General features: G+C 42.2%; 97 protein-coding genes and 5 pseudogenes. 99 read left to right on the plus strand and 3 right to left on the minus strand.

The window, feature by feature from the left end; all coding sequences use genetic code 11:
- Positions 1-236: 236 nt before the first annotated feature.
- The 44 genes from rpmE to nuoN all read left to right on the plus strand — a co-directional run bounded on the left by rpmE (position 237) and on the right by nuoN (position 41,879).
- Positions 237-437: a 50S ribosomal protein L31 gene (gene rpmE / locus L1765_RS04195; protein WP_236405401.1), complete on the plus strand. Its 201-nt coding sequence runs from the start codon at positions 237-239 to the stop codon at positions 435-437.
- Positions 438-730: 293 nt separating this feature from the next.
- Complete coding sequence (locus tag L1765_RS04200) at positions 731-1,306, plus strand: thymidine kinase (protein ID WP_236405402.1); 576 nt, start codon at positions 731-733, stop codon at positions 1,304-1,306.
- Positions 1,307-1,370: 64 nt separating this feature from the next.
- Positions 1,371-1,913, plus strand: a complete 543-nt coding sequence (locus L1765_RS04205) for a YhcN/YlaJ family sporulation lipoprotein (protein WP_236405403.1) — start codon at positions 1,371-1,373, stop codon at positions 1,911-1,913.
- A gap of 164 nt (positions 1,914-2,077) precedes the next feature.
- Positions 2,078-3,145, plus strand: coding sequence for a peptide chain release factor 1 (prfA, locus tag L1765_RS04210; protein WP_236405404.1), 1,068 nt, complete (start codon positions 2,078-2,080; stop codon positions 3,143-3,145).
- Between the two features lie 4 nt (positions 3,146-3,149).
- Positions 3,150-4,037, plus strand: a complete 888-nt coding sequence (gene prmC / locus L1765_RS04215; protein ID WP_236405405.1) for a peptide chain release factor N(5)-glutamine methyltransferase — start codon at positions 3,150-3,152, stop codon at positions 4,035-4,037.
- A 67-nt stretch (positions 4,038-4,104) separates the two neighbouring features.
- Positions 4,105-4,740 (plus strand): stage II sporulation protein R, encoded by a 636-nt coding sequence (gene spoIIR, locus L1765_RS04220; protein WP_236405406.1) that lies wholly within the window; start codon positions 4,105-4,107, stop codon positions 4,738-4,740.
- 175 nt (positions 4,741-4,915) lie between these two features.
- Positions 4,916-5,974, plus strand: a complete 1,059-nt coding sequence (locus tag L1765_RS04225) for an L-threonylcarbamoyladenylate synthase (RefSeq protein WP_236405407.1) — start codon at positions 4,916-4,918, stop codon at positions 5,972-5,974.
- Between the two features lie 81 nt (positions 5,975-6,055).
- Positions 6,056-6,610 (plus strand): manganese efflux pump MntP, encoded by a 555-nt coding sequence (locus L1765_RS04230; RefSeq protein WP_236405408.1) that lies wholly within the window; start codon positions 6,056-6,058, stop codon positions 6,608-6,610.
- A gap of 35 nt (positions 6,611-6,645) precedes the next feature.
- Positions 6,646-7,377, plus strand: coding sequence for a ZIP family metal transporter (locus L1765_RS04235; RefSeq protein WP_236405409.1), 732 nt, complete (start codon positions 6,646-6,648; stop codon positions 7,375-7,377).
- A 49-nt stretch (positions 7,378-7,426) separates the two neighbouring features.
- Complete coding sequence (locus L1765_RS04240) at positions 7,427-7,912, plus strand: low molecular weight protein arginine phosphatase (protein ID WP_268928711.1); 486 nt, start codon at positions 7,427-7,429, stop codon at positions 7,910-7,912.
- A gap of 137 nt (positions 7,913-8,049) precedes the next feature.
- Positions 8,050-9,339 carry a methyl-accepting chemotaxis protein gene (locus L1765_RS04245; protein WP_236405411.1) on the plus strand — a complete coding sequence of 430 codons (1,290 nt, stop codon included), beginning with the start codon at positions 8,050-8,052 and terminating at the stop codon, positions 9,337-9,339.
- Between the two features lie 239 nt (positions 9,340-9,578).
- Entirely contained in the window at positions 9,579-10,025 is a 447-nt protein-coding gene (rpiB, locus tag L1765_RS04250; protein ID WP_236405490.1) for a ribose 5-phosphate isomerase B, read from the plus strand.
- 42 nt (positions 10,026-10,067) lie between these two features.
- Entirely contained in the window at positions 10,068-10,625 is a 558-nt protein-coding gene (locus L1765_RS04255) for a TIGR01440 family protein (protein ID WP_236405412.1), read from the plus strand.
- Positions 10,626-10,667: 42 nt separating this feature from the next.
- Entirely contained in the window at positions 10,668-11,912 is a 1,245-nt protein-coding gene (locus L1765_RS04260; RefSeq protein ID WP_236405413.1) for a serine hydroxymethyltransferase, read from the plus strand.
- A 126-nt stretch (positions 11,913-12,038) separates the two neighbouring features.
- Positions 12,039-12,668 carry a uracil phosphoribosyltransferase gene (gene upp, locus L1765_RS04265; RefSeq protein WP_236405414.1) on the plus strand — a complete coding sequence of 210 codons (630 nt, stop codon included), beginning with the start codon at positions 12,039-12,041 and terminating at the stop codon, positions 12,666-12,668.
- Positions 12,669-12,700: 32 nt separating this feature from the next.
- Positions 12,701-13,864 (plus strand): non-hydrolyzing UDP-N-acetylglucosamine 2-epimerase, encoded by a 1,164-nt coding sequence (gene wecB / locus L1765_RS04270; protein WP_236405491.1) that lies wholly within the window; start codon positions 12,701-12,703, stop codon positions 13,862-13,864.
- A gap of 228 nt (positions 13,865-14,092) precedes the next feature.
- On the plus strand, positions 14,093-16,960 hold the full coding sequence (locus L1765_RS04275) for a phosphodiester glycosidase family protein (RefSeq protein ID WP_236405415.1): 2,868 nt from the start codon (positions 14,093-14,095) through the stop codon (positions 16,958-16,960).
- A 173-nt stretch (positions 16,961-17,133) separates the two neighbouring features.
- Positions 17,134-18,393 carry a sensor histidine kinase gene (locus L1765_RS04280; protein WP_236405416.1) on the plus strand — a complete coding sequence of 420 codons (1,260 nt, stop codon included), beginning with the start codon at positions 17,134-17,136 and terminating at the stop codon, positions 18,391-18,393.
- On the plus strand, positions 18,393-19,322 hold the full coding sequence (locus L1765_RS04285) for a response regulator (RefSeq protein WP_236405492.1): 930 nt from the start codon (positions 18,393-18,395) through the stop codon (positions 19,320-19,322). The genes L1765_RS04280 and L1765_RS04285 overlap by 1 nt, the downstream gene beginning before the upstream one ends.
- A gap of 132 nt (positions 19,323-19,454) precedes the next feature.
- Positions 19,455-20,471 carry a TAXI family TRAP transporter solute-binding subunit gene (locus L1765_RS04290; RefSeq protein WP_268928713.1) on the plus strand — a complete coding sequence of 339 codons (1,017 nt, stop codon included), beginning with the start codon at positions 19,455-19,457 and terminating at the stop codon, positions 20,469-20,471.
- A 127-nt stretch (positions 20,472-20,598) separates the two neighbouring features.
- Positions 20,599-21,141, plus strand: a complete 543-nt coding sequence (locus L1765_RS04295; RefSeq protein WP_236405418.1) for a DUF1850 domain-containing protein — start codon at positions 20,599-20,601, stop codon at positions 21,139-21,141.
- A complete protein-coding gene (locus L1765_RS04300; protein WP_236405419.1) occupies positions 21,138-23,078 on the plus strand; it encodes a TRAP transporter permease in 1,941 nt (646 codons plus the stop codon). The genes L1765_RS04295 and L1765_RS04300 overlap by 4 nt, the downstream gene beginning before the upstream one ends.
- 354 nt (positions 23,079-23,432) lie before the next feature.
- Positions 23,433-24,623, plus strand: coding sequence for an acetyl-CoA C-acetyltransferase (locus L1765_RS04305; RefSeq protein ID WP_329609985.1), 1,191 nt, complete (start codon positions 23,433-23,435; stop codon positions 24,621-24,623).
- 129 nt (positions 24,624-24,752) lie between these two features.
- Positions 24,753-24,968 (plus strand): AtpZ/AtpI family protein, encoded by a 216-nt coding sequence (locus L1765_RS04310; protein WP_236405421.1) that lies wholly within the window; start codon positions 24,753-24,755, stop codon positions 24,966-24,968.
- Between the two features lie 2 nt (positions 24,969-24,970).
- Positions 24,971-25,351, plus strand: coding sequence for an ATP synthase subunit I (locus tag L1765_RS04315; protein ID WP_236405422.1), 381 nt, complete (start codon positions 24,971-24,973; stop codon positions 25,349-25,351).
- Between the two features lie 59 nt (positions 25,352-25,410).
- Entirely contained in the window at positions 25,411-26,199 is a 789-nt protein-coding gene (gene atpB / locus L1765_RS04320; protein WP_236405423.1) for a F0F1 ATP synthase subunit A, read from the plus strand.
- 62 nt (positions 26,200-26,261) lie between these two features.
- Positions 26,262-26,480: a F0F1 ATP synthase subunit C gene (gene atpE / locus L1765_RS04325; protein ID WP_236405424.1), complete on the plus strand. Its 219-nt coding sequence runs from the start codon at positions 26,262-26,264 to the stop codon at positions 26,478-26,480.
- A gap of 176 nt (positions 26,481-26,656) precedes the next feature.
- A complete protein-coding gene (atpF, locus tag L1765_RS04330; protein ID WP_236405493.1) occupies positions 26,657-27,160 on the plus strand; it encodes a F0F1 ATP synthase subunit B in 504 nt (167 codons plus the stop codon).
- Complete coding sequence (locus L1765_RS04335; protein ID WP_236405425.1) at positions 27,157-27,696, plus strand: F0F1 ATP synthase subunit delta; 540 nt, start codon at positions 27,157-27,159, stop codon at positions 27,694-27,696. Before atpF ends, L1765_RS04335 begins: the two co-directional genes overlap by 4 nt.
- 25 nt (positions 27,697-27,721) lie before the next feature.
- A complete protein-coding gene (atpA, locus tag L1765_RS04340) occupies positions 27,722-29,230 on the plus strand; it encodes a F0F1 ATP synthase subunit alpha (protein ID WP_236405426.1) in 1,509 nt (502 codons plus the stop codon).
- 86 nt (positions 29,231-29,316) lie between these two features.
- Entirely contained in the window at positions 29,317-30,174 is an 858-nt protein-coding gene (gene atpG / locus L1765_RS04345; protein ID WP_236405427.1) for an ATP synthase F1 subunit gamma, read from the plus strand.
- A gap of 20 nt (positions 30,175-30,194) precedes the next feature.
- Positions 30,195-31,601, plus strand: coding sequence for a F0F1 ATP synthase subunit beta (gene atpD, locus L1765_RS04350; protein ID WP_236405428.1), 1,407 nt, complete (start codon positions 30,195-30,197; stop codon positions 31,599-31,601).
- 29 nt (positions 31,602-31,630) lie between these two features.
- A complete protein-coding gene (locus L1765_RS04355; RefSeq protein ID WP_236405429.1) occupies positions 31,631-32,041 on the plus strand; it encodes a F0F1 ATP synthase subunit epsilon in 411 nt (136 codons plus the stop codon).
- Positions 32,042-32,214: 173 nt separating this feature from the next.
- Entirely contained in the window at positions 32,215-32,580 is a 366-nt protein-coding gene (locus L1765_RS04360; RefSeq protein WP_236405430.1) for an NADH-quinone oxidoreductase subunit A, read from the plus strand.
- On the plus strand, positions 32,571-33,089 hold the full coding sequence (locus L1765_RS04365) for a NuoB/complex I 20 kDa subunit family protein (protein WP_236405431.1): 519 nt from the start codon (positions 32,571-32,573) through the stop codon (positions 33,087-33,089). The genes L1765_RS04360 and L1765_RS04365 overlap by 10 nt, the downstream gene beginning before the upstream one ends.
- On the plus strand, positions 33,086-33,592 hold the full coding sequence (locus L1765_RS04370) for an NADH-quinone oxidoreductase subunit C (protein WP_329609986.1): 507 nt from the start codon (positions 33,086-33,088) through the stop codon (positions 33,590-33,592). Before L1765_RS04365 ends, L1765_RS04370 begins: the two co-directional genes overlap by 4 nt.
- 3 nt (positions 33,593-33,595) lie before the next feature.
- Positions 33,596-34,708 carry an NADH-quinone oxidoreductase subunit D gene (locus L1765_RS04375; RefSeq protein ID WP_236405432.1) on the plus strand — a complete coding sequence of 371 codons (1,113 nt, stop codon included), beginning with the start codon at positions 33,596-33,598 and terminating at the stop codon, positions 34,706-34,708.
- Positions 34,708-35,712 (plus strand): NADH-quinone oxidoreductase subunit NuoH, encoded by a 1,005-nt coding sequence (gene nuoH, locus L1765_RS04380; protein ID WP_236405433.1) that lies wholly within the window; start codon positions 34,708-34,710, stop codon positions 35,710-35,712. Before L1765_RS04375 ends, nuoH begins: the two co-directional genes overlap by 1 nt.
- A gap of 13 nt (positions 35,713-35,725) precedes the next feature.
- A complete protein-coding gene (gene nuoI, locus L1765_RS04385; protein WP_236405434.1) occupies positions 35,726-36,145 on the plus strand; it encodes an NADH-quinone oxidoreductase subunit NuoI in 420 nt (139 codons plus the stop codon).
- Positions 36,142-36,639, plus strand: coding sequence for an NADH-quinone oxidoreductase subunit J (locus L1765_RS04390; RefSeq protein ID WP_236405435.1), 498 nt, complete (start codon positions 36,142-36,144; stop codon positions 36,637-36,639). Before nuoI ends, L1765_RS04390 begins: the two co-directional genes overlap by 4 nt.
- Complete coding sequence (gene nuoK / locus L1765_RS04395) at positions 36,639-36,950, plus strand: NADH-quinone oxidoreductase subunit NuoK (protein WP_236405436.1); 312 nt, start codon at positions 36,639-36,641, stop codon at positions 36,948-36,950. The genes L1765_RS04390 and nuoK overlap by 1 nt, the downstream gene beginning before the upstream one ends.
- Before the next feature lie 24 nt (positions 36,951-36,974).
- Positions 36,975-38,840, plus strand: a complete 1,866-nt coding sequence (gene nuoL / locus L1765_RS04400; protein ID WP_236405437.1) for an NADH-quinone oxidoreductase subunit L — start codon at positions 36,975-36,977, stop codon at positions 38,838-38,840.
- On the plus strand, positions 38,837-40,372 hold the full coding sequence (locus L1765_RS04405; RefSeq protein WP_236405438.1) for a complex I subunit 4 family protein: 1,536 nt from the start codon (positions 38,837-38,839) through the stop codon (positions 40,370-40,372). Before nuoL ends, L1765_RS04405 begins: the two co-directional genes overlap by 4 nt.
- A 4-nt stretch (positions 40,373-40,376) precedes the next feature.
- Positions 40,377-41,879, plus strand: a complete 1,503-nt coding sequence (gene nuoN / locus L1765_RS04410) for an NADH-quinone oxidoreductase subunit NuoN (RefSeq protein ID WP_236405439.1) — start codon at positions 40,377-40,379, stop codon at positions 41,877-41,879.
- A gap of 292 nt (positions 41,880-42,171) precedes the next feature.
- On the opposite strand, the gene L1765_RS04415 is transcribed toward nuoN, so the two are convergent.
- Positions 42,172-43,062: a GGDEF domain-containing protein gene (locus tag L1765_RS04415; RefSeq protein WP_236405440.1), complete on the minus strand. Its 891-nt coding sequence runs from the start codon at positions 43,060-43,062 to the stop codon at positions 42,172-42,174.
- Positions 43,063-43,272: 210 nt separating this feature from the next.
- On the opposite strand from L1765_RS04415, the gene L1765_RS04420 reads away from it, so the two are divergent.
- The 42 genes and pseudogenes from L1765_RS04420 to L1765_RS04615 all read left to right on the plus strand — a co-directional run bounded on the left by L1765_RS04420 (position 43,273) and on the right by L1765_RS04615 (position 83,943).
- Positions 43,273-43,671, plus strand: coding sequence for a helix-turn-helix domain-containing protein (locus L1765_RS04420; RefSeq protein WP_236405441.1), 399 nt, complete (start codon positions 43,273-43,275; stop codon positions 43,669-43,671).
- 337 nt (positions 43,672-44,008) lie between these two features.
- Positions 44,009-44,248, plus strand: a complete 240-nt coding sequence (locus tag L1765_RS04425) for a DUF1146 family protein (protein ID WP_236405442.1) — start codon at positions 44,009-44,011, stop codon at positions 44,246-44,248.
- 99 nt (positions 44,249-44,347) lie between these two features.
- Positions 44,348-45,106, plus strand: coding sequence for a YwmB family TATA-box binding protein (locus L1765_RS04430; RefSeq protein ID WP_236405443.1), 759 nt, complete (start codon positions 44,348-44,350; stop codon positions 45,104-45,106).
- Between the two features lie 19 nt (positions 45,107-45,125).
- Complete coding sequence (gene murA, locus L1765_RS04435; RefSeq protein WP_236405444.1) at positions 45,126-46,475, plus strand: UDP-N-acetylglucosamine 1-carboxyvinyltransferase; 1,350 nt, start codon at positions 45,126-45,128, stop codon at positions 46,473-46,475.
- Positions 46,476-46,664: 189 nt separating this feature from the next.
- Entirely contained in the window at positions 46,665-46,937 is a 273-nt protein-coding gene (locus L1765_RS04440; protein WP_236405445.1) for a hypothetical protein, read from the plus strand.
- Positions 46,931-47,281, plus strand: coding sequence for a type II toxin-antitoxin system PemK/MazF family toxin (locus tag L1765_RS04445; RefSeq protein WP_236405446.1), 351 nt, complete (start codon positions 46,931-46,933; stop codon positions 47,279-47,281). Before L1765_RS04440 ends, L1765_RS04445 begins: the two co-directional genes overlap by 7 nt.
- A gap of 122 nt (positions 47,282-47,403) precedes the next feature.
- On the plus strand, positions 47,404-48,396 hold the full coding sequence (spoIID, locus tag L1765_RS04450) for a stage II sporulation protein D (protein WP_236405447.1): 993 nt from the start codon (positions 47,404-47,406) through the stop codon (positions 48,394-48,396).
- A gap of 65 nt (positions 48,397-48,461) precedes the next feature.
- The gene (gene cls, locus L1765_RS04455) at positions 48,462-50,015 is read left to right on the plus strand and encodes a cardiolipin synthase (protein ID WP_236405448.1); all 1,554 of its coding nucleotides are present in this window, start codon (positions 48,462-48,464) and stop codon (positions 50,013-50,015) included.
- A 223-nt stretch (positions 50,016-50,238) separates the two neighbouring features.
- Positions 50,239-50,997, plus strand: coding sequence for a M23 family metallopeptidase (locus L1765_RS04460; RefSeq protein WP_236405449.1), 759 nt, complete (start codon positions 50,239-50,241; stop codon positions 50,995-50,997).
- 197 nt (positions 50,998-51,194) lie between these two features.
- A complete protein-coding gene (gene spoIIID, locus L1765_RS04465; protein ID WP_236405450.1) occupies positions 51,195-51,491 on the plus strand; it encodes a sporulation transcriptional regulator SpoIIID in 297 nt (98 codons plus the stop codon).
- A 118-nt stretch (positions 51,492-51,609) separates the two neighbouring features.
- Entirely contained in the window at positions 51,610-52,617 is a 1,008-nt protein-coding gene (gene mreB, locus L1765_RS04470; protein ID WP_236405451.1) for a rod shape-determining protein, read from the plus strand.
- 308 nt (positions 52,618-52,925) lie between these two features.
- The gene (locus L1765_RS04475) at positions 52,926-53,780 is read left to right on the plus strand and encodes a flagellar hook-basal body protein (RefSeq protein ID WP_236405452.1); all 855 of its coding nucleotides are present in this window, start codon (positions 52,926-52,928) and stop codon (positions 53,778-53,780) included.
- 91 nt (positions 53,781-53,871) lie between these two features.
- Entirely contained in the window at positions 53,872-54,747 is an 876-nt protein-coding gene (locus tag L1765_RS04480) for a flagellar hook-basal body protein (RefSeq protein ID WP_236405453.1), read from the plus strand.
- Positions 54,748-54,753: 6 nt separating this feature from the next.
- Entirely contained in the window at positions 54,754-55,035 is a 282-nt protein-coding gene (locus tag L1765_RS04485; protein WP_236405454.1) for a DNA-directed RNA polymerase subunit beta, read from the plus strand.
- Positions 55,036-55,437: 402 nt separating this feature from the next.
- On the plus strand, positions 55,438-55,614 hold the full coding sequence (locus L1765_RS04490; protein WP_236405455.1) for a V-type ATPase subunit a family protein: 177 nt from the start codon (positions 55,438-55,440) through the stop codon (positions 55,612-55,614).
- A gap of 35 nt (positions 55,615-55,649) precedes the next feature.
- Positions 55,650-55,943, plus strand: a complete 294-nt coding sequence (locus L1765_RS04495; protein ID WP_236405456.1) for an AbrB/MazE/SpoVT family DNA-binding domain-containing protein — start codon at positions 55,650-55,652, stop codon at positions 55,941-55,943.
- Positions 55,943-56,395: a PIN domain-containing protein gene (locus L1765_RS04500; protein ID WP_236405457.1), complete on the plus strand. Its 453-nt coding sequence runs from the start codon at positions 55,943-55,945 to the stop codon at positions 56,393-56,395. Before L1765_RS04495 ends, L1765_RS04500 begins: the two co-directional genes overlap by 1 nt.
- A 228-nt stretch (positions 56,396-56,623) precedes the next feature.
- On the plus strand, positions 56,624-57,052 hold the full coding sequence (gene fabZ, locus L1765_RS04505; protein ID WP_236405458.1) for a 3-hydroxyacyl-ACP dehydratase FabZ: 429 nt from the start codon (positions 56,624-56,626) through the stop codon (positions 57,050-57,052).
- Between the two features lie 135 nt (positions 57,053-57,187).
- Entirely contained in the window at positions 57,188-58,372 is a 1,185-nt protein-coding gene (gene sat, locus L1765_RS04510) for a sulfate adenylyltransferase (RefSeq protein WP_236405459.1), read from the plus strand.
- Positions 58,373-58,400: 28 nt separating this feature from the next.
- A complete protein-coding gene (locus L1765_RS04515; protein WP_236405460.1) occupies positions 58,401-60,170 on the plus strand; it encodes an SLC13 family permease in 1,770 nt (589 codons plus the stop codon).
- A gap of 36 nt (positions 60,171-60,206) precedes the next feature.
- Positions 60,207-60,824: an adenylyl-sulfate kinase gene (gene cysC, locus L1765_RS04520; RefSeq protein ID WP_236405461.1), complete on the plus strand. Its 618-nt coding sequence runs from the start codon at positions 60,207-60,209 to the stop codon at positions 60,822-60,824.
- Positions 60,825-60,870: 46 nt separating this feature from the next.
- Positions 60,871-61,686, plus strand: a complete 816-nt coding sequence (gene cysQ / locus L1765_RS04525) for a 3'(2'),5'-bisphosphate nucleotidase CysQ (protein ID WP_236405462.1) — start codon at positions 60,871-60,873, stop codon at positions 61,684-61,686.
- A gap of 55 nt (positions 61,687-61,741) precedes the next feature.
- Positions 61,742-62,539, plus strand: a complete 798-nt coding sequence (locus L1765_RS04530; RefSeq protein WP_236405463.1) for an ABC transporter permease — start codon at positions 61,742-61,744, stop codon at positions 62,537-62,539.
- Between the two features lie 10 nt (positions 62,540-62,549).
- Positions 62,550-63,296, plus strand: coding sequence for an ABC transporter ATP-binding protein (locus tag L1765_RS04535; RefSeq protein ID WP_236405464.1), 747 nt, complete (start codon positions 62,550-62,552; stop codon positions 63,294-63,296).
- Positions 63,297-65,722: 2,426 nt separating this feature from the next.
- Positions 65,723-66,820: pseudogene (locus L1765_RS16080) on the plus strand (glycoside hydrolase family 99-like domain-containing protein); the annotation flags it as partial.
- A gap of 24 nt (positions 66,821-66,844) precedes the next feature.
- Positions 66,845-68,773 (plus strand): annotated as a pseudogene (locus L1765_RS16085) (glycosyltransferase); the annotation flags it as partial.
- Between the two features lie 255 nt (positions 68,774-69,028).
- A pseudogene (locus L1765_RS16090) lies at positions 69,029-70,024 on the plus strand (polysaccharide pyruvyl transferase family protein); the annotation flags it as partial.
- A gap of 129 nt (positions 70,025-70,153) precedes the next feature.
- Positions 70,154-71,209 carry a glycosyltransferase family 2 protein gene (locus L1765_RS04545; protein WP_236405466.1) on the plus strand — a complete coding sequence of 352 codons (1,056 nt, stop codon included), beginning with the start codon at positions 70,154-70,156 and terminating at the stop codon, positions 71,207-71,209.
- A gap of 63 nt (positions 71,210-71,272) precedes the next feature.
- On the plus strand, positions 71,273-72,163 hold the full coding sequence (rfbA, locus tag L1765_RS04550; RefSeq protein ID WP_236405467.1) for a glucose-1-phosphate thymidylyltransferase RfbA: 891 nt from the start codon (positions 71,273-71,275) through the stop codon (positions 72,161-72,163).
- Between the two features lie 14 nt (positions 72,164-72,177).
- The gene (rfbC, locus tag L1765_RS04555) at positions 72,178-72,723 is read left to right on the plus strand and encodes a dTDP-4-dehydrorhamnose 3,5-epimerase (protein WP_236405468.1); all 546 of its coding nucleotides are present in this window, start codon (positions 72,178-72,180) and stop codon (positions 72,721-72,723) included.
- Positions 72,724-72,744: 21 nt separating this feature from the next.
- Positions 72,745-73,761, plus strand: a complete 1,017-nt coding sequence (rfbB, locus tag L1765_RS04560) for a dTDP-glucose 4,6-dehydratase (protein WP_236405469.1) — start codon at positions 72,745-72,747, stop codon at positions 73,759-73,761.
- 3 nt (positions 73,762-73,764) lie between these two features.
- Positions 73,765-74,619, plus strand: coding sequence for a dTDP-4-dehydrorhamnose reductase (rfbD, locus tag L1765_RS04565; protein ID WP_236405470.1), 855 nt, complete (start codon positions 73,765-73,767; stop codon positions 74,617-74,619).
- A gap of 134 nt (positions 74,620-74,753) precedes the next feature.
- Complete coding sequence (locus L1765_RS04570) at positions 74,754-75,620, plus strand: glycosyltransferase family 2 protein (protein WP_236405471.1); 867 nt, start codon at positions 74,754-74,756, stop codon at positions 75,618-75,620.
- Between the two features lie 4 nt (positions 75,621-75,624).
- A complete protein-coding gene (locus L1765_RS04575) occupies positions 75,625-77,031 on the plus strand; it encodes an undecaprenyl-phosphate glucose phosphotransferase (RefSeq protein WP_236405472.1) in 1,407 nt (468 codons plus the stop codon).
- Between the two features lie 52 nt (positions 77,032-77,083).
- Complete coding sequence (gene galU / locus L1765_RS04580) at positions 77,084-77,995, plus strand: UTP--glucose-1-phosphate uridylyltransferase GalU (protein WP_236405473.1); 912 nt, start codon at positions 77,084-77,086, stop codon at positions 77,993-77,995.
- A 57-nt stretch (positions 77,996-78,052) separates the two neighbouring features.
- Positions 78,053-79,024 carry a UDP-glucose 4-epimerase GalE gene (gene galE / locus L1765_RS04585; protein ID WP_236405474.1) on the plus strand — a complete coding sequence of 324 codons (972 nt, stop codon included), beginning with the start codon at positions 78,053-78,055 and terminating at the stop codon, positions 79,022-79,024.
- 203 nt (positions 79,025-79,227) lie between these two features.
- Complete coding sequence (locus L1765_RS04590) at positions 79,228-79,458, plus strand: hypothetical protein (RefSeq protein ID WP_236405475.1); 231 nt, start codon at positions 79,228-79,230, stop codon at positions 79,456-79,458.
- Positions 79,449-79,853 carry a PIN domain-containing protein gene (locus L1765_RS04595; RefSeq protein WP_236405476.1) on the plus strand — a complete coding sequence of 135 codons (405 nt, stop codon included), beginning with the start codon at positions 79,449-79,451 and terminating at the stop codon, positions 79,851-79,853. The genes L1765_RS04590 and L1765_RS04595 overlap by 10 nt, the downstream gene beginning before the upstream one ends.
- Positions 79,854-80,269: 416 nt before the next feature.
- Positions 80,270-82,627, plus strand: coding sequence for an O-antigen ligase family protein (locus L1765_RS04600; protein WP_236405477.1), 2,358 nt, complete (start codon positions 80,270-80,272; stop codon positions 82,625-82,627).
- 130 nt (positions 82,628-82,757) lie between these two features.
- Positions 82,758-83,012, plus strand: a pseudogene (locus L1765_RS04605) (HI0074 family nucleotidyltransferase substrate-binding subunit).
- Between the two features lie 239 nt (positions 83,013-83,251).
- Positions 83,252-83,650: a nucleotidyltransferase substrate binding protein gene (locus tag L1765_RS04610; protein ID WP_236405478.1), complete on the plus strand. Its 399-nt coding sequence runs from the start codon at positions 83,252-83,254 to the stop codon at positions 83,648-83,650.
- Entirely contained in the window at positions 83,647-83,943 is a 297-nt protein-coding gene (locus L1765_RS04615) for a nucleotidyltransferase family protein (RefSeq protein ID WP_236405479.1), read from the plus strand. Before L1765_RS04610 ends, L1765_RS04615 begins: the two co-directional genes overlap by 4 nt.
- A gap of 36 nt (positions 83,944-83,979) precedes the next feature.
- On the opposite strand, the gene L1765_RS04620 is transcribed toward L1765_RS04615, so the two are convergent.
- On the minus strand, positions 83,980-84,390 hold the full coding sequence (locus L1765_RS04620; protein WP_236405480.1) for a type II toxin-antitoxin system VapC family toxin: 411 nt from the start codon (positions 84,388-84,390) through the stop codon (positions 83,980-83,982).
- The gene (locus tag L1765_RS04625; protein WP_236405481.1) at positions 84,374-84,601 is read right to left on the minus strand and encodes a type II toxin-antitoxin system Phd/YefM family antitoxin; all 228 of its coding nucleotides are present in this window, start codon (positions 84,599-84,601) and stop codon (positions 84,374-84,376) included. Before L1765_RS04625 ends, L1765_RS04620 begins: the two co-directional genes overlap by 17 nt.
- Before the next feature lie 288 nt (positions 84,602-84,889).
- Here L1765_RS04625 and L1765_RS04630 point away from each other — a divergent pair, with 288 nt between their 5' ends.
- From L1765_RS04630 to L1765_RS04690, 13 genes and pseudogenes are all read left to right on the plus strand, one after another.
- Positions 84,890-86,578, plus strand: coding sequence for a phospho-sugar mutase (locus L1765_RS04630; protein WP_236405494.1), 1,689 nt, complete (start codon positions 84,890-84,892; stop codon positions 86,576-86,578).
- 164 nt (positions 86,579-86,742) lie between these two features.
- The gene (locus L1765_RS04635; protein WP_236405495.1) at positions 86,743-86,955 is read left to right on the plus strand and encodes a nucleotidyltransferase family protein; all 213 of its coding nucleotides are present in this window, start codon (positions 86,743-86,745) and stop codon (positions 86,953-86,955) included.
- Between the two features lie 160 nt (positions 86,956-87,115).
- Complete coding sequence (locus L1765_RS04640; RefSeq protein ID WP_236405482.1) at positions 87,116-88,594, plus strand: hypothetical protein; 1,479 nt, start codon at positions 87,116-87,118, stop codon at positions 88,592-88,594.
- Between the two features lie 240 nt (positions 88,595-88,834).
- Positions 88,835-89,404: a transposase gene (locus L1765_RS04645; protein WP_236405483.1), complete on the plus strand. Its 570-nt coding sequence runs from the start codon at positions 88,835-88,837 to the stop codon at positions 89,402-89,404.
- A gap of 114 nt (positions 89,405-89,518) precedes the next feature.
- On the plus strand, positions 89,519-91,396 hold the full coding sequence (locus tag L1765_RS04650; protein ID WP_236405484.1) for an SWIM zinc finger family protein: 1,878 nt from the start codon (positions 89,519-89,521) through the stop codon (positions 91,394-91,396).
- 121 nt (positions 91,397-91,517) lie between these two features.
- On the plus strand, positions 91,518-92,276 hold the full coding sequence (locus L1765_RS04655; protein WP_236405485.1) for a WecB/TagA/CpsF family glycosyltransferase: 759 nt from the start codon (positions 91,518-91,520) through the stop codon (positions 92,274-92,276).
- Positions 92,277-92,581: 305 nt separating this feature from the next.
- Positions 92,582-93,688 (plus strand): glycosyltransferase family 4 protein, encoded by a 1,107-nt coding sequence (locus tag L1765_RS04660; RefSeq protein WP_236405486.1) that lies wholly within the window; start codon positions 92,582-92,584, stop codon positions 93,686-93,688.
- Between the two features lie 298 nt (positions 93,689-93,986).
- Positions 93,987-100,220, plus strand: a complete 6,234-nt coding sequence (locus L1765_RS04670; protein WP_329609987.1) for a S8 family serine peptidase — start codon at positions 93,987-93,989, stop codon at positions 100,218-100,220.
- Positions 100,221-100,541: 321 nt separating this feature from the next.
- A complete protein-coding gene (locus L1765_RS04675) occupies positions 100,542-103,187 on the plus strand; it encodes an S-layer homology domain-containing protein (RefSeq protein ID WP_236405487.1) in 2,646 nt (881 codons plus the stop codon).
- Between the two features lie 204 nt (positions 103,188-103,391).
- Positions 103,392-107,081: an S-layer homology domain-containing protein gene (locus L1765_RS04680; protein ID WP_236405488.1), complete on the plus strand. Its 3,690-nt coding sequence runs from the start codon at positions 103,392-103,394 to the stop codon at positions 107,079-107,081.
- Between the two features lie 527 nt (positions 107,082-107,608).
- Entirely contained in the window at positions 107,609-110,200 is a 2,592-nt protein-coding gene (locus L1765_RS04685) for an S-layer homology domain-containing protein (protein WP_236405489.1), read from the plus strand.
- Between the two features lie 906 nt (positions 110,201-111,106).
- Positions 111,107-111,283: pseudogene (locus tag L1765_RS16170) on the plus strand (transposase); the annotation flags it as partial.
- A 127-nt stretch (positions 111,284-111,410) separates the two neighbouring features.
- The gene (locus tag L1765_RS04690; protein ID WP_236405497.1) at positions 111,411-111,617 is read left to right on the plus strand and encodes a hypothetical protein; all 207 of its coding nucleotides are present in this window, start codon (positions 111,411-111,413) and stop codon (positions 111,615-111,617) included.
- Positions 111,618-111,747 lie beyond the last annotated feature (130 nt).

Below are 111,747 nucleotides of genomic sequence, written 5' to 3' on the forward strand. Positions count from 1 at the left end.
CCTTGAATCAGTTGTTCAATGACTTTGTAACGCTTCAACTCTTTTTTGCTCAAAGTTATTCTCTCCTGTCCCATAGTGACATTTTCACTGATGCGTTACAATATGACAATATCACAGACGTTCAACAAGCATTGTACAACCCATTGCATGATCATGGATAATGTGATATATTCTCATTATGTGTGTAGAAAGTTACTCTGTTTCGAAAGATTCAGGGCAGAAAGAGGTGAAATTGCATGAAAACGGGTATTCATCCAGACTATAAGAAAACTACAGTAACCTGTGCATGTGGAAATACGTTTGAAACCGGTTCTGTAAAGGAAAATCTGCGCGTTGAGATTTGTTCCGAATGTCATCCTTTCTTTACAGGAAAGCAGAAGTTTGTTGATGCTGGTGGACGCGTAGATCGCTTCAAGAGAAAATATAACTTAAAGTAAATGAATGTTAACAGGCAGAGAAATCTGCCTGTTTTGCTGTACATACAAGATGCTATATATAGATGGAATTAAAGAATTCACTAAGGACAGCCTTCGAATTCGTACTTAGTGAAGAGGCTAAAGATCGGAAATTAGCCCTCAAACTGACTCCATCATCGAATTACCCAGATGTTTTTGAGGGCTCCGATATTTAGTCTTGGAACGGACATTAATCGCTTCTTCGCGAATTCGACTAGCGGACGTGTGAATATTTAATTCCAGATCTATAAAGAATTAGAATGAGGAGAAAGAACATGATTTTTATGAATCAGGAAGGCTGGATTGAAGTGATCTGCGGAAGCATGTTCTCCGGAAAAAGTGAGGAATTGATCCGACGTATAAAAAGAGCCCAATTGGCAAAACAAAAGGTGATGGTCTTTAAACCGCAAATCGATGACCGCTATCACCGGGAAGCCATTGTCTCCCACAACGGGACCCAAAATCATGCGATTCCCATACAGCATTCAACAGAAATTTTGGAACGGATTACACCGGATACTTCAGTCATTGCCATCGATGAAGTCCAATTTTTTGATGATTCGATAATTGAGGTTTGCAAGCAGCTGGCAGATCAAGGAAAACGAGTAATATGTGCAGGATTGGATCAAGATTTCCGTGGGGAACCCTTTGGTCCAACGCCTTATCTGCTGGCCCTTGCCGATTACATAACGAAACTCCATGCCATATGCGTGAAATGTGGAAATCCGGCAACAAGGACCCAGCGGATGATAAATGATGAACCAGCCAGATACCATGATCCGATTATCCTTGTGGGCGCATCAGAAAGCTACGAGGCCCGCTGTCGCCATTGTCATGAAGTTCCTCGATAGGTAAATAAAAAACAGAAAAAAGCAGGGTCACCTCGGACATCATAAGAATGAGGAGGTGGCCTATTTGCATCATAAACCATGGTTGTTAGTCGTTTTAGCTGGATGGATGGTTTTTGCACTTGCTGCCTGTGCCCCCGCCAATCAAGGAGCCCTGCCGGAAAACCGGGATCAAGTGGATATTGAATCCCCTGGAAACCGGTATGATGTAAAAAACTATAATCCCAATTTGTTTACCGCTCCTGGTTATAAGCAGAATAACGAAGATTTGGCGGACTCCATCGCTGACCGGGTAGCTAAGGTCAGAGGAGTAGATGATGCAACTGTCATTATTTCTGGAGGCAATGTGTATGTTGGATTGCAAGTGAATGATACCGTAACCATCGACCATATCAATCGCATCGAAAATCAAGCGAGGGCCCTCGTCAACCAAACCCTCCCAGGATACGACATCTATGTCTCCACCGATGACAGTTTATTTGGCCGTCTTCGGTCCATCGGAAATGGCATGAGGTTTAACGATAGAGATACGGAGCGTGAATTAACCACTATCCGCGGCCATATGGGAACTGCCAGCCGCGGAGGGACATTCACGAATAACATTCCGTAACCTTGCCTGATAATTTTGCCCGGAAAATTCCGGGCTTTCTTTACATAAACCAACATTTATACTATAATTATTCTGTTACAGACAATTTCTAAATGGATGAAACGAAAGAATTTACTAAGGTTAGCCATTGAATACATTTTAGGTATATACTGAGGTGAGGTTTCTTGCTGCAACGCTTGGAAGGTGTAGTGGAACGGTATGAGCAATTAAGCCAACTGTTATGTGATCCCGAAGTGGTTAGCGATCCTAAGAAATTAAGGGAATATTCGAAGGAACAATCCAGTTTGGAAGAAACGGTTACCGTTTATCGTGAATATAAAAATGTGGTTAAGCAGTTAACCGAGGCAAAAGCCATGCTGGAAGAAAAATTGGATGAAGAAATGCGGGAACTGGTCAAAGAGGAAATAGGCGAACTCTCTGAACAAAAAGAGCAGCTGGAGGAAAAACTAAAAATTCTCCTCTTGCCCAAAGATCCCAATGATGACAAGAACGTCATTGTGGAAATCCGCGGTGCTGCTGGCGGAGAAGAAGCCGCCTTGTTTGCTGCAGATCTTTACCGGATGTATTCCCGTTTTGCGGAGAGAAACGGTTACAAAACCGAATTATTGGAGGCCAATTATACAGATATTGGTGGCTTTAAAGAGGTGATATTCTCCGTACAGGGAAAAGGCGCATACAGCAAGCTGAAATATGAAAGCGGCGCCCATCGAGTGCAGCGGATTCCGACTACAGAGTCAGGGGGTCGAATTCATACCTCCACCTCTACGGTGGCCGTTTTGCCAGAAGCGGAAGAGGTGGAAGTAGAAATCAATGAAAATGATATCCGTATTGATACATTCTGTTCCAGCGGGCCTGGGGGGCAAAGTGTCAATACCACGAAATCTGCAGTGAGGATTACGCATATCCCCACAGGGATGGTTGTGTCCTGTCAGGATGAAAAATCCCAGATTAAGAACAGAGAGAAGGCCATGAGGGTTCTTCGTGCCCGACTTTATGAAAAGTATCAGCAGGAAGCCATGGCTCAATATGCTGACAATCGGAAAACTCAAGTAGGAACGGGTGACCGCAGTGAAAGAATAAGAACCTATAATTTCCCTCAAAGCCGGGTAACCGACCACCGCATTGGTTTAACACTGCATAAATTAGACGCCGTGATGGACGGGGAATTGGATGAAATCATCGATGCCCTGACCATTGCTGAGCAAACCGAATTACTGAAAAAGGCGCAATAATGGTATGGACAGAACTAAGAAAGCAACAATACGGGAAGCCCTGAAATGGGCTTCTTCCCGTTTACAAAACAATAACATTCCTGAAGCGGAAATATCAGCAGAGGTCCTATTGCGATACATTCTAGAAATAGATAGGACCCGCCTTTTCATGTCCTTAAATCAACCATTAACTTCTGAGGATTGGTACAAATTTGAAGATGTAGTGAACAGGCGGTCATCGGGAGAGCCCCTTCAATACATTGTTGGTTGGCAGGAATTTTACGGATTGCCCTTTAAGGTAAATCGGGATGTACTAATCCCTAGACCGGAAACTGAAGTGTTGGTGGAAGAGATTTGCAAAGCAAGTAAGCGTACTTGGCAGGGCACTTCCGATCATGCCTTGGTGGCGGCAGATATTGGCACAGGAAGTGGAGCCATTGCCGTATCCCTTGCCCGGATGAACAGAAGATGGAATATCATCGCCGTGGATATGTCATTATCAGCCCTTCAGGTAGCCAGAGAAAACGCAGTTTTAAATGGAGTTGAGCGACAGATCTCCTTTTTCCATGGGGACTTGCTTCAGCCGATTAAACAACAGGGAATCAAACTGGATATCTTAGTATCCAATCCCCCCTATATTCCGACGAAAGAGGTAGAACTTCTTCATCCTCAAGTAAAGAAATTTGAGCCCATAAGGGCTTTAGATGGAGGAGAAACGGGACTTTATTTTTATCAGAGATTAATTGAAGACTTACCCCATGTGATGAAGGAACCCGGACTTGTTGGCTTTGAAGTGGGTATGGGACAAGCAGATCAGGTGGTCAACGCATTAGGCCAATGGAAAAAAATAAAAAAAATAGAGAAAATCAAAGATTTACAGGGGATTGAAAGAGTCGTCCTAGCCAGTATATAATGCAGGTTTAAATCATCTCCTCCCTGACCATACTTGTACTACGGAGAGGGAAAGGGAGGAAACCAATATGAGAAAGCCATTATTTTATGTCCTATTCATTTTATCTGTCTTGGTTTTTAGCTGGGAATCCCAATTAAGCGCCCAGTCGGTGGCTGGGGGGACCATTCCCGATGAGGCCATACGGCTGAGGATCATCGCCAATAGCGATTCCCCAGAAGATCAATGGCTGAAGCGTAAAATAAGGGATGAAATTGTTCAATACCTCGGCCGTTGGGCGAATGAGGTTAAAGACATTGAAGAATCGAGGAATTTAATTACATCAAACATGCCGGAGATTAAAAAAATCGTAAGGGATACAATGAATCGTTACGGATACACATATGCGGCAGATGTTACTTTGGGAGTGGTGCCGTTTCCGACGAAAATGTACGGGAATCAGGTGTATCCAGCGGGAGATTATGAGGCATTACGGATTGTTTTGGGTGACGGTAAAGGCCAAAATTGGTGGTGTGTTCTATTTCCTCCCCTATGCTTCATCGATATTGCCAATGGGACATCTGTCGAAGCACCGGAGATGACAAACAACGGCGAGGAGCTGACACAAACCAGGGAATTGACAAATGATACGGAAGTAGAAATCCGTTTCTTTGTGGCAGATGTCATCAAAAAAGGAATGGAATGGATAGAAAAGAACACCAATTAATTTTATCGGCGGAGGGAATCCCTCCGTATTTTATTTATCTTCGGTGTATTGCTAAGACTTTCGCTAGTGAACTTATCCCCAGTTTATGCACAGGCTGTTGAAAAAGGATGGACACATCAGTATAATGGGTCAAAAAAAGATGGGGAAATTTGAGTCAGACTAGGAGATAAAAAAGATGGTGAAGTTAGATACAAAGGTATGGATTGTGGATAAAGATGTGGATAAATCGATTGGTTATCCACAGATCAAAGAAGCTGCTGAATATTTAAGGAAAAATGAAGTGGTGGCTTTCCCTACGGAAACGGTCTATGGATTGGGGGGAAATGCCATGTCACCCTTGGCAGTCCAAAAGATATTTACAGCTAAGGGGAGACCTGGGGATAACCCGCTCATTGTCCACATTGCAGAAAGGGATCAAGTGAGAGAAATCGTTTCAAGCATCCCTGATCAGGCGATTTCTCTCATGGAGGAATTTTGGCCGGGTCCCCTTACTCTTCTGTTTCCAAAGGGAAAACAAGTCCCTGATCAAGTGACAGCCGGTTTAGATACCGTAGCCGTAAGGATGCCTGACCATCCGGTAGCCCTGGCATTGCTGAAAGAATCAAGGCTTCCCATTGCCGCTCCCAGTGCCAATCGTTCCGGAAGGCCTAGTCCTACCACCGCACAACATGTTTGGGAAGATTTGCACGGACGGATTGCCGGAATTGTGGATGGCGGGCCAACACAAGTGGGAGTGGAGTCAACCGTGTTGGATGTGTCAGCCCCGATTCCCACCATTTTACGGCCAGGTGGAATCACCATAGAAGAGCTTCGCATGAGATTGGGAGAGGTACAGCTGCACATGTCCCTGGTGGATGAGAAAGTTCCCCCAAAGTCACCAGGAATGAAATACACCCACTATGCACCCCGAGGAGAACTTTGGTTGGTCGCAGGAGATGAAGAACAGATGGTGCGTACCATTCAAAGGCTGGCGAAGGAAGCCATGGAAAAAGGAGAAAAGGTGGGGATCCTTTCCAGTGATGAACATAAGGAGATGTACCGGGGAGATGTCGTCATCTCTATAGGAAGTCGCCATGATCCGACAAAAATGGCCGCCAATGTGTATCAAGCACTAAGAGAATTTGATCATCAGCAGGTCACATATATTTTGTCTGAAACCTTTTCCCCCGAAGGGATCGGATTGGCCCTGATGAACCGGCTTCATAAAGCAGCAGGTGGAAAAATAATTAAATAGTTGGACTTTTACGGACAAGGAATGAATTTCCCTCCTCATTTTTGCATATCTTGGCAGAGACAAGGATGTGGAGGGGATAAAATGGGAGAAATAGCCCAGTGGGGACAATTTGTCACTCTCTTCATGGTAGCAACAGCCTTGGGAATGGATGCCTTTTCATTGGGACTTGGAGTGGGAATGGTGGGAATAAGGTTAAAACATGTGGCCAAGGTAAGTGCAACCATTGGCATTTTCCACGTCATCATGCCTCTTTTTGGCATGTATCTGGGAAAATATTTAACCACCTTTATTGGCAATTTAGCGGGGTGGTTGGGTGGAGGAATCTTGCTAACCTTGGGTCTTCAAATGATATGGTCTTCCTTCAAAGGAGGCCAATCCCAGTCGTATAGTCCCCACGGATGGGGTCTTCTCTTATTTGCCTTTAGTGTCAGCTTGGACTCATTTTCAGTGGGCCTTACTTTTGGTCTTTTTGCCGTCAATGTGATTCTTGCTGTTTCTCTTTTTGGCTTTATGGGTATGATTATGGCGGGAACCGGATTATTGCTTGGCCGAAGGTTTGGCCTTTGGCTTGGTGAATACGGAGAGGCATTGGGTGGTTTCATTTTGCTGGCCTATGGGGTAAAATTCCTTCTATGATCTCCGTGCGAATCTTTAAACATGGGGGAAGAAAGATGGACATAATTTGGGGGATCACGATTGTTTCGGGGTTAACCACCTTATTGGGCGGATTAGCGGTATTATGGTTTGGCCATCCTACTCCAAAATCCTTAGCCTTTGCACTAGGTTTAGCCGGGGGAATCATGGGATTAGTCGTGCTGGTACAGCTTGTTCCAGCCGCTTTGGAATATGGAAGTCCGAAGGTGTTGGCCGCAGGAATGACAGTAGGAATGATCCTGATGTATCTCTTTCAAAAAGGACTGCATGGGTTGGGAAGACAAAAAGGTGTTAACTCCCCTATTTATTGGAAGATAGGATGGCTTATGGCTCTGGCCATTGCCTTTCATAATATTCCTGAAGGGATGGCTATAGGTACCGGAATGGAAGTGGATGATCAATTGGGTATTTTCGTAGCCTTAGCCATTGCCCTACATAATATTCCTGAAGGGATAGGAGTGACCGTTCCTTTCCTGATGGTAAGAGCCAGACCCATGTGGATTTTCATCATTTTACTGCTCGTTGGATTATTTATTCCCTTAGGGGCATTTTTAGGTCAGTTGTTTTTTACGGGAACAGAAGCAGGGATATTTTCCGGTCTTGCCCTTGCATCAGGAGTGATGGCCTATCTGGTTGTGGGTGAAATGATTCCAACGGCATATAGATTAAATCCGATCATGACAGAATTAGGAGTAGCAATGGGAATCATCATCATGTATATCATTCAGCAAATACCTGGCCATGCTTAAGCTTACTAGATGAAAATTGCCGAGTGGATAAAGAAAGGATGATCAAACTTTGAATATTTTATTCGTCTGTACAGGAAATACATGCAGAAGCCCAATGGCAGAAAAGATATTTCAGCATCTGGCAGAAAAGGAAGGGTTGTCTGTCCAGGTGAAATCTGCAGGGATTTTAGCTGATGAAGAGACTCCCATTTCCAAGCATGCGGCCGATATATTGCAGGAAAAGGGAATAAATCCTGATCACTTTTCTCAATCTGTAAGCCAATCCCTGATTGATTGGGCCGATTTGATCCTAACCATGACACAAAACCACAAGTTTGCTCTGATTCAATCCTTTCCATCCAGTGTGGGAAAGGTTCATGTCTTAAAGGAGTATGTGGACCAATCACCGGAAACAGGGGAACGGCCTAATTATGATGTGACCGATCCCTTTGGCGGTTCAAAGGAGAGATATGAACAATGTGCATGGGAGCTGGAAGATGCTTTGCATACATTGATTTCGTTACTCCAACAGAATGAGGGAAGCCACAAAAATTAATTTTTTTTTTTGGAATTGTTAGAAGGAAAAATCATGAATTTCTAGAATAAGGTTGATACCGATAAAGTAAGGGAGATCCTATTAGAATAGTTGCGATTGATATTAGAGCGGTTGCGCCGTTTGCGGAGGGATTCAATATGAAGGGCCGAAAATATCGATTTGGGTTAGAAAAGAAATTTGTTCTGGGAATTATGACGTTGGCGTCGATTACCTACGGAGCCAGTCTGGTCTTTATTCTATTTTTGCGGAGCTACTTTGTCCGGTTTATGTCGGAAAGTGTGTTCATCTTTCTGACGTTGGCCTTGGGGGTGATTTGGTCAGGCATTCTCGGTTTCGTTGCAGCGAGAATCATCATTAAGCCTATTTCAAAATTGGAAGAGGTAGCGAGGCAGGCAGCAACTGGAGATTTGCGAGTAAACCTGGACATTCCCAAGTCTGATGATGAATTAAGGGGTCTAGCGGTTTCCTTTAAGCAAATGCTGGATAACCTCAAACAAATGGTCATGGACATTGAGAGGAATTTCAACAAAACCAACGAAGGGGTTAAATCTTTGACCACTGCCTCAGAACATGCTGCCAATCAGGCAGAATCCATAGCCGTTACCATTGAACAGATTGCCAAAGGAGCAGAAAGATCAGCCACAGCTGTACAGTCAACCGTCCAATCCATTGAACAAACCACTAATCTAGCCGAAGAAGTGAACGAGCGGGCTTTCAAATCGAAAGAATTATCCCATGAAATGGTAAAAACTTTGAATCATAGCTCCCAAGTAGTAAAAAGCTTGGTGGATGGCATGCACCGCCTGGCTGATTCAAACCAAGAGTCTATCTTATTGGTGGGACGGTTGGAGAAAAACGCCAGCCAAATTGGGGATATTTCTAAAGTGGTTGGGGAAATTGCTGAGCAAACCAATCTTTTGGCCTTGAATGCTAGTATTGAGGCAGCCCGGGCTGGAGAACATGGCAGAGGGTTTGCGGTGGTGGCCGAAGAAGTAAGAAAGCTTGCCGATGAAAGTGGAAAGGCCGTTCAAGAAATTAATGGGCTGATCAAAAAAATGCAGGAAGAAGTGAAAAATGTTGTTATTCAGATTAATGACCAGGTTGAGCTGGCCAATCGGGAATCAAAGCGTGGTGAAGAAACCAATCAGGCTTTGAGGGATATCAGCCAATCTGTTGATTTAGTTGTCCAGTCTGTCGAAGAAATAGGAAGATTGGTGGATAAACAAGTGAAACAGATGGAGATTACAATGGGTGAAGCCCAAGATGTGGCGGCAGTTGCGGAAGAAACATCAGCTGGTGCCGAAGAAGTATCCGCCGCCACCCAAGAGCAAACCGCCATGATGCAGGAAATTTCAGGATCCGCCAACCTCTTGCGGCAGCAAGCCACGGAACTTCATAACTATATTAGCCGCTTTATCCTAAAATAGAAAATAAATGCACGTCACATCAGTGGCGTGTTTTTGGTAAAAACCGAACAATTTCATCTGTAATCATAAAAATACCGGCAAAAACACGAATATTACAACGCTAAATATGGACTAATACTGGGTAATTCAGTTAAAATACTATTGGTAAGGGTACAAAGGATACTAAAAAGAAAGTGCGATATCGGGTATAATAATTGCAGAACAGAAAAAGGAGTGGATAAGGACCGGTGAGTGAGAAAATCAAAGTAGCCATTGCAGCAGATCACGGCGGATACAGTTTAAAAGAAGAGATAAAAAAACTCCTCGATGAATTACATATTTCCTATGAGGATTTTGGCTGTCATTGTGAGGATTCCGTCGATTACCCCGATTATGCCCTTCCTGTGGCGGAAAGAGTGGCCAGTGGGGAATTCACTAGGGGAATTTTAGTTTGCGGGACTGGACTGGGGATGTCCATTGCTGCCAATAAGGTAAAAGGCATTCGCTGTGCTGTCGTCCATGATTGTTTTTCAGCCAAAGCAACCAGGGAACATAATGACACGAATATCATTGCCTTGGGAGGAAGGGTTGTCGGGCCAGGACTCGCCCGGGAAATCATAAGAATCTGGTTGGAAACCCCATTCTCAGGAGGCAGACATCAACGTCGAATTGACAAGATTTCCGAGATAGAGAAGAAATACTCCTGACTCTTAAAAACTCCATCTGAAATTCCTCCAAGGAGGGATATGATGTTTGAAGTCAATGTAAAACCCATAAAAAATCAAGTCATACAATTGCTAACAGAATTACTTGCCAAAAAAAAATTGGGCAATAAACACATCCTTGTCGTAGGGACAAGCACCAGTGAAGTCCTGGGTGAGAAAATAGGAACCGCAGGCAGTGAGCAAGTGGCAAAAGCCATCTTTGAAGGAATCCAGCAGGTTCGGGATCAGCATGGTTTTCATGTGGCCTTTCAAGGTTGTGAACATATCAATCGGGTATTGGTCGTGGAGGAGGAAACGGCCGATCAATTCCATTTGGATGAAGTTACGGTAGTACCAGTGCCAAAGGCAGGGGGAGCAATGGCTGCTTACGCTTTCAGATATATGAATCATCCCGTAGTAGTGGAACATATTCGGGCCGACGCTGGCATTGATATTGGAGATACCTTAATTGGGATGCATTTAAAACCGGTGGTCGTTCCCTTCCGCAGCCAAATTCGTTCAATTGGCCATGCCCATGTTACTGCCGCCTTTACCCGGCCAAAGCTGGTGGGCGGGGAGAGAGCGATCTACAGCAGGGATTAAAGAATACAACCCTATGAAAAGGGCAGAATAGAGGAGGATAAAATGAAACAGTTGCAACAGCAGGATCCTGAGATTTTTAAGGCGATCCAACTGGAATTGGGACGTCAGCAGGAGAAAATTGAATTGATAGCATCCGAAAACTTTGTTAGTGAAGCGGTTCTTGAAGCCATGGGGACCGTTTTAACCAATAAGTATGCGGAAGGATACCCGGGGAAAAGGTATTATGGCGGTTGTGAATATGTGGATATTGCCGAGAATTTGGCAAGGGATCGGGTGAAACAGCTTTTTGGTGCGGAACACGCCAACGTTCAGCCCCATTCCGGAGCCCAAGCCAATATGGCCGTTTATTTTTCTGTCCTGAAGCCCGGGGACACCGTGCTGGGAATGAACCTTTCCCATGGCGGACACTTAACCCACGGGAGTCCGGTTAATTTCTCCGGTACCTTATATCACTTTGTAGATTACGGGGTAGATCGGGAGACCCAAACTATCAACTATGACGAAGTAAGGGAAATGGCCCTTCATCATCAACCGAAGTTAATTGTAGCCGGGGCCAGTGCTTACCCGAGGATCATCGATTTTGCCAAAATGAGGGAAATTGCCGATGAAGTGGGTGCTTACCTGATGGTAGACATGGCCCATATTGCCGGGTTGGTAGCTGCCGGCATCCATCCTAGTCCGGTTCCCCATGCCCATTTTGTCACCAGTACCACCCACAAGACGCTAAGGGGTCCAAGGGGAGGATTGATCCTGTGCAAAGAAGAGTTTGCCAAAGCGATAGACAAGGCCGTTTTTCCGGGAATTCAGGGAGGACCCCTGATGCATATCATTGCTGCCAAGGCGGTAGCTTTTGGTGAAGCATTAAAGCCAGAGTTTAAGGATTATGCGAAAAAGATCGTCGAAAATTCAAAGGCCCTTGCCGATGCATTATTGGAAAGAGGATTTCAGTTGGTTTCCGGAGGAACCGACAACCATTTGATCCTCATTGATGTCCGCAATTTAGGGCTTACTGGAAAAACCGCCGAAAAACTCCTCGATGATGTGGGGATCACCGTAAACAAAAACACGATTCCTTTTGATCCGGAAAGCCCCTTTGTAACCAGCGGAATTCGCATCGGGACAGCAGCCGTCACCACCCGTGGGATGGACAAAAATGCTATGACGGAGATTGCTGATCTGATCCAGCTTACCCTAAAGAACCCGGAAGATGAATCAGCCCAAACAGAAGCGAGAAAGCGGGTTAAAGCTTTATGTGAGAAATTCCTTCTTTACAAAGAGTTGCTGTAAAACATGAAATGTTTCGTGAAAAGATGGGTTATCATGTAATGATAGTCCATCTTTTTTTTGATATAATGAACAGGATGCAGGAGTGACATAATGATAAATAATTAAGCAAACACTGGAGGTAAAAACATGAGCAAAGTATATGTATTTGATCACCCATTAATTCAGCATAAATTAACATACATAAGAGATAAAAATACCGGGACCAAAGAGTTCCGAGAATTGGTAGACGAAGTGGCTGCATTGATGGCCTATGAAATAACCAGAGACATGCCCTTGGAAGAGGTATCGGTGGAAACACCGGTGGCACCCTGCACTTCCCAGGTAATATCCGGGAAAAAGGTGGGGTTAATCCCCATATTGAGGGCAGGCCTGGGTATGGTAGATGGGATCTTGAAACTGATTCCTGCGGCCAAAGTGGGACACATCGGCTTATATCGGGACCCTGAGACCTTGCAGCCTGTTGAATATTATGTAAAACTTCCTTCAGATATCGAAGAGAGGGAATTGATCGTCATTGACCCCATGCTGGCTACTGGCGGCTCTGCAGTAGCAGCCATCCAAGCCCTTAAGAACAGAGGGGCCCGCCAAATCAAACTGATGGCCTTAATTGCAGCACCGGAAGGGATCGAAAAGGTACAGGCAGAACATTCCGATGTGGATATCTTTGTCGCGGCTGTAGATCAACAATTAAATGATCATGGATATATTGTGCCCGGATTGGGAGATGCCGGGGACAGGCTGTTCGGAACAAAATAAGGAAAAGACTATTGTAGCGAAAGGGTATGGATATGGGGACAAAGGAAATCAAGGTATTAACAATATTTGGAACCAGACCTGAAGCCATTAAAATGGCCCCCCTGGTGAAAGAATTGGAAAAGGGGGAGGGGATTGAATCGTTCGTTTGTGTTACGGCCCAACATCGTCAAATGCTGGATCAAGTGTTGGATATTTTTCAAATTAAGCCGGAATATGATTTGAATGTCATGCAGGAAAGACAAACCTTGATTCAGGTGACAGCCAAAGTTCTGGAAGGGCTTGACCACGTATTAAAAAAAGAGAGACCGGATATCGTACTGGTACACGGAGATACCTCCACCACCTTTGTGGCCAGCCTGGCTGCTTTTTACAACCAAATTGCCATCGGTCATGTGGAGGCAGGGCTTCGCACCTACAATAAATACTCCCCCTATCCGGAAGAGATGAACCGGCAGCTAACCGGTGTATTAGCTGACCTACATTTCGCTCCTACTTCCCTGGCTGCCGCCCATTTGCGCCAGGAGGGAAAGCCGGAGGAAAACATTTACGTGACGGGAAATACCGTGATCGACGCCTTAAAGACCACAGTAAAAATGGACTATTATCATCCGGTCTTGGAGAGAATAGGGGATCATAAGCTGATTCTGATGACTGCCCATCGCCGTGAGAATTTAGGAGAAAAAATGATGGGAATGTTCCGGGGAATTCGCAGATTAATTGAAGAGCATTCCGATGTATCCCTTGTGTATCCTGTCCATCTAAATCCGGTCGTTCAAGAAGCGGCCGAGAAAGTGTTGGGGAGTCATCCGCGGATCCATCTCATATCCCCCTTGGATGCCATAGATTTTCATAACTTTATGTTTCGCGCCCATTTGATCTTGACCGATTCAGGGGGGATTCAGGAAGAGGCACCCGCCTTTGGAATTCCTGTATTGGTTTTAAGAGACACCACAGAAAGGCCGGAAGGCGTAGAAGCAGGAACCCTGAAGTTGGTGGGAACGAATGAAGAAGATGTCTATCAGATGGCCCATACTCTTTTGACCAAGCCGGAAGAATATGAAAAAATGGCCAAGGCGGCCAACCCCTATGGAGACGGCGAAGCCTCCAGAAGGATCGTCCATGCCATCCAGCACCATTTTGGACTGAGAACCGATAAACCCGATCTCTTTAATCCTAACAAAACCAAACATGAATAAATCTGGGTATTTTTTTCAAGTTTCACCCACTGTTTATTGGAACTAGAATTTGATGGAACAAAGGATTTCCTATGCCAATCCTTTGTTCCATTTTCACACCTCACGTGACGTCTAATATATGGGCAAGTAAAAAATAGACCCGAGAAATCATAGGGGAAAATGGAATTTTGAGAGAGTCATAGAGAAAGAGTAAAAGAAAAATCGCTGATTGGGAGAGGAGATTCATCAATGAATAGCCTGAAAAGGGGCCTATGGTTAAAATGGGTTCTCGTATTTTTTATGATATTTAGCCTAATCCAGCCTGTGTTTGCCGAAGAAGATCACGTGACGGGCGAAATAGACCAGTCAGATGAAAGTGAAACCCATGGGGGAGGGGATCTAATTTCTCCTGCAGTAAAAGTAGAAATCGTAGGAACCCCCTTGGAAGAAGTTTGGTCCATGCCCATTGGAGTTGGCGTTAAAACAGGGGAATACAAGAAATTCATAGAGAATAAACTAGTAAAAATTTTCATCACCACAGTGGACGTTGCCAACCCTTATGTAAAAGTAGCCCCACTCTATGGAAAAAATGGTAGATTAATCAATAAGCAGACCGTGGAGGGAATGGCCAATGAAAAGGAAGCCATTGCCGCACTTAATGCAAATTTTTTCCGGATGGACCGGTTAGGGGCGCCCTTTGGTGTTGTCATTGATGAGGGAAAAACCATCTCTTCCATGGGCTATTTAAATAAATGGTACAGTCTGGTGGTAACCAAAGAACAAAAAGCATTCATTGAACAGCTTGCTTTTTCCGGAGAAGTGGTCGCTGCTGACGGAGCCGTATACCCTCTAAGGAACATCAATAAGGAAGAGTATAATCCTACCCAGGGAACAAGCCTCCGTGATCAGATCAATCTTTATACCCCAGATTGGGGGGAAAAAAGTTTGGGACCTATCGAAGGGTATGACGGAGTAGTGGAAGTGGTCGTTCGCGAAGATACCGTTTGGGAAATCAGGGAAAATCAACCTGCCGCCGCCATTCCTGCAGATGGATATGTATTGTGGGGACATGGGGCAGGGGCGAAGTTCATAAAGGAGCATATTCGAATCGGGGATTCCCTCATCGTCAACGGAAGAACACTGCCTGAAGAATTAAAGATCCAATCGGCGGTGGGCGGCCATACCCTTTTAGTGAATGAGGGGAAACCAGTTGAACCCATCTATCCTAATTTGACCGGTCTGCATCCCCGTTCTGCGGTAGGTGTTTCCAAGGATGGTTCTACCTTATACCTCGTTGCTGTAGAAGGAGTGAAATACAGCAGAGGAATGACCCTGGAGGAATTGGCCCGTTTAATGGTAGAAATCGGCGCATGGAAGGCCGTCAATTTTGACGGCGGAGGGTCCACTACCATGGCTGTCCAACTCCTGGGAGATGAGGATGTCACCGTCATCAACCGCCCCAAAAACGGCATTCAGCGAGCAGTTCCCGATGCCATAGGAATCTTTAACATTGCTCCCAAGGGAGAAATGCAGGGAATTATGATTAAGGGTCCGTCCAATCTTCTGGTGGGCAGCTCTGTTTCCTACGGAATAAAGGGATACGACACGAATTATAAGCCCTACCCAGTAGACAGCCGGGATGTAAGATGGACGGTAGATCATGAAGAAATCGGACGTTTTGCTGAGGATCAATTCATCTCCTTGACCAGCGGTGACGTGATCATCAACGCCCAGATTGACGGGATTGAGGCGGAATATCCAGTCCATATCATCGGGGCAGAAGAAATTGAAAAAATCAACATTGAACCGGAAAGAATTGATCTTCTCCCTGGTGAATCTATGGACCTTAGCGTAAAGGTAACCACAAAGGAGGGAATCACCATCTCGGCCAGTGAGGAGAATGTAAGTTGGACTCTCCCTGAAGAATTGGGAACCATTGAAGGGATGACATTCACCGCCGGACCCGAGAAAGCAGAGGGAATCATTCAAGTCAGTCTGGATGGAAAAACAGCACAGGTGCCCGTCCATGTTGGCGTCCAAGAGGAGCCATGGCTTTCCATGGATGATCTGAGTGGTATCTATCATACGGCTTATCCGGCAACCATCGCCACCAACGGAATATTCCAACAGGTGGAAGAGCCTCCGTTCATCTATAGTAGTAAAAAATCAACCCGGCTTACCTATAACTTCTCCAATGCTCCATCCAGCGAAGTTCGCATTGCCTATGGCCGTTTGGGTAAAGAGCCGATCCTAATGCCGGGAAGACCTTTAGGGCTTGGTTTATGGGTTTATGGAGATAACAGCAAACATTGGCTAAGGGCTGAGATCATCGATGCCGAAGGGAAACTCCGCTACATTGATCTGGCCAAAGAAGTAAATTGGAATGGCTGGAAATATGTATCAGGCTCGTTCCCGAGGGGGCTGATTTATCCATTGAAGCTTCGCAGCCTTTATTTAGTCAACTTGCCCGAAGGGACAGAACAAAGACCCCTTAAAGGGACCGTCTACTTTGATGAGATATCTCTGTATCAGCCCTTTGAATTAAAGAAGGAAATAAAAGAGTCTAATTCTGCAGAAGGGGATGTCACCTTCCAAGATGTCATAAATCATTGGGCAAAGAAGGAGATTCTTTCCTTAGCTTCCCGAGGGATTGTCAAGGGGATGGACGAGTTTCGTTTTGAACCCGATCAACCCTTAACAAGGGCTCAATTCGTTGTTCTACTTTCCAGGGCCCTTCAATGGAAGAAAGAGGATACCAACGATAAAAATAGTCAAAATCTGAAGTTTACTGATCCCATTCCCGTTTGGGCTATGGAATCCGTTCAGATCGCTACTGCCAAAGGGATCATCACTGGATATCAGGATCAGACATTCCGGCCGAATCAGTTGGTAACCCGGGCAGAAATGGCCGCCATTTTGGCAAGAACCTTAAATGTTCGGGGAGAAGGACAGCTTTCATATAAAGACAACGGGGATATCCCTTCATTTGCTAAAGAACCGGTGGCCAAGATGAGCCAAGCAGGGCTACTGAAGGGCGCCAACGGTTACTTTTATCCCAAAAGGGGAGCGACCCGCGGAGAAGCAGCCGTGGTCATATACCGGGTGCTTACTTCTTAACATTTCAAGCCCAATCAGGTACAATTAAGAAGGAATCTAGAATTTACTATAGGGAAGGAACTAAAGAATTTACTAAGGACTATATAGAAATAGAGTATATAATCTAAGGATGTGTTTGCGAATTGCGGGACAGATCTTCATGGCCCAGTAAAGGATTTCTTCTTGCATTAATGATGATTACAACGGCGCTGCTGGGAGAGTGGAAATTATCCCCATTTGGAGAGAATTTCCGCTTCAGCTTTGGCTCAGCGGCGTTTTTTTTCTTTTTGCTGTGGAATCGGGAAATCTTTCCGGTCCTTGCCGGCATTTTGGTTGGCGGGTTCGTTGTCAGCTTTCGCATTGCCCTGGATTGGGTAATCCAAGGGGCGGGGTTTATTGCCGAATCATCCTTTTGGATCCATTTTCCCTCATTTTTTTACTATCTCACCTTTTCCCTGCTCTTTTATATCTTCCGGTTGAATCGGCTTCTACCTCAACCCTTATGGCTAGGAATTCTTGGAGGGGGCGCAGAGATTTTTTCCAACCTGGTGGAATTGTATGCCCGATTTCTTGTAACCGGAGAAATCCCCAGTTTGTCATTGATCAATGCGATTATATTTATTGCCATTTTCCGCAGTTTCTTTGTCGTGGGCTTTTTTAATCTGATTAATTGGCGGCAGGCCAAGTTGGCTGAAGAAAAACAGCGCCAAAGAAACGAACAGATGCTTTTGTTCATTTCCAATTTGTACGAAGAAACGGTCCATTTGAAAAAAACCCTAAAGCATGTGGAAAGTGTAACCCGTGAAAGCTATGAATTGTATCGGATATTAAAGGAGAAGGCGGCCCAGTGGAATGAAGATCAGTCTTTGGCCCAGAAGGCCCTTTGGATTGCCGGTCAGGTCCATGAATTAAAGAAGGATAACCAAAGAATCTATGCCGGCCTTCAGGAAATGATCGCCAAAGAGACCTCCATTGAACATATGAATGTGAAAGATCTGGGGAAGATTATCATTCGAATGAATCAGAAGGTTTCCGAAATGCTGGGAAAAAAGATTCGCTTTATTCTTGAAGTATATCCCGATGATTATCACTGCAACATATTTACCACCCTGTCTATTGTGAACAATTTAGTGGTGAATGCCGTTGAATCCATCGATGGGGCAGGGACCGTAAAATTATCTATAATAAAAGTAGGAGAGTGGGTGGAATGGAGAGTATGGGATGACGGTCCGGGAATCCCACCGAAGGACAGAGATCTGGTGTTTCAACCCGGGTTTACCTCCAAGTATGACAGCACAGGGAAACCATCCACAGGAATTGGCCTATCCTATGTGAAGGAAGTAGTGGAGCATCTAAAGGGAACTGTCACCATTGAAGAGCCACCAGATAGCCGAGGGACTCTTTTTCTGATTCGTTTGCCATATCATGCCGTTGTAGGAGGGAGCCAGGTATGATTCGCTATTTTATTACGGATGATGATCCAGCCATTCGTTCGATGCTGACCCATATCATTGAAAAGGAAGATTTGGGAGAAGTGGCAGGAGAGGCGGAAAACGGTTCATTCGTCAGCACACCCATGCTAAGGGAGAAGCGGGTGGACGTGTTGCTTATTGATATGCTGATGCCGATTCAAGACGGGATTGAAACGGTAAAGAAGCTTTTTCAATCAAATTACTCTGGGAAAATCGTCATGATCTCCCAAGTGGAGAATAAAGAATTGATTGGACAGGCCTATTCTCTTGGAATTGAGTATTATATTACAAAGCCGATCAACCGTTTGGAAGTGGTCGCAGTTCTGCAGAAAGTAAACGAGAAAGTGTTGCTGGAGAAATCCCTTGATGATATCCGTAAATCCCTGCGTGTGCTGGATGTAGGGGACTATAAGGGAAAAAAGTCACAGCCAGCCAGGGAGAAACAAATCATGGATTCCGCCAAATATATATTGAGCGAATTGGGAATACTTAGCGAGACAGGGAGTGCTGATCTGTTGGAAATGGTGGAAATTCTTCATCAATTGGAAGAGGAAGGCCGCCTTCGCCGAGAATTTCCCAGACTACAGGACGTCTATATGAGGATTGCCGAAAAAAGGTTGGGACCGAAGTCCTCTAAATCCTCTTTAAACAAAGAGATGAAGGCTTCAGAGCAGAGGATCAGACGGGCTATCTCCCAGGCATTAACCCATCTGGCTTCCCTTGGACTGACCGACTATGCCAATCCCAAGTTTGAATATTACGCTCCGAAATTTTTTGATTTTGCCGATGTCCGACGAAAAATGAAGGATCTAGATGATGACGTCGACCCCGGCAAATCCCGGATTAGCATTAATATCAAAAAATTTATTCAAGTCCTATATCTTGAAGCGAAAGAAGAACTTCAAAAATAAATTGAATGAACGAAAAAATCCTTAATTCAGAAAATTAACCTTTAGGATTTTGTAGGATGATATAGTTTGTGTGGACAATAAAATAGGTGGATTAACAAATGTCCATAATCAATGAAAAAGGGGGAAATTTTCATGAAAAGAAAAGGCTTATTGTTCTTCATACTTAGCCTAGCCTTTATCCTTGTTCTTGCCGGTTGCGGAGCTAGCAAGCAAGATAGTCAGCAAGGAGGAGAGCAGCCAAAAGAACAAGCGCAAGAACCTGCAAAAGAAACTCCAAGTCAAATCGTGATCGCCACAGGTGGTACAGCAGGAACATATTATCCATTGGGCGGTGGAATGGCCCAAATTTTTACTGACAAAGCGGGTGTCAATGCGACTGCACAAAGCACCGGTGCGTCTGTAGAAAATATGCGTCTGATTCGTGATGAGCAGGTAGACCTTGCTTTCACCCAAAGCGACATTGCCGACTACGCAACTAAAGGAACCGTTATGTTTGAGGGAGACCAAATAAATAATATTAGAGCCATTGCGGCCCTCTATCCGGAAACCATTCAAATCGTGGTTCCTGCAAAGAGCGATATTAACAGCGTTGCTGATTTGAAAGGAAAGCGCGTTTCCGTTGGAGCACCTGGAAGTGGAACCGAAGCTAACGCGCAACAAATCCTTGAAATCTACGGAATGACCTTTGAAGATATCAAAGCAGAACGCTTATCCTTTAAAGAATCTTCCTCCAACATTCAGGATGGAGTATTGGATGCCGCATTCGTAACTGCCGGAGCACCAACATCCGCCATCACTGAATTATCTGCAACAACCGGAGTAAAAATTATTCAGTTAGAAGATGACAAGATTGCTGATTTAATTGCAAAATATCCATACTATGCTGAGCAAGTTATTCCTGCCGGAACATACAGCGGACAAGATGCGGATGTAAAAACGGTCGCTGTAAAAGCCATGCTTGTTGCCCGTGACGCACTTTCCGATGATGCGGTTTACAACATGACAAAAGCACTTTTTGAGAACCTGGAGCAATTGGCTACCGTGAATGCCAAGGCAAAGGTGATCAAGCTTGAAGATGCATTAAAAGGTGTCAGCCTGGATGTGCATCCAGGAGCCGCCAAGTATTATGAAGAAAAGGGCGTTAAGTAATAAAGCGGGTACTTAAGAACAAAAATGAGCATGTGAATTAATGAGTTAAGCGAAATTTAACCAAATAGGATACCGAAGGAGATTCCTCGGTATCCTATTTTCACGAATACAGACAGAATACAATTATATGAAAAAATGGAATGTGATAGAAATGAAAAAAACAAACCTGTTGTTCCTCGGAATTACCCTTGGAATGGCTCTGCTGTTGGCTATCCTGTTTGTTCCGGTATTCTCGGCTGTAACCATTACTCAAGGAGAAACGGGAGAAAGATTATTCGTGGCTCCCGTTGAGAGCGGGGACACCTTCATCATTCGATACATCCATTCCATCCATCTTACTCCAGTGGAAGAGATGTATCGAATTGATGAGGAAGGAAAGATGATATTAGACGAGACCCGTTTCCAGTCCTATGGTGTGGGGATTCCTTATGAACTTGAAGAGGGACAAACCTTCTCCTTTGAAGGGGATTGGATGGTGATCTCCAACATCAACCGCGTAGTTCCTTATTTCGATCAAAGGGTAGGGCAAGTGATTGCCAATCACACGTTAATCATGAAAGACAAGAAAATTCCATTGTCCAACATTAGCAAACCAGGTTCCTGGGTACGCTTCCAAATAGAAAAGGTTAGTTTGTTTTCAATCTGGAGAGAGAGGGGTCTTCCTGAATGAGTCAAGAACAGAAGCAATTAACACAAGAGGAAGTCAGCCAGTTATTAAGCAAATATGATCGGGAATCTTCATTTCGCCAATTGACGGGAGTAATGGGGCAGATTGTAAAGTGGCTTGCTATCGCATTTTCCGTATTTCAGTTATATACCGCCATTTTTGGAACACTTGCTTCACAGCTTCAACGTTCGGTCCATTTAGCCTTTGGTTTAACCCTGATTTATCTACTATTTCCCGCCACGTTAAAAGGGGATAAGAAGTCCATCGGCCCCATAGACATCCTATTGGCCATTGCCGGTGCAGGAGTTGGCTTATACTGGGTATATGCCTATGATGGATTGGTGACCCGGGCAGGCAATTTAACCACCCTGGATTTGGTAGTAGGAGGGATTGCCATTCTATTGGTATTGGAGGCATCCAGAAGGGTGGTCGGACTACCCATTACGATTATCGCTGCAGTTTTTCTTCTTTATGCGTACTACGGCAAATATATGCCGGGATTTTTGCAGCACCGAGGAGTAAACCTGGAGCGGTTGATCGGCCAAATGTATTACACGCTGGAGGGAATTCTTGGGGTGCCATTAGGAGTTTCCGCAACATTTATTTTTCTCTTCCTCCTCTTTGGTGCCTTCCTCGGAAAAACAGGAGTCGGCCAGTACTTTAATGATTTGGCCCTAGTCATTGCCGGAAGACAAATTGGAGGACCAGCGAAGGTAGCGGTCTTCTCCAGTGCTCTACAGGGAACGATTAGCGGAAGCTCAGTGGCTAATACGGTAACATCCGGTTCCTTCACCATTCCGATGATGAAAAAGCTGGGCTACAGGCCTGCCTTTGCCGGGGCAGTAGAAGCAGCCGCCTCCACTGGAGGACAGCTGATGCCCCCCATCATGGGTGCGGCAGCCTTTCTGATGGCAGAGTTTATCGGGATGCCTTATTGGGATATTGCCAAGGCGGCAGCCATTCCTGCCCTCCTTTATTTCACCGGAATCTGGATCATCGTTCACCTTGAAGCAAAGCGATCTGGCTTAAGGGGACTGACAGATGAAGAAATGCCGGATAAAAAGGAAGTATTGAAAAAAATCTACCTGTTGCTCCCCATCTTTGTGATTGTCGGATTTTTGATTGCTGGGTTTTCACCCATTCGCTCAGCTTTAGCCGGGATTCTTAGCGTCATTTTGGTTGGCGCTGTTCGCAAGGAAACTAGGATGGGTGCGAAAGATATTCTTCAAGCCTTGGAGGATGGTGCCCGTTCTGCCCTTGGCGTGGTGGCAGCAACTGCGGCAGCAGGAATTATTGTGGGTGTCGTCACCTTAACTGGATTAGGACTAAAGTTTGCAAACGGGTTAATCGACTTGTCCGGGGGAATTATTATCTTTACCCTTTTCCTGACAATGATTTCATCCATCATTTTGGGGATGGGATCACCGACGACAGCCAACTATATCATTACCTCAACCATTGCCGCACCAGCAATTATCCAATTGGGATATCCGGCATTGGCAGCCCATATGTTTACCTTCTACTTTGGCATTATTGCTGATGTAACGCCACCCGTAGCCTTGGCCGCCTTTGCCGCCTCAGGAATTGCCGGAAGCGAACCGATACGGACAGGAGCAGAGGCTTCACGATTAGCCATTGCCGCCTTTCTGATCCCGTATATATTTGTCCTGTCGCCGGAGTTGTTGCTAATTGATACCACGGCTCTTGGAGCCCTGTGGATTGTCTTTACTTCACTCATAGGAATGATTGGAGTGGGGGGAGCCCTGATGGGATACCTGTTCCGGCCCATGGCCTGGTATGAGCGTATACTAAGTGGTGCCGCCGGATTGTCTCTCATCTACCCGGGACTCTACACTGATACCTTCGGATTGGGAGTCATGGCCCTGATGCTGATTACCCAATGGCTGGGAACCAGAAAACAAGTAGTAAAGGGAAGATAAAAAATAACAATTAAATCGAACTTCTTTTACATCGACCGCGGAGTGATCAATTCAAGTGAACAACTTGAGCAATCGACTCAACCGCGGTCTTTTTTATTGGAAGTGGAACTAATCGGAACTAGAGATTTACACGTACAACAAGTCGAGTTGGACCAAGAAGTAAATAAAGTCCGCTTAGCACGAACTCGAAGGCTGTCCTTAGCAAATTCTCTAGTTCCACCTTTATAAAAATATTGATAAAATGTGTTGAAATGAAGAAGGAAAAATCAGAATGTCATAGAAGAAATAATGGTTAGAATATTTAGATTACCTCTGTGATGATGAATGGATTAAGAAAGGAAGGGAGTGGAGATGGTGAGCAATAGAGAAGTGGTGATTGTAAGCGCAGTTCGTACGGCCATTGGCAGCTTTGGCGGAAGTTTGAGTCAGGTTCCGGCCACAAAACTTGGGGCTATCGTCATCGAAGGGGCCCTCCAACGGGCAGGATTATCCAAAGATCAAGTGGATGAAGTGATCATGGGAAATGTACTTCAGGCTGGGCTCGGTCAAAATCCGGCAAGGCAAGCGGCTATTCAGGCGGGAATCCCCCAGGAAATTCCCGCAATGACCATCAACAAAGTATGCGGCTCTGGACTGAAGGCAGTTCATTTAGCAACACAAGCGATATTGGCTGGTGATGCAGAAACAATCGTAGCCGGAGGGATGGAGAACATGAGTCAAGCTCCTTTTATATTGGAAGGAGCAAGGGAAGGCTTCCGCATGGGAGACCAGAAGATTGTTGACAGTATGATTCGGGATGGCTTATGGTGCGCCTTTAATGATTATCACATGGGAATAACGGCAGAAAATATCTGTGACACCTATGGATTATCCAGAGAAGAGTTGGATGAATTTGCGGCCTGGAGCCAGCAAAAGGCGGAACAGGCCATTAAAGACGGCAAATTTGCCGATGAAATTGTTCCGGTGACCATACCTCAGAAGAAAGGGGATCCCGTCACCTTCGCTGTCGATGAATTTCCAAGATTCGGAACAACCAAAGAGAAACTGGCCCATTTAAAACCTGCCTTTCGGAAGGATGGAAGAGTAACTGCAGGGAATGCCTCGGGCATTAATGACGGGGCTGCAGCCCTTGTGATCATGTCGAGGGAAAAGGCGGACCGAATGGGAATCAAGCCATTGGCTGTAATCCGCGGCAATGCCAGCGCCGGCGTTGATCCGAAGATCATGGGAATGGGTCCGGTTCCTGCTACCCAAAAAGTGCTTAAAAAGGCAGGAATCCGCTTGAAGGATATTGATTTGATAGAAGCAAATGAAGCCTTTGCTGCCCAATCCCTGGCGGTAGGAAAGGATTTGGAAATCCCTCGAGATAAATTAAATGTAAACGGCGGTGCCATCTCCCTTGGACATCCCATAGGAGCTAGCGGCGCCAGAATTTTGGTTACCCTGCTCCATGAATTAAAGAAAAGAGAGCAGGCCAAGTATGGTTTGGCTACCCTCTGTATCGGCGGAGGGCAAGGAGTATCTACTGTAGTAGAAAAAATATAAGCAAACCTGGTAATTGCCAAAAATTGCAGCAAAATTAGACATGTTTATCCTTGTGAAAAAGTTGACAAATATTCTTGCCTTTAGATAATATTGATGAGGATGATTGTAAAGGAAATGAGGAACGGCAGGATGTCCAAATTAGACAATCCGTGGCAGGCAATTATTTTTCTTGGAACCATAGGATTGGAATTAACCGTCACCACCCTCCTGGGATTTTTCGGAGGTAAGTATTTGGACGGCTTGTTTGGTACAAGCCCCATTTTTCTGATTGTCGGTGTGTTGTTAGGAATAGCTGCCGGGATATATACCATTACCTTATTAATAAAACCCTTTTTAGGAGACTAGCCATGGAGGATTTTACCCTCTGGATGAAAAAATTGTTTCAAATCGCATCATTCTTTTTTTTAGCCACGGGCCTGCTCTGGCTGGTTGTGCCGAACAGATCCTTCATCCAGGGATTGCTTCTTGGCATGGCAGTGAGTCTCATAAATGGGGTCATTCTTTTTATGAAAACATATCAACTGGGGAAATATATGAATCAAGGAAAGAGGCGGATTGGGGGTATGGGCATGATGCAGCGAATGCTCCTTGCCGGATTTGCCGTCTATGTTTCCGTGAAACGGCCTGAATTATTTTCCCTGGCAGGGGTATTGATAGGATTATTCCTCATTCAAATCCTAACCCTTCTGCTTTCATTTCGTATTACAAGGTTTACCCATAAAAATTAAATAAAAATTAGTTTTACCAAGATGCTTATGTGATGGGAGAAAGGGGTGAGAAACAGAAAATGGAAGCTTTTTCGCCGTATGTTGAATGGGAAATAGGTGGTCTGAGGCTGGCCTTTGATATTCCTACGATGATTATGTCCGTCATCGTGGCCCTGCTGGTGCTGCTCATATTAAGGTTGGGAACAAGAAATATGACATCAGGAGTGCCCAGGGGCTGGCAAAATTTTTTCGAATGGGTCATTGATTTTGTAAAGGGAATTGGTGGACAATTTATGGATGCGAAAACCACATCCAAATTTGTCACTCTGGCCCTCACCCTGTTCCTTTATATTTTTCTGGCGAATCAGGTGGGATTGCTCTTTACCACATTCCACATTGAATTCGAAAAGCCCGTTGAATCCATAGGGATTACTGAGGAGCTGATAGAAGAAGCAAAGGAACATGGAGAAGAAGGCGTCCTGACAGCCTGGTGGAAATCACCGACAGCCAATCCCAGTGTTACCTTTGCATTAGCCCTGATGGTTTTAATCTATTCTCACTATTTAGGGATTAAGAAAAATCCACGGGCCTATGTAAAGCACTACTTTGAACCATACCCGGCACTTTTTATCATTCACTTTTTGGAGGATTTTGTCATCAAGGTGCTGACACTGCCCCTTCGTCTATTCGGAAACATTTTTGCCGGTGAGGTGCTCATCTTATTCCTTGCCGCAGGTTTCTGGGCAGCAACATCAGTACCCCTTATCATCTGGTTAGGTTACTCCGTATTCGTCGGAGCCATCCAGGCCTACATTTTTGTCACCTTGACATTGGTTTATATTTCTCAAAAGGTTAGTGACCATCACTAATTCATCTTTTGAGTGATGATCTTCATCAAAAACATGGATATTAATACAGGGAGGGAAAAAACATGGATTTTGCGATTGCATTAGGATTAATCTTTGGTTTAGCCGCTGTAGGAGCTGGGATTGGAAACGGTTTGGTTATCAGCCGTACAATCGAGGGAACTGCCCGTCAACCAGAAGCTCGCGGCAGCTTGATGGGTCTTATGTTCTTGGGATTAGGTCTTGTAGAAGCTCTGCCCATCATCGCCGTTGCCATTGGATTTATTCTCTTTGGCCGTCTGTAAGTGCCAGCGTCCTCTGAGTGGTTTTAGAGGAAAGAGCATGGGGCGGGGGCAAGGAACCTTCGCCTTCCTTTTGTAAGCTCAACCCTTCAAATTGAAGTGGTAAGTCCAACAGTTTCATTGAAAGAAAGTAAAGTGGTGTTCCCCTGATCCAAGAGAAGGGAGTGAATAAGGATAAGATGATAGAATTTGGCGAAGTGCGTCTTGAATTTGGGACATTAATATTTCAGGTCATATTATTTTTAATCTTGTTATGGCTTGTTCGCAAATATGCCATGGGTCCGGCCATGAGCGTGCTGCAAAAGCGGCAGGATCATATTGAAAATCAAATTGCCACCGCAGAAAAAAGCCGCGCCGAGGCGGAAAGATTGCTTGAAGAGCAGCGGAATCTGCTTCAGCAGGCCCGTAAGGAAGCCCATGACATGCTGGAAAGGGCCAAGGTACAAAGCGACCGGGAAGCCAGGGAAATCCTTGAGGATGCTAAGGCACAAGCCGGCAGAATTTTGGAAGATGCCAAAGCCGAGATTAATAGAGAAAGGGAGAAAGCAGTGGCTGAACTTCGCAACCAAGTGGGTTCCCTTTCTGTGGAGTTAGCTTCCAAAATCATTGAAAAAGAATTAGATCAAAAACAACAATCCAAGCTGATTGATGATTACTTAGAACAGGTAGGGGAGCGCTTATGATCAGTGGAGCAGTCGCAAAGCGCTATGCCCGTGCTTTGTTTGAAGTTGCGGAACAAAAAGGCAAGTTGGAAGAAGTGGAGAAAGATCTGACTGCCATGTTGGGAGTCTTAAATGAACATCCCGACCTCCGGAAATTATTGGCTCACCCAGGCTTACATGCCGAGGAAAAGAAAGAGCAGATGAAACTAATATTCTCCGGAAAATGGACAGAAGAAACGGAGAACTTTATATTCCTTCTCATTGACCGTCGCCGTGAACAAGTGTTGGAACAGGTGGTGGAGGAATATACTAAACTGGCCAACCAGGGGCGCGGTATCGCTGATGCCATTGTCACAACGGCACAGCCATTATCCAAAGAAGATGAGAATGAAATCGCACAAAGATTTGGGAAAGTCCTATCCAAGCAGTTGCGCATCACCAATGTGGTGGACAAAAACATCCTAGGAGGCATCGTTGTAAGGATAGGGGATCGAGTGTACGACGGGAGCATTGCAGGGAAGCTGAAGCGATTCAAGCAACAACTGCAGAACTCCTAATAAAGGCAGATAGGGGTGAAAATGGATGACCATCAAACCTGATGAGATTAGTTCGATTATTAAGCAACAAATTGAAAAATATAAATCAGTGGTTGAAGTTGTTGACGTAGGGACCGTTATTCAGGTTGGGGACGGAATTGCCCGTGTCCATGGATTGGAAAATGTAATGGCAGGGGAATTGCTCGAATTCTCTAATGGAGTAATGGGGATGGCCCAGAACCTTGAAGAGGATAACGTAGGGGTTATCATCATGGGACCCTACACAGAAATCCGAGAAGGGGATCAGGTGAAACGTACAGGACGGATCATGGAAGTTCCTGTCGGAGAAGCTCTCCTTGGCCGCGTTGTAAACCCATTGGGACAACCGGTGGATGGCTTGGGCCCAATTGAAACCAGCGAGTTCCGTCCTGTTGAAAACAGAGCACCTGGGGTTATTGACCGGAAATCCGTACATGAGCCGCTGCAAACCGGAATTAAAGCGATTGACTCCATGATTCCCATTGGTAGAGGCCAGCGGGAATTGATCATTGGGGACCGCCAAACCGGTAAAACTGCGGTGGCCATAGATACCATTATTAATCAAAAGGGTCAAGATGTGATTTGTATCTATGTGGCCATTGGACAAAAGCAATCCACCGTGGCCGGGGTAGTAGAAACCCTGAAAAAATTTGGAGCCATGGAATATACCATCGTCGTTACCGCCAGTGCCTCTGAGCCTGCGCCGCTGCTCTATCTGGCACCTTACTCCGGTGTAGCGATGGGCGAATATTTCATGTATAAAGGAAAGCACGTCCTTTGCATCTACGATGACTTATCTAAGCAAGCCGCTGCTTATCGTGAGCTTTCCTTGCTCCTTCGCCGTCCACCAGGACGTGAGGCATACCCAGGGGATGTCTTCTATCTGCACTCCCGCTTATTAGAGCGTGCAGCCAAGCTGAATGACGATCTCGGCGGCGGATCCTTAACTGCACTGCCATTTATCGAAACCCAGGCAGGGGACGTATCCGCCTATATTCCAACGAACGTGATTTCCATCACCGACGGACAGATCTTCCTGGAATCTGACCTATTCTATGCCGGTATTCGCCCGGCCGTGAACGCAGGGATTTCCGTATCCCGTGTAGGAGGGTCAGCCCAGATCAAAGCCATGAAGAAGGTTGCAGGAACCTTGAGGCTAGACCTGGCCCAGTACCGTGAACTTCAGGCCTTTGCCCAATTTGGTTCTGACCTGGATAAAGCGACCCAAGCTCGCTTGGCCCGTGGGGAACGTACCGTGGAAATCCTGAAGCAGGATCAATACCAGCCAATGCCGGTTGAAAAGCAGGTAATCAGTCTCTATGCCGTTACCAAGGGATTTGTGGACGACATTCCTGTAGCAGACGTTCGCCGCTTTGAAAAAGAGCTTCTTTCATATATTGAGCATAACCGGAAAGAACTCCTTGACCATATTAAAAACACAAAAGAGCTGCCGGACGAAAAAGAGCTAAATGCAGCCATCGAAGAATTTAAAAAGGGATTTGCCGTCTCGCAGTAAAAATTCCATAGACATGAGAGGCGAAAAACCTCGAAGGAAATAGATGAACGAACCCTTGACTTGTTAGGAAAAGGTGGTGAAGCAGAGTGCAAGGAACCCGTGAGATAAAACGGCGGATAAAAAGCGTCCAAAATACCCGTCAAATTACCAAGGCCATGGAAATGGTGGCAGCCGCCAAATTGCGCAGGTCCCAAGAGAGGGCTGAACAATCCAGGCCCTATGCAGAGAAAATGCGGGAAGTGATTGCAAGCATTGCCGCAGGAAGCAAAGGCATGAAACATCCGATGCTGATATCCCGGGAAGTGAAAAAGACGGGATATCTGGTCATCACTTCTGACCGGGGATTGGCGGGAGGATTTAACGGGAATATCCTGAGAAAAGTGGTAAGTACCATCCGTGAACGCCACAAATCCCAGGATGAATATGCCATCTTTGTCGTTGGGCGCAAAGGACGGGATTTCTTCAAACGCAGGAACTATCCATTAATTGGAGAAGTGATTGGTTTGTCCGATTATCCCACCTACGCGGATATCAGCCAGTTGGCGTCAAAAGCCGTCGGTATGTACGCGGATGGAACCTTTGATGAATTGTATCTGGTTTACAACAAATTTGTTAGTGCCATTCAGCAAGTACCGACAGAACAAAAACTTCTGCCATTGGAACAAGTATCCGTTGAAGAAAAAACATTATCCTATGAATATGAGCCTTCTTCCGAAGAAGTTTTGGCGGAACTTTTGCCAAAATATGCGGAAACCTTAATCTTTAGCGCGTTGTTGGATTCCAAGGCGAGTGAACAGGGAGCACGGATGACGGCAATGGGTAGCGCAACCGATAATGCAACAGAAATGATCAGCAAGTACACCCTGATGTATAACCGTGCACGTCAAGCTTCCATTACCCAGGAGATTTCTGAAATCGTGGGAGGAGCCAACGCCTTAAGTTAAATGAGATAGGAGGGAAAACGATGAGCAAAGGACGCGTTGTTCAGGTTATGGGTCCCGTTGTAGATATCGCCTTTGAACAGGGACATTTACCTGAGATTTACAATGCCATTAAGATAGATTACAAGGCTCAAGGTGCAGGAGAAGTAGATATTAACCTCACCGTTGAAGCCGCTGTACATCTGGGAGATAACGTGGTACGCTGTGTATCCATGGCTTCTACCGACGGCTTGAAGCGCGGTATGGAAGCAGTAGACACAGGAAAACCGATCTCTGTACCCGTAGGTCCTGAAGTGTTGGGACGACTCTTTAACGTATTGGGAGAAACCATCGATTTGAAGGGAGACGTTCAGGTAAAGGAACGTCATCCAATCCACCGTCCGGCTCCCAAATATGAAGAATTATCCACAACGGAAGAAATTTTGGAAACTGGAATTAAAGTGGTTGACTTGCTTGCACCATATGCCAAAGGGGGAAAAATCGGTCTCTTTGGAGGTGCAGGAGTAGGAAAAACCGTACTGATTCAGGAATTAATTAACAATATTGCCCAAGAGCACGGCGGATACTCCATCTTCGCCGGTGTAGGAGAACGGACCCGTGAAGGAAACGACCTGTATCATGAAATGATTGAATCCGGCGTTATCAGTAAAACCTCCATGGTATTTGGTCAGATGAACGAGCCACCGGGAGCCCGTCTCCGCGTAGCCTTGACCGGGTTGACCATGGCGGAGTATTTCCGTGACACTGAAGGACGTGACGTGCTTCTGTTTATTGATAACATTTTCCGCTTCACCCAGGCTGGTTCTGAAGTGTCCGCATTGTTGGGACGCATGCCATCAGCGGTAGGTTATCAACCGACACTAGCCACGGAAATGGGTCAATTGCAAGAACGGATTACCTCAACCAAGAAGGGTTCTGTAACCTCCATTCAGGCGATTTACGTGCCTGCCGATGACTATACAGACCCGGCTCCTGCAACCACATTTGCCCACTTGGATGCTACCACCAACCTGGACAGGGGGATTTCCGAAAAAGGAATTTACCCCGCGGTGGACCCATTGGCTTCCACCTCAAGAATGTTGTCTCCACAGATCGTAGGAGAAGAGCATTACCAAGTGGCCCGCGGTGTGCAGAGAATTTTGCAGCGGTATAAGGAATTGCAGGACATCATTGCCATCCTTGGGATGGACGAGTTGTCCGATGAAGACAAACTGACCGTAGCCCGTGCCCGTAGAATTGAACGTTTCCTGTCCCAGCCTTTCCACGTGGCCGAGCAATTTACCAACATTCCAGGGAAATATGTTCCTGTGAAAGAAACCGTTCGCGGATTCAAAGAAATCCTGGAAGGAAAACATGACGACTTGCCTGAAGCAGCCTTCTTGTTTGTCGGAACCATCGAAGAAGCTGTGGAAAAGGCAAAGAAAATGTAAGGCGACCCTGAACAAGGGGAGGATGAAGAATGAGTACATTCCGATTGGAAATTGTTACTCCGGAGCGCAAGGTATATAGCGATGACGTTAATTTCATCGTAGCCAGAGGAGTAGAAGGGGATTTGGGGATCTTAAGGGGACACATGCCCCTGGTAACCCCGTTGAAAATCAGTTCCCTTCGCATCAAGAAGGATGGAATTGAACAGGAAATGGCCATCAGCGGAGGCTTTCTCGAAGTGCGCGGGGACGTGGTCACCGTGCTGGCCGAAACGGCAGAACTGCCTGAAGAAATCGATGTAAACCGCGCTCTGGCTGCAAAGGAACGAGCCGAACGGCGCCTGGCCGAATCTGGACAGGAAGAAATTGATTTTAAAAGAGCCCAATTGGCACTCCAGAGGGCCCTTAACCGGATCCAGGTGGCCAAAAAGGCACAGAAATAGGAATAAACAAATAAAAAATCAGGGAAATGCAAATTTGCTCCCTGATTTTTTATTGTAAATGATTTTATTCATCAGTTAGACACATATTATCGGATTTGCTATAATTGATAGGGTGCCAAAATACTGCTCACGTGAATTTTGGCACAATTTAAGAGAGGAATGGAGGGAATGGGATGGAAATATACACCAATAATTACCTGATTGTAGCCATCTTTATCTTCCTGGGCATTCTCTTGCCGGTAGCCGCCCTCACCATCGGTCGTTTCTTACGACCCCATAATCCTACACCGGAGAAGAGAACCACCTATGAAAGCGGAAATGAAGCCATCGGCAGCAGTTGGGTGCGTTACAACGTTCGCTATTACATTTTTGCACTGATGTTTGTTGTTTTCGATGTTGAAACGGTATTTTTATATCCTTGGGCAGTGGCCTATGATAAGCTTGGTTTGTTTGCATTGATTGAAATGCTCATCTTCGTGACCATGCTATTCATGGGACTTATTTATGCCTGGAAGAAGAAGGTGTTAAAATGGATCTAAACTTGGAAAACCTTTCCTTAGAAGAGCAGGCTGAACTGAAGAGAAGCGTGATGTTTACCACCATGGAGGAAATAAAGGCATGGTCACGCAGCAACTCCCTGTGGCCCCTTGGCTTTGGATTAGCTTGCTGTGCTATTGAAATGATGGGAACCGGTGCATCCCATTACGATTTGGACCGTTTTGGAACGATTTTTCGGGCTTCCCCACGTCAATCCGATTTGATGATCGTGGCTGGAACGGTAACCAAGAAAATGGCACCCCTTTTGCGCCGACTGTACGATCAGATGGCAGAACCCAAATGGGTCATCGCCATGGGTTCATGCGCTACAGCAGGAGGTCCTTATGTCAACTCCTATGCCGTAGTGAAAGGTGTGGATCAAATCGTGCCAGTGGATGTCTACATTCCCGGATGTCCTCCAAGCCCGGTCGCACTAATATATGGCATTAATAAATTGCGTGAAAAAATTCGTTATGAGGCAAAAACCGGGAAGAAGGTGACCAGCCAATGAGCGAAAATGTAGAACAGTCTGCGTCTGTTAACCAGCCCCTTTTAGATAAATATGTGAAAATAATTACAGAAAAGTTTGGCGATCAAGTCATTGAAGACGCCTATATCAATCAAACCAGCAAGGATATTCCCACCCTTGTCATCAAGAAGGAGAGTTGGAAGGCTGTCGCAGAAGTTTTAAAGCAACATGAGGAATTGGCGTTTGATTACCTGTCCAACCTTCTCGGGGTTGACTATGAGAAACATATGGAGACGGTCTATTATTTCTACTCCTACAAGAATCGCCAGCCCCTGGCCGTTCGGGTGAAATTGGATCGGGAAAAACCGGAAGTGGATTCCATCACTTCCCTATGGAGCGGAGCCAATTGGAATGAAAGGGAAACCTATGACTTGCTGGGGATTGTGTTTAAAGGTCACCCCAACCTATCTCGTATCCTGCTCCCAGAGGATTGGGTCGGATATCCGCTTCGCAAAGATTACCAGCCTTATGATGAGGGGGTGTAGGAAATGGCGAATCAGATTCGTACAGAAGAAATATTGCTAAACGTGGGTCCCCAGCACCCTAGTACCCATGGTGTTTTCCGCATGATTGTTAAATTGGACGGAGAAATCATTACAGAAGTGACTCCAGTTATAGGATATCTCCATCGGGGAACTGAAAAACTGGCTGAAGATCTCAATTACACCCAAATTATTCCTTTTACAGACCGTATGGACTACTTGTCTGCCATGACCAACAACTATGTCATCTGTCACGCGGTTGAAACGCTGATGGGAATAGAGGTTCCGGAACGGGCGGAATATCTCAGGGTGATTGTCATGGAACTGCAGAGAATCGCCAGCCACCTGGTTTGGTTTGGAACCTATTTATTAGACATCGGAGCCATGAGCCCATTCCTTTATGCCTTCAGGGATCGGGAAATGATTGTCAATATGTTTAATGAATTGTGCGGTGCCAGACTCACCTATAACTACATGAGAGTCGGGGGAGTCAAATGGGATGCCCCTGAAGGATGGATTCAAAAGGTTAGAGACTTTGTCCCCTATATGAGGGAACAATTGGAAGGTTACCATCGACTGGTCTCGGGAAATGAGATTTTCCTGAATCGTGTAAAAGGTGTAGGAACCTATGATGCGCAGACCGCCATCAATTACTCTCTGAGCGGTGCTAACTTAAGGTGTACCGGAGTGAAATGGGATCTCCGAAAGGATGAGCCATACTCCATCTATGACCGCTTTGATTTTGATATCCCCGTGCAAACAAGTGGGGATTGCTATGCCCGTTATTTGATTCGGATGGAAGAAATGGCCCAATCCCTACGCATTGTGGAGCAGGCGGTGGAGCAGTTCCCGGAAGGGGGAGAAATTATGGCGAAGGTACCAAGGGTTCTTCGTGGTCCTAAGGATGCCGAAACCTTTGTCAGAATAGAATCTCCCCGTGGTGAAATTGGATGCTATATCTCCAGCAACGGAAAAGATAAACCCTACCGCATCAAGTTTCGCAGACCTTCCTTCGTCAATTTGCAGATTTTGCCTAAAGTGCTGGTGGGTGAAAACATTGCCAACATGATTGCCATTCTCGGTGGGGTCGATATTGTTCTTGGGGAGGTTGATGGTTAATGGTCCAATATTTGCAGCAACCGTTAAACTGGGTAAACGGAACGGTATTTGCTCTCTCCGGAGTTGTTTTCCTTTTCATAATATTAGGCTTTGTAACCTATGCCATCTACTTCCAGCGCAAATTATTGGGTTGGATGCAGCTGAGGATAGGCCCTAACCGGGTAGGCCCCCTTGGCCTATTGCAAACCGTGGCAGATGTACTCAAGCTATTGATCAAAGAGGATATCATTCCGGCTAAAGCAGATAAGCCGTTGTTTATATTGGCGCCTGTCATCGCTTTTGTCCCTTCCTTTGCGGTATTGGCTACCCTCCCCTTTTCCGAAACCCTGGGCTTTGCAGATTTGGGTGTAGGCTTGCTTTACTATATCGCCGTATCAGGAATTACAACCATTGGGGTGTTAGCTGGAGGATGGGCATCCCATAACAAGTGGGCAATTTTAGGAGCTTTGCGGGCCGTTGCCCAAATGATCAGTTATGAAATTCCATTGGTCATGTCCGTCATCGGGGTGGTACTCCTGACCGGAAGCCTCAATCTAAGAGATATTGTCGAAGCCCAAAGCGGAGGGATCTGGAACTGGTTCTTCCTGGTGCAGATTCTTGGATTTTTAATCTTTGTTGTCGCTGCTGTTGCCGAACTGAACCGGACGCCATTTGACCTCCCGGAAGCGGAGTCGGAGTTGATTGCAGGATACAACGTAGAGTACAGCGGTTTCCGTTTTGCCTTCTTTATGTTGGCAGAATATGTGTATTTGTTTGGAATGTCAGCAATAGCCACCTTGGTTTTCCTTGGAGGATGGAATCCGCCCTTTGAATTTTTAGCCTTTATTCCAGGGATTATCTGGTTTATCCTTAAATTTTCTTTCGCTGTCTTCTTTATCTTTTGGCTGCAAGCGACATTGCCCCGTGTGAGAGCAGACCAGTTAATGACCTTTGGCTGGAAAGTGCTGATTCCGCTCTCCTTGTTAAACATCTTTATTACGGCTTTGATTAAAACGATTGTGTAATGGGGGTGAAAACATGCTAGGCATAGCAAAAGGATTAGGGTACACCCTGAAACAGTTGACCAAGAAAAAAGTAACCCATATGTATCCGGACGTACCGTATGAAATGCCGGACCGTTTTCGCGGAATTCAGCATTTTTATCCGGAGAAATGTATCGTCTGTAATCAGTGTGCAAGGATTTGTCCGACCGGTTGCATTAATCTTGTAGGAAAGCCTCACCCTGATCCCACGAAAAAAGGAAAAGTCATTGATACCTATGATATCAACTTTGAACTTTGTATCCTTTGCGACTTGTGTACGGAAGTTTGTCCCACTGAGGCTATTGTAATGACCAATAATTTCGAGCTGGCTGCCTACAGCCGGGATGAATTGTTTAAGGATATCAAATGGCTCCATGAAAATGACACCAACATTAGGAAGGGGAATAAGCCATGAGCGGAGGTTTAATAGCTTTCTTTATCCTAGCCATCCTTACCTTAGGTGGAGCCTTCTTTATGCTCAACTTTACCAAAGTGGTCCATATGGCCATTTCCATGGCTCTAACCTTTCTCAGTATTGCCGGACTGTTTGTTCTTTTGGAAGCGGAATTTATTGCCTTTGTTCAGGTGATGATATATACCGGTGCGATAACCATTATTGCTCTCTTTGGAATCATGCTCACGCGGCATGACACCGATGATGAAGAGAAGAAACGTCCAGGCCATAAATTTTTCGTATTTATCCTGGCTGCAGTTTTGTTTGGGTTCCTGTTTATGGGGATCAATGGGATGGTTTCTCCAAGTGAGGCCCAGCTTGCTGAACAAAATACATCCATGATCGGACAGCAGTTGTTTACCAACTACGTCATTCCCTTTGAATTGGCATCTATACTACTATTAGTTGCCATGATGGGAGCAATTATCATTGCAAAAAGGGAGGCGGATAAGTAATGGGAGTCCCATTGGCCTCTTATCTATTGGTGGCCGCTCTACTTTTTTGTATCGGATTGTATGGAGCGTTAACCAAAAGAAACGCCGTGATCGTCTTATTGTCCATTGAATTAATGCTGAATGCCGTCAATATTAATCTGGTAGCATTTGCTAAATATGGCCTGTTTGCCAATATTGCCGGACAAATTTTCACCCTGTTTACCATGACGGTGGCCGCTGCCGAAGCGTCCGTAGGGCTAGCGATTCTCATCGCCCTCTACCGCAATAGGGGTACCGTAAACGTAGATGAGATGGATATTATGAAGCGATAATGCTGAAGAAGGACGGGTGATCAAATGTTAGAAAATGCATGGCTGATACCTCTCTTTCCGCTACTAGCCTTTATCCTGCTCGTAGCTTTCGGCCGCCAGTTGAAGGAAGGTGCATCCTATATCGGAATCATTGCCGTATTTGGTTCCTTTGTTCTGGCACTATTTACACTCATAGAGAGGTTTGGCGAAAACGCAGAAAATGTCAATCGTAGCATTGAATGGTTGACCATTGGAGATAAAGTGATTAATGTGGGGTTTGAAGTAAACCCATTAAATGCCCTTATGCTGTTTGTCGTGACCTTTGTCAGTCTCCTGGTTCACATCTACTCCAAAGGATATATGCATGAAGATGATCGTGTGCCAGTCTTTTATTCCTATTTAGCCCTCTTTACCTTCTCCATGCTCGGGTTGGTCATTTCACCCAACCTCCTGCAAATCTATATTTTCTGGGAGTTGGTAGGGGTATGCTCGTTCCTCCTTGTCGGTTTCTGGTACTTTAAACCGGAAGCAAAGGCTGCTGCGAAGAAAGCCTTTATGGTGACCAGGATCGGAGATGTCGGATTTTTTATCGGGATCGCTCTGATTTTTTGGCAGGTGGGAAGCCTGGATAATTCAGAGATCTTTGCTGCTGTCGGTGACGGCCGGTTAAGCGGAGGAATGCTGACACTGGTGGCGATCCTTGTGTTCATCGGGGCCATCGGAAAATCTGGCCAATTCCCCCTTCATACCTGGTTGCCCGATGCGATGGAAGGTCCCACTCCCGTTTCCGCGTTAATCCACGCCGCAACCATGGTGGCTGCCGGAGTTTACTTGGTTGCCAGCGTGTTCCCGCTGTTCAGCGCATCTCCAGTAGCCCTGGATGTAGTGGCCTATACCGGTGGGATTACCGCCATCTTTGCCGCATCCATCGGTTTGGTGCAGAACGATATCAAAAGAATTATTGCTTACTCCACCGTAAGCCAATTGGGATACATGATGCTGGCCCTGGGGGCCATGGGATATGTGGGAGGAGTATTCCATTTATATACCCACGCCTTCTTTAAAGCGTTGTTGTTCCTGTCTGCCGGTAGCGTCATCCATGCCGTTCACACCCAAAACATTCAGGAAATGGGCGGTTTATGGAAGAAGATGAAAATTACCGGATGGAGTTTCCTTATCGGGGCCCTTGCCTTATCCGGAATCTTCCCCTTTGCCGGATTTTGGTCCAAGGATGAAATCCTGGTATCCGTATGGCACGACGGGCGGATTGGCTTGTTCTGGATAGGCGTTGTAGCCGCCTTCTTCACCGCATTTTATATCTTCCGGATCTTCTTTATGGTCTTTACTGGAGAACAGAAGGGAACCCAAGTTCACGAATCCCCGTTGGTCATGACCGTTCCCATGATTATTTTAGCCATTATGGCGACGGTTGCTGGATTGATCAACACGCCATTTAATCCGATTTTGGGCGAATGGCTAACCAATGGCTGGACTCAATTCGGAACAGAAGAAGAACCGGTTGTTTGGATTCAGATGGTAGCTCTTCTCATTTCCTTGTCCGGAATCCTGCTGGCCTGGCTCATGTATGGAAAGAAGAGCGTGTCCAGAGATGTTCTTGTGAAACCATTCCCATGGGCGTACAAGGTCCTGTTTCATAAATATTATGTGGATGAGTTTTACGGAACGGCTTTTGTAAAGCCCCTTGGTGTACTGGGACGTGCCGCCTTTTTCTTTGATCGAGTCATCGTAGACGGATTGGTACAACTGGTGGCCAAGTTAACCGCCGGTATCGGAGCATGGGGCGCAAGGTTACAAAACGGGCGGATTCAAACCTATGGAGCTGTGGCCCTGTTGGGTCTGGTCCTCCTCATTCTCGGATTGTCCGTAGCAGGGGGGTACTTTGGCATATGAACAATCTATTAACGATATTAACCTTTTCCCCGGTTTTAGGGATTTTAATCCTGCTACTTGTGCCGCGGGATAAAGCGGGAGTCATTAAGTGGGTCGGAATTTTATCCACCCTTCTGCCGTTGGCGATTGCTCTTTTCTTGTACGGAAACTTTGATTTTACCACTGATGAGATGCAGTTCCAGGAAAATTACTCCTGGATTTCCATTCCGTTTGGCACAAGCCCAGCGGGACAGCCGGTATTTTTAAGCCTGGATTATCAGCTTGGCCTAGATGGGTTATCCCTGGCCTTGGTGATCTTGAGTACCTTGATCAGTACCATGGCAGCCGTTGCCGCCATGAGTATCACCAAGCGCTGGAAAGAGTTTTTCATTCTTTTCCTGATCAATGAGATCGGAATGTTGGGAGTGTTTCTTTCCCTGAACCTGTTCCTGTTCTTCGTTTTCTTTGAAGTTTCACTGGTGGCCTTCTTCTTCCTGATCGCCATTTGGGGATATGTGGATAGGGAAAAGGCGGCCATGAAGTTTTTGATTTACAATGGGGTGGGTTCTGCTATCATGCTGATTGCCTTTGTGGCCATCTTTATGAAGCTGGGAACCCTTGAGATTGCTGAAATTACCCAGTATTTGACCAATCCCATGTCCCCGGTGAACGCGGCAGACAGTCCATTCTACCTGGATTATGGATTCCGCCTGGCCTTGATGATTTCTCTCTTGATCGCCTTTGGAATCAAGCTGCCCATCTTCCCGGTGCACACCTGGATGCTGCGCATCTATACCGATGCCCATCCGGCAGTGGTGATGATCCACTCTGCCGTCCTTTTAAAAATTGGAGCCTACGGATTAATCCGCTTTAATGCAGGATTCTTCCCAGAGGTGATGAGCGATCTGGCTACGTTTATCGCCATCCTAGGGGTTATCAATATCCTCTACGGTGCGGTACTAGCTTTTGTCCAGAAGGATCTGAAAATGGTGCTGGCCTATTCCAGTTTGAGTCACATGGGAATCGTCCTTCTCGGACTGGCGGCATTAAACTTTGCCGGACTTCAGGGAGCAATATTCCAAACCATCTCCCATGGTCTGATTTCCGCGTTGCTAATGTTTGTAGTGGGAATCATCTATGAACGGACCCAAACCTCCTATATTCACGAACTGGGGGGATTGGCCAAGTCCATGCCATACATCAGCGGAATTTTGCTCACCGCAGCGATGGCAAACTTGGGATTGCCCGGACTCTCAGGATTTATCAGTGAATTCCTGGCCTACCTCGGATTATTTGGCGTCATGCCGGTGTGGGCAACCATTGGAGCTTTGGGAATTATCTTGACAGCAGCGTATATGCTGCGGGCCGTACTGCGCTCAACCTTTGGACAAATGCCTGAAAGATGGGCCGATTTAAAGGATGCGCAACCCCTTGAAGCCATTCCCATGGTAGTATTAATCGGGTTTATCGTATTAATCGGGGTATACCCTGCCGTTTTGAGTGAACCCCTGCAAGCTACCATTCAAAATATCGTGTTAAGGATAGGGGGGTAAGCAGATGAACGTATTAGATCATCCCTGGGGGATATTGGCGCCGGAGTTTGCGATCCTGGGTGTGGCTACGCTGATCATGATCATTGACCTGTTTATGTCTGATGAGCAGGACCGCAGCATATTCGGATGGATGGGGATTGCCGGAATCCTCCTCTCCATCTACTTCGTCTTCCAAAATGTAGGGGAGCCGGTCCAGCAGATTATGAATGACATGATCCGTCTGGATGCCTTTGCCAATATCTTTAAGCTCTTGTTCCTGACAGGAACCGCGTTGGTTCTGTTGATCACCATCAATTATGTGGACAAGAAAGAAATTAAATATGACGGAGAATTATACTACTTGATCTTAACGGCCCTTTTGGGAGCCATGATCATGGCCTCCTCCGCCGATCTGATCACCTTATTCGTAGGGTTGGAGCTTCTCAGTATCTCCTCCTACATTATGGCCGGATTGAAGAAGAAACATATTCAATCGAATGAATCTGCCTTTAAGTATGTGGTAACTGGAGGAATCGCCTCTGCCATTCTCCTGTACGGAATGAGCTTTGTTTATGGATTAACAGGCAGCACCAACCTTTATGTGATTGCTGACCGTTTGGGAGAGGCGTACCAAGGCGGATTTGATCTGATGGTATATCTGGCCTTCTTTCTGATGTTTGTGGGATTAACCTACAAGATTTCCGCCGTTCCCATTCACATGTGGGCACCCGACGTATACCAGGGAGCACCGACTCCCATAACCGCCTTCTTGGCATCGGTGTCCAAGGCTGCCGGATTCGCCATTGTTTTCCGGGTCTTCCTAACCGCCTTCAGCTCACTGGTGAAATTTTCACCGGAGGGCGGAATGATCAGCGTATTATTTAATCAGCTGCCGATCTATATTGGCATCGTTGCTGCAGCGACAATGATCATCGGGAATACCTTGGCCTTAAGGCAAACCAATGTGAAGAGAATGATGGCCTACTCAGGTATTGGCCATGCCGGATACCTGTTGATCCCCTTTGCAACGATCACCAACATTTTCTTTGAACAGGCGTTGTATTATCTAATCGGCTATCTCTTCGCCACCGTAGGAGCCTTTGCCATCATCATGGTGGTAAACCGTGACCAGGGAACAGAAGATATGAAATCTTTTGCCGGCTTATACCATCGGGCTCCGCTGACCGCCTTTGCCATGACCATCCTGCTGATCTCCATGGCAGGGCTGCCCATTACGGCCGGATTCTTTGGGAAATTTTACATCTTCTTAAGCTCAGTGTTAAGGGGAAATTATTGGTTGGCCGGGATCATGGTCGCAACCAGCGTCGTTTCCTACTTCTACTACTTTGGCATCATCCGTCAAATGTATATGAGGGCAGGAAGTGATCAACCGCTAAAGATTCCCCCAACGATTGCCACTGTGGTCATCATCGCTGTGGTCGTTGTGATTACGGCCGGATTTGTGCCTAACACCGTCATTGACTTCCTCCAGGTTAACTTTAACCTGACCGAAATCTTTGTTCGATAGGTGCCAGGCACCATCCGAGAATTTGTCGAAATTGATCATTGGGCATTCCACCGTCAAAGGTAAAGTGGGATGCCCATTTATGAACAATGGCTGGCTGGAGGGCCTACCCCTAATAGAAAAAAGCCGGATTTACCATCTTAAAGGGTAACCGGCTTTACCATTTTTTTATCGCTTCCCTGCCCATCACAAAACCAGGATTGGTTTAGCTTTTTAATTGATGCTTTATTTCGTCGGAATTAGAACATTCCAGTGGAATGACGTTCCTTGTACCCGTTTTTGACTCCTTTACCTGTTACATCTGTTGGTCGGCCTGTTGAACTAAGGACTTCAGAAGAATGGGTACTGAACTGGTTGATACTCCGACACTTAGGGAAAACTGCTCCATTTTTTTGGTTTTCGGATTTTCTTTAACGATCACTCCTCCACTTACCCCTGAGGCTAATTGATGAGCCGCGTCATCCGTCATATTCTCCGCCAGGATAATAAACTCATCTCCACCGTATCGAAAGATAACAGACCCTTTAGGAAACGTTTGTTTTAGATATGAAGAAACATTTTCTAACAGATGATCTCCAGCGAGATGCCCTTTCTCATCGTTATATTTTTTAAATTGGTCAATATCAATCAGAAAACAGACAACTCCCCTGGGAGAATAAACCCAAAGATCCCTTTTGACATGATGAAAGCGGGGAAAGTCCGTCAACGGATCCTTTAACGATTGAAGAAAACTGACACTATACCCAATCCCCAAAGAAAAATAAAACAGGTATTGGAACATGAGAATCGATAATATATCCGGTTCCAATGGAAAAGGAAGCAAAAAAATAAGGATAAAGACAAGCAAATGCAGCACAGTTCCCAATAAAGGATAAGCCAATTGATAAAGAAAGACAGGAATCGGAACAAACAAGAGTACAAAAGGCTGATAAAGGACAAGGGGAAGGAGGAGAGCTTCTTCCAACGTCAAAATGACGAGAAAGTATATAGGAAACCATCCTGCCCTTTTTATGCGGGAGAAGAGAAAATGTCCCCCAGCCAGACAAATAAGATAAAGGAAGAATAACAGGATGGTGAATACAGGGGTTTCCGGTAACAACAACAGGAAGAATGCAAACAGGAAAACCAGAAACAAATGGGAATAATATATCCAGTTGGGGATCGGGAGCAAATCTCTTAATTTCATCTCTATCACCAGAAGAATGTAGTCACTACTCGAAAAATTTTCTAATCATTCCCATTATATGTTCTATTATGGCACAAATCAAGATAAGTTCCATTTATTCTCTACCCTGGGGTTATTAAGGCGCATATTGACATGGTATGTTCAATGGTAGGACACGATATATATTGCGTGTAAGAGACGTCAACCTCAAGAGGGAATAGGTGAAACCAATTGCAACATATTGGAGATCGGATCAAGTTTTACAGGAAAAAATTAAATATGAGCCAAGCTTCATTGGCAAAAGAAATTAACCTCTCCCGTTCTACTTTGGCCAAATATGAAATCGGGGAAAGGATCCCGGATCTCGTCACCCTGGGGAAATTGGCCGCTGTATTTTCCATTGGATTGGAAGAACTGACCGGAATCAAAGCGCCGGGTGAAATCGTGCGGGAAATACAGAAAAGGTACGGCTCCCAAGTCGAGGGGATAAGGGAAGATTTGCTTGAACAGCTCTACATCCTGAAAGAGAATACCAAGCTTCAGGAAGTGCTGGTAAAACTGTTAAAAACCGATCCCAAAAGGTTGCGTGACCTGATCAAAGTCATTGAACTGCTGATAGAAATGAAATAGGTGCCTGGCACCTCCCGAATTTTGTCTAACATTGTCGATGGGCATCCCGCAAACCAAAGATAAAGCGGGATGCTTTTTCCATCTCACCCCCATAAAAATGGCAGAACCTTCGAACCATAAGGTTGAAAGATTGTGACTAGATTGTGAATAAATTGTGAATTTCCAGCACAGAAAAAAATGGAAAAAGGGATTCACCCAAACGTGTAGAATCTAGAAGAGGTGGCGAATTGCCATAAAGTTCTTAACCCCTGTAAAAAATCGACGTAGGCTATAGTCTGGAACCAATAAATGTGAACGTGATACAAACGAGAAAAGAGGAGAAAGGAGGAAGCACGCAATGGATGCTGGAAGCTCCTTTGCCATCTCTGGCGTATTAAATATATTCATTTCCCTTGTATTTATCGCCCTGACCTGGTGGGCCCTTCAGACATTTAAATTTGATTTGTTTCTGGCCCGGCCGGACAGTGCCCAGGGGAAGCTTTTGCTGATCCTTCTCTCCATTGCCATTGGAAATGGTGTAGCTGAATTTTTCCGCCAGTATTTAGGGTGGTCCCTGATGTTGAAAATGTTCTTCTAAAAAATATCCTTCATCAAGAACATTTTGAAGTATAGACCCCTTCTCTCAGGTAAAAAATAGAATTAAAAGAGTTAATCTTTACCAAAGGAGAGAGGGAACTTGAACAAAAGATATTGGGGAATTATAATACTTTCATTAATTGCCATCTTATTTTCTGTTTATCGCACGGTTTCCGGGCAAATTGGGGATTCTGTCCGGGATGCCGCCCTGATCGCTGCCATCTATGGGGAGTCACGGGCAGTGCCGGAACTAGTGGTCCTTCACCAGAGCGAAGAATACGAAAAAGCAGAAGGAAAAGAAGCGCTTCAACAGATGGGGGAAGAAATGGCCCAAAAAGCGTCCATGCCCGTAGGTGAGATGAAACAAATTCGCGGCCATTGGGTCTACCAGACCGCAAAAGAGCTGAAGGGCGGCGCACAAGCCTCTCTGCAAATCATGCACCTTTCTGATTTGGATAACCGAACCTATGTAACCTGGAAAGTAACCCACAATCGCTTTGCCTTGTCTGAAGTGGAAAAATTGGCAGAGCAAATGAATCAGTGGGTGCAAACGGCAGGATTTGTCCCCCAATTTAATGCTTGTATCCAAGGGAGAATCAGTGATAGACTGAACAATGGCGACTGGCTCGTCCAACCATCATCGCTGCTGGAAAAGATGCTGAACAAAAGGGAAGCCAAGGTGGTCGAATCCTTTCAAGATGACACAGCCTTAAGCATCTCAGCCTATACCCCGGAAATCGGAAAATATATTTGGACGAATCAACAAAAGATGAATCTGCAAGTGGCGGCCCATCGGGATCGAAGGGACGGTTCACTTGTAGTAACGATAGGTACACCCATTATTACAGTGGAATATTAATAGTCGGAGGGGAAAGCAATTGGACAAAATGATTGTCCGCGGTGGCAGGCGACTAGAAGGAAAAGTGAAGGCACAGGGAGCCAAGAATGCCGTATTGCCGATCATTGCGGCATCGATCCTGGGCTCAAAAGGGAAATCGGTCATACATGATGTTCCGAAATTGGATGATGTACATACCATGTGTAAACTTTTGTCTACGTTACAAGTAAAAGTGGAACAAAAGGATGATACGGTATACATCAATGCAGAGGAAATGAAAGGGGTAGAAGCCTCCTATGATTTGGTTCGCAAGATGAGAGCCTCATTTCTCATCATGGGTCCCCTACTGGCGAGGGAGGGAAGTGCCCGAGTGGCTTTGCCGGGAGGGTGTGCCATCGGCACCCGCCCCATTGATCAGCATCTGAAGGGCTTTGAAGCCATGGGAGCTGACATTGAGATCGGCCAAGGTTTTATTGAAGCCAAGTGTAAAGGACGTCTAAAAGGGGCAAAAATTTATCTGGATATTGCCAGCGTCGGAGCCACCGAAAATATCATGATGGCAGCTACCTTGGCTGAAGGTACAACCGTCATAGAAAATGCGGCCCAGGAGCCGGAAATTGTTGACTTGGCCAACTTCCTCAACGGGATGGGGGCCAAGGTCCGCGGGGCCGGAACAGGCACCATCCGAATTGAAGGTGTGGAGTTCCTGTCCGGCACAGTACATACCGTCATTCCTGACCGAATCGAAGTGGGAACGTTCATGGTAGCTGCAGCCATTACCGGTGGTGATGTCACCATAGATGGAGCCATCTGTGACCATTTGAAGCCGGTTATTGCCAAGATGAGGGAGATGGGCATTACCATAGAAGAGCAGGAAAACAGCATCCGGGTGTTGGCAAAGGAAACTACCCTCAAGGCAGTGGATATCAAAACCCTTCCATACCCCGGGTTTCCCACCGATATGCAGTCCCAAATGATGGCCCTCCTGCTGAAGGCTGAAGGAACCTGCATCGTAACAGAAACGGTATTTGAAAACCGCTTTATGCATGTGGAAGAATTTAAACGAATGAGCGCCAATATTAGGATAGAAGGAAGAAGTGCCATCGTTGAAGGAGGTTCCCTCCTAAGCGGAGCCAAGGTAACAGGAACCGATCTACGGGCAACGGCGGCCCTAATTTTGGCAGGACTTGCCGCAGACGGAATTACGGAAGTGTTCGGACTGCACCATCTGGATCGGGGTTATGTGGACTTCGCCGGAAAATTAAAGGCCCTGGGAGCCGATATTGAACGCTGCTCCGAAGCAGAGGAAGGGGAGGAAGAGTCAGCCAAAGAGCCCTCCCTAGCCAAAGAGGTACAGCCGAAGATCAAGATCCAGGCTTCTTTCGCGTGAACCTAACCTATATAATGGCTGTTGCCCGAAGGGTTGCGGCTCAAATATGAAAGCAGCAGACCACCGGAAGTTGACTTCAGGTGATCTGCTTTTTTTCTTTGAGAATAATTATCTAAGTAGATTTAAGATTAACCTTTTAAAATTTACAATAAAAATATACAATATAAATATAAATAAAACGGGGTGATCATGATGGGTGCTAAAGGGAAAAACGTTACATTCAACCTGCCCATTGAATTAATCGAGAAGTACAAAAATTATGCAGAACAAAAGGTTATTCCTTCGATGAATGCAGGAGTCAGGGAAGCATTGGAAGAGTATTCTATAAAAGTTGAAAAAGAACTTCTAAAGAAAGAAATGATGGATGCTTCCAATGATCCGTTGTTTATCAAAGACCTGGAAGAGAGTATGAAAGCTTTTGAGCATAGTGATAAAGAAATAAAGGAGCCATCCGAATGGTAACATATCAATGGGGAATTTTTTGGGCGGATCTAAATCCAACGAAAGGATCCGAACAATCAGGAGTTAGGCCAGTCCTGGTTGTATCCACTGAGGAAGCGAATCTGTCATTGCCTATTGTAACCGTTATTTCCTTAACGTCAGCGAAACCCGGACGAAAGGTGTATTCAATTGAAGCATACTTGCCCTCGGAGATATCCGGATTGCCCAAAGATTCGATCGCGATGGCACATCAAATCAGAGCAGTATCAAAAGAACGGCTAAAAGATAAGTGCGGATATATTGGTTCTGAAGAATATAGGGAAAAAATCAGACAAGCCATGATGGCATATCTGGATCTCGTATGATCTTGTCATAACTCCCTCCCCCCGCTCATAAGGTATAAAGGAAAGCCATTCCTGACGGGTTGGATAGGACTAGCCGTTGGGTGAACAGGCGATCCCTATGGGTGAAACGTGGGAGGGAGAACATGCGAAAATACATGATCTTTATTGTCGTCGGAGTCGTGGTTCTGACGCTTTTTGTTCCTGCCATCCTATCCTTGTTCATGGAGAAGCCGGAAAACATACAGAATGAAGAGACAGGGATACAAAGGGCTAAACAGATCCTTATCCCTGTATACCGAAGCGAAAAGAAAGAAATGGAAGAGATTCCGTTGGAAGAGTACATACGGGGTGTGGTTGCCGCTGAAATGCCTGCCGAATTTGAGCTGGAAGCCTTGAAAGCCCAGGCAATAGCCGCCAGAACCTATATCCTCCGTCGAATCGTAGAAAAAGACTTTTCCAACGTTCCCGATGGAGGGCTGGTGACAGACACCATAAACCACCAGGTCTATCTGGACGACAGGCAGCTCAAAGATCGCTGGGGCTTCGAATATGAGTGGAAGATCAATAAACTGAATCAGGTGATAAAAGAAACAGAAGGTCAAGTCATCACCTATCAGGGGAAGCCCATTAATGCCACCTTTTTTTCCACCAGTAATGGATATACGGAGAATTCTGAAGATTACTGGTCCGAAAAAATTCCCTACCTAAGAAGCGTTCCCTCACCGTGGGACCAGGAATCACCGAAATTTCAATCACAGGTTCAAATGCCCCTTCCCGTCCTGTTATCCAAATTGGGCTTGACCAATGCCGTCATTCCAGCCGCTGCCGGACAGGATTGGATAAAGGTCAAGGAATGGACCGAGGGAAAGCGAATCAAGGAAATCCGCATCGCGGGAAAAACGTATACCGGCAGGGAAGTCAGGGAGAGACTGGGGCTCAACTCCTCCCAATTTTCATGGGAAATCAGAGATGGAAATATCCGGTTCACGACCTATGGATACGGACATGGGGTAGGCATGAGCCAATGGGGAGCCAACGGCATGGCCAAGGAAGGCAAAACAGCCGAAGAAATCCTCCTTTACTACTATAAAGGTGTGGAAATTAAAGATTACCGGAATTGGATCCAGGAAAAATAAGAAACAGGATACTTTTCTAGTCGGAATTGTGTAAAATAAAAGCAGAACAAATCCGAATGAGGTGAATGATGAGACCATCAAAGAAGATTGTCCTGCTTTTATTATTTTTATTGATAGTATTCAATAGCCTTACTCCCGTGGCCAGTGCCCAACCTGTTGCAGCAGAGAAAAAATGGTCAGACTGGGTAAAAAGCATTCTTTACTCCCTTCTTTCCCTTTCCTTGATCATCGTTGCCTTCGTGATATTTTTTGAAAATCGAAAGCCATCTGAGACGATTGCATGGATACTCGCCTTTATCCTGTCTCCCATTTTTGGCATTATCTTATACTTTTTAATTGGACGCAATTGGCGGAAGAAGAAATTGTTCCGCCAAAAAGAAATCGTTGAGATGGAACATATCAACGAGATTATTCACACCCAGATTGAAGCGGTAAGGAGCAACGAACAGTTCTGCGGGGGTTGGATGACCAACAAGCGCCGCCTCCTACAGCTCGTATTAAACAATACCCACTCTCCCTTTACCGTCAATAATCGGACAGAAGTCCTCACCAATGGTAGGCAGACGTATGGCGCCATTCTGGAAGAGATCAAGAAAGCAAAGCACCATATTCATTTGGAATTTTACATCGTTCGGGATGACGGCATTGGAAAACAGATTCAACAGGCCCTGATTGAAAGGGCGAAACAAGGGGTAAAAGTTCGCTTTATGTATGACGGCCTGGGAAGCTGGAAGCTGTCCAGCCAATATGTCGAAGAGTTAAAAATGGCTGGGGTCCAGGTAGCCGCCTTTCTCCCCGTCAGGATTCCGCTGATGAACAGCAAGCTCAATTACCGCAACCACCGCAAAATTGTTGTCATTGACGGAAGTATCGGTTTTGTCGGCGGATTAAACATTGGAGATGAATATTTGGGATTAAATGAAAAAATGGGATTCTGGCGGGATTCCCACTTGAAAATCGAAGGGGAAGCCGTCTACTTCCTACAAAATATTTTTCTTGAGGATTGGGGCTTTATCACCGGAGAGGAAGTGGAGGATTTAGAATACTTCCCGGCACAGGAAGAAGTGGGCGAAGAATTGATTCAAATCGCGGCAAGTGGCCCCGACTCCGACTGGGAGTCCATTATGCAGGCCTATTTTGCCACCATTGCCTCGGCACAGGAGAAGGTATACATCACCTCCCCCTATTTTGTTCCTTGCGAAAGCATTCTAATGGCACTGAAAACAGCCGCCTTAAGCGGGGTGGATGTGCGGATCATTCTCCCCGGAAGACCGGACCATCGCATCGTGTATTGGGCCTCCATGTCCTATGTGGAAGATTTGCTCAGGGCCGGGGTGAAGGTATATCTGTATGAAAAAGGTTTTATCCACGCCAAGATCTTGATGGTGGACAGCGAAGTAGCCTCTGTCGGGACAGCCAATATGGATATGAGAAGCTTTCACCATAATTTCGAAGTGAATGCCCTGATCTATGAACATAAAGTGGTGAAGCGGCTGGAAAGGGACTTTTTAAACGATATCCAGGATAGCAGGGAGTTAACCCTGGAGGAATTCGAAAAACGCTCCATTTGGAAAAAGAGCCGGGAATCAGCTGCAAGGCTCTTTTCACCGCTGCTTTAATCTATAGATACGGAACTAAGAATTTACACGTCCGCCAGTCGAGTTCGGACAGGAAGAATTAATGTCCGCTTTGAGCGAACTCGAAGGCTGTCCTTAGCAAATTCTTAGTTCCGTCCATATAAGGCAAATTTGATTGATTTTTTCGCAACTATATGAGTCTCCCCGAAAGATTCAGGTATATGCACGGAAAATTCTGGCGATACTGAATCCTGAGGTGATGTAAATGAGTGAACAACAAAAAAATCGTGAAAGCACTCGACCTGCTGTAAAACCATCAAAATGGAGACGTTTCCTGCGAAACAAATGGACTTTCCCGGTGATTTATTTGGCAGCAGCTGGACTTATACTTGCGTTCATTCTGTGGTACCAGGATCCCAACGATTTGGCCATAGATAAGAACGAATTGGGCCTGGAAGGCATTGAATATTCGGAAAATGCCCCGGGAACCACAGAGGATAGCACAACCTTTGAAACGGCTGATACTGAAGAGTCTGTCGCGGTGACAGGTACCAAGGAACAGATGATTTGGCCAGTGGATCCGGATGCTGACGTGGATATTACCATGAACTACTTTGATCAGGGAGCCAGCGAAGAAGTACAAGCCTCTGCATTGGTAAAGTATGAAGACACCTACTGGCCCCATACGGGAGTGGACATTGCCGCATTAGACGGAAAGCCGTTTAATGTGGTAGCGGCCCTTAGCGGTGAAGTGATCCAGGTAGAGCAAAGTCCTACCGTTGGCAACCTGGTGGAGATAGATCATGGAGATGGCCTGGTTACCGTCTACCAAAGTCTTGATGAAGTCAAGGTGAAGGAAAAGGATCAGGTCACCCAGGGAGATCCCATTGGAGTAGCAGGAAGAAATATCTTTGAAAAAGATGCCGGAGTTCATCTTCATTTTGAGGTTCGCAAGGATGGAAACGCCGTGTCCCCTGACTCCTATTTAGGCGGTCCGGATACACAAGAGCAAGTAGCACAGTAAAATAATCATTAGCGTAAGGAAGCCTTATTTTTCGGCTTCCTTTTTTTGTTCATTCCATAATTCTTCACGAGCTAAGTTATCCCCTCAACAAAAAAATCTGTACCGAATTAGCTTGTCAGGCTTGTAATTGTAGAATATATACCTCCCACCATCAATATAATGTACCAGACTATTTCTTTAATAGGGAGGCGAGGGGAGTGCACGATTACATCAAAGAACGGACAATGAAAATAGGCCGGTACATCGTGGAAACCCGAAATACCGTCCGTACCATTGCAAAAGAATTTGGTGTATCCAAAAGCACCGTACACAAAGATTTGACAGAACGACTGCCCGAAATCAATCCGGAATTGGCCAACCAGGTGAAAGAAATCCTTGAATACCACAAATCCATTCGCCACTTAAGGGGAGGAGAAGCCACCAAGAAAAAGTACCGCAACTCCATAAAGACCAATGGGCAAGGGGAATTGGCAGAAAACCGGGCAGATGCATAAATGTTGAAATGATGTCCAAAATTTATTGAACCATGAAAAGGATATCCTTGATTCGTATAGAATAGAGAAAAAGGGCAGAAATGTTCGGAAATCTATAACGAAGCAGGGAGGAGCATGGATGTTTAGCAAGGATATCGGAATCGACCTCGGGACAGCAAACGTACTCATTTATGTAAAAGACAGGGGCGTTGTTTTAAATGAACCTTCAGTAGTGGCCATAGACACCAATACCAACAAGGTGCTGGCAGTAGGAGAGGAAGCGCGGAGAATGCTGGGGAGGACGCCAGGCAATATTATCGCCATCCGCCCTTTAAGGGATGGCGTGATCGCAGACTTTGAAATTACCGAAACCATGTTGAAGCATTTCATCGCCAAAATTGGGGTGAAAACGTTATTTGGCAGACCACGCATTCTTATTTGCACTCCAACCAATATTACCTCAGTGGAACAGAAGGCCATAAGGGAAGCAGCAGAACGAAGTGGAGCGAAACAGGTCTTTTTAGAAGAAGAACCAAAGGTTGCAGCCATCGGAGCCGGAATGGACATCTATCAGCCGAGCGGAAACATGGTGATTGATATTGGCGGTGGAACGACGGATATCGCAGTTTTATCCATGGGAGATATCGTCACCGCCTCTTCTATTAAGGTGGCCGGGGACAAGTTTGATGGAGCCATTATTCAATACATAAAGCGAAAATATAAACTCCTCATTGGAGAAAGAACGGCAGAGGATATCAAGACCAGTATTGGAACCGTTTTCCCGGGGGGGAGAAATGAAGAGATGGATATTCGGGGAAGGGATATGGTGAGCGGACTCCCCCAAACCATCACCGTAAAATCCTCCGAGGTGATGGAAGCCCTGGAAGAAGCGATTTCATCTGTAATACTGGCTGCCAGAGGGGTATTGGAACGGACGCCACCCGAACTGTCTGCCGATATCATTGACAAAGGCGTGATCCTTACTGGGGGTGGCGCTCTCCTCCATGGCTTGGATCAGCTATTGATGCAGGAGTTGAAGGTTCCGGTATTTATTTCTGATGATCCCATGAGTTGTGTAGCCAGGGGAACGGGATTGATGCTTGAACATCTGGATCGGGCCCCCAAGCAGAAGAGAAAAAAAGCGTAAGGTTAGTTGACCCACAATGATCATTTGTGGGTTTTTGATTGGACTTAAGATTTTTGGTTGAATTGCCGATAGGATAAATATAAGTAGTTAAGATTTACACGTACATCGAGTTGAGTTCGAAAAGAAAAGTTTTCACTGTACGTTCGATTGCCAAATAGCGAAGCCCTCAAAACATCAGGGATAATTCAACGATGGAGACAGTTGAGGTCTTGTTTTCGCTATTCGGTAATCTCACTTAGAACGAACTCAAAAGATGTACTTAGCAAATCTTTAACTACCTAAAGAATACAGTGATGTGGTGATAATAAATGATTCGTGGATTATATACGGCTGCTTCCGGGATGATCGCTCTGCAGCGCAGGCAGGAAGTATTGACAAACAATATTGCCAATGTAAATACACCGGGGTTTAAAGCGGATAACTCCGTGATGAGGTCCTTTCCTGAAATGCTGATCCAACGCATCCGGGATAACCAAACGGTTCCTTTATCCAACCGAACTTTGACGGTTGGGCAAGCTGCATTATTGGGAAGGATGAACACCGGGGTGTATCTGCAGGAAACGATTCCCCAGTTTACGCAGGGGGATTTGTTGAATACCGGCAACGAATTGGATTTCGCCATTTATGATGACGCACTCCCTGTTGATCCCGATACCGGAGTGAAGCCAAAGGTGTTTTTTGCGGTTCAAGACAGGGAAGGTAATATCCGCTATACCCGCAACGGGCGCTTTACCATAGATGGAGCGGGGCAGCTGGTAACATCGGAAGGGAATCTGGTATTGGATGAATTGAACCAGCCCATTCTCATTGGGGACCAGCCCTTCAAGGTAGGGGATGATGGTTTGGTCACAATCAATCCGGATGGGGATAATCCGCAGGTACCCGTCATGCTGAATTTGGTGATGGTCAATAACCCTTACTCTTTGGTGAAAGAAGGAAATGGCCTATATCGTTGGGAAGGGCAGCAGGCCCTGCAACCATTAGCCCAGGGACAACTGCCGGTTCAGATTAAACAGGGCTTTATTGAAGGCTCCAATGTAGATGCCACCAAGAGCATGGCAGAGATGATTGAAACCGTCCGGGCTTTCGAAGCCAACCAGAAGGTGATTCAGGCCTATGACCGAAGCCTGGAAAAAGCGGTAAATGAAATTGGCAGGGTATAGATATAGAACTCAAAAACTGTACTTTATAAATCTTTTTCCATCCGTATACATAGTGGTATAATTAAAATATGGTTAAAAGCGAGTGAGTTGCATGAACACTTCCTTAATCATTGCGACATCCGGTATGGATGCCTTACAAAAGAAGATTGACACCATTTCCAATAACATCGCCAATGTAAATACCATGGGATTTAAGAGGCGAGAAGCTTCCTTTTCTGAGCTATTGGCCAGACAGATGAACAACCAGCCCGATGAGCAACAGGAAGTGGGACGGAAAACTCCCCTTGGAATCCGCGTTGGTCAGGGCATGGGTCTGGCAGAGACGAGAATAGACCTGTCCCAAGGCCAGAGGATAGACACCAACAACCCCTTTGATCTGTATATTGAAGGCAATGCCTTTTTCCAGGTGGAAAGGGTACGCCTTGATGATCAGGGGAACGAAGTAAGGGAATTCCGCTTGACCAGAGACGGTTCCTTTAAACTGGTCCCCAATGATAACGGCAATCATTTTCTCGTTACCAGCCGGGGGGATTTCGTAACAGATAACTTCGGCTATCCCATTGAAATTCCTTTCCAATCGGAAGTTAATATTGACAAACAGGGCACCGTTACCATAAAAAGACCAGATTCCGATCAATGGGAGCAGGTGGGGCAGATCGGCTTATACCGTTTGCAAACCATCACTCCACAACAATTAATTGAAGCGGGAGACAATCAATATACCATTCCCGTGGATCAGATTGATCCCAATGGAGCATGGGGGGACTTTGTTCAGGCCGTTGATTTTGCCAATTTACAACCCAATGAATCCTATGGATTAGTACAAGGGGCGTTGGAATCCTCCAATGTGGATCTCACCAAAGAAATGACAGAACTGATTTCGGCCCAGCGGGCTTTCCAACTAAACAGCCGGGCCGTCATTACTGCGGATCAAATGATGACCATGGTAAACAACTTACGGGGGTAAATCTTCATGAACCAATATACCGACAGGCATAAGGCAAGAACTGCCGCATCCGTTCATGCCACACAAGCCGATACAAAAGCCAAAACCAAAGCAAAAAGAAAGAAACGAAGGGGCAGCTCAACGGCAAAGGTGGGGCTATCCGTCCTCATATCCGTTCTATTGGTCATTTCATTATTCGCCGGATTGATTGTAGGATATAACGTCATTGGCAACCAACCGGCAGGAGAAGTGTTTAACCCTTCCACCTGGAAGCATATGATCGATCTCGTCTTTGCAAAGGGCAGCTAACGATAAAGAAGACTTAATTCAGATGGAGTTCTTAACTCCACCTGAATTTTAGTCGCACTTATTTCGAGGATGTAGTGATTGACTCCCGCTTATTGAAGCGGGAGTCTTAGCAATACACCGAAGATAAGCTGTCTTTTTTTCAAATCTATCCATCATCTAAAAAGAGCATCCCGTCATGAAAGATGGGATGCTCCTTTATGTGAACCCTAACCACTCGAGTGAGAAAGGGACATTTATAGTTTGGCAAAGAAACGGGAAGATATGCAAAGGAATCTGTTCATTAGAGAAATCTGCAGAGCTTTAGTGAAATGGGGGGTCAATCAATGAATCAAGAATTACTGGACACTTTCCGTCAAATGTTAAAGGAAGAATTAAGTCCAATCAACATCAGATTAACTAAAATTGAGTCAGATTATCGATGAGTTAAACGAAAGATTAACGAAACTTGAAGCAAACATGTCTGAGACAAATGAGAGATTAACGAAGCTTGAATCAAACATGTCCGAAGTAAAAGGAACACTTATGAGAATTAAGGAAGGTCAACCTGCTGCCAAAATTTTATCTTTACTCTATCGATAAGTAAAGATAAAATAAAAAGTAAAGGCGGTGACTTTATGAAAAATACGGAGCATCTACAACCAATGTCGGTTCCTGATATATCTGCTGTATCGACGATCTCCAAGAAAGGTCAAATAACAATCCCGGTTAAGATAAGGGAATATATACACGCGGATATAGGTGATCAAATTCAATTCGTATTAAATGAGGCAGGTGAGGTTGTGGTAAAGGTTATAAAACCTGACTCATTATTATCCTTATTCGGATCTATGCCACCAAGAGGAGAAAGGGAAAACAAAACTTGGGAGGAAATTAGACAGCAAGCTAGGGATGAAATGGTGGAAGAGTAATGAAAAGGGTTGAAGATCATATGGAGCATTTTTTCTTGGATGCAAATATAATCATTAGATTCCTGGCAAACGATGATCAAAACCAGTCTCCTATTGCTTACAGCTTATTTGAAAAAGCTACCAAAGGTGAAGTGGTGCTGCATCTTTCACCTATGATTGTAGCGGAGTGTTCGTGGGTACTGCAATCTAAACGATACGGCTACTCTAAAATAGAGATTGCTGAACGATTGCTAGTATTAATTCAAGCTAAGGGAATTAAGGCGGAGGAAAAAGAGATTTTAATTCAATCTTTGAAATACTATAGTGAACTCAATGTTGATTTTATCGATGCGTACTTAGCCGTCTACTCGAAAGTAAGTGATGTTAGGAAAGTGATCACGTGGAATAAAAAACACTTTAAAAAATTAGATGTTGAGGTTTATTCACCAAAAGAAATTGTGTTTGGGGAATGAATAAACCTTTGACATAATAAATCACAATGATGTCTAATTTGGGGCTGTTGGTTTATGCCAACAGTCCGGCTTTTTTTTATTAGAAATCAAAGGATTGGATGAATGGGTAATCTATATTAAAATGGGACTTGAACATTTGATGCTATTTACAAAAAATTTGTCTTCATACTTAGCGTTAATGTGGTAAAATGTAAGAAACTGTTTGTTATTGGAGGTTCTTGCAGAGATATGTTGGATATTCGCCAAATACAAGAAATCATCCCCCACCGCTATCCTTTTTTACTGGTGGATAAAATTACCGAACTAGAAGAAGGTAAGAGAGCCGTGGGACTAAAAAATGTCACCATGAACGAACCTTTTTTTCAGGGACATTTTCCAGAGTATCCGGTCATGCCCGGAGTACTGATAGTAGAAGCGTTGGCGCAAGTGGGAGCAGTTGCCATCTTACATAAAGAAGAAAACAGAGGTCGCCTTGCCTTCTTTGCCGGAATCGACAAATTCCGCTTTAAAGAACAGGTAAAGCCGGGGGACACTTTGATTTTGGAAGTGGAAATTACTCGTTTAAAGGGGCCTATCGGTAAAGGACAAGCTACAGCTAAAGTGGGAGATAAGGTTGTAGCTGAAGGGGAATTGATGTTTGCTTTAGGAAATAAGTAGGAGAAGTTCATATTGAAATACACAAAAAATAATCAGTGATTCAAGTGATATATAGGCGATAACTCCTTGCCTGTAAAAATAATTATTAAATATTACATACTTCGATGACTTCATCTTGATATTGGAGGTAAGAGAATGACAACAAATTTAATAGAAAGATATTCGACTATTGAGCCACATGGCGGCTTTTTGGTGAATAGAGAAGTGAAAGGAAAAGAAAGGGACGAGTTATTGGCTAAGGCTCAGAATTTGGCTTCTCTTACTTTAACAGCTTGGAGCTTGTCAGACTTAGAACTGATTGCCATTGGCGGATTTAGTCCTTTGACCGGTTTTATGGGCAAAGAAGATTATAACCATGTGATGAATGAAATTCGTTTGGCTAATGGATTGGTTTGGAGTATTCCTATTACATTGCCAGTATCACGCGAAGAAGCAGACTCGTTTGAAATTGGACAAGATATTGCTCTTAAGGGTGAAGATGGTGTTATTTATGGACTGCTTCATCTAGAAGAGAAGTATACTTATGATAAAGTGCTTGAAGCAAAAAAGGTATATGGGACAACGGATGAAGCTCATCCTGGAGTAAAAAAAATCTATGAAAAAGGTGAGGTTTATCTGGCGGGGCCTATTACTTTGTTAAACCGTCCTGATCATGGTCAATTTAACGATTATTACAAAGATCCCGCAGAGACTCGTAAGATGTTTGCCGATCTCGGATGGAAGACGGTTGTTGGTTTTCAGACCCGTAATCCGGTCCATCGTGCCCATGAATATATTCAAAAGTGTGCCCTTGAGATCGTGGATGGATTGTTGTTAAATCCACTCGTAGGAGAAACGAAATCAGATGATATCCCAGCAGATATCCGTATGGAGAGTTATCAGGTCATATTAAAGAATTATTATCCCCAAGATCGTGCAAGGTTAGTCATTTACCCTGCGGCCATGCGTTATGCTGGCCCAAGGGAAGCCATCTTTCATGCGTTAGTACGTAAAAATTACGGATGTACCCATTTTATTGTAGGTCGGGATCATGCAGGAGTTGGAGATTATTATGGCACGTATGAAGCCCAGGAAATCTTTGATCAATTTAAGCCCGAAGAAATTGGAATACAAATATTGAAATTTGAACATAGCTTTTTCTGTAAAAAATGTGGGAGCATGGGAACCCAAAAAACATGTCCTCATTCTAAAGAAGATCATTTGCATTTAAGTGGGACAAAGGTTCGCGAGATGCTGAGAAATGGAGAAGTACCACCTGCCGAATTTACTCGTCCTGAAGTAGCAGAGGTTTTAATCCGTGGGATGAGAGAACATAACTGAACAAGTTCTGGAACTTAAGGAGTTATCTATGTCAATACAAATCGGTATTGTCTTAACGGTTATCACGGTCATGACAGCTTTACTTGTAAAAGAGGTGGCAAGGCCAGAGATTATCGTATCGTTTTCTGTCACGGTACTCTTGCTGTTGGGTATTATTACCCCAGCTGAAGCGTTGCGGGGGTTCTCTAACGAAGGTATGGTAACCATTGCATTATTATTTATTGTTGCAGGTGTTGTGCAACAAAGTGGACTTTTAAATCAGATCGTACAAAAAATACTTGGAAATGGAACTCGTCCCAGATTGGTTCTGTTACGAATGATGGTTCCTGTTACAGGAATGTCTGCTTTCATGAATAATACACCCATTGTGGTCATGTTAATGTCATATATAAGAAAATGGTGCAGTGAACACCAAATTTCCCCTTCAAAGTTTTTATTGCCTCTTTCATATGCGGCTATTTTTGGTGGGCTTATCACCTTAATAGGAACATCGACCAATCTTGTTGTTCATGGTTTAATGTTAGAAAATGGCATGAAGGGGTTGGCGATGTTTGAACTGGCGATTGTGGGTGTTCCAGCGGCACTTTTAGGTATTATCTATATGATGACGATTGGCTATAAGCTGCTTCCTGAGAAAGGTACCATAGAAGAAGCCCTTAAGGAAAGCAGTCGTGAGTATCTTGCTGAGGTGGTCGTAGAACCTGATTCAGTAGTGATTGGAAAAACAATTGAAGAAGCAGGGTTGCGGAATTTGACAGGACTTTACTTGATTGAAATAATTCGTAATCATGAACGAATAACACCAGTCCCGTTTTATGAAGAAATTCAATCAGGAGACAGACTGATTTTTACAGGGATTGTATCTACCATTGTCGAATTACAAAATATGAAAGGACTTAGAATAGAAACAGGTTCGGAATTAAATATAGATCAATTAAAAAATGGACATGCCCAGTTAGTAGAAGCGGTTGTCTCACATCATTCAACCCTTTTACATAAATCGATTAAACAGAATAACTTTCGAAGTAAATATGATGCTGCAGTGGTTGCAGTGCATAGAAACCATGAAAGAATTCAAAGTAAAATTGGTGACATTGTGTTAAAACCAGGAGATGTGTTGCTGCTTTTAGTTGGAAAAGACTTTAAAAAGAGATGGAATCAATCCAATGACTTCTATTTAGTTTCTCAAATAGAAAAACCGAACATGATTGATTCTAAGAAATCAAAAATCGCAATAACCTCTTTGGTAGCCATGATTTTGCTAGCGAGTTTTAATATATTATCATTGGTAGAAGCAGCTATCGTGGCCGTTGCAATACTCGTCCTATCAAAATGTATCACCCCAGAAGAAATGAAGAAGTACATTCAATTTCATGTATTGTTGCTGATTGCCAGTTCGTTTGGAATCGGAATCGCTTTAGAAAAAACAGGGGCTGCAAAATGGATTGCATCAAATATGATTACAATCGTAGATAATTTTAGCATGATCGGAATGCTTATTGTGATTTATTTATTAACAAACATCTTCACTGAAATCATTACGAATAGTGCAGCTGCAGTCATGATGTTTCCCATTGCAACAGCACTGGCAAATGAAGCAGGGGCCGATCCAATGCCTTTTATTATTACGTTAGCAATTGCAGCCTCTGCTAGTTTTGTTACACCAATCGGATATCAGACGAATCTCATCGTATATGGACCTGGTGGGTATCAATATAAGGATTATGTGAAAGTAGGGGTACCCTTAAGTTTAATATATATGGTTGTTACAGTTTCTATCGTTAATCTAGTTTGGTAAATGGAAAGGAAATCATGTGGAGGGTGGATGATACAAATGCTTACGAAATCAGATAATCTAGTATGGCATGATTCAAGCGTAAAAAAAGAAGACCGACATCGCTTGAACGGACACAGAAGTGGAGTGATCTGGTTTACAGGTTTATCTGGATCTGGGAAATCAACATTAGCCAATGCAGTAGATAGAGAACTCTATAAACATAACATTCGTTCTTATGTTTTGGATGGCGATAATATTCGTCATGGATTAAATCGTAACCTTGGTTTTAGTCCAGAAGATCGCCAAGAAAATATTCGTCGCATCGGTGAAGTCTCTAAATTATTTGTTGATGCCGGTTTATTTGTACTAACGGCATTCATTTCCCCGTATAGAAATGATCGAGAGATGGTACGAAGATTGCTGAATAATGATGAGTTTATTGAAGTTTATGTGAAATGCTCAATTGATGAATGTGAACGACGCGATCCCAAAGGGTTATATGAAAAGGCCAGAAAAGGTGAAATCAAGGAATTCACAGGGATTTCAGCTCCATATGAAGAACCTATAAATCCTGAAATCATTATTGAGACGGATAAACAATCGTTAGAAGAATCAGTGGCACAGGTGATGGAGTATTTAAAAGGCTTGTATGATCTGAAAATGTTGGATAAATAAAGCAGGTCATTAATAAAATGAAAAACAAAAACGGGAGTAAATGATCATGTTGAATATAGATATCCAAAAAGTGATTGAAATCGCGAAAGAGGCTGGTCAAGAAATATTAAAAATCTATCATACGGATTTTTCTGTTCAAAAGAAAGAAGATGATTCACCTTTAACGGCTGCTGATCAAGCATCTCACCAAGTCATTAGTAAAGAGTTAAGTGCTTTGTACCCTGATATCCCAATTTTATCCGAAGAAGGTAAAGATATCCTATACAAAGAGAGAATAAATTGGAAACGGTTTTGGCTCGTGGATCCCTTAGATGGAACAAAGGAATTTATTAACAGAAATGGAGAGTTTACTGTTAATATTGCTCTTATAGAAAATGGATATCCTGTGTTAGGGGTTATTTATGTGCCTGAGTTTGATATCTTGTATTACGGTACTCAGCAAGATGGCGCACTTAAAATTAATCAAAATGGAGATGTAGAAAAATTAAAAGTAAAACAAGTTGAAAGTGATTCATTTACTATAGTAGAAAGTCGCTCTCATCCTTCAAAGGAATTGGAAGAATGGATGAAAGAGATCAAGAAGAAATATGGTAACATAGAGAGAGTGAAGCGAGGAAGTTCATTGAAGTTTTGTGCAGTCGCTGAGGGATTAGCTGATCTTTATCCAAGATTAGGTCCTACCATGGAATGGGATACGGCAGCTGGGCAGGCCATCGTGGAAGCGGCAGGGGGATGTGTCGTTACACTAGAAGGAAAGCGATTGTCTTATAATAAAGAAAGCTTAAAGAATGGTGGGTTCTTGGTTTCGAAGAATTCAGATGTTCAGGCCCCAAATCTGTCTACGATTCAGAGCTCTAATTGATCTTCTACTCTTGAATGTTACAGGAATCGATGGAAGAAGATGAGAAGGGGAAGTTATGGAAGCTATAATGAAAAAATATACAATATATTTAAAGACATTTAAAAAGTACTCATATTTACTTACAATACTTGTAAAAAAAGACGTAAAGAAAAAATATAAAGGCTCCTATTTAGGAATACTATGGAGCTTATTAAATCCACTCCTTAATATGATTGTTATTACCATTGTTTTCTCTACGTTGTTCGGAAGGACCATTGAAAATTTTCCGGTATATTTATTAAGTGGATTATTATTGTTTGGATTTTTCTCTTCTAGTACGACTACCGCAATGAAATCAGTAATTCTTTCAGCTAATTTAATAAAGAAAGTGTATATACCTAAATATATTTTTACATTATCGAATATCATATCTAATTTTATCTTTTTTGCAATTTCACTTATTGATTTAGTTTTGATTATGGTGGTAACAAGAGCAGACATTACGATGAATGTCATTTATGCGCCCATATACCTTATACTATTATTCCTTTTTAGCTGCGGCGTGAGCCTTATCCTTGCCACAATCACCGTATTTTTTAGAGACTTAGAATATTTATATGGAGTTTTAATCACTGCATTAATGTATGCCTCTGCTATTTTTTATCCAGAAGAGATCATACCTGAGAAATACCAATTTATATTGACATTAAACCCAGTTTATTATTTTATTAGTGGATTTAGAAATGTCGTGTATTACGGGTTACCATTAGAACTAAATAATCTATTAATTTCTTCTGCTATAGCTGTTATTAGTATGATCGTCGGCATCTTAGTATTTGAAAAAAATCAAGATAAATTCATTCTATATATATAGGAAGGTTTACATGGAGAAAGTAGATATACATGTTGACAATGTCACGATGAAATTTAGGGTATCCAATGAGAAAGTAGATAGCTTAAAAGAGTATTTCCTAAGAGTTATAAAGAAAAATGTTCGCTATTCTGAATTCCATGCATTAAAATCTATAAGTTTTAAAATATATCGTGGCGAGCGTGTTGGAATCATAGGACATAATGGAGCAGGAAAGAGTACTTTATTAAAGATTATTTCTGGTGTTTTGAAACCTTCTGAAGGAAAAGTTTCTGTAAATGGTAGTATTGCTCCTCTTTTAGAATTGGGTGCAGGATTCGATCCGGAACTTTCCGGGGCAGAGAATATTTATCTTAACGGCGCTATTCTTGGGAAAACAAAGGAATATATGTATAGTAAGTACAATGAAATCGTAGAGTTTTCAGGTCTTGGAGATTTCATTTATACCCCACTGAAAAACTATTCATCAGGTATGAGAGCCAGACTTGGCTTTTCAATTGCTACTCAGGTTGATCCAGATATTTTAATAGTAGATGAAATTTTAGGGGTAGGAGACGAACAATTTAGAAAAAAAAGTTCAGACAAAATGATGGAAATGATAAATAGTGGGAAAACAGTCATTATTGTTTCACATAGCCTTAACCAGATCAAACAACTTACCGATAAAGTGATATGGCTTCATAAAGGTGAAATTAAAGAAATTGGGGAGACGAAATCTATTTGTAGTGAGTATCAAAAATTTATGGCTCTTAATCAGTAAATAAACTGTATTAAAAAATTGGGTAATAGCTTTGAACTTAATCCAAGTAAAATATAGAGAAATATTTGGAAATTAGGTATAGGGCCATCATATTTGTCAAACACGCTCGGAATTTTACGCCAATGATTTCGATATAGATGAGATTGTTTTCTCAGTTTTGTTTTATAGCATATTGATTATTATTATTTTATAAAAGATCTTGAATGAGTAGTAAGGAGGAATAGATAAATATGGGCAGTAATAGAAAACATCACGTGATTATTACTGGAACGGGTCGAAGTGGTACTACTTTTCTTGTAAAATTGCTAACTCGTTTAGGATTTGATACAGGATTTACAACTGATTATTTACCACAAAAATGGTACAAAAGGTCATATTCAATATATAATAATTCTATGGGAGGATTGGAACATCACGGGTTAGGAGGTAATTTACCATACATAATAAAAAACCCGAAACTAATGTGGGAATTACCTAAGTTGCTTAAAAATAATTCAGTCGTAATTGACCATGTCATTATACCCATCAGAGATATTCATGCCGCTTCTGAAAGTCGACGTGTAAATGTTAAAAATGCACCTGAAATTAAAGATCCGAGAATGGTGCCAGGTGGCTTAGAAGGAGTAAAGGACCCACAAAAACAAGAAGAGTTTTTCTTAGAAAAATTTTATGAGTTTTTTCATTTTCTTTCCACATATAATATTCCTGTGACACTGCTTCAATATCCTCGTCTAGTTTCTGATTCTGAGTATTTATATCACAAGTTATCTAAGATTTTTAAGGGCATAAATAAGGAAGATTTTGATAATGTCTTTAATGAGATATTAGATCCTAGTCTCGTACACAAATATAATAATAATGATACTTACATAACCAATATTTATGATGATAGTTATAATATTTCAGTAGAAACTACAAGCAATTATTTAGAGAATATTGAGTTAAAAGAAATAAGAACTAAGTTACTTCAAGCTGAAGATACATTAGAAGATATATTAGAATTTAGAAAACCGAAGGAAGTTTATGCTGAACTTTTTTTTAAAATTGATGATGAATATACCCAAGAAAATAGTATTGGGAAATACGTGAATATTACAGATGAGGCTATTACTTTTGATTTCGAAGAGCCAAAGGAAATTGATGGTTTAAGATTTGATCCCTGTGATGACGAATGTGTTATTTGTGTTAATACGGTGGTTATTAAATCAAATGGAAAAAAATACAATTTAGATATTGTTTCCTCTAATTATGATTATAAGCAAAAAAATAATGGAGTTTTGTTGTACTTTTTGAAGCCAGATCCTCAGATCCTTTTTTCTTTTTCTGGTACCGTGGAGTCTGTTACCTTATATATAAGTTATCTTGCCATTGGCAAAACTGAAAGCTATGCTCTTGCCTTGCCTTTAATAAGAGAGAGTTATAAGACCTTAAAGGTAAAAGAAAGCGAATTAATACAAACATATAAAACACTTAAAGATACTGAAGAACAATTAGACACAGTAAAATCAGAGTTGGCAAACACTAGAGAGAAGTTAAATAAAATAAATATGGATTTTATAGAAATTGTTAAGGATAAAGAAAATCAATTAGCACAAATAAGTAACACTTTAATAGACACTCAAAAGGAACTCACTAAGTTAATGATAGAAAAAGAACAACTCGTTATAGTGCAAAAGAATGAACAAGAGGAACTCAATAGGTTATTGACAGCAAAAGAAGTGCAGATTGAAGAACAACAAAAAATGATATATCAGTTAAATAAAATAAAAATGGAATTTATAGAAATCGTTAAGGATAAGGAAAACCAGTTAACACAAATAAGTAATACTTTAATAGACACTCAAAAGGAACTCACTAAGTTAATGATAGAAAAAGAACAACTCGTTATAGAGCAAAAGAATGAACAAGAGGAACTCAATAGGTTATTGACAGCAAAAGAAGTGCAGATTGAAGAACAACAAAAAATGATACATCAAATGGAGAAAACAATAGAAGAAAAGTTAAAGAAAATAGAAAAATTAGATATTTTAATTACAGAAAGAAATGAATATATAAATTTAATTTTTTCTACACTTTCGTGGCGGATAACGAAACCACTAAGGTTTATTGGTAGAGTATTAAAAGTAATAAAAGGAAATATTAAAAAAGCTATAAAAAGGATAGCTAAAGGTATCTATTATTTCTTCCCGTTACCAAGAAAACAGAAGATTTTATTAAAAAATTGTTTTTATAAATATACAAAGTTCTTAATGAAAAACACTGAAATGTATAAAATATGGGAAGCTTCGTATAAAAATAACAATGATAATATTAAAAATGAGATAGATACAGTTGGCAAAAGTGGAGAACCGTTTTCAGAAATAATAAATAAGGGTCATGATAAGGGTCATGAGTCACAGACTGTAATCATTGGATATCAAGATGTTATGAAAGAACATGATTCCAAGAGTATATATTACAAAGATTTTACAAAGAATGCATATCATTTATCTGAAAATGATATTAAGTTAATAGCTTTCTATTTACCACAATTTCATCCTATTAAAGAAAACGATGAATGGTGGGGAAAAGGATTTACAGAATGGACCAATGTATCAAAAGCATTACCACAGTTTAAGGGGCATTACCAGCCACATTTACCTGGAGAATTAAATTTTTATGATTTGAGAGTTCCAGAAGTAATGGAGAGACAGGTAGAGCTTGCTAAAACATATGGTATATACGGATTTTGTTTCTACTATTATTGGTTTGACGGGAGAAGGATTTTAGAGAAACCACTTGATCAATTTGTTGAAAGTGATCTAGATTTCCCATTCTGCCTTTGTTGGGCAAACGAAAACTGGACAAGAAGTTGGGATGGTGAAGAAAAAGAAATTCTATTAGAACAAAAATATAATAATGATGGCTTAAAACAATTTATAATAGATATTGAAAAATATATCACCGATTCTAGATATATTAGAATAGATAACAAACCTTTATTAATTATATATAGACCAGCATTAATACCTAATCTAAAGAATATTGTTTTGGAATGGAGAGCATATTGTAGAGAGATTGGTATTGGAGATATATATATCCTTGGTGTTTATGTTAAGTCATGGGGATTTTCAGATCATAAAAAGTTTGGTTTAGATGGGATGCTAGAATTTCCACCTCATTCAATGTATGAAACTGGTGCTACTTTAATGAATGACAAGATAAGAAGGCTTAATAAAGATTTTAATGGATTTGTATTTGATTACAAGGAATATGTAGAAAATGAAAAATACTTTAACAATAAAAATGTAAAAGAACTATTCAAAGGAATATGTCCGAGCTGGGATAATACTGCTAGAAGAGGAGAAGCTGCTACTATTTATCACGGAAGTACTCCTGAATTATATAAAAGTTGGTTAATCGACATTATTAATCACACAAAAAAAGTTTATCCAAAGGAAAAACAATTTGTCTTTATTAATGCTTGGAACGAATGGGCTGAAGGTGCTCATCTTGAACCTGATAGAAAATATGGCTATGCTTATTTAGAAGCAACACGTGAAGCATTAATCGAAACAAGAAAAAAAGAACATAGTAGAAAAATTATTTATGTGACACATGATACTCATTTTAATGGAGCACAATTATTATCTTTGCATATTGTTCAGGTTTTAAAGAATCATTTTGGATATCAAATTGAAATTATTAGTAAATCTGATGGGGTTCTCACCAAGGAATTTGAGAAGTATGGAAAGGTATATATTCTAAACGAGAACAAAGAGGTGTTAGATAAACACATCCAAAAACTTTATGAAAATGGCTTTAATATTGCGATTTGCAACACGGTTATTACTGGGGATGTTGCTGCAGCTCTTTCTGGCCACGGAATCAAGGTGATTTCATTGATACATGAGTTGCCAGGGGTTATTAAACAATATGATGCTATTGAAAATGCTCGAAAGATCTCCCAATCAGCTGAGAAAGTTGTTTTCCCATCCGAATATGTATATAAAAAGTTTTCTACAATCGTTGAAGTGGATCATGAAAAAAAAGTAATTCAACCCCAGGGATTGTATAAAAAAAATCCATTTAAGGGGAATTTAGAAGAGGCAAGAATAAGATTACGTCGGGAATTAGGTCTTCCATTGGATTCGAAAATTATATTAGGGGTTGGATTTGGTGATAAACGGAAAGGCATTGATCTTTTTGCCGAAGTTGCGTCTATTGTAAGGAAAACGCAAGGAAATGTTTATTTCTTATGGGTTGGGAACCTTGAACCAAATATAATGGAAACCATAAAATTATCTCATAAAAAGGAAGTAATCTTTATCAAAGCTACTTCAAATGTAGGCTTATATTACGCTGGAGCAGACATATATTTATTAACTTCTAGGGAAGATCCATTTCCGTCTGTTGTTTTGGAAGCAATGGATGCGGAAACTCCTGTTATTGCATTTAAGAATGCGGGTGGATTTTCGGATATCGTCTCCGATCAAACAGGCTCATTGGTTGAATATCTAAATACCAATGAAATGGCAAAGGAAGTCACCCATTATTTACAGAATGAAGAACTATGCAGACAAAAAGGGAGAGCTGGAAAATTACTTGTAGAAGAGAAATTTGATTTTATTAGTTACGTCTATGTGTTATTGCAGTTGCTAGGCCATGAGTACAAAAAAGTAAGTGCAATAATACCTAATTATAATTATGAAAAATATTTAAAAGAAAGAGTAATGAGTATTATTGATCAAACCTATCCAATATATGAATTAGTGTTTTTAGATGATAATTCCAGCGATCAAAGCGTAAAAGTATTTGAAGAAATGATTGGGTTAATGGAAGAAAAGGGTATCAGGGTCGTTAAATCGGTTAATGAGCAAAACTCAGGCTCAGTTTTTAAACAATGGATGAGAGGAATCTCACTGACTTCAGGTGACTATATTTGGATTGCCGAAGCAGATGATCTTTGTTCAAACCTGTTTTTGGAAGAGGTTATGAAGCCGTTTTATCAAGATAGCAAAGTGGTGTTAAGTTATACTCAATCGAAGCAGATGGATCAGGATGGCAATATTATCGCAGATAATTATCTGGAATACACAAAAGAAATAGATTCCGAAAAATGGAATCATTCCTATATTATTGATGGAAAAGAAGAGATAACTGAAGCCCTAGTTATTAAAAATACGATTCCTAATGTTTCCGGGGTAGTTTTCAAGAAATTTGAAATCAATGAAGTTGCTCGGGATATCATTGACTTTAAAATTGCAGGCGATTTATTCTTTTATGTATGGTTACTACAAAAAGGGAAAATAGCTTACCTAAACATCTCGTTGAATTATCACCGAAGACATACTAACAGTGTAACAAAAAGTGAAAATAACATGTTGCATTACAATGAGGTAACAAAAATGCAAGACTATATTTTAAGCAGATTTGAGGTATCACAAGAAATGAAAAGAAAAATAGAAAAATATCGAGAATTTTTGAAGATATATTTAGGATTAAACAATTCTGTAAGGTCTACACCTTTAAACTCTGAAGAAAATATACAAGTAAACTTGGAAACAGAGGATAAAAAAGATGATTTAAAGATTAAAAGATATATTCAATGTGGTGCTGAATATCGAGTCTATCCACATCCATCAAGCGACCCATATCAAAATCATGTAGCTACAGGATACAATACTGGAAATCTTTATATAGGGTACGCAGTTCATCATTTTTTTAATACGAAAAATAAATTTAATATGTGGAAACCACTCTCTGAAAAAGAAGTAGAGGAAATAAGGAATTCTGCTGATGTAATAGTAATGGGAGCTTCGAACTTTATTAATGAAAGGTCAGACTTTGAAATAACTGCGGAGAACTTACAGAAACTAAAAATGCCAATTATTGTTCTTGGAATTGGAGCACAAGCTCCTAATGTATCTGTTAAAAAAATAAAACTAACTAAAGGTACTGAGAAGTTCTTACATCTGATAAGTGAGTATTCAGAATCAATAGGAGTTAGAGGAGAGTATACTGCTGAATTATTAAATAACTTAGGTATAAAAAATACTACTATTATTGGTTGTCCTACTTATTACTTGAGTAAAGATATAAACTTTAAAGTAAAAATGCAAAAAATTAATCATGATGATTCATTGCGTCCGGCACTTAATTATACAAATATTAGACAAAAATGCGATGAAATTATTATTAAGTATGCCTTTAATAATAAAATTGACGTAATTGGTCAGACTGAATTTATCGAAGACTATTGGAAGAAAGGTATAGCTATTAATCCCAATAATTCAATTGTTGCTTCCCTTGAAATACAAAAGGAACAACTTTATAAAAAGATACTTGGAACAAATACTGATGTTATTAAAGCTTATTTTAAAGACCATTTTAGTCAATATTATGATATTGATGAGTGGGCTGAACAAGTAAAAAAGTATAATTTCTTTTTTGGGACTAGATTTCATGGAAACATGATTGCGATACAAAATGGTATTCCGGCCTTATTAGTAGCTCATGATTCTAGAACGAAAGAATTGGCCGAGTTCTGTAATATCCCTTATTTAGAAGCAAAAAATTTGACAGAAGATATTAACCTTACAAGATTGTACTCCGAAATGGATTATAGCAAGTTTAATGAGGAGTATCCTATTAAATTCAGAAAATATGTGGAGTTTCTTAAACTTAACAATGTGACAGATGTTGATTCACTACTTGTTAGTTCAACTTTCTCACACCTGAATAGCTAACAAATTATTGAGATACGTGGGTAACTGTAATTTAATAAACTCAATGAAACTATGTTATATTAACGAAATAGTATCGTTTTTTATGCATATGTAAATGCGGACAAATGTCTAAACATATGCGTGAGGACAATGGATTTACATTATTTTCTTAGACTGCAGGAAAAAATTAAATTAAAGGTAGCTATGTTTATGAGTCATCTAATCAAGAAAGATATATTGGAGGAATCACCACTAAAAGAGAATGTTCTGGTAGATATTCTATTATCCACTTACAATGGGAGTAAATATTTGCAGAAGTTAATGAATTCAATCATTAACCAAACTTATCAAAACTGGAGACTGCTTATTCGGGATGACGGATCAACAGACGGTACAATCAACATCATCCACAATTTTGTAAAGCAGTTTCCTACCAAAATAATTTATATAGAGGATCAGTATAACAATTTAGGCCCAAGTCAAAGTTTTTCCAAACTAATCGAATATTCGAATGCCAATTATATTATGTTTTGTGATCAGGATGACATTTGGTTAAATAATAAGATTGAATTAATATTAGAGAAAATGCTGCAACTTGAAAAGGAATTTCAAAATAAACCGCTTTTAGTTCATACGGATCTGACTGTGGTAGATAAAGACCTTCAAGTAATTTCAAATTCCTTTTGGAAATATCAAAAGCTTAATCCAGCATATAAAAACCTTAATCATCTTCTGATCCAAAATATAGCCACCGGCTGTACCATGATGATGAACAAACGATTAAAGGAATTGGCACATCCAATTCCTGATAAGGCAATCATGCATGATTGGTGGATTGCATTAGTTGCCAGTATATATTCTGGGATATACCATATTAATGCATCAACAATATTATATCGCCAGCATGGTGAAAATAATACAGGTGCTAAAAAATACTCTCTTCATTATTTTTTAAGTAGAAGTGGAAAGGCAAACGAATCGATGAAGAGAATTATCCAACAAGGGGAACAATTGAGCATTCGATATAAAGATCAATTAAATAAAGATCAATTTAAGCTGGTAGAAAGCTTTATAACCCTTTTTCATAAGAATAGATTTGCTAGATTAATGGATATATTCGTTTATCGCTTTAGAAAGCATGGGTTTTTACGAAACGTTGGCTTGATCATAACTGTGTTTTTTTTAAGATGCAAAAGCGATGAATAAAAATGATGGTTTAACATGGACTTGGGAAATATCCCTAAATTGTTTATCAGGAGTTGATTTTATTTGAAAGGCATTATTCTTGCGGGTGGAAGCGGAACGCGTTTATACCCATTGACACGTACCATTTCAAAACAATTACTTCCGATTTACGACAAACCGATGATTTATTATCCTTTATCCATTTTAATGTTAGCGGGAATTAAAGAAATTCTTATTATTTCTACTCCTCAGGATACCCCAAGATATAAAGAATTGTTAGGGGACGGGTCTAATCTTGGAATTTCATTATCATATGCGGTTCAACCGTCACCTGATGGACTCGCTCAGGCATTTATCATTGGGGAAGAGTTTATCGGTACTGACAATGTGGCTCTTATATTAGGAGACAATATCTTCTATGGTCATGGTTTAACAGATCTTTTACGAAAAGCCGTTAAGCGGGAAAAAGGGGCAACGGTTTTTGGCTATTATGTCAATGATCCGGAACGGTTTGGAGTCGTAGACTTTGATGAAACGGGAAAGGTTACTTCCATCGAAGAAAAGCCGAAGAATCCTCAATCTAATTATGCAATAACGGGCTTATATTTCTATGATAATCGAGTCATCGAGATTGCTAAGAACATTAAACCTTCGGCCCGTGGTGAATTGGAAATCACCGATGTCAATAAAGCGTATCTTGAAGCGGGAGATTTGCATGTAGAGCTACTCGGTCGAGGATTTGCCTGGCTGGATACAGGAACGCATGAATCTTTATTAGAAGCATCCCAATTTATTGAAACGATTGAAAAGCGCCAGAGTTTAAAGGTTGCCTGCATCGAAGAAATTGCTTACACGATGGGATACATTACCAGAGAGCAATTATTAAGATTAGCTGAGCCTTTAAAGAGAAATGACTACGGAAAATATTTGATGAAATTAGCGAATCGAAAAAAAGCTTTACAATCAATTTATTAGGATGAGTGATATTCATGAAAGTAATCGAAACCAAACTACCTGATGTTTTAATCATTGAACCCAACGTATTCGGAGATCATCGTGGTTTTTTTATGGAAAGTTACAATAAGAACGTGTATCGTGAGCTTGGATTAGATTTTGAATTTGTCCAGGATAACCATTCTTTATCTGTTGAAGCGGGCACAATTAGAGGGCTTCATTATCAACTGAATCCTAAAGCCCAGACGAAATTGGTCAGGGTATTATCCGGAGCCATTTATGACGTTGTCGTGGACATAAGGGAACATTCACCCACCTTTGGTCAATGGGTTGGCGTGATTTTGAGCGCGGAGAACAAAAGACAATTGCTTGTACCGAAAGGGTTTGCTCACGGATTCTGCACGATTGTGCCAAATACTGAGGTATTATATAAGGTCGATGAATATTATTCACCCGAACATGACAGAGGGATTCTTTGGAATGATCCATCTATAGGGATTGATTGGCCAACCTCAAATCCGATTTTATCCGAGAAAGATAAAGTACACCCTAGACTTAATGAAGCAGAACGAAACTTCTAATCTGAAAGGGCTGGAATGAGGATGAAAATACTTGTCACTGGTGGAGCCGGTTTTATAGGCAGCAACTTTGTTAAGTATATGGTTGATCGGTATCCGAACTACCATATCATCAATTTAGATGCGTTAACGTATGCCGGAAACCTGGAGAATTTGAAAGAAATAGAAGACAAAGAAAACTATCAGTTTGTAAAAGGAGACATTACAGATCGGACATTAATAGACTCTTTATTTCAAACGGGTATTGATGCCGTCATCAATTTTGCAGCTGAATCCCATGTGGACCGCAGTATTATGGAACCTGATATTTTCGTCAAAACGAATATTCTAGGTACACAAGTACTGTTAGAGATGGCAAAAGCGTATAGTGTGCGAAAGTTCTTGCAAGTTTCCACAGATGAAGTGTACGGAACGCTTGGACCTACAGGATTGTTTTCCGAGACAACCCCATTAGCACCGAACAGTCCATACAGTTCCAGTAAAGCTGGTGCAGATTTATTAGTAAGAGCTTATCATGAAACCTTTCAGCTTCCGGTAAACATTACCCGGTGTTCAAATAACTATGGGCCTTACCAATTCCCAGAGAAATTGATTCCTCTTATGATTATGAATGCCTTGGATGAAAAGCCTCTGCCTGTTTATGGTGATGGATCGAATGTGCGGGATTGGCTGCATGTAGAGGATCATTGTCGTGCCATTGATTTAGTCATGCATAAGGGGAAAGATGGCGAAGTCTATAATGTTGGTGGAAATAATGAGCGCACCAATTTGCAAATCGTGCAAACGATCCTAGAGTATCTTGACAAACCCGAATCATTAATCAAATTTGTGCAGGATCGGCCGGGGCATGATAAACGTTATGCAATTGACGCGACGAAAATAAAAGAAGAACTGGGTTGGAAACCAAAGTATACCTTTGATGTTGGGATTAAACAAACGATTGATTGGTATTTGGAAAATCAAGAGTGGTGGAAACGTATACTCTCTGGGGAATATCAAGAATACTATAAGCAGCAATATGCGAGTCGATTAGGAGCGTAAATGATGAAAGTTGTAGTGACGGGAGCGAAAGGACAGTTGGGCCGGGATCTTGTGCGAAGATTGCGGGTGAACCGTGGGGGAGTATTTGGATACGGGCGAGAGGAATTGGATATTACACGGATGGAGTCTGTAAGACAAGTTATTGACGAGATTCGTCCCGATGTGATCATTCATGCAGCAGCTTACACGAAAGTGGATCAAGCGGAAAGTGACGAGGAGCAGGCATACTTAGTGAATGCATTTGGCAGCAGGAATGTGGCCATTGCTGCCGAGGAATTTGGCGCTAAACTGTGTTATATCAGTACGGATTATGTATTCGACGGTAAGGCAACTTTTCCATACAAGGAATATGACAGAACGAATCCGCTTGGGGTTTATGGAAAATCCAAATATGCGGGTGAAGAATTGACCAAGACATTGTCATCCAAATACTTTATCGTTCGCACATCGTGGGTGTATGGCGTTCATGGGCATAATTTTGTCAGAACCATGCTGCGGTTAGCGGAAGAAAGAGATGAATTGAAGGTTGTTAACGATCAAATCGGCTCTCCTACTTATACGGTGGATTTAGCCGAATTTATAGCTCAGTTGATAGCGACAGAGAAATACGGAATCTACCATGCTTCGAATACAGGTACTTGTTCATGGTATGATTTTGCAAAGGCCATTTTCGAGGAAGCCGGGGTTCAAGTGAAAGTGAGTCCGATTGCGACGGAGGATTTTCCGCGCCCTGCTCCGAGGCCCAAATATTCGGTTTTGGACCATTTGGCGATACGCGCTAACGGATTTCAAGATCTCAGACACTGGAGAGAAGGGCTAAAAGATTTTTTAAAGGAATTGGGAAGCGTAAGAGACTAGCATAGAGAACTAGTCTCTTTTTTGGTATTAGCAGGAAATTTTTAATCATTTTTGTCTTAATCCTTTATCGAATCATGGTATAATAGATTCGATCCTATAGGAATTCCATCTCGTAGAAAAATGGTGATTTTACGATGGATCTGAGCATTTTAATCGTGAACTATAATACTTGTAATTTAACCTTGCAAGCATTACGTTCCGTATTCGACTCACGAACCGATTATCAGTTTGAAGTGATTGTGATCGATAACAATTCTACGGATGATTCGGTTGAAATGATAGAACGTGAGTTTCCTAAGGTCAAATTGATTCAGAATCGGGAGAATGTCGGATTTTCCAAGGCAAATAATCAGGGAATCAAAATAGCGGATGGCCGGTACATCTTATTGTTGAATTCCGATACGGTGATTCAGAAGGATACCTTGGATATGATGTTGAAGTTTATGGATAACCACCCGCATATAGGGGCAAGCGGCTGCAAAGTGGTGTTACCTGACGGTTCACTGGATAAAGCGTGCCGGAGAGGATTTCCTACCCCTTCCGCTTCCTTTTATTACGCTTTTGGGATTGCCAGGCTCTTTCCGCATGTTCCCCGTTTTAACCAGTACCAACTTACCTATTTAGATCCGGATAAAGACTATCCGGTAGATTGCCTTGTTGGAGCTTTCATGCTGGTGAGAAGAGAAGCGATTGAACAAGTTGGATTGCTTGATGAAGAATTTTTTATGTACGGGGAAGACATTGACTGGTGCTACCGTATCAAGCAGGCAGGATGGGATATCTACTATTATCCATATACTTCAATCGTTCATTATAAAGGAGCAAGCAGCCGCAGAAAACCTTTCAAGATCATCTATGAATTTCACCGGGCGATGTTTCTTTTTCATAGGAAGCATTATCAGCAGAAGTATTCTTGGGCCATAAACGGATTGGTTTATCTCGGGATCGCTGTAAATTTTATCTTTTCTCTTATAATAAATCGCTTGAATTGGGCAAGGTGATTGTATGATCCGCGGAAATGAAAAGTTTTTATCACAAATCTATGCGTTAAGTGATTTTATTGTCATACAATGGGTCTTCCTCTTTACTTGGTGGTTAAAATTCAGAAGCGGGTTATTCACCTATGAATCACACCTTCCGTTTACGACCTATTTTCTTTGGGGTGTGATATATAGCGTCGCGGCGATTGCTGTCGGTTATTTTACCACCCTTTATTCTTCCAAAAGAAAAAAGAGGTTTTCCTTTGAAGCTTATAAAATCATTCAAGTGCATGGAATCAGTTTACTCATTCTTTTGAGCATCCTCTTTTTATTTAAGGAGCTAGACTATTCTCGCTCGTTTCTGGCGATCTTCTTTTTAGGGAATCTCTTTTTTGTCGGACTCTATCGATATATTGTAAAAGGTCTTTTAAAATCTTTTCGGAAAAAAGGCTATAATAAACAATTCGTCCTAATATTAGGAGCAGGTTCCCTAGGCAGAAGTTTTTACGATAATCTGATGCAATATCCTGAGCTGGGATACGAAGTAATTGGTTTTCTCGATGATTTTCGGGATACACACGATAGGGAGCATGCTCACTATAAGCCGATCATTGGGAGCGTAGATGATTTAGAAGCGATTTTACAGCAATATCTGGTGGATGAAGTGATTATTGCATTGCCGTTAAAAGCGCACAAGAAATACGGAAGTATTATCGGAATTTGTGAAAAGGCTGGGGTTCGGGCGTTAATTATTCCCGACTTTTTCGATTTTCTTCCGGCCAGACCGTATTTTGACAACTTTGCCGGTATCCCCTTAATTAATGTCCGCGATATTCCATTGGATGAACTGAGGAATCGATTGTTAAAACGAGCCTTTGATATTGTCTTTTCCTTCATTGTGATTATGATAACATTACCATTAATGGCCATAATCGCTATTGGAATTAAGCTGACTTCTCCTGGGCCGGTGATTTTCAAACAAGAGAGAGTCGGGATGAATCGGCGAAGATTTATCATGTATAAGTTTCGTTCCATGAGAGATTTGCCGCAAGAGGTTTCCGATACGCAGTGGACGACTGCCGATGATCCGCGTCGAACCAAGTTTGGCACATTCCTTCGGAAAACAAGCTTGGACGAATTGCCCCAATTCTTTAACGTATTAAAAGGGGATATGAGTGTTGTAGGCCCACGTCCGGAACGACCATACTATGTAGAACAATTTAAAGAGGAAATTCCGAAATACATGGTCAAGCATCACATTCGTCCCGGAATTACGGGGTGGGCACAAACCAACGGACTGCGCGGAGATACGTCGATTCAAGATCGGATTCTTCATGATATTTTTTATATCGAGAACTGGACGTTGCTGTTTGATATTAAGATTATATTTAAGACGATTGTGAAAGGGTTTATGAATAAGAACGCGTATTGATCAGAGATGTATCCTGACCTCGTCAGTAATAATGGAAGGTGGGTAAGTAGCAATGAAGGTGAGAAAAGCGATTATTCCGGCCGCCGGTTTAGGTACCCGATTTCTGCCGGCGACAAAGGCACAGCCCAAAGAAATGCTACCGATTGTCGATAAGCCAACAATCCAGTACATTATCGAAGAGGCGGTTGCTTCGGGAATTGAAGATATTATGATTGTGACCGGCCGCGGCAAGCGGGCGATTGAGGATCATTTCGATAAGTCTTTTGAATTGGAAACGACATTGGAAGCCAAGAAGAAGAATGAACTTCTGGAAGAGATGGAACGGATTACGAATATGGTTGATATCCACTATATCCGGCAAAAGGAAGCGAAAGGACTTGGGCATGCCGTCTGGTGCGCCCGGAAGTTTATCGGAGATGAGCCGTTTGCCGTATTATTGGGGGATGACATTGTCGTATCTGAAAAGCCCTGCTTGCAGCAGTTGATTGAAATCTATGACCATTATCACTCAACGGTAATTGGTGTGAAGCAGGTGGCGAAGTCTGAAGTGGAAAAGTATGGGATTATTTCTCCAAACCCATTAGGTGGTAATAAGGGGGTGTACCATGTAGACGATATGGTGGAAAAACCACCGGTGGAAGAAGCCCCTTCCCAGTTGGCGATTATGGGACGGTATATTTTGCGCCCGGAAATCTTTGCGATTTTGGAAACGCAAGAACCAGGGGCCGGAGGAGAGATCCAGCTGACCGATGCCTTGCGGACGTTGTCAAAACAGCAAGCGGTGATGGCTTATGAATTTGACGGGCGTAGATACGACGTTGGAAATAAATTGGGCTTTATTGAAGCCACGATTGATTTTGCCTTGAACCGAGAAGATTTGCGGGATGAAGTGATGGAACTGCTGGTCAATCGGGTGGAGAAAATGAGAACAACCGTGATGGAGGTTGCTGTTGCGAAGGAGTAGAAATGCGTCATCAAAGGAATGAAAAATGTATAACCGTACGAAATTGGAGGAGTGAATTTGGAAACCGTACTCGTTACCGGAGGAGCCGGATACATTGGCAGTCACACAGTTAAGGTCTTATTAGAAAAAGGGTACAAAGTAGTCGTTTTAGATGATTTGTCCACCGGGCATCGAAATGCTGTATGTACTGAGCATTTCTATTTAGGGGATATTGCTGACCAGGAATTGGTTTCAAAAATTGTAAACGATCATCAGATCACATCCGTTATTCACTTTGCTGCAAAAAGTCTTGTGGGAGAATCAATGAAATCTCCAGATTTATATTTTATCAATAATGTAGGCAAGTCTGTTCAATTCTTTTCCACGCTGGTATCCTGTGGTGTAAAACACATTGTTTTTTCCTCTACAGCTGCCGTATATGGAATACCTGAAACGATTCCGATTCCTGAAGGAACGTTACCTAATCCAATTAACCCCTACGGGGAATCTAAGTTAATGGTTGAAAAGACCTTGAGATGGATGGAAGAAGCTTATGATGTCAAGTGGTGTGCGTTAAGATATTTTAATGCTGCCGGAGCCGATTTGAACGGAGATCTCGGTGAAGATCATTTTCCGGAGACACATTTGATTCCGTTGGTTCTGAAAACGGCCTTAGGTCAGAGGGATGAGATTCAGATTTATGGAACGGATTATGAAACTCCAGACGGAACATGCATCAGGGATTATATCCATGTACTCGATTTAGCGGAAGCTCATATTCGTGTGCTGGAAGGGCTAAAAAATGGTTTGAAAAGTGGAGCATATAATGTAGGTACGGGACATGGGTACTCTGTCCGCGAAGTGATCCAGTTGGCTCAAAAAATTGTGGGTAAAGAAATCAAGGTGAGGGAAGCGGCAAGGAGAGAAGGGGATCCCGCTGTCCTTGTGGCTAAAGTAGACAAGATTCAGGAACAAGTAGGCTGGAAACCGCGGTATAGTGACCTGGAAACAATCATCTCAACCGCTTGGAAGTGGCATAGTAAACTGTAGGTGCCTGGTACTTCCCGAAATTTGTCGAAAACGGTTTACCAACGTCCCCAGGAAGATATTCCTGGGGGGTAGCTTCTTCATTTGATTTTTGGGATAGGCCCAAGAATGATAGGTAAAAACATTTGGATTACGTTCCAGATAATGTTATACAGTGAATTGCTTTATGGTATAATGATAAAAACATTCTGTAAGGGGGGATAAGCGTGATCCCTAAAAAACTTGATCATCAAACCGCAACTGAATTGAGATCGATTTTAGATAAATTGAATATTAAAAATCCAAGGGTAATAATTGATTTTGAAAAGGAGACTGTGGAGGTAGAAGAAGATGATTATTCAGTTGATGATCTTCTTGAATCAGCAGGTGCGTTGTCTCCTGACAGAGTGAATGAACTTCGTCGTGAAATAGAAAAGATGCGTGAGGAATGGGATTGATGCGTTCTATTGGATATCTGTTCGATACAAACATCGCAATAGGAATGGTGGACAGTGACGAGGGGATACTCGAATTTATTAAGCAGGCATCACGCGATAAATTAAAGATATATTTTTCAGTTGTAACAGAATGTGAATTCATCAGCGGATTAAGTTCAGAACATGAGGCTCAATCTATTAAGTTCTTAAATTCGGGTCGATTTCTTGAAGTTAATTCAAGTATTGCGAGGGTTGCTGGAAACATAAGAAGAGAGCAACGTTTTAAAAGAAGAAAACTTAAGACTCCTGATGCTTTAATTATCGCTACAGCAATAAAGCATGGATTGATCCTTGTATCGAGAGACAAAGACATGGATATCGCAGAAGAATATAATGTCAGAATAATTAAACTTTAATGATTCTTGGCTCTATTGTATTGTTTTTAGAGAATAAACCGATATTAATAAGCTATCTTATTCTTAAATGGCTATCTATGAAAATAGGATACTAACGCATTCTAAGGATACCACTTATGCTTGGAGACTCTGCCCCATAATGATGTTTCAAGTATTTCGCCAATGCAATGATAAACTCAATCTATGTTCGAAATCATGGGTGCCTGGTATTCCTCGAAATTTTTCGAAAACAATTTAACCACTCCCCATACTTGTATGATTAAAAACTCTACTGGAAGAATAGTAGGTTTTTTTTCTAAAAATCACCCAAATTTTGTAGAAATTCTCCAAGTGGATGACTGGAAAAAGTGGTATAATACCCACAGTATGTATTAATGCTTTGAATAATTGGTCTAACATTCGGAGGTCAATATGATATGAATTGGGTTATATTATTCATCCCATCACTAATCTTTCTGTATACTCCCTATCAACGTGGGCTGTTCTTTGATTCAGATTTATATATCTGGGAAGTGTTAATCGCAAGTCTCTTTATTATTGTTGCTGTTATATTTCTTTTTAAAAAGTCTGAGATGGGAAAGGGCTTTTATTTTATTGTCTTTTTACTACCTGTTACATACATTCTTTCGCTGACCGTTGCAGAATCGCCAAAGGGTGGCCTGGATAATTTATTCCGATGGACTAGTTATGTAAGCTTTTTTATATTGTTAGTTTGGGCTAGACAAACAAACAAAGTGGAGAAATTATTACCTTATATCTTTCATTTAACCGGGATATGGGTCGCTTTATTTGCCCTATTTGGCTTATGGGGATGGGTGGATTTTCGAGATGTTGTTCTGGGTGGCCGTCTAACCGGTCCTTTCCAATATTATAATACCTTTGCCGCATTAGTAAGTGCTTTTTGGATATTTGCCCTTGTCATCTTAACCCAAAAAAAGCTCTCAATTTGGAAAGTAATATTTTTTAGCCTTCCGGTTGTTGCATTTGGGGTAGGTTTGTTTCACTCTTATTCCCGCGGGGCTTTATTGGTATTTCCTCTCGCTTGGTTTATCGGGTTAACTTTCCTCAGGGGAAAACAGCAGTTGATATATTCCCTGTATACGTTTATTTCTCTTGGCGGATCATTTTTGGCTTTTCGCCAGATTGCAGAACAATCTAAAATAGAAGGAATCGATAATCCAGGCTCAACAGGATTTTTCTTGATCTCATTAGTTGTTTTGTTACTGATAACTGGCATTCATTATTTATTAAACTACAGAAATAATACACTTCTGGAACGAATAGATAAGAAACCCTATATTCGATTTGTTTTACCGGGGGTAATTATCGTTCTTGGAGTATTGCTTGTTTTAGATTTGCAAAATAAAGGGCTTGTTTATCAGCAACTTCCTCCTGAGTTTCAGGATCGTATTTCTAGTATAAATGCGGATACGAGTAGTGTAGTAGGAAGAACTACCTTTTTCGAAGATGCCCTTCGAATGAGTAAGGATGCACCTTTTCTTGGACTGGGTGGAGACGGTTGGAGGATACTATTTACCAAGTATCAACAGGTTCCCTATTGGAGCAATGAAACTCACAACGGATATTTAGAGATTCTATTAAATACGGGCTGGTTTGGCTTAATCATCTTCATTTTGGTGTTTGGATTTCTTTTCTACCAAATTTTACGACGCATATGGTCGGAAAAAGAGGATGAGGATCGTACAATAGCCATTGCAACCATACCGGCTCTTGTCATGATTTTTGCCCATTCCTTCATTGATTTTAACTTTTCATACGGATCGGTTTGGTTTATTGTTTTCTGGTTATTTGCGATGGGTGTGACTGATCAACCCATGCGGTTCTTCGTTGCTGATCAAACGGTAGCATCAGGTAAAAAAATGAAAGGGAAATCAGCTTCATCTCGATGGAAGAACCCTGAGATGATATATAAAACGATTCTGGGAATAACGGCTGTTTTTGTTTTAATTATGGGCATTTACTCCTTCCGTTTTTACTTGGCAGAGAAACAGGCAGCCCGTGCCCAAGGGACTCTAAATCTGGAGGAAGCAAAAGACATTTTTGAAAAAGCAACCTCGTATAATCCTTATCATGTGGATTATCAGTTCAATTTGGCCAACGTTTACGTGAAATATTATAAAACTACGAAGAGTGAAGATTATAAAGAAAAAGCGATAAAAACCCTGCAGAAAGTGGAGGATCTGGAGCCCCATAATCCCAAGGCCCTTTTCAATATTGGAAATATTTATGGCTCCTTGGGTGATGGTGTTCAGGCGATTCAATATTTTGAAAAGGCACTGGAATATGACCGATATAATGTAAAGTTTTATGATGCGATTATTCGCTTGAAGTCTCAGGCAGCTGTGCAAATGCTTCAAGAGAAGAATGTAGAAAAAGCGCTTGAGTATGCCCAAGGGACAGTAGATGATTATGAAGAATATCGCACACTAACAGAACCATTTAAAAAGACCCCGGTACCTGATCAACGCCCAGTTTTGCTTGAAAAAAGCACCCACTTATTTGTCGGTCAATCCTATCTGTTGTTAGGTGATTTTAATCATACGATCGATGCACTTAAACCCATCAACAACAAGGACGATCAGGATACGTTTCGCCGTGCTCAAGCCATCCGTGTCGTAGCCTATGAGGCCTTAGGCAACAAACAGGAAGCAGCCAAGATCACCACCGCCATGCAAAAAGACTTCCCCAACTTTATGAAGTACGTAGAAGCATACAAGGCGGTGCCTGTCACTTCCCGGAATTTGTCGAATTAGAAGATGGTATATCCCGGTGACGAAATTATAAGTCCTTCGACGGTTTAACTTGATATCGAATATACGTTCGTTTATAATGGTTGAGAATGAGAAAGAAGGTTTGATTCAAAGGTTTGAGTATACATTTGAAATGGCATGGAAAACACTTAAAGATTATTTAGAGTCTGAAGAAGTATTAGTAACTTCTCCAAGAGAAGTAATAAAAACATGATTTCACTATGGTCTTATTCAGGATGGTGAAATATGGATGGATATGTTGGAAAAACGAAAATTATTCGCCCACACTTACGACGAAGAGCGTTTTCAATTGGCAGTAATGAAGATTAAGGATAGTTATTATTCAGCGATAACACAGGTATATCGTGACTTAGGGGCAAAAAAATGAAGTTTGGGATACCATAGAAAAGTATGAATTTAAATAAACGAACAGCATTTACAAGTATGGTTCAGTTTTTGTACTACAATCAATACCTATTTAACATGCCACAAAAACAAGCCGAAGACTTTACAGTCGATGTAGTGGAGCATCGGTATTCATTTGGGGAAATGGTGTCAATCATAGAGCAGCATTCAAGTCCAATGGACTTGTAACCGCAGGGATTCTTAATTAGGGAGGTGATCGTTATGGATATAGAAAAATTGGAGGAAAAGTTTTTGAATTATTCGAAAGCATTAAGCAGACTAAAAGAGTCACTGGAAAGAGACGAGTCCGATGACATTGTTCTGGATGCAGTAATCCAACGGTTTGAGTTTACTTATGAACTTTCCTGGAAACTGCTTAAGGCCTATTTGTCTTTTAACGGCATCGCTGAAGTCAGAACACTCAGAGAAGCATTTAAAGAAGCCTTTGCCGCAGGTTTGCTGAATGAGGGTAATGTGTGGATTGACATGCTGGAAGATAGAAATCGCACATCCCATACGTATGACGAAGCTGAGGCACGGGCAATATATGAGAAGGTTAAAAGTGAATACTATACAATATTACACCATCTCAAAGAGTCTATAGGCAGGGAACTCGAATGATGAGATTTGGTCTGGAAGATAAAATAATGGAAAAAATCATTTCTATATTCAGTAGGTACAAAGCAGTTCAAAAAGCCGTGATATTCGGTTCAAGAGCAAGAGGCGACTTCAAGTATAATTCTGACATTGATATTGCAGTTCTCACAAATGGAGAACCGGTAACTGGACTCTTGCATGATTTAGATGAGGCTGCAGGGATTTATAAAACCAATTTGATTATTTTGGACAAGCTGAATAATGAGAGGCTTAGGCAAAACATTGAACGTGATGGGATTGAAATATACAGGATATAGACAAATATGCAAAGTGCTTTCACAGTTGTTGAGATATCAGAATTCTGTAAGGAAATCATCAGGCGATAGTGTCCTGACAGGTGCATTCTTGAAATCCTTAATGTTTCGTGTGACAATGCAGTCAACCTTGTTGCGTTTGCCGCAGGCGGCGAGAAGTGCATCCTCATAATCAGGCATTTGCGACTCCAATGCTTTTTCACAATCATTGCCGGATACATCAAGAACTCTGAAAATGGTGAACAGCTTCATGAGTACATTTTTTGCTTCCTCTGTGCTGTGCAAATACCTACGTGATAAATAGTAAATGTCGGTTATGCTATTTGCGGTAAGACATGCATTGATTTTATCTGCGGCGGCAAGAAGGAAAATCCTTTCAGCATTCTCGTTAAAAGGAGCACGACCTGTGATAGCGTCAATGATTATGTTTGTATCAATCAATACGTTCATGTCGGCCTAACCGCTCCTCTCTAGCTTCTTCCAATGATGCATCGGCAGGCAAGATTCCGAACAGGGACTTCGCCGTATTGACCTTGTCTTTAGTAATGCTGGTGAGCTTGGCGATGCTCTTCCCGTTTTTAGTGATAAAAATATCCTCATCTTCAGCGAGCATCAGATATTTACCGATATTTTTTTTAAATTCAGTAGCCGTAATTAACATAGCAAAACCTCCTTGTACTCAATGTAGTGCGTCTGATTTCACTCTTATTATATTAAAATCGTGCGAAAAAGTGAATAAGTATCGTGCGAAAAAATGGATTTCGTCAAAAAACAGTATATTTGTTTAAAATTCATATTCATATCCAATGGAATGATAAAGTTGGTATATCCCGCGGAATCAGATAATAGAGTGATTCTGTGGGATTTTTTTGTTAGACTAAAGGATAAAGGACAATAAGGGAAAAGGAGCGGAGAGAAGTTGGACGCTGTTCAAAAATATCATCAATGGATGGAATACCCTGATCTTGATTCCCATACCAGGCAGGAACTCCAATCCATTAAAGACAACGGGAAAGAGATTGAGGATCGGTTTTACAAGTATCTCGAATTTGGCACCGGAGGACTTCGGGGAGAAATCGGAGCAGGGACTAACCGGATCAATAAGTATATCGTAAGGTGGGCAACAAGGGGACTGGCTGAATACATAAAAAAAGAAGGTCCCATCGCTGCTGAACGGGGTGTGGTGATTGCCTATGATTCCCGCCATGATTCCAGGGAATTCGCTGAAGAAGCAGGTCTCGTTTTGGCTCATGAAGGGATTAAGGCGTATGTCTTTGAAGAGCTAACAGCTACTCCTGAGTTATCTTTTGCCGTACGGGAGCTGGGAGCCATTGCAGGAATTGTCATTACCGCCAGCCACAACCCTCCACAATACAATGGGTACAAAGTTTACTGGGAAGACGGCGGACAAATCCCCCCTGAAATCGCCAGGGAAATTACAGTCGAAATTAATCAGGTCGGTGATGAACTGACGGTTGCCTCCTCCGATAAGCAGTCTGCCATTGAGAAGGGGTTGTTTGTCTATATCGGAAAAGAGATCGATGACCGCTACAACGAGAAGTTAAAAACCCTGTCCATCCATCCCGAATTGGGGAAGCAAATGTCTGCCGACCTCAATATCATCTATACCCCTCTCCATGGAACTGGAAACAAACCGGTGAGAAGGATCTTAAAAGAGATGGGGTATGAAAATGTGTGGGTGGTACCGGAACAGGAACATCCCGATCCCAATTTTTCTACGGTAAAATACCCCAATCCGGAAGAACACGAAGCCTTTACCTTAGCCATCAAAATGGCGGACAAAGTGAATGCGGACATTATCCTGGGTACAGACCCTGATACCGACCGGGTAGGAGTTGTGGTCAAAAATCAGCAGGGCAAGTACATCGTTTTGACCGGCAATCAATTGGGGGCCTTACTGTTGGAATATATTTTGTCGCAAAAAAAGGCGGCAGGGAAACTCCCGTCAAATGGTGTGGTGCTGAAAACCATCGTAACCTCAGAGCTGGGCAGAGCCATTGCTTCAGCCTATGGGCTGGACACCGTGGATACCTTGACCGGCTTCAAGTTTATCGGTGAAAAAATCAAGGAATATGAAGAAACCGGGGGAAAAACCTTCGTATTCGGCTATGAGGAAAGCTACGGGTATTTGATCGGGGACTTTGTACGGGATAAAGACGCGGTACAGGCCTGTATGATGACCGTAGAGATGGCCGCTTTCTATAAGTCAAAAGGAATGACCCTGTATGAGGCCCTTCTCGTTCTTTTTGAAAAGTATGGATACTATCAGGAAGGTTTGATCTCCCGGACACTAAAAGGAAAAGATGGCCAGGAAAAAATCCAGTCCATCATGGATAAGTTCCGCTTCCATACCCCCCGGGAGATCGTGGGTCAAAAGGTGGTCCGTTTTGAAGACTACTTGATTGGTACGGCTTATGACCAACAGGGAAATACCCTCCCGTTAAATCTACCCCAATCCAACGTGTTAAAATTTATCCTGGAAGATGAATCATGGCTGGCCATCCGTCCCTCCGGTACTGAACCCAAAATCAAATTCTATTTCGCCACCCGCGCCCCTTCCCTAGAAGAAGCCCAAAGAAGGTGCCTGTCACTTTCCGAATTTTGTCGAAAGATATAAAGTAAATTATAAGAAAAAATGTGATTATTTTTGGTTGAGTTTATTCTATAATAAATATATACATTAAAGTTCTATAATGAGGCGATTTACATGAACCTAAAGCAAATTGAAAACATTTTAAAAGAAAAAAAACATTTTTAGCTGAGCAATTTCATGTTAGCAAAATTGGAGTTTTTGGATCTTATGCTCGGAATGAACAAACCGATAACAGTGACATTGATATTTTGGTTGAATTCAGCCGACCAGTGGGATTTGAGTTTTTTGATTTAAAGGACTATTTGGAGTCGTTATTTAATAAACCAATTGATCTAGTAACTGTAAAGGCTCTTAAACCATATATAAAAGAGGAAATATTAAGCGAGGTACAATTTCAATGAAAAGACGCTATTTGTTGTTTTTGAATGATATTATGGAATCCATGAACCGAATTAATACTTACACCGAGGGAGTCGACTATGACTCCTTTTCTAATAACCAGATGTTAATGGATGCAGTTATCTGGTACAAAAAACCAATAAAGAATCGGAATTGCATGAAGTGGACCCATCATGGCAAGAGGTTCCTTTCATAGAAGAAGCTCCAGATGTGCTTAAAGGAAAATGGAATGATGCCAAGAACAAGATGAAAACTCTCGAAGATGATTGGCAGAAATTAAAGGTTCAAAAAGGCCGCCATGAAGGGGTTCTTAAAACGGAAGCAAACCATTTAAAAAAGATCGAAGACGATGTAAGGAAGCATGGCCGGGGAACAGACCCATGGGAAGATCTGGATTTATCCATAAAGTCTGTTGAAATTCAGGAGCAATTGACTCAATCACGGGAGAACCTCGCAGAATATGAAAAGCTTCTTGTAGAAATTGGAGATAAGATAAATTCTCTGGGACAAAACCTGAATAAATTGGATGCCCATGGGATAACTCCGATGATGATCGTAGATGTGTCGCCATCCTTTATCCAGGAAGTGAAACAGCAATCTGAGCGACTGGTTGAAGAATGGATTCAGCAGCATATAGATTGGAAAAGAAAAGAAGAGAACCATAGAAAGGAAATGGACAGAGAACGGCAAGAACTTTTTGCTCGTCTCCAGAATCAGCATTGGGATCAGGATTTGCTGGAAAATGTGAAGAAAACGCTTAGTGAGCTTCCATGGCATGAGGAAGGATATGCATTAGAGGTGTTGAACAGCATGTTAACCCATGCTGAGCATGAATTGGCAAATTTACAAAGTGATAAGGAACGGGCGGAAAATGCCAGAGAGATGTGGACAGATCGGGCCGCATACCGGGTGATTCGGATTGTTCAGGCCCTCAAGCAAATGGTGGGCAGTATGAAAATTACCAATCAAGCGGGGCACTCGTTTCCTTTGATTCGCATCGATATGAAAAACAGCCAATTGCCTGAAAGACCGGAAGAAATCAGAGAAATTTTGAAGGATTATTTTTTACAGTCGATGGATGAAGTTCTTCAACAGTATGAAAGTATAGAGCAGGTTCCCGATAAGGTTTTGGATGAGATGATAGGGGACGGAAAAGTTGTTCTTGTCGCCTTAAGGAAACGATATCCTGTTTTATATGTGTACAAACCGCAAACGACCAATGATTTCCTGTATGAGAGTCCCAAAAAACATCACTACACCGAATGGGAAACCATCAACAAAGGATCGATGAAGGAAGCCAAAGGCAGCGGTGGACAGCTATTGGCTGCCCGCACTTTGGTGATGATGATGCTGATGACTTACAAACGGCAGATCGGTACCGGAAACAACTGGACCGTATTAATATCCGACAACCCATTTGGACAGGCCGTCTCCGCCCATATCCTTGATCCGATCTTTGCCATTGCCGACATACTGCGTTTTCAATGGCTGGTACTTTCCCCGCCAGAGTTAATAAAAGTAGAAGTCAGCCAGCGGTTCCCCGTATTTTGGGAGCTGGAGTTGAAACAGGAAGCCAGAGGAGAAGTGCTAATCGAGCAGCTCCAGCACGGCGGCCGCACCTTCGAAGACACCTTATTTTAGGTGGTTCAGGTGGTGCCTGTCACCTCCCGAATTTTGTCGAAAAGTATAATCACGAAACAGTTTCCCCTTAAGAGTCTATATTTGTTGGAACCTCTTAAGGGGATTTTTAACATTTTCACCCAAAAAAATGGTTGACGCATCAGAACATATGTTTTATCTTAATATATAAGAACATAAGTTTGTTTTAGTGATAGAGAAATGGATTATACCCATAAAAACCATATTCGGAGGTGCTTTCTAATGGGCCGTAAGCCTAGAATTTGGTTACCAGGGGTAACCTATCACGTGGTAAGCAGGGGAAATTGGCGGGAGGAATTATTTCGGGATGAGCAAGATATTTTTGTGTTTTTTGAATTGCTGGATGCCGTTGCCGAAAAAGTAACCTTTGAAATGTATGCCTATTGCTTGATGAAGAATCACTTTCATTTGATGCTTTCCACTAGCGAAGAGCCACTTTCTAAGTTAATGGCCTTATTAAATAAACGTTATGCTGATTACTACAACAATCGATACTCCCTGTCAGGCCACTTATTTGAGAAACGATACTACAGTGGGCCAATAAAGGATGAATATGGATTTTTACAGGTAAGCCGGTATATCCATCGAAATCCAGTTGAAGCTAATCTTGTAAAGAGTCCTTCGGATTATCCTTGGAGCAGCTATCGCTGTTATGTAAAAAGCCGATGGCAAGCCCCCCGAATGGTCGACACAAACAAAGTCCTGAGCAGAATTCCTGGCGATGAAGAATCAAGAGCCAAAGCTTATAAGAAATACGTAGAAAAGGTTGAGAAGAAGCTGGTAATTGTTTAAATCAGGTGCCTGTCACTTTCCGAATTTTGTCGATTACAATTACTTCTCCTAAACATTCAGTCATTATGATAGTCTATGGATAGGGATTAATAAGTTTTATTTTCGGAGGAACCTATGAAGAGTAACCTTCAATATTTAAAACAAGAGATGAGGAGATACATCGAGCCTCATATCATTCAACGGGGATACCATTATTACCTTGACAGACAAGTAGAGGATCTTACCATCCATGAGGATTGGATTGAAGCAACGGTATATGGTAATTATGGCGAGTATACGGTTAGGGTGAATCAGCATGATTTTTCTGACAGTGAATGTGACTGCCCATATGAAGATTACTGCAAACATATGGCAGCAGTGGTTTACCAGGCCGTGCTGAATCAGATTAAACCTCTAGGCGATCATTCTTCTTCTGCAGAAAATCGCTCTATTTCCGCAACTGAACATTCTTCTTCAGTTAGAAACACGGAGGCTTCGGAAAAAGATCAACTCTATCCTGTTATCCAAAATCTTTCACCAGATGAACTAAAGGAAATCTGTTACCAATTAACAACAAGCGACCTACAAGTCCGAGAAAAATTCATGCAAATCTTGCAGGAAAGAAAGCGATCAAAACAAATACAGTCTCAAGAAGTCTTATCCTTAGATTGGGAAGAAGCGATCACCTATTATGAAAAAGAAGTACCTCGAGTATTGAAGGAATGCGAATCATTATTTCAGGAGATGGTTCACACGGAAAATTATATATATTCCCACCGTCATTGGGATTATGTTGATGCTCCTGAATGGGATTTTGAACCGGGGATAAAAAGACTTAACCGCTGGGCAGAAGAATTAAAAGTTCTTGTCTCTAGAGGGCATTGGGTGGCTGGAATAGCAGGACTCATGGTTACGAAACAAAGACTGGAACCCTGGGCAGAGGAATTTGATGATGATTATGGGGATAATGATTTGATTTATATCTGTGATGAGTGGGAAGAGCATTTGATTGAAGCCATCAATAGGATCGTTGACTCACCTAATAAAAAAGAAGCGGATACTCTTCTGAAAAAAATCATGGACTGGATCCTTCAACAATGTCATGGTCAAAATGACTTGATCAGTTGGATGCCGATCATTAGAGAATGTATTCTGGACCTTGCCACCTATAATCATTTAAAACGTAGTATTTCAAAATACACACCCAGCTTAATGTCTGAAGAACCCGTTACCTTTCACTCTGAAGAAGGGAGTATCCTATATTGGTGGATTGGTTTAAGTTTAGAATTTAAAAAGGAACAAGAGGCAATAGAAACAGCATCAAGATTTGAAGAATTCAGCTCTTCTCTAATAACCATGTTTGTCCAGTATTATGAAAAACATAAACAATGGAACAAAGCCATCGAGTGTTTAACACGAATCATTGAAACCCTCCCAATATACCAAAGCAAACCATACTATGAATGGATAATAAGAATTTTTCAGAAGAAGAAGGATGCAGCTTCTGCCCAGTTATGGCGTATCAAAATGTTACTGCAGATCCCTTCATTAGATTTGTTTAAGCAATGTTTAACCGAATTAAAGGATGACAGTGAAAAACAAATCAAAATAAAGGAATGGTTAAATCATATAAAAGCGAATGAAAGAAATCGACATGATTATATTGAAATATTAATATTTTTGGGTGAAATAAAAGAAGCTTGGAAAGAGTTTTCAAAATACCATCGATCACCCGAATATCTTCCATCCTACGCTCAAAAACTTTATAAGAAGATGGAGGATCAGGATCCAAAACAACTGGTGTCAGTTTATCAGAATTTTGCAGAGTGGTATATCCAGTCAAAAAAACGAGAGGGTTACAAAAAAGCAGCCAAATGGCTAAAGAATTTGAAAAGGGTGAGCAAAAAAGCGGGACAACAAGACCGATGGGAGAAGTATATTCAAGAACTCCATTCAAAATATCGCCGTTTTCCCGCACTAATGGAAGAGCTCCGTAAAGTTAATTTGATTTAGGTGCCTGTCACTTTCCGAATTTTGTCGAAAGGTATAAAGGTGAATCATCAATTGATTCACCCTCTGATTCTAATGTATAATTTTAGGAAGCGACTTAAGTAATCAATGGAGAATCAAGCAAATGAAAACACAAAATATCCAACCCAAAAATAAATTTCTCCTCTTCAACATCCCCTTTTCTACATTGGATATGGCTCAAACTTTAAGTGAGATTGAGCGGGCTGTATCGAGAGGGGATTCTTATTTTGTCATCACCGCCAACCCAGAATATGTGATGAATGCCAGGACCCAACCGGAATTGATTAGGATCGCTCAAGAAGCTGACTTGGTGACTGCTGATGGGACAGGCATTGTCTGGGCTGGAAAACAAATGGGCGTCCATATTCCTGGGCGGGTTACCGGATACGACCTGCTGATTCAATTGCTCAAAAAATGTCAACAAAACCACTGGAAGATATACATATTGGGCTCATCCCAGGATACATTGAACATTGCAGCAGAGAAATTGGCCGCTGCTTACCCTGATCTTCAAATCGCCGGGAGCCATCATGGATACTTTGCACCGGAGGAAGAAGCGAAAATTATTTCTGACATTCAGCAAAAACATCCCCACTTTTTATTTGTGGCCATGGGCTCGCCAAAACAGGAATTATGGATTGACAGAAACCGCCACCGACTGCCGAATTGTATCATGATGGGAGTGGGAGGCTGTTTTGATGTCATTGCCGGCCGGGTGAAACGGGCTCCGCTGATCTGGCAAAAGCTAAACATCGAATGGCTTTACCGGCTCATTCAACAGCCATCCAGATGGAGAAGGATGCTGGCACTTCCCAAGTTTATGGGATTGGTCCTTTTCTGTAAAAATTCGTCCAAGAAGTGAAACTTTTTCCTTTTTCAAACGTCAATAATTTTAGTGATGAAAATGAGATTTAGTGATGCAAATAAGAGCTGTACGAAGATCCATCATGAGAAATGGAGAGAAGGCTTTTCATTTTCGGAATTCTGCAATTTGGGAGAAATAATTTGCATTTGACGGCAAGAACGCTTTGGGTGTATAACTGATATCAGCACACCGAATTTAAAAAAACTGAAAAAAATAAACCGGACGTTGAAAGAGAGAAACCGGTTTTAGACCTTACATCCTTTGAAATCAGGGTAATGTATGAGAGGGGATTTTATTAAATTATGATGGAATACATCATTTTATTTATGGCAGCGATGCTTGCGACTTTTATCACAACTCCGTTAGTAAAAAAACTGGCCGTTCGCATTGGAGCCGTTGATCAGCCAAATGAAAGAAAAGTACATACCAAAGTGATGCCCCGTTTGGGAGGTTTGGCCATTTATCTGGGCTTTGCTCTCGTGTATCTGTATATGTACTTTACCGCGTCTGAAACCCATGTGGACACACTCGGAGGAATATTTGTTGGGGGAACCATTATTATGATGATTGGAATCCTTGACGACCGTTATCAGCTTTCGCCCAAATGGAAATTCTTCGGGCAAATCGTTGCAGCCGCTGCGGTGGTTCCTTTTGGAATTCAAGTGGACTTTGTAAATCTTCCCTTTGATGGGGTTTTGAACTTTAAAACAGACTGGATCAGTATACCCATCACCATATTTTGGATCGTTGCGGTAACGAACGCCATCAACCTCATTGATGGCCTTGACGGATTGGCTGCTGGGGTTTCCGCCATTGCCACCGGAACCTTGATGGTGATTGCCTTTGCCATGGGCAATGTTCCTGCAGCGATGATCAGTGCGATTTTGTTGGGAAGTATCATGGGATTTCTCTATTTTAACTTTTACCCGGCAAAAATTTTTATGGGAGACACGGGGGCCTTGTTTCTAGGTTACAACCTTGCGGTGTTGTCTCTCTTGGGTTTCAAATCGGTAACCCTGTTTACTTTTATTATTCCGATCCTGGTTTTGGGGGTACCATTATCGGATACGTTTTTTGCCATCGTGCGGAGGGTGCTGAATAAAAAGCCGATTTCTGTGGCGGACAAAAGCCATTTACACCACTGTCTCCTTCACCTTGGTTTCTCCCATCGACAGACGGTGCTTATGATCTATGGAATAAGCCTGCTGTTTGGAGTGAGCGCGGTGATTTTTTATGAAACCAGAACCTCCCTCTGGATTCCAATTATTATTGTGGGCCTCGTGATTATCGCCCTTACGATCGGTGCAGAAATCATCGGCCTAGTTGGAAAACGCCATCGTCCCGTTCTCAGGGCTCTGCGAAAAATCAAGCGGTTCGGCCAAGGCTTAAAGCCAAAACAGGTAAAATAACGTAAGGAAAAACCTATTAGAGAGTGGATTATCCCAGAATGGATACCACTCTCTTTTTTTGGTTTGAAAAGTTATACAAAAAAATTCTTATCGGTTCATGATATTAGCCGCGAATAATAAATACAAACCGGGCCTATGCTCGGTTTTGGAAAAATTTCTATCTGTTTTTGAATATCTGTCGACGTATGTCGAGAAATGTCGGAAAAATATTCTAAAAAATAGAAGGAATTAACAGGCGATATATAGAAATTATTTTGTGTTCTTGTCACGAGTTTTGCGAAGGAAAGGGGGTGAAGATGTGAGATTTTTGAATAAGACAAGACAAATGAAAAGAAGGGGGAATTACTTAGTGTCAAGTACTTTTACACGACTGGTTAGTATATTATTGACCCTGGCATTAGTTATTACACCATTTTCATCGGCTTATGCATTCAACCATGGGTCAATTCAGGAAAGAGATGGAGTAGAAATAGCAAAACAATTAAGACAGCAGATTTTGCAGAAACTATCATTGGAAGCAAAATCTCAAAAACTATCGGAAAGATTTGGTAACCTAAAAAACTTGGGCAATGGATCTATTTCGCCAAGTACCCAATATCAGCCGAATGATAAAGTAAGAGTAATCATAAAACTTGAAGGGTCAGCCGTTGTTGAAGGTCTTAACCAAATCGGACAAATGTTAAATCGTACTTCTGCTAATACGCTTTCGAAGCTGGAAAAAAATATTAGTAGTGAACAAACAAATCTACTTAACAGTCTAAAAGTTCAACGTATCAATTTTACAGCTAGAAATCAGTTTAAATACATGCTGAATGCGATAAGTGGGGATGTTTTTTATAAGGATATTCAGAAAATAAAGAAAATAACGGGAGTTGAAGATGTTCGGATTGCGAATGAATATTATCCTGATAAAACATTCTCCGCTGACCCTGATATGTACTTCAGTGCACCCTTAATTGGTGCAAATTCAGTATGGCCATCCTACGACGGGGAAGGTACCGTAGTAGCCATCATTGATACCGGGGTAAATTACTTTCATCCTGCCTTTGGCGGATCCGGTAAAGAAACCCTTAATCTAGGAGATAACCAAGACCGCTCCCCTGTTACTGGTAATGGAGCAGGTTATACGGAGCGAATTATAGGTGGTTATAACTGGGCGGATGGCAATAATGACATTGTTGATAGAACTTCAAGTCAACATGGGGTACATGTAGCTGGGACAGCAGCAGGATATGATGAATCAGCAATAATTGATGGAAAGCCATTTAGGGGTGTTGCTCCGAAAGCAAAGATTTTAGCAGAAAAAGTATTTTCAAACGATCCAGATCGTGAAAGTACAACGGCAGATGAATTAATAGCCGCTATAGAGCATGCCGTATTAAATGGTGCAGATGTCATTAATATGAGTTTGGGATCACCTGCTGGTGCTGTAGTAGCAGATGATCCAGAAATCCTTGCAGTAGAAAATGCAACAAATGCAGGCGTTGTTGTTACCATATCTGCCGGGAACTCATCATATTCATCAGCTTGGTTGCCATTTGCAAGCAATTCAGATTATGCAATGGTAGGTTCCCCTAGTATTTCACCATCTTCTATTAGTGTAGCTGCATCTGTTAACGAAAAGGCTCTTTTTGAAGCCTTTACCCTAAGTGAACCAGTTAGTAGCGAAACCGAGGGGATATATAATTTGAAAGATGTACCGATGATGGCGGCAGGAGCTTTACCTCAGCCTTCAACTTTGGTAGGAAAAGAGTATGATCTCGTTTATGCAGGTTTAGGTGCAGCTTCTGATTTTGAAGAAATCGATGTTCAAGGTAAGGTTGCGCTAATTAAAAGAGGTCAGTTCACATTTAGTTCGAAAGTTCAGAATGCAGCTGACAACGGTGCTGTTGCGGCGATCATTTTCAACAGAGATGATGCTGACGGCTATGTTAGCATGGGTGGTTTTACAGGCAACGAAGGAATTCCTGCTGCTTTTATATTAGGTGAACATGGACGAACCATTAAAGAGGCATTGGACAGCGGAACGCCATTAAAAGTAACATTTAATGATCAGCCAGTTGTAGGGGATTTGGCAAAGGACACTATGACGGATTTCTCTTCATGGGGTCCGGAACCCAGCCTTAATTTTAAGCCCACATTAACAGCTCCAGGAGGTAATATTTACTCTAGTGTTCGTTATAATGAATATGAAGGTGCTAGTGGAACATCCATGGCTGCGCCACATGTGACCGGAGCATCGGCAGTAGTCATCCAGTCCTTTAGAGAACGATATCCCGATTTTGATTACACCCCTAACGATATAAGAACAGCCCTGTCTAATACTGCTAAGGTTCTTATGGACCCTAATGCATCCAATGAAAATACACCTTACTCTGTTAGGCTGCAAGGGGCTGGTCGTATTCAATTAGATAAAGCGGTTTCTACGGATGTATTTATTACAGGGGATAATGGAGAGGCTGGAGTTGCTCTTAAGGATTTTGATGCTCAATCCATTACCTTCACCTTAACGGCAAAAAATTTAGCAGATACCGATTATACGTACCAATTAAGGGGAGATGCCTATCAGGATGAAACGTTTACAGGTGGAGATGGATTGGAATACAATTCCTTGTCATTAAAACCAATTGAAGGAGCAATTGTTACATTTGAAAATGAAAGTGTAACAGTCCCTGCAAAAGGTGAAGTTTCATTTGATGTCACTCTAACCTTGCCTGAAGGATTTAAGAAGGACCAATTTGTAGACGGTTGGATATATCTTACTGCCGATGAAACCCAAAATGCGCCTGATTTGGTGGTACCCTACTTCGGGTATTACGGAGACTGGAACACCCCACCTGTAATTGATGACCATTGGTCAAAAGAAGATACTTCCTATTATTGGATATCTGGACTCTATGATTGGTACGAAGGGTTCCCGTTAGGAGTTACTTTTGATGAGCTTTATAAGGATGGGTATGCAGCATTTTCTCCAAATGGAGATGGGATACAGGAAGCTGTTCTACCGGTATATAGTCTGTTAAGAAATGCAAAATCATTTGAGATTAATATTCTTGACAGTAATATGAAGAAGATCAGAACCCTGACGAAAGAAAATGACTTGAGAAAAAATACTTATGAATCATCAACTGATGAGCTGTTCACTTCATTTAATGAGTGGGATGGAACGGTTAATGGTAATCTGGTAGCAGATGGTCAGTATTATGTTCAAACTGTTGTTCAAGCCTATGGAGTAGATGCTGGAGAAAGTCAGGAGTATCTGTATCCTGTAAAGGTTGATACCGTAAAACCAACTGTATCAGTCCAATTAGTATCCAATGGTAACGGTAAAGAGCTACAAATAATTGGAAACGATGAATCTGGCATTTTTGCTTATGACTACACGATTTACGACTCAAACGGCAACCTAATAGACAGTGGATTTGTGGGAACAGATGAAACGGAAAATGGTTATACTGCCATCCAATCATTAACTGAGTTAACTGACGTTGCATACGCAGAGGTATATGCTCTCGATTACGCAGGAAACTATACCTTTGCAAAAACTGATATGCTTCCGTTTGTTTTCTACGGTGCATCAGTTGATAAAGGTCAGGCGTCTGTCATGCTGTCTTGGGATGTTACCCAGGAAGTATCGGATATAGAAATTACTCTTGATGGTAATATTCCTTTTAGAATTGCTGATGAAGAAGATTTAAGTTGGCATCATGGGTATGAATTACCGTTAACCTATGGAGATCATACAATCATGATTAAAGCCATAGGATTAACCGATTCAGGTTCAGAACAAGTTCTTGCCATGGTCCAACAAGATGTAAAGGGTATCAATGCACTTAGCTTGAATGTTGACGATACTTTAACGGTCTCTTATGACGATCCAGTTGCGCAGATTGATTATACGGTACTATCAGATAGGGTGAAAAGTGTTGTCATATCGGTTTATGGTAAAGGTGAATCGCTTGAAACTCAAGAGATTGATACAGGAATTTCGAGTGAATATACCTATGAGTTTAATGCGGAAGAAACTCAGACAACTCTAACCTTAAGTGCTTTTGATGACTCAAAGTCTTTGTTGGGAGAACAAACAGTAGTTGTTAATATGATCAAAACCTTTGATGTCTTGTTCACAAGCCCAATATACAGTGTTGAAGATGATGTTTATCTGCCTATTGAGTTTAAAGTGAGTAAAGACGTCGATTCGGTTATCTTCAATGTTTACAATGAGGAAGATATTTCTGTAACGGATTCGGTTTACTTTACAGTAACAGATTCTGTTTACAACTATGATTTAGATATTTCCAACTTTTTTGAAGGAACCTATACACTCACATTGGATGCTTATGATTCTGAAGGAGGTTTTCTGGATCGCGATGAGGCTGCCTTGTATCTGTACCCAACAGGTGTTTTAAGTTATCCTCAGGTACAAGATTATGATCGAACAAATCAAGATACCTATCTTATTAAGTGGGGTTATGACAACCCAGATTCTGTAACGCAAGATGTGTATCGATTGTCACTTACCATAAATGGTCAGCTGATTGGTAATCCGCCCGTTGAAGATACATCTTATACCGTTGATATGACCCCATATAAAGACGGACAAGAATTAGATGTTCAGCTTGTAGCGGAAGATTCAGGAGGTAATGTTGTAGGAAGATTGTTCTATGTGGTTGTTAAGGATCTAGCAGCTCCTGCCTGGTACTTCGATTCTCCATGGTATTATGACATCTTTAATGGTCGTAATGCCACTGGTGAAGTCTCTGCCTATACGTTTGATACTGATCTCGATCCAGATTCAGTGACATTGTATGTACCTGGTATGGATGAAGCAATATCAGTTGATGTCTTCGATTACTTTGGTATTGCTTATCTTGTTGAAGAACAAGTTAACTTTACCGAAGAAGGTCAGCAAAATATTGAATTACACTATAAGGACTTGGCAGGAAATAGTGGATATTATCATCGTAAAGTATTTGTTGATCTAACATCGCCAAGTATTCAGTTAGATTCGCCGAACATTACGCTTACACAAACAAGTGATGAACAGGGTAACCTGGTATATGAGGGAACAATGAATACCTATTCATCTACTATTTCATTAGCGGGTCAAGTTAGTGAAACCATTAGCAGTTTTGACTTTTGGGTAAATGATAATCAATTGCTTGCTTCCATTCCATCTAAGGGGCTGGATAGTGGCTTTACTCTGGATCAACGTCAGTTTAAAACATCACTCAATCTGAACAACGGATTGAATGAAATTGTTCTTAAAGCTGTTGATGGTGCAGGCAATGAAACAACCGTTAACTTAAAAGTTACGAAACTAACCTCTAGTGGTGGTTCAAATGATGAGGGTTCAAGTGGAGGAATAAGTACACCTTCAACCGGACAAACCACGACTACAGAAACCGGCCAAGGAACCGTTACCGTTAAGACGAATGAAAACGGCAAAAAGTCTGCTGAAGTGAAGGTTGACGGGAAGAAGATTGCATCCCAATTAACGGACGATTCAAAGAAAACTGTAGAAGTGGATGTTTCAACATTATCAACAGACGATGTAGGAGAAATAAATGTATCCATTGATATTGAAACGGTTGATAAAATGATTAATTCGGGTAAAGGATTAACCATTGTGGGAGATGGATTTGCGATCGAAATATCTTCAGAAAACTTAAACAGCTTAAGAGGAGATAACGGGCTTAACTTAAAAGTAAATGTGGAAAGTCCAGAAGATAAGTCAAATGTTAGAATACAATCAATGAATCAATCCAATATCGTGTCTAAAATCTTCTCCATCAATGGGGACGGAACCCTAACAGAACCTATTACTTTCTCAATTAAATTGAATGAAGCTGCAGATCCACGTAAAGTAGGCGTATACCTAGAAACCGATGGTTCGTGGAAATATGTCAGCGGTATTGTGAATTGGGATAACACTGCGGTTAAGGTAACCACTTCACAGTTCGGTCGTTTTGCTGCTATAGAGCATACAATACACTTCAATGATATCGAAGGGCATTGGGCTCAAGATAAAATTGAAGTATTGGCTGCACAACATGTTATAAAGGGGTTAACAGCCAATTCATTTGGACCAGAGGATAAGCTCACACGTGCGCAATTTGTAACGATGCTGGTTCGCTTGCTAAATCTAGATACATCAGAAGCTGAAGTTGGAGATTATCGTGATGTTTCTAGTGATGATTGGTTTGCTCCTTATGTTGCTGCAGCAACTAAAGCAGGAATTGTTAAAGGGTTTGACGGAAAGTTTGCTCCAAATGCTTTAATTTCCCGTCAAGACATGGTGGTTATGCTAATGCGGGCATTAAGGCAGTCCTTGCCAGATCGTCTACAATATTCGGCTGGTAATACGACATTTAATGATCAGGACATGATCAGCTCCTATGCACAAGAAGACGTATCTTTAGCTTTAGCTAATGGCTTGGTAACTGGAATGAACGATGCTCAATTCGCACCGAAATTATCTGCAACCCGTGGTCAAGCCGCAACAATCCTGTATAGACTATTTTTCGAATAAATATCGGATTCGGTGATCATTCGAAATCGTAGATGAGCCAACCACATATATTGTGGTTGGCTCTTCATGTGTTCAAAATAAAATTAGTTTTTCAGTAATCATCTGTACATATTGCAGGAATTCACCAAAACATGTCGAAGGATATCCCTTGGGAAAAAATTGGATTCGGGAATGATAAACAATTTCAGTCAGATTAGAAAAACTTGGCTTATCGCCAAGTCCTCAATAGCGAAAGCCGTAGTTTTTCTTATACTTTCATCCACAAAACTTATAAATTCTGAAAGTGCAAAGGAAAAACAGCAATGAAAGGAAGTGTGCATCATGTCGAAATGTACTAGAAAGTGGATATCTTTCGTGATTACATTGTTCATGCTTATTACGCTTGTTCCTGCATCTATCGAAGCTGCTCCCAGAACAAGCTTCCCAGATGTGGCGGAAAACTATTGGGGGGCCAAAGATATTGCCAAGGCCGGCCTCCTGGAAATTATCCAAGGAGATGACAAGGGGATGTTTGCCCCTGAGCAGCCGGTAACCCAGCTACAGGCCATCATTATGGCCATCCGGGCAAAGGGATTGCAGGATAAAGTGAATCAATTGACAGACACTTCATCCTTTTACCTTCCTGAACCTGAAGGAAAACCTTATCCTGCCTGGGCAAAAGCCTATGTTGTGGTCGCTTATCAGCATGGTCTGATCAAGTATGAAGAAAATCGCTTCAAGTGGGATCAGCCAGCAAGCCGTGCCTGGGTTTCCCAATTGATGGTTAGAACCGCTGGCAAGGATTCAGACGTAACAGGGGCATCCGGTGAAACCCTAACCTTTACAGATAGAGCCAGCATTCCGTCATGGGCCATCCGTTATGTTGAAGTAGCGGTCAACCTCGGGTTGGTTACCGGATATAATGACGGGACATTTCAGCCTAATAAGGCTGTGAAAAGGGTAGAGATGGCTGCATTAATCAGTCGGGTATTGCCCTATACCAACCTTTCGGGATGGCATCAGGGAACCATTCTGGAGGTAGGGACCACCGATATTCTGGTTAATGAAAATGGGGAAACGAAGCGGTACAGCATCAATTTATCAACAATCGTATATGATGGGAAAACAAAAGGGACTCCGTCCCAATTGACTAAGAATCGGGCTGCACAATTTATCACAGATACCTATGGCAGTGTAAAATTTATAGAAATGGGAGAGATCCAGGCCCCTCCGGTTACACGGACTAAAGGGACAGTGATCAGTTTTTACCAGAGTCAAAATCTGCTCGTAATCAAGAATAAGGACAATCAGCTTGTTACGCTGGAAATCACTCCCAATGTGCGACTATTGGGGCCATCATCGGTTGTTCCTTCACTATCCGATATTCAAACAGGGGTTGAGTTAGAAGTCACCCTAAACAGTGAAGGAAAAGTAACGGAAATCCTTCTTTCCTCTGTCTCAACGAGAGGATCTGTTGAAGGAACGGTGGCGATTCTTGATCTGCAAAACAACATCATGACATTGAACACCATCGGCGGTCTCAAGACTTATCTGCTCTCCAGCACCACTACGGTTGATTACCAAGGCATTCGCTTTGCAACCGTAAGGGACATTCAAGTCGGAGACAAGGTGAAGCTGGATGTGGAGAACAATGCCGTTACCAAAGTAACTTTAATCCAAATGAAACAGCAGGCGGAATTGAAGGGAAGCATTGTTCAACTTACTCCTGAGAGCAATATTTTAACCCTTCGCGGGGAAACCGGGAAACTTCAGGCCTATGAAGTAAGCCCTGATGCAGAAATTATCATTCAAGGGTTGAATCAGCCTGCACTAAAGGATGTGAAGGTTGGGGATGAAGTTTCTGTCTCCATCACAGAAGGTAAAATTTCTAGGATCGAAGTGCTGGGGCGTACCGTGATCTCGGCATTAACCGGAAAAGTAATCAATGTAGATACACGCAATCTGGTGATTAATTTAAGAAATGATGCCAATAAGCTCTTAGCCTATGAAATTGATCCAAACGTAGAAGTTCGGATTGATGGGGTCAGCAGTCCAGATTTAACTGATCTTTCCACGGATCAACGGGTGCAGATTTCACTGGATGACAACAAGGTGACATACATTGAAGTCATTAACACCGTTGAAGGAAAAGTAGTGGATATTACCGATCGTAGAAGAGAAATTACGATTTATGATTCCCTGACAGGGAAGAATGTTACCTACACCTATATCAGTGACGTAGATGTGGATGCCATTGACATCAGCAGCCCGGATATCGATGATGTTGATGACGGAGATGAAGTGGTCCTCCATTTTGACAGTAGCCAAAGGGTGGATGAAATCTGGGTGAAGCGGTCCATTATCCGAACCCTTGATGAGATCAATACTTCCCGTGAACGAATAAAAGTAGAAGATGAAGACGGCAATTCCAAGACCTATTACTATGATAAACGGGATACCCAACTTACCATAGAAGGGATCGCCAACCCTTCATGGTCAGATCTAAAGGCCGGAGATATCTTAAGGCTCCAGTTTACCGGAAACGACCTGATTGCCGTTGCCCAATATCCTTTGGAAGTGGGGCAGATTACCCAAGTCAGCTTATACAACAAATCCATTACGGTGGGTTTATATAACGGAACGACGAAGAGCTATACCATCACAGATAAGGATACCATCTGGCTAACTGCTGAAAATAAGACAGGGTCCTTTGCATCCTTTGCCGTTGGAGATCGAATCCAAATTCTGCCCAACAGTGATGGATCTTTGAAATATATCAAGGCGGAGAAGAAATCAACCAAAATCGCTTATGTGGATCCGTCCAATTGGCGCCTCTTTGAGGATGTAACGTATCGGTTCATTAACCTGTCCAAAAAGGTATTTATTCAAAAAGCAGGTACAGAAAAAGGACTGTCCGAAGTAACCGGAAAAAATGTGAATCTCTACTATATCAATGACCTGGTCATTGAGGTCGAAATTTTGAATTAGAAAAATCAAGAAAAAAGTAGCCCACCCGACCAAGGATTAAAGCCGAACTCGACTCGCTGTACGTGCAAATCTTTAGTTCTCTATATGGTAACTTTTTCTTCCCAAATAAGTCTAAACATATAAGCAAAGTTTGCCGATGTGTGAGATATATGGAAAAGTGTGAGTAAGTAATAGGGAAATGTGGGAAGAGGAGGACAACAAGTGATGAAACGAAAGATACTGTCCCTTTTGATTATTTTTTCAATGGCTCTTACCTTGATATTGCCGACGATGACCCAGGCAACCAGCCATACCGGGACCAATCAATTTTTCTATTTTGACAATTACAGCGTGTATGAGAGTTCCCCTACGACCGTGAACACGCCGAAGATTGATATCACCGGAAGTTTTAGTGGGGTTACGGCCGATTCCATTCAGTACAAAGTAGAGCAGTATGTAGGTTCCACAGTGGGCCAGGTCTCTACCTATACGAAGAGCGGCCTTAGTGTTTCCGGTTTGTCCTTTCAAGCGATTGGTGTCACCTTGTTCGAAGGGAAAAACAAGATCACCTTTAGCGGCAACCAAGGTGGGATAGAACGCACCCAGTCCATTTGGGTGATCTATGATAATGCTCCCATATTGTATGATTTGGAAGTCGTGGCTCCAAGCGGAAATCTTCCTATTAATGATTCAGATGTCACCATTGTGACGAACCAGAAGATTTCCATTCGGGGAAAAGCGCCAAATGCCGATAGTGTGACCATCTCTACGGGCGGAGTAAGCAAGAAATCCACTCCCTTTGATAGCCAGGGAACCTTCTTTATACAGGATATTGATTTGTTGCCCGGAGATAACCTGATTACATTTGTCATACAAAACAACAAGCAAAGTTTAACCACTACCAGAAAACTCGTCTTTTATGAGCAAAAAGTAACCTTTTTCGATTTAAAAATAGAAGCAGATTCGGTCACAAAAGAACTTAAGGATTCACCATTGGTCGAGGTGTCGAATATCCAGGTAGACGTAACTTTTTCCGGTAAAATGTTGCTGCCAAATCCGAAGTTAAATGATTCAACGGCGATCATACAGGATTCCATATCCGATGCTGTGATTATTAAGTTGAATGGTTCTTCATCCATCACCGCCACCGCCAACAAAATCGCCGGAACTGATTCCGATCCTTATATCACCTATGATTTTTCACAGATCAACAGCGGAATGAACGATGGAAGTTACAATGTGACCTTTTCAGCCAGTAATCCAATTAAAAATGGTATAGATGAATCGAGACTGTTTTTATTCGAACTAAGAAACTCCAATACCATTGCAGTTACGGATGTCAAACAGGTGCTTGGAAGCATCACCCAGGAAACCCAGGCGGAGTTGGATGGCAAACCGGTGATTTCTTTGGGGACGAGCACCAACCTGTTTGAGCTGCCGTTTTGGTTGAAAATATCCTTCAATAAACCAGCCGATGTGACCAAATTAAAAATTACCTCTATTCAAAGCGGGTTAACTGATATCATAACCACAACGATTACCCCTGCGGTTATCATACCCAACACCGGAAATGCAAGCACGGTTTATGTTAAAATTGACAGCATTCCGAAGGGAAGACAGCAGCTAAAATTTAAAGTAGATCAGGGGTCAGGAGTATACACGCCTGAATATGAGCGCTCCATCACCTATATTCCGAGCCAGCATGTCCGCTTTAACAACATCTATGACGGACAGATTTTTGATACCGATAATTTAACCAAAATTACCGGTCGCCTGTTAAATGTAGTGGGAAATGATCGTACCGAGTACTCCAAAATTTACTTGAACAATACCTTGATTCCTCTGCTTAAATTTGATGTAGGCGGGGACCCCCAGGAATTTGAAGCAATATTAAAGGACAGTACATACAATTTCAGTTTGGTGTACGGAGAGAATACCATTCGGTTTGAGTGGAATAAACCGGGGGAACCAAAGTACGTAAATGAAATCAAGGTTTACCTGCATTCCAAGAATTTGCCTAATGTAGATAATGTGTATCCGGTACCGTTGGGGGCGGACAGCGATACCGATGCCCTTTTTAAGCAAAATGAAGACCAATATGTTACGACAGAGAAATATATGGATATCCTTGGAACCTTTAGCAATACCACCAAACTTGAAATCACCACCGGTGAAGATGTCGTGGTGACTTGGGAGGTTTATAGTGATCCCTATGTGGATCGCTATGGTACCAGCCGTAATGGGGGAGGAAGTAAAAACGGCATCTTGGAAGTAGTAGAGACGGCTCAGGATCAGTATAAGTTTCGTTTGAAAAATCAAGCATTGCCAAATACCGGACCTATCACTTATCGGTTTAAGGTGTCTAACAATGACGGAGCCTCCACCTCCGGATTTTTAAAGGTGGTAAGGGAGCTGATTTCATATGAGATCCTAAGTCCTACCCCCAATGGGAAAGTGATTAACAAGAACTATGTGACGGTTCGAATAAGGGCTGAAGGAGCCGACAAAGTACTGGTCAACAAGTTGGAGGCCACTAAAGATAATTCATCGGGAAATGATGAGTTTTATATTGACGTAACCGGATTAAAACCAGGTAAAGAAAACAAGATCAAATTTACCATTGTAAGGGGAACGGAGCAGGAAAACGGGGAAATATCTGTATTTTATGCCGAAACCTCCGTACCGGGAGCCCAGGTGAAGGAACAGATGAAAAAAAGCCATAAGGTGTTTGACGGCCTGTTGCAACTTCAATTTCCGAAGGACACCTTTCTAAAGCAGAAGCTGGAACCTGATTCTGCTAAGATTCCGGAAATCTATCCCAGTCAAAAAATCCTGTTTGCCATTGCTGACCGATTTGACGGTGTGGTGGATAGGGAACAAAATGTAAACGCATCGGATATTGATTTTGGTTCCCTATTGCTAAGTCCACCCAGAAGATTTGCCTATGCCAGTGATCTTTTTTGGATCGATGGGGGAATGGCACCTGATCCATCACCTGGAAGTGGACAAAAAAATGCAGGACTTCTCGATGGACAGCTTCCCTATTCGCCCAGAAGCAGTGACATCGATAATTTCTTCGATCGGTCGGAAGCCAGAAAACTGGTTCCAACGGCCAGGGGGGAATTAACTCTGAAATATGATCCCAATATCCGCAGTGTGGCAGGAACCCTGATTACCGTTTTCCACTATAATCAGGAAGAGAATCGTTGGGAGAACATTGGTGGAGTGGTAGATGAGAAGAAGAATCAGGTGACGGTTCCCTTTGATGAGTTTGGATACTATGCGGTCATGAAGCTGAAATATTCCTTCTATGACGTGACCCAGCATCCGAAGTACCGCAACCAGATTGAAGCCGTCTATGTGAAGGGAGTCATGAATGCCTCGGAGGAGGATGATTTCGGGGCATATGACTACATGACCCGCGGGGAGTTTGCCAGCATGTTGGTCAAGGCCCTGCAGATTCCCCTTAACTACGACTATAACAATACCTATTTTGATGATGTTCCAACATTCTACATTCCCAATAGTCTCTGGCAGTTTAAGTACATTGAAACGGCAGCCAGAGAAGGAATTATTCGGGGAATCCGGCCAAGAGCCTTTGAACCCAATGGGTTCTTAACGAAAGAACAGGCAGCCATCATGATTGCCAGAGCCATGGACTTGAAGCTTCCGATCAACGATAATAAACTGGCTGCAACCTTGGATAAGACATTTAACGATACCGGATTGATGGACCGATATGCCAAGCCAGCCATCTTTGCCGTCTACAAGGCAAAGATCATGGATGGCCAGCAAATGCAGACCACATCCGATAAGAAGCTTCGCTTCGGACCCCAGGATTATCTTACAAGGGATGAAGCAGCAGATATTGCAGCCCGGGTGATGCAGACGATGAAATTGTTGCCGAAGTTTTAGATAATGTCATTTTTGAACACGAAATTTTGGGCATAAACTTCGTTTTTCCTAATACTATGAATAGAAGAGCAGTAGGACATGTTCCTAGCATTACGGAGCGTGTCCTACTGTATGGTATGAGAGTAAATATGATAGGCACGTACAAATAATGGATAATTTGGAAGCAGAACCATCATGATGGCAGATTGTTGATGGTTTACGGAGATCATTTGATTCGATATACTAAGAATTGTCCCCAAAGAATAAGTGACAAAAGCAAAAAAAATTTCGAATCACCCGCAACTTTTTCTACCGAAGAACGTTTAACTATATGTAATCCAATTCCAAAGCAAAATTCTTACAAATCTATTAACGCTTGTTCAAAAATATGTTAGACTAAATCTTGGTAATTCTCTTTACGAGATTGTCCATCCCGTAGTATACTTGGAAAGCACAAAAACATCATGCTTACAAGTTTCTACAGTACATACTGTAGAGCATTAGATAGAAATCCATTTTGCTCGACTCAAGGGAGGGGGTGTTTTCAAATGAGAGGAAAGAGCGATAAAAATCATATCTCTCAACCAAACATAATCAGAGGAGGAGAAACAAAGGTTATGAAAAAGATTATTAACACTTTACTAGTATTCGTACTAGTATTTGCCATGGCTGTACCAGCTTTTGCCCATGGTATCGCTAGCGATGGTGAAAAAGCCGGAATGCGCTTGAAAGCTTTAGGCGTAGTAACTGGTGACGAAAATGGCAACATGAACTGGACCAACACCATGACTCGTGAAGAGTTCGCTGCTGTTGCGGTTCGGGTTCTTGGTTTAAGTGCTGCAGCTGACGCGGCTAAAGGACCAACTCAATTTAGCGATGTGGAAGCTAACCGCTGGTCTTCTGGCGTTATCAATATTGCTACTCAGCAAGGTTTAATCAAGGGTATGGGCGATGGAACATTTGCTCCTAAAGCTCCTGTGACCTATGCACAAGCAATGGCTATCATCGTTCGCTTGTTGGGTTATGAACCAGCCGTTACTGGTGTTTGGCCTTCTAACTACGTTGTTAAGGCTAACGAATTAGGATTGCTTGACAAAGTGAAGCTTCTGAGCCAAGAGGGAGCTAATGGTGCTATCCAACGTTTTGAAGTGTTCACCATGCTTGACAATGCTTTAGCTGTGCCTAAGATGGTTCGTGTTGGTTACGGTTCCGATATGAAGTATGTTGTGAGTGGAACTGAAGGTACAACTGCTAAAACTTTATTAGATGACAATCTTTCCGCAGAAAACAAAACAGTCTATGTCGTTGAAACTCCTGCAGTTAATGATAACTTAGAAGCTGGAGAGTTCAAAGATGAAAATGGTGACAAATACACAGCTGTAGAAGGTGTAAATGTAGAAAACTTCCTTGGTAAAGAAGTAAAAATCTCCTTAAACGAAGATGGAGATGTTGTTTACGGGGAAGTTAAGACTGAGTCTAGCGATGTAGTTAAAGTTAAAGAAATTAAATCAATTACTTATGATGATAACAGCAAAGTAAGTAAGATTAAGATTATCAATGCTGATGATGAAGAAGTAACTTATGATGTATTTGCTGATGCTAAAGCTACTTGGAACTTAGGAGTATCTACACTTGATTCCTTGTTAGGTAATGTAAATACACCAGTATCTAATTCTGAAGATACTACAATGGATCTTAAGAAAGAAGCTTATGACATTACTTTAATCCTAGATGAAGATACTGATGGAAAGTCCAAAGTTAAGTTCGCTACTGGATTAACTTTTGCTGATCCTGTAGTATTAGCTGCTGATCCTGTAATTAATAAGGTAAGCGATATTGTAAGAATTAAAGCTGACTTAGTTCTTCAAAGTGATGAGGATACAAAAGTTGAAAAGTATATCATTGTAAAAGGTGAAGAAGAAATCACCGTTGAAGATGTTAAGGAAGGCGATGTGATCTTTGTTGCTAAGAACCCTGGTTCTACAGGATCCATCGAAGATGACAGATATTACATTATCGTAACTGATGAGAGAGTAACTGGTGAATTAGAATATGCTAAACCTAACTTATCCGCTGCAACTGAAATTAAAGTTGACGGAACTGTTTACGAGTTTAGCGCATTTGCTACTGATTCTGATAAAGATCTAGATACAGCTGGAATTGGAATTGAGGATAATGTTGAATTAGTTCTTGACAAAGATGGCAAGATTCTGGATATCTCCGAGAAATCTACCAATGAAGCAGATGATTATGCTGTAATTATCAATGCTGGTAAAGAAACTAATGCTTATGGTACAACCACTTACAAAGTTAAGTTATTCCTAGCTAGCGGTGAAACAGTTGAGTATGTAGCTGTTGATGCTGCTGAGACTTATTTAACTGGATTAGAAACTGGAGTAGGCACTACTTTGGCTGATGCTAAAGGTGACCTTGTCAAGTTTAATGTGAATTCCGATGGGGAAGTTGATAATCTTGTTGAAGCAAGTCTAGTTGATGCTAACCAAGATGTTAGTGAAGATTTGGGAACAATCAACGGAGTGCCAGTAAAAGATTCTGTACTTGTATTTAACTTAACTGAAAAAGATCCTAATAAAGACTTTAAAGTTGAAGTCTTAGATTGGTCTAAAGTAAGTGATGCTACTGTAAATGTGGAATACACATCTACTAAAGATGGAGAAGTTGAAGTAGTTCTGTTTGATGGAGCATCTTTCACTGGAACTTCTGACTTTGCTCTTGTAGCTGGTAAATATCAAGTTAAAGATGGTTATAACTTAGATCTCTTTACTGAAAACGGGCAAGAAACATTAACAACTGTATCTACTAGCGTATATGGTAATGCTGGTGAAGTTGTTAAGTATACTATTGACGCTAAAGGTAAAGTAAGCAATGTAACAGCTCAAACTGCTAAAGCTAATACTGATGATGTTGTTGATACTGTAAGAAGCAACAGAATCGAAGTAGGTGGAACATGGTACTACTACGCTGACGACATGTTAGTGTTCTACGATAAGGACCAAGATGGTGACGAAGTAACTGTTCTAACAAAAGAAGAACTTTACAAAGATATGGAAGTTAAGATCTACACTGATACTGTTGATGGTGTAGAAAAAGTTAAAGTTATCGTTGTTACAAAAATGTAACTAACGAAATAGTAAAGCTTAAGCCGATAGGAGGAAATCTCCTATCGGCTTTAATATTGTGCGCCGCGTGCCCAGGTAAGTCGTTAATTGCTAGTTGTGAAAGTCCAACCGAGGTAAGAGCCAAGTCACCTCGTAGCTATCGGACAACTGGTGAAGAAAACCTAAGGTTGAAGCTCCATGATAAAGTACTCAAAGAGCGCGAGCAAAACAGCAGACCGTAACACCAAGTGAATCCTGCAACCTCGATAAAAGAGACCGAGCAATCAGATAGAGAGGAATCGAGCCTGTGGCGCATAGGAAAAGACCATGGACGGTGTGTAGAACTTGGATTCCAATACTCAAGAACCTCTCAGGGTAGGGGGAGCGATATGTTGTGAAAGTAATTAGCGGAATTGGGGAGACACTCCCTTGCACTTTCCTTACGGAAAGTAAAGAGGAATCCAATAAGCCTAGGCGAAACGGTAGACTGCAAAGAGGGAGTCGGAGGAGGTCATAGTACTAACGAACATAGTGATAACAAATCACTATGGAGGGAAGGACCTCTACTTTGTTCATAAGTTTAAAGGGGGTAAGAGTTAGTGAATGCAAGTAAACTTGCTAACTACACCGATGTAAACGCTCGAGAACTCTGGAAAACATTATATTTGTGCCAAGGAAAATCCTAAGCGTAGATTTCATACTCTTTATGACAAAATCTATCGACCGACATCCTTGCTTTGGCATGGCTAAAATTTCGTAGTAACTAAGGTAGTGATGTTAGACTAAAAAGTGTACACAGATTATGGAAAGATTATAATTAAACTATCAAAAGTTGAGGTGTGTTTACATGAAAAATCAGCGTCAGTATGATCTAGAATTTAAACGTCAAACGGTGGAGTATATTTTTGAAGAAGGAAAACCGTAGCTCAAGTAGCTCGGGAGTTAGATATTTCTCCAAATACTATCCATGGATGGATTAAACAATATAAACAAAAAAGTGACAAAAATGTTGAAGGCAGCGGAATTCCTTCTTCCATGGATGAGCGAAGTCAACGAGAATTACAAAAACGAAGTCGTGATCTGGAAGAGAAGATCGCCATCTAAAAAAAGGCCATGCACATCTTCGCAAAAGACCAGCGATAATTTATTCCTTTATCTATAAGCACCGCTTTGGATTTCGGATGGAGAAGATGTGCCAGGTCATGCAAGTATCCAGAAGCGGTTATTATAAATGGCTGAAACGGCCGGAAAACAGAAGAGAACAAAGATGGAAAAGGCTGATGTCCCAACCCATGAGGGATGGCTGTATATAGCAAGTATTATGGATTTAAGAAAAAATTCGGAGAATAAGAATGTTTTTTGGTATGGCTTTAAAGGGCACTTGCTGGTTGGAACAAAAAGCCAGTATGTAATGCCCCCATTGTCAAGACACTTTTAAAAAGAGCTTTTTGCGATGTGCTTTTTTTGTGATTGGTAGCCGCGAAATAATTAGGTCAGTTTAGTGGCTTGAGACGTTTTTACTGTATAATCGACGCGGATGCAAGTGCATGACAGTGAACCGGGGTCGT

The organism is Microaerobacter geothermalis (genome assembly GCF_021608135.1).
In the GTDB taxonomy this organism is placed as follows: domain Bacteria; phylum Bacillota; class Bacilli; order DSM-22679; family DSM-22679; genus Microaerobacter; species Microaerobacter geothermalis.

What these genes read in the sequence shown, in the direction of transcription:
- L1765_RS04475 (WP_236405452.1), top strand. Translation starts at nt 52,926, where the DNA reads ATGATTCGTGGATTATATACGGCTGCTTCCGGGATGATCGCTCTGCAG.
- L1765_RS04370 (WP_329609986.1), top strand. Translation starts at nt 33,086, where the DNA reads ATGAGCGAAAATGTAGAACAGTCTGCGTCTGTTAACCAGCCCCTTTTA.
- L1765_RS04675 (WP_236405487.1), top strand. Translation starts at nt 100,542, where the DNA reads ATGTCGAAATGTACTAGAAAGTGGATATCTTTCGTGATTACATTGTTC.
- prmC (WP_236405405.1), top strand. Translation starts at nt 3,150, where the DNA reads ATGGACAGAACTAAGAAAGCAACAATACGGGAAGCCCTGAAATGGGCT.
- L1765_RS04625 (WP_236405481.1), bottom strand. Translation starts at nt 84,601, where the DNA reads ATGTTAATTACGGCTACTGAATTTAAAAAAAATATCGGTAAATATCTG.
- wecB (WP_236405491.1), top strand. Translation starts at nt 12,701, where the DNA reads ATGGGGACAAAGGAAATCAAGGTATTAACAATATTTGGAACCAGACCT.
- L1765_RS04680 (WP_236405488.1), top strand. Translation starts at nt 103,392, where the DNA reads ATGAAACGAAAGATACTGTCCCTTTTGATTATTTTTTCAATGGCTCTT.
- L1765_RS04545 (WP_236405466.1), top strand. Translation starts at nt 70,154, where the DNA reads ATGGATTTACATTATTTTCTTAGACTGCAGGAAAAAATTAAATTAAAG.
- L1765_RS04445 (WP_236405446.1), top strand. Translation starts at nt 46,931, where the DNA reads ATGGTAACATATCAATGGGGAATTTTTTGGGCGGATCTAAATCCAACG.
- L1765_RS04480 (WP_236405453.1), top strand. Translation starts at nt 53,872, where the DNA reads ATGAACACTTCCTTAATCATTGCGACATCCGGTATGGATGCCTTACAA.
- L1765_RS04530 (WP_236405463.1), top strand. Translation starts at nt 61,742, where the DNA reads ATGGAAGCTATAATGAAAAAATATACAATATATTTAAAGACATTTAAA.
- galU (WP_236405473.1), top strand. Translation starts at nt 77,084, where the DNA reads ATGAAGGTGAGAAAAGCGATTATTCCGGCCGCCGGTTTAGGTACCCGA.
- nuoH (WP_236405433.1), top strand. Translation starts at nt 34,708, where the DNA reads ATGGTCCAATATTTGCAGCAACCGTTAAACTGGGTAAACGGAACGGTA.
- L1765_RS04515 (WP_236405460.1), top strand. Translation starts at nt 58,401, where the DNA reads ATGTCAATACAAATCGGTATTGTCTTAACGGTTATCACGGTCATGACA.
- L1765_RS04655 (WP_236405485.1), top strand. Translation starts at nt 91,518, where the DNA reads ATGAAAACACAAAATATCCAACCCAAAAATAAATTTCTCCTCTTCAAC.
- L1765_RS04225 (WP_236405407.1), top strand. Translation starts at nt 4,916, where the DNA reads ATGGTGAAGTTAGATACAAAGGTATGGATTGTGGATAAAGATGTGGAT.
- L1765_RS04460 (WP_236405449.1), top strand. Translation starts at nt 50,239, where the DNA reads ATGAGTGAACAACAAAAAAATCGTGAAAGCACTCGACCTGCTGTAAAA.
- L1765_RS04575 (WP_236405472.1), top strand. Translation starts at nt 75,625, where the DNA reads ATGATCCGCGGAAATGAAAAGTTTTTATCACAAATCTATGCGTTAAGT.
- L1765_RS04495 (WP_236405456.1), top strand. Translation starts at nt 55,650, where the DNA reads ATGAAAAATACGGAGCATCTACAACCAATGTCGGTTCCTGATATATCT.
- nuoL (WP_236405437.1), top strand. Translation starts at nt 36,975, where the DNA reads ATGTTAGAAAATGCATGGCTGATACCTCTCTTTCCGCTACTAGCCTTT.
- L1765_RS04415 (WP_236405440.1), bottom strand. Translation starts at nt 43,062, where the DNA reads ATGAAATTAAGAGATTTGCTCCCGATCCCCAACTGGATATATTATTCC.
- L1765_RS04485 (WP_236405454.1), top strand. Translation starts at nt 54,754, where the DNA reads ATGAACCAATATACCGACAGGCATAAGGCAAGAACTGCCGCATCCGTT.
- upp (WP_236405414.1), top strand. Translation starts at nt 12,039, where the DNA reads ATGAGCAAAGTATATGTATTTGATCACCCATTAATTCAGCATAAATTA.
- nuoI (WP_236405434.1), top strand. Translation starts at nt 35,726, where the DNA reads ATGCTAGGCATAGCAAAAGGATTAGGGTACACCCTGAAACAGTTGACC.
- L1765_RS04315 (WP_236405422.1), top strand. Translation starts at nt 24,971, where the DNA reads ATGGAGGATTTTACCCTCTGGATGAAAAAATTGTTTCAAATCGCATCA.
- rfbB (WP_236405469.1), top strand. Translation starts at nt 72,745, where the DNA reads ATGAAAATACTTGTCACTGGTGGAGCCGGTTTTATAGGCAGCAACTTT.
- spoIIR (WP_236405406.1), top strand. Translation starts at nt 4,105, where the DNA reads ATGAGAAAGCCATTATTTTATGTCCTATTCATTTTATCTGTCTTGGTT.
- L1765_RS04200 (WP_236405402.1), top strand. Translation starts at nt 731, where the DNA reads ATGATTTTTATGAATCAGGAAGGCTGGATTGAAGTGATCTGCGGAAGC.
- cls (WP_236405448.1), top strand. Translation starts at nt 48,462, where the DNA reads ATGATGAGACCATCAAAGAAGATTGTCCTGCTTTTATTATTTTTATTG.
- L1765_RS04645 (WP_236405483.1), top strand. Translation starts at nt 88,835, where the DNA reads ATGGGCCGTAAGCCTAGAATTTGGTTACCAGGGGTAACCTATCACGTG.
- L1765_RS04290 (WP_268928713.1), top strand. Translation starts at nt 19,455, where the DNA reads ATGAAAAGAAAAGGCTTATTGTTCTTCATACTTAGCCTAGCCTTTATC.
- cysQ (WP_236405462.1), top strand. Translation starts at nt 60,871, where the DNA reads ATGTTGAATATAGATATCCAAAAAGTGATTGAAATCGCGAAAGAGGCT.
- L1765_RS04260 (WP_236405413.1), top strand. Translation starts at nt 10,668, where the DNA reads ATGAAACAGTTGCAACAGCAGGATCCTGAGATTTTTAAGGCGATCCAA.
- L1765_RS04595 (WP_236405476.1), top strand. Translation starts at nt 79,449, where the DNA reads ATGGGATTGATGCGTTCTATTGGATATCTGTTCGATACAAACATCGCA.
- L1765_RS04280 (WP_236405416.1), top strand. Translation starts at nt 17,134, where the DNA reads ATGATTACAACGGCGCTGCTGGGAGAGTGGAAATTATCCCCATTTGGA.
- L1765_RS04230 (WP_236405408.1), top strand. Translation starts at nt 6,056, where the DNA reads ATGGGAGAAATAGCCCAGTGGGGACAATTTGTCACTCTCTTCATGGTA.
- L1765_RS04570 (WP_236405471.1), top strand. Translation starts at nt 74,754, where the DNA reads ATGGATCTGAGCATTTTAATCGTGAACTATAATACTTGTAATTTAACC.
- nuoK (WP_236405436.1), top strand. Translation starts at nt 36,639, where the DNA reads ATGGGAGTCCCATTGGCCTCTTATCTATTGGTGGCCGCTCTACTTTTT.
- L1765_RS04660 (WP_236405486.1), top strand. Translation starts at nt 92,582, where the DNA reads ATGATGGAATACATCATTTTATTTATGGCAGCGATGCTTGCGACTTTT.
- L1765_RS04300 (WP_236405419.1), top strand. Translation starts at nt 21,138, where the DNA reads ATGAGTCAAGAACAGAAGCAATTAACACAAGAGGAAGTCAGCCAGTTA.
- cysC (WP_236405461.1), top strand. Translation starts at nt 60,207, where the DNA reads ATGCTTACGAAATCAGATAATCTAGTATGGCATGATTCAAGCGTAAAA.
- L1765_RS04255 (WP_236405412.1), top strand. Translation starts at nt 10,068, where the DNA reads ATGTTTGAAGTCAATGTAAAACCCATAAAAAATCAAGTCATACAATTG.
- L1765_RS04295 (WP_236405418.1), top strand. Translation starts at nt 20,599, where the DNA reads ATGAAAAAATGGAATGTGATAGAAATGAAAAAAACAAACCTGTTGTTC.
- L1765_RS04235 (WP_236405409.1), top strand. Translation starts at nt 6,646, where the DNA reads ATGGACATAATTTGGGGGATCACGATTGTTTCGGGGTTAACCACCTTA.
- atpE (WP_236405424.1), top strand. Translation starts at nt 26,262, where the DNA reads ATGGATTTTGCGATTGCATTAGGATTAATCTTTGGTTTAGCCGCTGTA.
- L1765_RS04535 (WP_236405464.1), top strand. Translation starts at nt 62,550, where the DNA reads ATGGAGAAAGTAGATATACATGTTGACAATGTCACGATGAAATTTAGG.
- L1765_RS04620 (WP_236405480.1), bottom strand. Translation starts at nt 84,390, where the DNA reads ATGAACGTATTGATTGATACAAACATAATCATTGACGCTATCACAGGT.
- rfbD (WP_236405470.1), top strand. Translation starts at nt 73,765, where the DNA reads ATGAAAGTTGTAGTGACGGGAGCGAAAGGACAGTTGGGCCGGGATCTT.
- L1765_RS04390 (WP_236405435.1), top strand. Translation starts at nt 36,142, where the DNA reads ATGAGCGGAGGTTTAATAGCTTTCTTTATCCTAGCCATCCTTACCTTA.
- L1765_RS04275 (WP_236405415.1), top strand. Translation starts at nt 14,093, where the DNA reads ATGAATAGCCTGAAAAGGGGCCTATGGTTAAAATGGGTTCTCGTATTT.
- atpD (WP_236405428.1), top strand. Translation starts at nt 30,195, where the DNA reads ATGAGCAAAGGACGCGTTGTTCAGGTTATGGGTCCCGTTGTAGATATC.
- atpA (WP_236405426.1), top strand. Translation starts at nt 27,722, where the DNA reads ATGACCATCAAACCTGATGAGATTAGTTCGATTATTAAGCAACAAATT.
- nuoN (WP_236405439.1), top strand. Translation starts at nt 40,377, where the DNA reads ATGAACGTATTAGATCATCCCTGGGGGATATTGGCGCCGGAGTTTGCG.
- L1765_RS04440 (WP_236405445.1), top strand. Translation starts at nt 46,665, where the DNA reads ATGATGGGTGCTAAAGGGAAAAACGTTACATTCAACCTGCCCATTGAA.
- L1765_RS04500 (WP_236405457.1), top strand. Translation starts at nt 55,943, where the DNA reads ATGAAAAGGGTTGAAGATCATATGGAGCATTTTTTCTTGGATGCAAAT.
- L1765_RS04355 (WP_236405429.1), top strand. Translation starts at nt 31,631, where the DNA reads ATGAGTACATTCCGATTGGAAATTGTTACTCCGGAGCGCAAGGTATAT.
- L1765_RS04610 (WP_236405478.1), top strand. Translation starts at nt 83,252, where the DNA reads ATGGATATAGAAAAATTGGAGGAAAAGTTTTTGAATTATTCGAAAGCA.
- spoIID (WP_236405447.1), top strand. Translation starts at nt 47,404, where the DNA reads ATGCGAAAATACATGATCTTTATTGTCGTCGGAGTCGTGGTTCTGACG.
- L1765_RS04375 (WP_236405432.1), top strand. Translation starts at nt 33,596, where the DNA reads ATGGCGAATCAGATTCGTACAGAAGAAATATTGCTAAACGTGGGTCCC.
- L1765_RS04600 (WP_236405477.1), top strand. Translation starts at nt 80,270, where the DNA reads ATGAATTGGGTTATATTATTCATCCCATCACTAATCTTTCTGTATACT.
- sat (WP_236405459.1), top strand. Translation starts at nt 57,188, where the DNA reads ATGACAACAAATTTAATAGAAAGATATTCGACTATTGAGCCACATGGC.
- atpB (WP_236405423.1), top strand. Translation starts at nt 25,411, where the DNA reads ATGGAAGCTTTTTCGCCGTATGTTGAATGGGAAATAGGTGGTCTGAGG.
- L1765_RS04335 (WP_236405425.1), top strand. Translation starts at nt 27,157, where the DNA reads ATGATCAGTGGAGCAGTCGCAAAGCGCTATGCCCGTGCTTTGTTTGAA.
- rfbC (WP_236405468.1), top strand. Translation starts at nt 72,178, where the DNA reads ATGAAAGTAATCGAAACCAAACTACCTGATGTTTTAATCATTGAACCC.
- L1765_RS04630 (WP_236405494.1), top strand. Translation starts at nt 84,890, where the DNA reads ATGGAATACCCTGATCTTGATTCCCATACCAGGCAGGAACTCCAATCC.
- L1765_RS04360 (WP_236405430.1), top strand. Translation starts at nt 32,215, where the DNA reads ATGGAAATATACACCAATAATTACCTGATTGTAGCCATCTTTATCTTC.
- L1765_RS04690 (WP_236405497.1), top strand. Translation starts at nt 111,411, where the DNA reads ATGGCTGAAACGGCCGGAAAACAGAAGAGAACAAAGATGGAAAAGGCT.
- atpF (WP_236405493.1), top strand. Translation starts at nt 26,657, where the DNA reads ATGATAGAATTTGGCGAAGTGCGTCTTGAATTTGGGACATTAATATTT.
- L1765_RS04310 (WP_236405421.1), top strand. Translation starts at nt 24,753, where the DNA reads ATGTCCAAATTAGACAATCCGTGGCAGGCAATTATTTTTCTTGGAACC.
- L1765_RS04245 (WP_236405411.1), top strand. Translation starts at nt 8,050, where the DNA reads ATGAAGGGCCGAAAATATCGATTTGGGTTAGAAAAGAAATTTGTTCTG.
- L1765_RS04650 (WP_236405484.1), top strand. Translation starts at nt 89,519, where the DNA reads ATGAAGAGTAACCTTCAATATTTAAAACAAGAGATGAGGAGATACATC.
- L1765_RS04615 (WP_236405479.1), top strand. Translation starts at nt 83,647, where the DNA reads ATGATGAGATTTGGTCTGGAAGATAAAATAATGGAAAAAATCATTTCT.
- rpmE (WP_236405401.1), top strand. Translation starts at nt 237, where the DNA reads ATGAAAACGGGTATTCATCCAGACTATAAGAAAACTACAGTAACCTGT.
- L1765_RS04365 (WP_236405431.1), top strand. Translation starts at nt 32,571, where the DNA reads ATGGATCTAAACTTGGAAAACCTTTCCTTAGAAGAGCAGGCTGAACTG.
- fabZ (WP_236405458.1), top strand. Translation starts at nt 56,624, where the DNA reads ATGTTGGATATTCGCCAAATACAAGAAATCATCCCCCACCGCTATCCT.
- L1765_RS04425 (WP_236405442.1), top strand. Translation starts at nt 44,009, where the DNA reads ATGGATGCTGGAAGCTCCTTTGCCATCTCTGGCGTATTAAATATATTC.
- L1765_RS04405 (WP_236405438.1), top strand. Translation starts at nt 38,837, where the DNA reads ATGAACAATCTATTAACGATATTAACCTTTTCCCCGGTTTTAGGGATT.
- L1765_RS04685 (WP_236405489.1), top strand. Translation starts at nt 107,609, where the DNA reads ATGAGAGGAAAGAGCGATAAAAATCATATCTCTCAACCAAACATAATC.
- mreB (WP_236405451.1), top strand. Translation starts at nt 51,610, where the DNA reads ATGTTTAGCAAGGATATCGGAATCGACCTCGGGACAGCAAACGTACTC.